This is a genomic window from Agrobacterium sp. DSM 25558 (assembly GCF_900100825.1).
In the GTDB taxonomy this organism is placed as follows: Bacteria; Pseudomonadota; Alphaproteobacteria; order Rhizobiales; family Rhizobiaceae; genus Agrobacterium.
In genome coordinates this window covers 1-83151 of record NZ_FMUD01000027.1, presented here as the reverse complement: position 1 = coordinate 83151, position 83151 = coordinate 1, and the positions used below count along the sequence as shown (strand labels likewise).

Below are 83151 nucleotides of genomic sequence, written 5' to 3'. Positions count from 1 at the left end.
AATTAAATTTGTTTCCGTTGTTTAACGTTGTTACTCTTCAGTCTGCTATAGATTAAATAATACTTTTGGCTGCGGTGCCTGCAATATAAGTTTCTACTACAGTACGGTCGTCACCCATGGTCAGCATGAGAAACAGTTCTTCGGTCAGGTTTCTGACGACTTCCATCTTGAGCGCCATGGCTGGTGTGGACGAAGCATTCAACACAGTGATGTCGGCATCCGTACCAACGTCGAGCGTCCCGATCCGGTCTGCCATGGACAGTGCCTGCGCATTGCCCAATGTCATCAGATACCAGCTTTCCAGCGGGTTCAAACGTTCTCCCAGCAGTTGCTGGATCTTGTAGGCCTCATCCATCGTTCTCAGCATGGAATAGCTCGACCCGCCGCCGATATCCGTGGCAACAGCGATGCGCACCGGCTTCTCACGGCGTTGCAGTGCCTTCATCGGAAACAGGCCCGAGCCGATAAACAGGTTCGACGTCGGGCAGTGGACAGCCACCGCGCCGGTTTCTGAAAGTACATCCGCTTCACGGTCCGACAGATGAATGGCGTGGCCCAGCAGCGTCTTCTTGCCCATCAGGCCGTAACGGACATAGATGTCCGTGTAATCGATAGCGTCTGGATAGAGCTCGCAGGTGTATTTGATCTCGTCCAGGTTCTCGGACAGATGCGTCTGAATGAACAGGTCCGGAAACTCCTGCGCAAGAGCCTGCGCGGCTTCCATCTGTTTCGGTGTCGAGGTAATGGCGAAACGCGGCGTGATGGCGACATGGTTGCGGCCTTTGCCATGCCAGTCGGCAATGACCTGGCGTGTCTCGTCGTAGCCGAGTTCCGGCGTATCCAGCAGGCCTTGCGGGGCGTTGCGGTCCATCATCACCTTGCCGCCGACCATCAGCATGTTGCGCTTCATGGCCTCTGTAAAGAAAGCATCGGCGGACGTCTTGTGGACTGAGCAATAGGCAGCCGCCGTCGTGGTGCCGTGTCGGATCAGTTCATCATAGAAATGCGTGGCGATGCGTTGCGCATGCGCGCTTTCGACGAAGCGGCATTCCTCCGGAAACGTATAGGTATTGAGCCACTCCAGAAGATTGGCGGCATAGGAGCCAATGACCTGCATCTGTGGGAAATGCATGTGCAGATCGATCAGACCGGGGACGATGAGGTGCGGACGGTGATCTTTTTCCTCGATGTCATCATGCGTGGTTTTGCGGATGTCGGCGTAGTCACCGATCGCACTGATTCTGCCGTCCTCGATCAGCAGACCGCCATCTTCGATATAGAGATAACTGTCGGTGTCATCGATGGAGTGCGGTGCGCGTTTGAAGCTCAAAAGACGTCCGCGCAGTAGAAGCATGCTCATTCCGTTTTCCCTTGGGACAGGGCGCTCTCGTACCAAGCGGTCAGCACCTTGCGTTCTTGCGGCGTTATCGCCGTGATGTTGCCGGGGGGCATGGCATGGCTGCGGCCTGCCTGTAAATAAATTTCCCGTGCATGGGCTGCAATTTGTGCATCGGTTTCCAGTTTGACCGATTTCGGTGTGAACGGCACGCCCTCCCAGACGGGTTCTGCCGCATGGCACATGGAACAGCGGCTCTGCACCACATCCCGCGCTGAGGCGAAATGCACATCGGCTGCGAAAAGCTGCTGAGTTGTGGACAGCGTTGCAGCTTTCTCTGCCTGCTCACCCGTCAGTATCTTTGGCACGGTGGAGAGCCACATGATGACGATGAAGATCAGCACTGTGACCAGCCACGTCCATGTCGGCCTGCCCTTGCGGGCGTGGGTGGTGTTGAACCAGTGGCGGATGGTGACGCCCATCAGGAACACGAGGGCCGCGATGACCCAGTTGAACTGCGTGGCGAAGGCCAGCGGGTAGTGGTTCGACAGCATGAAGAAGATGACAGGCAGCGTCAGATAGTTGTTGTGCAGTGACCGCTGCTTGGCGATGCGGCCATATTTCGGGTCCGGCGTGCGGCCAGCGATGAGGTCGGCGACGACGATCTTCTGGTTGGGAATGATGATCATGAAGACATTGGCCGACATGATGGTGGCGGTGAAGGCACCCAGATGCAGGAACGCCGCGCGGCCGGTAAACACCTGCGTATAACCCCAGGCCATCGCCACCAGCGCAATGTAGAGCACGGCCATCAGGCCCCAGGTGTTGTTGCCGATGGGCGATTTGCACAGCAGATCATAAAATACCCAGCCGACCGCCAATGAGGCCAGCGACAGACAGATGGCCTGAAATTGCGTGAGCTCCAGTACGGAATGGTCGATGAGAAACAGATCCGCGCCGCCGTAATAGACGATGCAGAGCATGGCGAAACCGGAGAGCCATGTGGCATAGCTTTCCCATTTGAACCATGTCAGGTGTTCGGGCATCGAGGCTGGCGCGACCAGATATTTCTGGATGTGATAAAAGCCGCCGCCATGCACCTGCCATTCTTCGCCATAAGCGCCGGGCGGCAAATGCGCACGTTTTACCAGTCCCAGATCAAGCGCGATGAAGTAGAAGGACGAGCCAATCCAGGCAATGGCGGTGATGACGTGCAGCCAGCGGACGGCAAAGGCCATCCATTCCCACGCAATGGCATATTCGTACATTATGTTCCCCTGACGTTGCACCGCACTGTGCGAGAATTTCGAGCGTCAGAAAAGAGGGAACCTGCGAAACCGACAGATTTGTTGAGGGTAAACAGTAGCCCTCATGTCTCTGTCGGAAACTCCTCCTCCATCCATTCACTGAAAGCTTTGATCTTGGCGACCTTGCGGCGGCCCTCCTGATAGACGATCCAGTAGTCATGCCCATCATTGCAGACCAGGTCGAAGGGTTGCAGCAGGCGGCCAGATGTTATCTCCTCGGCAAAGTGCACCGGATTGATGATGGCGACACCGTGACCCGCGAGGGCCGCCTGCGCTTCGAGATTCTGGATGCCGAAGTCACTACCGGTTCGACTGTCGAGATCGGTTTCCGTCACTCCCGCCTTGGCAAACCAGTGTTTCCACCAACGGTCATTGGGGCTGATGATGGGCAGTTTCAGAATATCGGTCGGGTGCTTCAGCCCGCCGATGGTTTCTGCCAGCTTTGGGCTGACGACAGGTGCGAAATCCAGCCGCATGATGCGACGACCGATCAGGCCCGGCCAATCGCCTCTGCCCCAGCGAATGCCGATATCGACATTGGTACGGGAAAAATCCACGATCTCGTTGGAGAGCGCCAGTTGCACCGAAATTTTGGGGTGACGCGCCTGAAACACGCCCAAGCGTTTGGCCAGCCACTGGTGCGCGAATGTCGTGGTGCAGGAGATGATCAGAACATCTGCTGTTCTATTGCGGGCTTCTTCTACGGCTGTCGCCAGAATTCCAAAGGCTTGCGTAGCGCGGCCTGCCAGCAATTCCCCCGTCTGGGTTAGCGCCACCTGTCTCGGCTTGCGCAGGAACAGCGGCGCGCCGACGAAGTCCTCCAGCAGTTTGATCTGATAGCTCACCGCCGTCTGCGTCATGCCCAGCTCTTCGCCAGCCTTGGTGAAGCTGAGGTGACGGGCAGCACTTTCCAGCACGCGCATGGCATTCAAAGGGACGTTGCGGGATAGCTTCATGGATAAGGTCTCTTTATCCATATCGTCAGAAGTTTCATTGGTTTTTCCATGAAAACAGGCGCATCTCTTCTCCATAGCATCAAAAGAACTTTGGAGAAATGATATGCGTACAGCCGCTTTCAGCGTCTTGCCACGGTTATTTGCGCGTGCCTGGATTTTGGACTGGTTTTCCGAAAAATCGATTGGAATGAGCCCGTCTCAGGAAGACGAAATGCAAGACCACATCAAGCGTGATCTTGGCCTGCTGGATGGTCGTGATCGGATCGGGCCGGGGCGGGCGCGGCAAAGCGATGAATTGCGTGAAGCAATTCGGCTGCTACCAAGGTCGCTATGACGGCGGGGCGTTTGTCTTTCACTGTGTTTCCGCCGATGGGCAGCACCAGTCGCTCCAGCGCATTGTCTGGAAGGCCTTCGCGATCCAGCCAATGCGCGAAGGTGGCGCGTTTGGTCTTGGAGCCGATCATGCCGACATAGGCCAGATCGTCGCGGGCAAGCGCTTCCTTGGCGATCAGGAAATCCAGCGCGTGATCATGGGTGACGATGATGACCACTCCGCCTGTGGGGATGGTTTGCACCATCGCTTCGGGCATGGCGGTGAGGTGGGATGAGACGGTTTCAGGCAATCCGGCCAGTTCTTCTCGACGCGTTTCTATAACGGTTATGGAGAACGGGAGCAGGGACAGTGCCTGCGCCAGAGCCTTGCCCACATGACCCGCGCCGAAGATGAAGACTGCCGGCTGGGATTGATGTTCCCGCGCCAGCCGCTGCTCCAGCCCTTCGGCGATTGCGCGCGTGACTTCGCTGAATTTCAGCAGCGTGCGCCCGCCGCAGCATTGACCGATCTCCGGGCCGAGCGGGATGTCCATGGTGTCGATGATCGTCTTGCCCGCCAGCATGGCGCGGGCGTGATCGATGGCCATATATTCGAACTGCCCGCCGCCGATGGTTTGCCATATCTCCGTTTTCGAAACCAGCATGAAGGTGCCAGCCTCGCGTGGGGCGGAGCCTTTGACGGAGCTGATTTCGATGAGGATGGTGGTGGCTTCGAGGAATTTGGTGAGAGAGGCGTCAGGCATTGGCGCGTGCCCCCTCATCCGACCCTTCGGGCCACCTTCTCCCCGGCGGGGAGAAGAGATATGCCGACGCCTTCCACTTCTCTTTTACGTCAGAGAAAGAAGCGATGCAGTTGCTCCAGGTTTCTTCTCCCCGCCGGGGAGAAGGTGGCCCGAAGGGTCGGATGAGGGGGGCTTTAGCCACAGCGCTCACCTTCACACCTTCCTCAACCGCTCCACCGCCATCAACACCCGCTCCGGCGTCGCAGGCGCATCCAATCGCGGGCAGACCTTGTAATCCGCGACACTCGCCACCGCCATCGACAGAGCCTCCAGCACCGAGTTCGCCAACATGAAGGGCGGCTCGCCGACGGCCTTGGAACGGCCAATAGTTGGCTCGGCATTTTCGGCCCATTCCGCCAGTTTTACGTTGAAGATTTTCGGACGGTCGGAGGCCAGTGGTATCTTGTAGGTGGAGGGCGCATGGGTGCGCAGTCGCCCCTTGGCATCCCACCACAATTCCTCTGTCGTCAGCCAGCCCATGCCCTGCACGAATGCACCTTCGACCTGGCCGATATCGATGGCCGGGTTCAGCGATTTGCCGACATCGTGGAGAATATCGGTGCGCTCCATCATATATTCGCCGGTCAGCGTATCGATGGAGACTTCTGAAGCCGATGCGCCATAAGCGAAATAATAGAACGGCGTGCCCTTGCCGGCTGCGCGGTCCCAGTGGATTTTCGGCGTCTTGTAAAAGCCTGCGGCGGAAAGCTGGACGCGGGCGAAATAGGCCTGTTTGATGAAGTCGTTGAAGGCGATTTCTTCCGTTCCCACACGAATGCGATTCGGCAGGAATGTGATCTGATCTTCGCCCACATTCCATTTTTCCATGGCGAATTTGATCAGCCGTTCCTTGATCTGCCGTGCCGCATCATAGGCCGCCATGCCGTTGAGATCGGTGCCGGAAGAGGCTGCGGTGGCTGACGTGTTCGGCACCTTGCCGGTGGTCGTGGCGGTGATCTTGACGCGGTCGATATCCACCTGAAACGCATCGGCGACGACCTGGGCGACCTTGGTATAAAGGCCCTGGCCCATTTCCGTGCCGCCATGGTTCAGGTGGATGGAGCCATCATTATAGATATGCACCAGCGCCCCGGCCTGATTGAAGGCGGTCATGGTGAAGGAGATGCCGAATTTCACTGGCGTCAACGCAATGCCCTTGCGGATAACAGGGCTGGTCTTGTTGAAGTCGATGATCGCTTGTCGCCGCGCCTGATAATCGCTGGAGGTTTCCAGTTCCTCGACAATGCGGGCGATAATGTTGTCTTCGACTTCCTGATGGTAGGGCGTCAAAGTTCTGTTCGACCCCTGCTGGCCATAGAAATTCAGCTTGCGGATTTCCAGCGGGTCTTTGCCCACCGCATAGGCGATTTCCTCGATGAAGCGTTCTGCCCCCAGCATGCCTTGCGGGCCGCCGAAACCACGGAAGGCCGTGTTGGAAACCGTGTGGGTTTTCAAGGGCTTCGATTGCAGTTTTACATGCGGATAGAAATAGCTTGAATCCGCGTGGAAGAGTGCGCGATCCGTGACCGGGCCGGAGAGGTCGGAAGAAAAACCGCAACGGGCGGCATAGGTGGCGTCCACCGCGTGAATGCGGCCTTCGTCATCGAAACCCAGCTCGTAATCGACGCGGAAGTCGTGGCGCTTGCCTGTCGCGGTCATGTCTTCATCGCGATCAGGGCGCATTTTGACGGCACGGTTCAGCTTCTTCGCGGCGATGGCGCAGAGGGCTGCAAACTGATTGCCCTGCGTTTCCTTGCCACCGAAACCGCCGCCCATGCGCCGGACCTGCACGGTCACGGCGTTGGATGGTATCTGAAGAATGTGGCTGACGATGTGCTGGATTTCGCTGGGGTGTTGGGTGGAACTCCACACGGTCACTTCATCGTCTTCACCCGGCACCGCCATAGCAATGTGGCCTTCGAGATAGAAATGTTCCTGCCCGCCAATGCGCATCGTGCCGGTCAGGCGGCGCGGGGCGACGTCCATCTCCAGCTCGGCATCGCCACGTTGGAGCGTCATGCCCGGCGTAACCAGCGGCTCGCCATTCTCCATGGCGCTGTCGATATCGCTCCAGTGCGGTAGGTCGTTGTAGGTGATCTTAGCCTTGCGCGCTGCCTTGCGGGCAATGTCGCGGGTCTCGGCAAACACGGCAAAGATCGGCTGGCCGTGAAACTGCACCAGCTTTTCCGCCAGCAACGGCTCATCGTGACGCCCGCCGGAGGACACGTCGTTTTCGCCGGGCACATCTTTGCCCGTCATCACCCAGAGAACTCCGGGCGAGGCTTCCACCTCTGACAGGTCCATCGCAACGATTTTGGCGTGCGCTCGGTCTGCCATACCCATGGCACCGTGGATCATACCTGCGGGTTCGGGAATATCATCGATATATTCGGCACTTCCGGTGACATGCTTGTGCGCTGAATCATGCCGCAACGATGCGTGCATCTTGCCATCGACAGCGGTTTTGGTGCGCTCGAAGGTGTTGGTGTCCATGGGTCAGGCCTCCCGCTTTCGGTTGTGTAGGAGCCGGGGCATAGAAATAAGGGTAGGCAAGTCGCATTTGGAGTGCGACCGCGCCGCTTTCCGCCTTCTCCCCGAGGGGGAGAAGGTCGCGGCAGCGGGATGAGGGGGCAAGGGTAGATGTATCAGGAGAGCTGGCCCCCTCATCCGACCCTTCGGGCCACCTTCTCCCCGGCGGGGAGAAGAAAGACACCGCGATCTCTTGGCATAGTCAAGCGCTTCAGCAAGGAGGGAAGTGTTGCCAATCATCACGCCATCTCCTCGAAGCGCTGCAACTCCTGGCGCTCGCCGGATGTTTCCAGAAAGAACCGCGTCAGCAAATTCTTCGCCGTCAGCATCCGGTATTCGGCGGTAGCGCGCCAGTCTGTCAGCGGCTGGAAATCCTCATCGATTGTATCGCGTACTGCCTCGATGGTCTCAGAATTCCAAGGTTGACCCATCAGCGCCTTTTCCAGTGTTCCGGCCCGCTTCGGCGTTGCCGCCATTCCGCCGAAGGCGATGCGAATGGCTTCAACGGCTCCAGCCTCATCCAGCTTCAGATGATAGGCAGCGCAGAGCGCCGAGATATCCTCATCGCGACGTTTGGAAATCTTGTAGATCGCATATTGCGTATCGGCAGCGGGGATAGGCACGAAAATCTTCTCCACGAATTCGCCCGCGAAACGGTCCTGCTTGCCGTAGTCGATGAAGTATTTTTCGAGCGGCATGGTCCGGCTACCGGACGCGGAGCGCACAGTGAGCGTGGCACCCAGCGCGATCAGCGCCGGTGGCGTATCGCCGATGGGCGAACCGTTGGCGATGTTGCCGCCGATGGTGCCCATATTGCGCACCTGCTGGCCGCCGATACGGTCGATCAGGCGGGCGAAGGGTGGAATGTGCTTCGCCAGAACGGTGAAGGCATGGGCGTAAGTCACGCCAGCGCCTATCGAAATTCCGTCGTTTTCAACCGAAATGGATTGCAGGTCGCTCAAGTGATTGATGAAGATGACGGGATTCAGCGCCCGCATCTGCTTCGTTACCCACAGGCCGACATCGGTGGAGCCGGCGACGATCGTTGCTTTCGGTTCAGCGGCATAGACTTGCGCGAATTCCGAGAGATTGGAAGGGATGATTGAGCGACAGTCATCCTTGGCTACGACGATCGTCTCATTCATCTGGATGGCCCAGAGGCGAGACATGATGCTGGCGCGGTCCCGCTCTATCGGGTCGAACAGTGTGCTTGGCTTGGCAGCCGTCACGCTTTCGGCGGCGCGAATGATCGGCTCGTAGCCTGTGCAGCGACAGAGATTGCCCTGCAAGGCCTTTTCGATGTCCGCGCGCGATGGCTTGTTACTCGTCAGCCAAAGGCCATAGAGCGACATGACGAAGCCGGGCGTGCAGAAGCCGCACTGCGAGCCGTGATAATCCACCATTGCCTGCTGCACTGGATGCAGAACGCCATCCTTGCCCGCCAGATGCTCGATGGTGACGATATGGGTGCCGTGCAGTGAGCCCGTGAAGCGAATGCAGGCATTGACGGTTTCATAGCGTAGCGAGCCATCCATCAGCCGTCCGACCAGCACGGTGCAGGCACCGCAATCGCCTTCGGCACAGCCTTCCTTAGTGCCGGTCAATCGTTTTTGCAGCCTCAGATAATCGAGCAATGTCTCCGTCGGACCGAAATCCTTCAGAGAAACCGTCTCGTTGTTGAGGATGAAGCTGATTGCGTCTTTCATGCCGTGCCTTCGTATGCGTTTTGATTATTGGGCGGTCCAGCCGCCATCGATGGAAATATGCGTGCCGGTGATTTGCTTGGCCGCATCACTGGCCAGGAAGATCGCGGTTGCTGCGATATCCTCGACCTTCACGAATTCTTTCGTCGCTTGCAGCCGCAGGAGAACATCGTTCTTCACCTCGTCCTCGCTGATGCCGCGTGCCTTGGCCGTGTCGGGTATCTGCTTTTCCACCAGAGATGTCAGCACATAGCCGGGGCAGATGGCGTTGACGGTAATTCCGGTTTCGGCAAGCTCAAGTGCGGCGGATTTCGTCAGGCCGATAATACCATGTTTTGCCGCGACATAAGCAGATTTATAGGGCGAGGCGACGAGGCCGTGGGCCGAGGCGATGTTGATGATACGGCCTTTTCCTGCCTCTTTCATCAGTGGAATGACAGCCCGCATGGTGTGAAAAGAACTGGTCAGATTGATGGCGATGATCTGGTCCCATTTTTCTGGCGGAAACTCATCCACCGGTGCTACATGCTGCACACCGGCATTGTTGACCAAAATATCCACCGAACCCAGCTTTTCATGGGTGGTCTTTATCAGATCGGCGATCTCGTCGGGCTTGGCCATGTCGGCCGGGTGATAGAGAACACGCGTGCCGCTTTCCGCTTCCATCAGGAGGCGAGTGTCTTCGATCTCACGCTCGTCGCCGAAGCCATTGAGCATCACGTTGCAGCCATCATTGGCGAAGGCTTGCGCTATAGCCAGGCCAATACCACTGGTGGAGCCTGTTACGATCACTGTCCGATGCATGCGTTCCCCTTTTTACCCAACGTTGCAACGCTTTACATCAGGTTATGCTTAAACCGGGGGAACTGGCAATCTTATTTGACATGAGGGCGAACACGCGATCACTTGACATTACGGGCTGCACATATTGTTTTGCGCGACATTGAATTCCGGGAGGCATGAATGGGCGGCTATATTCTCGCCATCGACCAAGGCACGACATCGACGCGTGCCATTGTTTTCGATGGCTCCATGCAGGTGGCAGGCACGGGACAAAAGGAGTTCCGCCAGATTTTTCCAGACTCAGGCTGGGTGGAGCATGACCCGGAGGAAATTTGGGAAAGTGTCGTCTGGTCCATCAAGCAAGCACTCGAAAAAGCCAAGCTGAAAGCCTCGGATATCTCCGCCATCGGCATTACCAACCAGCGCGAAACCACGCTGCTGTGGGAGCGCGACACCGGCAAGCCACTGCACAATGCTATCGTCTGGCAGGACCGACGCACCGCCAAGCTTTGTGAAAAGCTGAAAAAAGACGGCCATGAAAAGGTCTTCGTCAAGAAAACCGGCCTACTGCTCGACCCCTATTTTTCCGGCACCAAGCTGTCTTGGCTTCTCTCCAAGATCAAGGGCGCGCGCAAGCGGGCCGAAAAGGGCGAGCTTTGCTTCGGTACGGTCGATACGTTTTTGATCTGGCGGCTGACGGGTGGCAAGTCCTTCGTGACGGATGCCACCAATGCCTCGCGCACGCTGATGTTCAACATCGAAAAGAACGTGTGGGACAAACAGCTCTTGGAAATCCTCGACGTGCCGCCATCGGTTCTGCCAGAGGTGCTGGATTGCGCGGCTGAATTCGGCGTGGCCGATGAAGAACTGTTCGGTGCGCCTATCCCCATTCTCGGCGTGGCAGGAGACCAGCATGCAGCCGTTATAGGGCAGGCGTGTTTCGAACCCGGCATGCTGAAATCCACCTATGGTACAGGCTGCTTTGCGCTTCTTAATACCGGCAAAGACATGGTTCGCTCCAAGAACCGGCTGCTAACGACCATCGCCTATCGTCTGGATGGTAAGACAACCTATGCGCTGGAAGGCTCGATCTTCGTGGCCGGTGCCGCCGTGCAATGGCTGCGCGATGGGTTGAAGGTCATCGGCTCCGCTTCGGAAACCGGGGCTTTGGCCGAAAAGGCCGACCCCTCTCAGGATGTCTATCTGGTGCCAGCCTTCGTCGGCCTTGGCGCGCCTTGGTGGGATGCGGATGCACGCGGCGCGATGTTTGGGCTGACGCGCGGCACGGGCCCGGCGGAGTTTGCGCGCGCGGCACTCGAAGCCGTCTGCTACCAGACCGGCGATCTGCTGGACGCCATGCACAAGGACTGGAAAAACGCCAATGGCGACACGGTTCTGCGGGTCGATGGCGGCATGGTGGCGTCCGACTGGACGATGCAGCGTCTCTCCGACCTCATCGACGCGCCGGTGGACCGCCCGGTCATTCTGGAAACCACCGCACTCGGTGCGGCATGGCTTGCGGGCAGCAAGGCGGGTGTGTGGCCGGATATGAAGGCATTTTCCGACGCATGGTCGCGTGACCAGCGTTTCGAGCCGCAAATGGATGACGAGACGCGCGAACGCAAGATCAAAGGCTGGCGAAACGCGGTGGAAAGGACATTGAGTAAAGTCTGACGCCAGCCTGGGCCATGGTGATCTCGCAGGTTCTGCGAGATCACGACATCACAATTGTCTATGCCTTGTCAGGCAACACCATTTCTTAATGGGTTGCGCCTTAAATTCGGCAATTGAATTAAAATTGCAGGAATGTCGTTTTGCGTTCGGGCGACGCTGCAAACAATGGGCTGGTAAACCGGGGATGTTGGGTAGATTTTCTGCGCTGGTGACGGATCATTTACGCGCAATGCAGATCAGCAGGCCGTTATTGCCGCCCTCTCTTTTTCTCGCGGTGCAAAATGTCAAACGCAGCCGATAACATCTTCGGACATCGTCGAGCATTTTACAGCGGCTTGATCGGGCTCGCGGATATCGTCTTCGTCTTATGGCAGAGACGACTGTGGGTTTTGGTCGTTACCGTGCTGTGTGCGGCATTGCCCTATGCGGGTTCATTTTTGATCCCCAACTATTACTTCGTCTACACGCAAATTCTTCTGGATCCGGACGGAAATCGTGTTTTTACGTCCGATTTACGCAAGGTGGAGGAGCAACCGGCTGTCGATGGGTACGTGCTGAGCCAACAGGCGGTTATTGTTTCGGATCTCGTGCTGCGACGGGTGGTGGAGAGCGAGAGGCTGTATGATGATCCTGACTTCGGTGCCGCCGCACCTCACTATCCGGATCAATCGCGCAGGACTACGCTCGCCATCGAGAAACTGCGGGATGCGGTAAAACTAAAGCGCGTTGGTGACAGCTATATCATTGAGGTCAAAGTCACCGACACACAGCCTGAACGCGCCACCCGGATAACAAGCCAGATTGCCGACAGCTACTTTCAAGTGCAGCAGAAAAGCTCCGCAGACATGTTTCGCCGCACTGGCAACAGTTTGGCGACACAGCTGGATAATCTGAGGGTAGCAGTTGAAAATGCCGATCGTGCAGTCAACGCTTATCGATCTGAGCACAACATTACAATTCTTAATGGCCAGTCAGATACGGCAGGTCAAATCACTGCGCTCAATAGCCAAATCTCACAATTGGCAGATCAGATATCCGAGCAGCAGACGATTGCAGCCGAGTTAAACAAGGCAAGGACTGATCTCGACTACCAACCTGCTGTGCCGGATGCGAACCTCACGAGAGCGATTGTTCAACTGCGCGCCCGTTACAACGAAAGCAGAGAGGAGCAAAATGTGCTCGCAACCTCTGTGGGTACGCGACATCCCACTTTTTTGAAGGCGGCAGAGCGCAGCCGCGCCATTGCGGAAATCCTGAATGGAGAGTTACGCAACAACGCGCAAGCCGCCTCGCAGAATGTGCTGAAGCTCAAGAATCAAAACACCATTATTTCCGCTCAACTCAATCGACTGAAAAGCGATCTGAACGAGAACAACACAACGATGGTGACGATGCGGGAGCTTGAGCGAAAGCTTGCCTCCGAGCGCGCCGTCTATGAGGAGTTTCTGTTGAGAACGCGCCAGCTTTCCGAACAGGCCGGTTTGACGCAGGAGCAACCACAGGTCATCGGCCCCGCCTCCCATCCGCTGCGCAGAGCAGGTCCACCGCGCAACATGATGGCTTTTATTGGTGGGCTGACCGGTTTGATACTGGTTATGGCCGGGGTGATTTTAAGAGCCGATCTCCTTTCCGCAGCAGCGAGAAAGGGGATGGCAGCATGAGCAGCGTTGCGCACCCACCATCCAGCACCCGTCAGCAACCGACCGCCTTGAAGACCGGGTTCAATGGTGCCGTACCATGGGCAGCCTTTGTTCTCATCGTGTCACTGCCCTTCATGCAGCTGTTCACGGTCAATTTCATCTTTCCTCTCAAGATCTTTGAAATCGCGATCATTTTGTGGGGCTTAACGGCCGTCGCGACGCTGCGCATTCATGTCTTCGATGTCCCCGTCCTGATCTTCGGGATACTCCTGACATTCTATTGCGTGATCGCGCTTCTCATCGATCTGAGAGTTTTGGACAATGTGGGTGATTTTCCCCATCTTGCGCGTTGGTCACCTGAGGTCGACGGCCTGACGAAATGTGCTTATCTGCTGATATGCGTACTCGGGCTCAATCTCGTGGCCTATGCTGCTTACTTCCAGCCCCGGCGTGCGATTGATCTGTGGGTCACCGGCGCGATCATCGCGGCCTGCGTCCATTTTGTGCTGTTCCTGATGTCTTTGGCCGGGATGGCGTTGCCAAACCTTCCAGGCATGCCGGACAATCCTCAAATGATCGACTTGGCAGGCATGCGCCTCTACCGAGCTGCGACGTTTCTGGAGGGCAATTATGGCGGGCCGTTTTTCGTCCTGTCGTTTTTGTTGGCCTGCCACAGACGGCACAAATGGCGTGCCTATCTGCTGTTATCAGCAGCACTTTTGACGTTTTCGACCACGGCACTGTTGGGCCTGACCGCGATTGGGCTGTACTGGATGCTCAAGGGCAAAGACGCGATGGCGAAGATCAAAGTTCTGTTCATCATCATACCCTTGATGATCGTCGGCGCGCCTTTGATAGAAATCTTCGTTCTCGACAAGATAACCGATGACAGTGACAACTCGTCCTTGAGCGACCGAACCAACACGGCCCTTGAAGCCTTGGGCATGTTTCAGGACAATGTTTTCATCGGCGTTGGAATTTCTCAATATGGCTTCAATGTACCGGGGCGCTTGCGCTGGGATTTTGCGCGCAACGACTATGCGGTCGATAAAGAGAAAGCGATCCCGAACAATGTTTATGCCGAGACGCTGTCTGAGCTCGGTCTCGTAGGTGTGCTGTTTTTGGCAGCCTTCCTCTTCACGATTTTCCGCATTGTCAGACGTTGCCCCCATCCTCTCCTTCGGGCGGGAGCCTACGCCGTCTTTCTGTTCTGGGTATCGTCTCCGACAATCACCTTGATGTATTATTGGGCGTATCTGGGTCTCGTCTGCGGCATCGCGCGATACGATTCTCGATCGCAGACACGTCTGCCTCAGCCCGGCAGACCTGTGCATAGTGCCTGAAGGGCCCTCCTGTCAGGCTATTATCGAATATGCTGAAATAATGTATGTTGGTTCCTGTTCAGGGGAGAGGGGCCGCAGATGCCAGATATTGCCGAGCATGAATTGTCGATAAGCCGCATCATCGACGCGGCACCGGAAAAGGTCTTCAAGGTCTGGGCTGACCCGGAACTGCTGATCCAGTGGTGGGCACCGCTGCCCTATCAGACCTCGCAGGCCGTCATAGACCTGCGACCCGGCGGCGCTTTCAACACCACCATGCATGCGCCGACAGGCGAGGTTTACGAAAATCTCGGTGTGTTTCTGGATGTCGTGCCCAACCGTCGGCTGGTCTTTACTGATGCTTTCCGCGAGGGCTGGATTCCGGGCGGTCGTCCGTTCCTGACTGGCTATGTCACCTTCGAGGATGCCGGAAGCGGAGCCACGAAATACGTGGCGCGGGCCTTGCACTGGACGGCGGAGGACAAGCGGACCCATGAGGAGATGGGTTTTGAAGAGGGCTGGAATGCGGCCGCCGACCAGATGGACGCGCTGTTGCAGCGTCTTTGAAGTAGGCGACCGCCCATCGATTTTATCGAAGGTTCATTTCCAGATTTTGGGTTTGCCTCAGCTCTGCTGTATCCCTATCTCTCAGCAAACATCATTGAGGGATTTGGCATGGAATTGGGTCTCTATACATTCGCGGATGTCGATCCGAACGCAGCAAACGGCAAGGGGCCGGAAGGTGCGCGCCGGTTGAAATATCTTCTGGAAGAAATCGAGCTTGCCGATCAGGTCGGGCTGGATGTCTTCGGCCTTGGTGAACATCACCGCCCGGATTACGCAATTTCCTCGCCATCTACGGTGCTGGCAGCCGCTGCCGTGAAGACCAAAAATATCCGGCTTACGAGTGCGGTTTCGGTGCTCAGCTCAGATGATCCCATTCGTGTGTTCCAGCAGTTCGCGACGGTTGATCTGCTGTCCAATGGCCGCGCTGAAATCATGGCCGGTCGCGGCTCCTTCATCGAGTCCTATCCGTTGTTCGGTTACAATCTCGAAGACTATGACGAGCTTTTCAGCGAAAAGCTGGACCTGCTGCTAGCACTTCGCGAGAAGGAAATCGTCACGTGGTCCGGCACCAAGCATCCGCCAATCAACGGGCGCGGTGTCTATCCACGACCCCTACAGGAGCATCTGCCGGTGTGGATTGCCGTTGGTGGCACGCCGCAATCGGTGGCGCGGGCAGGGGCAATGGGTTTGCCCGTGGCACTGGCGATCATTGGCGGCGAATATAAACGCTACGCGCCGCTGTTTGATCTCTACCGCGAGGCCGCGCGCCGGGCGGGTCAGGATGCTTCCAAACAGAAAACCAGCATCAACGTCCACGGCTTCATTGCCGACACCACCGAAAAGGCCGCCGATCAGTTCTATGGTCCGCAAGCCGAGGTCATGAACCGCATCGGTCGAGAACGCGGCTGGGGACCGACAAACCGCGGACAGTATGATGTGGCGCGCGGTCCGGAGGGCAATCTGTTCCTGGGTGAGCCGGAGCTTGTGGCGGAAAAAATCATCAAGGCGCATGGCGTTTTCAAGAACGACCGTTTCCTGTTGCAAATGGCAATTGGCCTTATGCCACACGACCAGATCATGCGTGGTATCGAGCTTTACGGTACCAAAGTCGCGCCAATCGTCAGAAAAGAATTGACTGGCAGTGCCGATAGCGCGAAAGCCACGGCCTGAAAAACGACGGAACGATAATGGTTATCTCCACCGAAGAAGAACTGGCAAAGCTCAAAGACATCGGCCGCATCTGCGCATTGGCGATGCAGACCATGGCTGATGCGATGGAGCCGGGCATGACCACGCTGGAGATGGACGCCATCGGTCGCAAGGTGCTGGAGGACAATGGCGCGCAATCTGCGCCGGAGTTCTGCTACCAGTTTCCCGGTGCCACCTGCATCAGCGTCAATGAAGAAGTTGCGCACGGTATTCCCGGTTCCCGCATCATCAAGGCGGGCGATCTCGTGAATATCGACGTCTCTGCGGTAAAGGATGGTTTTTTTGGCGACACCGGTTCGTCTTTCGCCGTTCCGCCGGTCAAGAAAGAAATCGAGCGTCTGTGCCGAGACGGCAAGCGGGCCATGTGGACCGGCCTGCAACAGATCAAGGCCGGTCGTCCGCTGGCAGATATCGGCAATGCCATCGGCGCATTTGCCAAGAAGAACCGCTACACGCTGATCACCAACCTCGCCAGCCACGGTATTGGCCGCTCTCTGCATGAGGAGCCGACGGAGCTTGCGACATGGCCGGACAAGGATGAAACCCGCATCATGACCGAAGGAATGGTGTTCACGGTCGAACCCTTCCTCTCCATGGGTGCCTATTGGGCGGAAGACGGCGATGATGATCCCTGGACGCTCTACAGCGACCCCAGCGCGCCGACGGTGCAGTTCGAGCACACCGTCGTTTCCACCAAAAACGGCCCGCTCATCCTGACGCTTGTCGACTGACCCATAACGTTCGATCATCGCTTCGATCAAAATAAATCGGTTGTCGTGTGTATGCGACGCTGGAATAAGCACATCATGACATCCAATGACCATATGTCCGCAGGTCGGGCGCTCGCGCTTGGCCTTGGTGGCGCACTCGCCATGGCATCAGCCATGGGCTTCGGCCGCTTTTCCTTCACCCCGATCCTGCCGGGAATGATGGCAGATGTGCCGCTTTCAGCGGGGCAGGCCGGTGTGATCGCAGCGGGCAATTTTGCCGGTTATCTCGCGGGTGCCATTCTTGCCGCCTATTCCTGGGGTGCAGGTCGTGAGCGTCTCATCGCACTGTCGGGACTTTTGTCGACAGCCTTCCTCCTGTTTGCCATGGCGGCATTCAGCTCCGTGGAAGCATTTACGATCATCCGCTTTCTCTCAGGCGTCGCCAGCGCACTGACGATGATCTTCACGTCGCAAATCGTCATCGGCCACGCTGCAAAGGCGGGCAAGGACCATGTGCAGGCGCTCCACTTTGGCGGGGTCGGCGCGGGTATCGCAATTTCCTCTTTGCTGGTTTTTCTCATTGGTGTCGTGTTTGATGCCGGTGTTGCCTCGTGGCGCGAGGAGTGGATTGCAGGCGGCGTCTTTACTTTGCTTTCCCTGGCATTCGTCTGGCGAATTTTGCCCGATGGCCCGCCACGCATGGCGCAGACAAAGGCCGAGCCTCCGATCCGCTGGCACATGCCGTTGGCGCTGGTCACACTGGCCTACGGCCTGTTCGGTTTCGGCTATGTCATCACCGCTACATTCATCGTGACGATTGCGCGCATGGCCGCTGCCGGAGCGATGGTGGAGTTTCTGGCTTGGTTCGTCACTGGTTGCGCTGCTGCCGTCTCGCTCTTCGTGTGGAAACCTGTGTTACGTGGCGTCGGTCTGAAACGCGCCTTCGTGATTGCTCTTGCGGTCGAGGCCGTGGGCATATTGGCATCGGTTACGCTACCGCCTGTTTTCGGCGTTCTCGTGGGTGGCCTGTTTCTCGGTCTGACCTTCATGGTCATCACCGCTTACGGCTTGCAGTTGGGGCGTGAATTTTCCGCAGAAAGCCCACGCCGCGCCTTCGCCTTCATGACCGCTGCTTTCGGCACGGGGCAGATCATCGGGCCACTGGTCGCGGGTTGGGTGGCGCAGATGACCGGAAGCTTTACAGCCCCAACTATTCTGGCGGTCATCGTGCTCGCCTGCAGTATTTTACTTATGTTACCGGTATTGAGACGGTCGCATTCATAAATATGCGAGGGTTAATGCAGTGCGCTGTCTTACATCTTGGTAAGTTAGCGTTTGTCTCATTGCTGCGCACAAATTTCTAGCCTAGTTTCCCACCAAACTGCTTCGCCAATAATGGCTGACCTCCCAACTCGCGAGAGTTCGAAACGTGTTTCATTCCTTCTTCCCAAAACCAAAACTGTTTTTCACGTCTGCCGTTCTTTGGGCGTTCATTGCCATTTTCGGCTGGTATTTCGTATTTCAGGCACTTGGCGATTCACTTGGATACGCGATGCCTGAGCAGGAACCCTACGACCTGAGCTATTTCATCGTTCCTGCAAATCTGTATTTCTACGCGTATCTTACTCTGTGCCTTGGCTTATTCGGTGCGTTTTGGACCGTCGCTGCGCGGGAACATCCGTGGAAATACTGGTCCATCTGGGGGTCGCTACTAATCATCGCGGTAACCTATTTCGGCGTTCAGGTCAGTGTGGTCATCAACAATTTCAGGCGACCTTTTGGTGACCTGCTCCAGAATGCACTTTCTAAGCAGCCAGGGATAACTGCTTGGGATTTCTACAGTTTGCAGATCGTTTTTGCTAAGCTTGTGTTCTTCAGCATGGCAGTATCCATCCTGACGGATTTCTTTACCAGCCACTATGTTTTTCGTTGGCGCACAGCGATGAACAATTTCTACATGTCCAAATGGGACAAGCTCCGCCATATTGAAGGCGCGTCTCAGCGCGTGCAGGAAGACACGATGCGGTTTTCTGCAACGGTTGAAGGGCTTGGTATCACGCTCATCAATTCTGTGATGACGCTTGTCGTCTTTCTCCCGATCCTGTTTGCGTTATCGAGCTATGTGTCGGAACTGCCAATTATCGGCGAAGTACCGCATGCTCTTTTCTGGCTTGCTATCCTCTGGTCAGCCTTCGGTACGATCCTGCTGGCAACGGTCGGCATCAAACTGCCAGGTTTGAATTTCCGAAATCAACGTGTTGAAGCGGCTTATCGTAAGGAGCTGGTCTACGGAGAAGACCATGCGGAGCGCGCAGATCCAGTGACGGTAAAAGAGCTGTTTGGAAATGTCCGGAAGAATTATTTCCGAATGTACTGGCACTATCTCTACTTTAATGTAGCGCGCTATTTCTACATCCAGGCAGATGCAGTATTTCTGCTTCTAATGCTTGTTCCAACCATCGTTGCAGGTAAAATCACCTACGGCATCTACCAGCAGATCGCCACTGCGTTCGGTCAGGTCAGCAATTCGTTCCAGTATCTGGTCAATTCATGGACTACGATCATCGAACTGCTCTCCATCCACAAACGCTTGAAGGCCTTCGAAGCTGCTATCGATGATAAGCCGTTGCCGGAGATCGATCAGCGTTATCTGAAGCGTGAGGCAGAAGATGGCGAGTTGGCAGCCAACAAGCCGACCTGAAACAGAAAAGGGTGGCCATGTGCCACCCTTTTTTCATTCCGGAGCCGAATAGCCGTTTACCCCTCGGATTTCTGCACCCGCCGCGCCTCGATCATCGGCATCGCCTCTGCGTAACTCACGCAAGCGACATCTTCCTTTTTGCACACTTCACGCAACAACCGCTCAAACGCGTTCCAATAGGCACCGCCATTCATCTTGACGAAGTGAAAGCCGAGTTGGAGCGGCACGCGCTCGCCGTCATATTGTTTGTCGAAGGCTGCGCGGAAGGCTTGGTAGGCGCGCTCCTCGAATTCCGCTGACCTCTCCCTGTTTTCGATGGCCATGGAATGGCGCACGAAGAGATTGTAGTCCATGGCGATGATGGGCCGGTTGTTTGGACCTTCGGGGATCAGCGGCAGGCCGAAATGTTCGATGCCGTCTTTCTGGATCGGCCATGCCGGGCCTTTGGTGATGCTGGTCGCATCATAGACGAAACCGTGTTTCTTCTGGGCGGCCCTCAGCGCATCACTTTGCGAGAGATAGGGCGCGCGAAAGCCGTTGATGCCCTTGACGAGGTCACGCCAGCCCTGCGGCTCTTCGTCCTTCTTGCCGATCATCTGCCAGGCGTTTTCCATGGTGCTGGTAAAATTGGTGAATTCGGTATCCCATTGCTCTTCGTTCCAGTCGCCACCATCGAAATGGCCGCAGGTGTGATTGGCAATCTCGTGGCCTTCCTGTTTTGCGGCCCAGATGTTGCGAAGGCGCGTTTCCACCTCATCGATGGACTGGCCGAAGCCGACATTGGAGCGACCGGCTTTCTTGCCGGGACCCTGATAGCTCTTGGCGCTCGTCTTGCGGTCCATCACCAGCGTGCAGGCCAGGAAATAGGTGAAATGGGCATTCACTTCCTTTGCCGTCGCGCGGCTTCGGTCCCACAACGAATTGTCGCCCGCGCCGTCGAAGGAAACCATGACCAATTGTTTCGGCTTTTCAGCGCCCTGCGCAAACACTGGCGCAGCCGTTAAAAGTGACAGGCAAAGGATAAAGAGAGAGCGCAACATTATGACCACATATTCAAAAAGGTGCTGCTTATTGACCCCGCAATAAGGCGAAGCTTTGATTTCTCTGGAGATTTCCGAATGGCGGCCGCACTTCCTGAACAGCTTATTTCCCCGACCCGACCAAAGCATGGAACATTCGCATATTAGCGCTGGCACTTTGGCCTGTTTGTTTTAAGCATATCCTCATACCGCTTCACGCTTGCGCGCGACACACTCAAAGGGTCATCCATGCTTCTGCTTATTCTCTCTCTTCTGTTTTTTCTGGGCACGCATTCGCTTCGGATCGTTGCGCCGGACTTTCGCAACCGCATGATTGCGCGCATGGGCGAGGGGCCATGGAAAGGCGTCTATTCCCTGGTTTCCGTCATTGCTATTGCATTCGTTGCTTATGCGTTCGATCAGGCACGGCAGGTCACGGGCATCCTGTATTCGCCGCCGATCTGGACGAGCCATATTGCGCTGACGCTGATGTTGATCGCGATGATCTGTCTTGTGGCCAGCCTTCTACCGGCTGGCCATATCGCGACCAAGACCAAACATCCGTTGATATTGGCTGTTAAAATCTGGGCGTTGGCGCATCTTCTTGCCAATGGCGAGACATCGTCCGTGTTGCTTTTCGTTTCTGTTTTGGCATGGGGCGTGGTCATGCGGATTTCGTTGAAGCGCCGCCAAAGAGCAGGCGAGGTCGTAACCCGTCCCTTCGTTTCAGCACGCTACGACATCGTCGCCGTGGTGTTGGGCATCGTGCTGTGGGCCGCTTTCATCTGGAAGCTGCACGAATGGTTGATCGGCGTTCAGCCACTCGCAATGTAAGAAATTGAGTTTTCCCCTTACATATAAGGGAAAATAGGCTAGAAGGCCGACCAATGACCGTGGTTGGCCTTTTTGCTGGCCTCGGCAAACGGCTTTGGCATGTCCGCAGTCCGGGTGAACGGTTCCGGTGTGGGTAATGGAGAATTCGATGGCGAACGAGAATGATACCTTCATCCGCGAAGTAAACGAGCAGATCCGCTCGGAGCAGATGAGCAATTTCTGGGGACGGTACGGAATTGTCGTCATCGTTGCCGCGGTGCTGGTCATTTTCGGTGCTGCCGGTGCAGGCATCTATGAATACTGGAACAGCAACCGCGCATCCGCATCCGGCGATCAGTTCGCGGGCGCGTTGAAGCTCGCGGCTGAAGGTAAGAACGACGAAGCGCTGAAGGCGCTTGCCGATTTGGAGACGGCCGGCCACGGCTCTTATCCGGTTCTGGCGAAGTTCCGCTCCGCCACGCTTCTGGCCCAGAAGGGCGATGCCCCTGCCGCAATCGCCGCTTTTACCGCCATCGGCGACGACACATCCGCGCCGCAGGTTTTCCGCGATACCGCCAAAGTGCGCGCCGCATGGCTGCTGGTGGATACCGGCACATATGCACAGGTTTCCGCCCAGGCAGAAGTGCTGTCGAGTGAGGGCCAAGCCATGCGCAACTCCGCGCGCGAGGCGCTCGGTCTTTCCGCTTACAAGGCGGGCGATTTCGTCAAGGCCAAGCAATGGTTCCAGCAAATCATCGGTGATGCGCAGGCACCGCGCAACGTGACGAGCCGCGCCCAGATCATGCTCGATAATATTGCCGCATCCGGCAAGGCAGCGTAAGTTCGCGCCGTAGTTTCAAGTTAGGGTTTCCCCATGAGTTTCACCGTCGCCATCGTAGGGCGTCCCAACGTCGGCAAGTCCACGCTGTTCAACCGTCTGGTTGGCAAGAAACTGGCGCTCGTCGACGACACGCCGGGCGTGACCCGCGACCGCCGCCCCGGCGATGCGAAGTTGATCGATTTGCGTTTCACCATTATCGACACTGCCGGTCTGGAGCAATCCGGGCCGGAAACGCTTCAGGGTCGTATGTGGGCGCAGACGGAAGAGGCCATCGATGAGGCCGATCTCACTCTGTTTGTGGTGGATGCCAAATTCGGCCTGACGCCTGCCGACAAGACGCTGGCAGAAATGCTGCGCCGTGGCGGCAAGCCGGTGGTGCTGGTCGCCAACAAGTCCGAAGCGCGTGGTTCCGACGGCGGCTTTTACGATGCCTACACGCTGGGCCTTGGCGAGCCATGCCCGATTTCGGCAGAGCATGGCCAGGGCATGATCGACCTGCGCGATGCCATCGTTGCCGCCATCGGCGAAGACGTTGCGTTCCCTAAAGAGGACGACTTTGACGAAGCGGAAACGGATGTCGTTATACGTCGTGGCGAAAATGACGAGGACGATGAAGAGGAAGAAGAACCGGTTTACGACGAGACCAAGCCGCTTCGCGTGGCGATCATCGGTCGTCCCAACGCTGGCAAATCCACGCTCATCAACCGCTATCTGGGTGAAGATCGTCTTCTGACCGGCCCGGAAGCGGGCATTACCCGCGATAGTATCTCTGTCGAATGGGACTGGCGCGGTCGCACCATCAAGATGTTCGATACGGCAGGCATGCGCCGCAAGGCTCGCGTGATCGAGAAACTGGAAAAGCTTTCGGTGGCGGATTCACTGCGCTCCATCCGTTTTGCCGAAACCGTCGTCATCGTGTTCGATTCCACCATTCCCTTCGAGAAGCAGGATTTGCAGCTCGTTGATCTGGTCATCCGCGAAGGCCGTGCAGCAGTGCTGGCCTTCAACAAATGGGACCTCGTGGAAGACCCGCAGGCATTTCTGGCGGACCTGCGTGAAAAGACTGAGCGTCTGCTACCACAGGCGCGGGGTATTCGCGCCGTGCCGATGTCCGGCCAGTCTGGCTACGGTCTCGACCGGTTGATGCAGAGCATTGTTGACACCGACAAGATCTGGAACCGCCGCATTTCCACCGCCAAGCTCAACAAATGGCTGGACGCGCAGGTCACCCAGCATCCACCACCGGCAGTTTCCGGTCGTCGCCTGCGGTTGAAATACATGACGCAAGTCAAGGCCCGCCCACCGGCTTTCATGGTTTCCTGCACACGTCCTGAAGCCATCCCGGAATCCTACACGCGCTATCTGGTCAACAATCTGCGCAAGGACTTCGACATGCCCGGCGTGCCGATCCGCGTGCATTACCGTGGTTCGGACAATCCGTTCGAGAGCAAGGCGAAGAAGAAGCGGTGATTTTTACTCCTGTGTAAAAAACTCCACCGCGCTCCGTCATTCCGGCCTTGAGCCGGAATCTAGCAGCGTCGCGTCTGCGACGCGAAAGAGTCTTTTGCGATCAAGGACTTGATCGCACTGGATCCTGGATCAGGTCCGGGATGACAGTGTATGAAGCGCGCGCCCTCAGCAATTCGTCGCGTATTTTGATAATTTAGTAGGTAAAACACCATGCTGATCAAGCAGACCGATTATCACCGCATCTATCGGGTCATCAACAGCCTGCTGATCAACGAAAATGCTGATCCCACCACCGCCAGCATGTATTTCAGCACCTTCGGTGCTTTTATTCTGGAGCATCATTACAAGGTTAAGGCAAAGCCCAAGGGTGGGTTGGCTGCCTATAATCTCGATGGCAAACTGATCCTGTTTGCGGATCATCGCGACGATGGCCATGTGACCGGTGCTGGCGAGAATTTTCATTGCTGGGTGGAGGCGGATGGGTGGGCCATCGATTTCATGGCCCCTACGTTCACGCAGGCGGCGCGTGATCTTTCCGTGCCGTCGAAGATGTTTCAAAAACCGCTGTCATCCATGGCACCATCCATCAATGATCTGACGAAATCCGGCGATTTTTTCTACAAGTCCGAGCCGGAGGCGTCGGCGCGGCGCTTTGCCGATTGGCGCAAACAGGCAATGATTGGCGACTTGGCAACGATTGCGGCAGGCTGGTTCCGCAAATCTCCCAAGCAAATGCAGACTTCGATCTCTGTCAGCGACAATAAGGGTCAGTCGAGCATTATCCCGCTGTCGGGTAATTCGCTGGTCGGTACCTGGTAATTTTGGGGTGAATAGGGACGGCCAGCGTGATCCCGCGGCAGCCGCCTGACGTCAATCAGCAGCCCGACCCCGCTCTAAAGATAGCGGCGGTCGCGTCCCGACGCGTCTTGTGACAGTGTTACCCGCTTTCGTCCACATGCCTATCTGGAAAAAGCGTCGAATTTCATGATATTTCCACTGCGGTTGCCCTTCCGGGAGCCGAACTCGGTTAGGCCACTGCTGGCAGCGGATGTGACGTTGTCCAGAAACTGGCGTGAAGCCTTTTCCCAGGAATAGGTTTTGGATAGCGCTAGTGCCGCCTCTGCAGAGCAATTCAGTGCATCCATACAGGCAGTCCGCAAGTCCGCGTTCAACGCGCCGGCCTTGGGGTGGGCACCGAGAATATCGATCGGTCCGGTCACGGGAAATGCCGCCACCGGTACCCCGCTTGCCAGCGCTTCCAGTATCGTATTGCCGAAGGTGTCGGTTTTGGATGGGAAGACGAACACGTCGGCCTGTGCATAGGCGTAGGCCAACTCTTCACCGGTCTTTATGCCCGTGAAGTGTACGTTGGGGTATTTCTCTTCAAGCTCGGCACGGGCCGGGCCATCGCCGATCACGACTTTCGATCCGGGCAAGTCCAGATCGAGAAACTCCGGCAGGTTCTTTTCCACCGAGACGCGACCCACTGTCATGAAAATGGGGCGAGGCAAATCGAACGGTTGGGCCAGCTTTTCACGCGGGTGAAACAAAGCGGCGTCAATACCACGGCTCCAGCGTTTGAGGTTTTTGACCCCGCGTGCATCCAGCTCGGTCTCAAGGCTCGGCGTTGCCACCATGCAGGCGCTGCCGCCATTGTGGAACCAGCGTACGAAGGCATAGAGCCAGTTTTCTGGAATGGGAAAGCGCGCCGCGACATATTCGGGAAAACGTGTGTGATAGCTCGTGGAAAAGCGCATGCCGTGCTTGATGCACCAGCGCCGTGCCATGAAACCGAGCGGGCCTTCGGTGGCGATATGCACGTAGGATGGCTGGCTTTTTTCGATCTCTTTCGAAACGCGGCGATACCCGGCAACGGAGAGGCGAATTTCCGGGTAGGTCGGACAGGGGATGGAGTGAAAGCTTTGCGGCGTCACCATGCAGACTTCGACGCCCATGCGTTCCAGTTCGGCATTGGTGTTTTCTATGGAGCGCACCACGCCGTTGACCTGCGGATGCCATGCATCGGTAACAATGGTAATTTTGGTCATGATGTGCCGACCTCCGCCCGCGCATTTGCGAATCCCGGTATGTGCCGGTTCTTCGCGTGTATGCGACAGGCGTGTTACAGCATCATGTCAGCTGTCTCTTCAGTGTTGAGGCAGCAGGCCTGGATCAATCAGCGCGCCGTGATGGCCGATGACGGTTGCCGCAGCTTTGGCCGCGAAAATGGCGGCGTCCTGCGGCGCGCTGCCGGTGATCAATTTCGACAGGAACGCACCGTTGAAACTGTCGCCTGCACTGGTGGTATCTACCACCGATTCTGTTTTGACGGCAGGTGCATGACTTCTGTAGCCCCCGAAATCCAGCGTCGCACCTTTTTCGCCATCCTTGACGACGACGTTGGCGACACCAAGCCCGCGATAGCGCTGGATCGTCGCCTCTATATCGGCGTCACCAAAATTACCCGCCTCATCATCGAAGCTTGGCATAACCGTCGTCGCAGCGCGTGCGCCATCGCTGATGATGCTCAACATGGTTTGCTTGTCGGCCCACAGGCGCGGGCGGATGTTGGGGTCAAACACCACATGTTTGCCGGCGGCCTTGGCGCGGCGCAGTTCGGCTAGAAATGTATCGACAGCCGTCGGGCTGGCGAGGATCGCAAGTGTGATGCCGGAGAAGTAGATGAGATCAGCAGCTTCGATCGTGCCGCGTAGATGGTCCGGGTCGGATGCAAGCTGGCGGGCAGCGGATGTGCTGCGCCAATAGCTGAAGGTGCGCTCGCCGTCTTTCAGGTTGATGAGGTAAAGCCCGGGCGTGCCGCCTTTGATACGCGAGATGTTGCCGGTCTCGATGCCTGCACCTTGAATGAAAAGCCGCATCTCCTCGGAGAGCGGGTCATCGCCCAGTGCAGTGAAGTAATCGACGGTCCAATTGGCAGGCAGGCAGGCGCGGGCGTACCATGCGGTGTTGAGCGTATCTCCGGCAAAGCCCTTGCGCAGCAGGCCATCACCCGCCTGCGAAAGCTCCACCATACATTCGCCGATTGAAAGAAACCGTCCACCCATTGCATTGCCTCCCATATAAGCGCTTCGGCTTACGACGCTTTGGCGGGTGCTGACAAGTGCAAGTCATCATATGAGTGACGTTGCAGACAAATGGAACGCGATTGCCGTTTACGAATTGAAGTGGGCTTTATATGCTCTGCACAAATTCACTGGAGATTGCCTATGTCGGACCATAATGCCTCCACCGCAAACGCCGCAGAACATGCAGACGACTGGTGGAGAGGGGCGGTGATCTATCAGGTCTATCCACGATCTTTTCAGGATACGACCGGTGATGGTTACGGCGATCTTCCCGGTATTACCAAACATCTACCCTATATCTCTTCGCTGGGCGTAGACGGCATCTGGCTGTCGCCCTTCTTCACGTCGCCCATGGCGGATATGGGCTATGACGTGTCTGACTATTGTAACGTGGATCAGCTGTTCGGGACGCTGGATGATTTCGACACGCTGATTGCCGAGGCGCATCGGTTGGGGCTGAAGATCATCATCGATCAGGTCATCTCCCACACCTCCGACCAGCATCCGTGGTTCAAGGATAGCCGCGCAAGCCGCACGAACCCGAAAGCGGATTGGTACGTCTGGGCAGACCCGAAGCCGGATGGCACTGCACCCACCAACTGGCTGTCCGTGTTCGGCGGTCCTGCCTGGGAATGGGACGGCGTGCGCAAGCAATATTACATGCACAATTTCCTGGCCTCGCAACCAGACCTGAATTTCCACAATGTCGAGGTTCAGGATGCGTTGCTGGAAACCGTCCGGTTCTGGCTGGAGCGGGGTGTCGATGGTTTCCGGCTGGATACGGTGAACTATTACTTCCATGACAAGCTGTTGCGGGACAACCCGCCACACGCGCCCGATAGCGATGATGCCGGTCTGGATGCGCCGGATGTCAATCCATACGGCATGCAGAGCCACATCCACGACAAGACCCAGGTCGAAAACATCGCGTTTCTCAAGCGCTTTCGAGAGTTGCTCGATCAATATGAGGGCCGCATGACCGTAGGCGAAGTGGGTGATGGTGCCCGCTCGCTGAAAACCGTCGCGTCTTATACGGCTGATGGCGACAAGCTGAACATGTGCTACACGTTCGACCTTCTGGGCGGTGAATTTTCCGCAAGCCATATTCGGGGCGCGGTCAGCGGATTTCAGAAAGCCGTCACGGATGGCTGGGTCTGCTGGGCTTTCTCCAACCATGATGTCATCCGCCATCTCAGCCGCTTTGCCGAAAACAGCGAAGAGCAGACCCGCGTGGCCAAGCTGGCTTTCAGCGTGCTGGCGACGTTGCGGGGCTCGATCTGCCTCTACCAGGGCGAGGAGCTGGCTCTGACGGAGGCGGAGCTTGCTTTCGAAGACCTGCGCGATCCCTATGGCATTCGCTTCTGGCCAGCCTTCAAGGGGCGCGATGGATGCCGCACGCCAATGGTCTGGGAGACGGGAAATCCCAGCGCGGGCTTTACGACAGCGGAAAAACCGTGGCTGCCGGTGCCTTATGCCCACGCCATGCTGGCGGCGGACGGGCAGGAGCGCAAGCCGGACTCGGTGCTGAACCACTACAAAGCCGTTCTGGCATTCCGCAAAAACCATGCGGCGCTGCGCGACGGCGACATGGTGTTTCTGGACACGCAGCAGGATCTTCTGGCGTTTACGCGCAACAAGGATAGCGAACGTTTGCTGTTCGTTTTCAACCTGACGCGGGAACCGGCGGAGTTTCTGATCCCTGCCGATTTGAAAATCCAGGAAGTGCTGACCATGCCGGGCTTTCAGCCGCTGATCGATGGAGGCACCGTGAAGCTGGATGGGCTGGATGTATTTTGCGGTCGGATTGGATAGCTTTCGAGGGCGCGCTCTCTTTATAGCGCGCTCACAAAATCCCTTTTGTCATCTCGGGATCTAGGCTGAGGACGAAGCGCCACATGAGCCCTTTATCGAACTGATCTTCGCGGCACATCATCCAGCTGAGAGCCTGCGGTGATGACCAGCCCTTTTTGTAGGGGCGTGCGGAGGTCAGCGCATCGAAGACATCACAGATGGTGCTCATGCGCACTTCGGGACTGATGGCATCAGCCATCAGCCGGTCGGGATAACCCTTGCCATCCAGCCGCTCATGGTGCGAACGGCAAATGTCGAGGACGAGTTTGGGCATGTTGAGGTTTGCAGACAACAGCTCGTAGCCAAGGCCGGGATGCTGTTCCACGACGTTGCGTTCCGCCGCGTTCAGTGGTCCCTGCTTTTGAAGAATCTGCTTTGGAATGGAAAGCTTGCCGATATCATGCAGCATTCCCGCCATGCACAGATGCTGAACGGTTTCGTCATCCATCTGCATGGATCGACCGAAGTGGAGGAGGAGTGCCGCTACGGAAAGCGAGTGCACGAAGGTGGCGTTATCGCGAGATCGCAAACGCGACATGCCGATATAGAGCGATGGATTTTCTTCCATCGTGCGCGCAACGTCATTGACCAACGGCGTGAAAGACTCCACCGTGACGGCGCGACCGTCGAAAATGTCGCCGATCAGAGATCTGGCTTCGGCGGCATGGCCCTGAATTTTCGCAGCCGTTTCGAACTTATCCTGCCGGGTCGCACTCGCGATGTTTTTTGCGGGATGGAGAGGCGATCCTGATGCGTTTTGTCCCAGAGCGGTGTTGATGAAAACACCACTGATGTTGCTGTTGACGATGAGATCGATTTCGTGACCGGAGCGGATAGTAAAACGCCTGCCCAGTGTTGAACTGTCCTGCCACACACCTTCGATGGCTTCAACGAACATGCCGACTTTAAGTTGCGATTTATCGATCTTAGTTACAGCCACAGATTGCCTCGATAGCTATGCTCCATCCTCGGAACTCGTTATCTATCGTAACTGTCTTAATTTAATATGAGTTTATTGTTTATACTGCTGCACTTACGCATTTCGACTTGAAGTGATGAGTTCAAACCGGTCGACATCCACCATTCCCATGTCTGAAATCTTCAAGTGTGGAATGACCGGGAGTGGAAGGAAGGCGACCTGCAGGAAGGGTTCTTCCAGCGTCGTGCCGAGTGCGTAAGCGGCCTTGCGCAGCTCGTGCAGCGTATCGCGCACGATTTCATAAGGTTCGAGGCTCATCAGACCAGCCACAGGCAGGGCAATTTCACCGGTGACCTTGCCGTCTTCCACGACCACGAAGCCACCTTTGATATCGCCAAGGCGATTGGCAGCCTGCGCCATGTCATCCTCGCTGACGCCGACGACGCAGATATTGTGGCTGTCATGCCCGACAGTCGAGGCGATCGCACCCTTCTTCAGGCCGAAGCCCTGTACGAAGCCATTGGCGTGGTTGCCATTTTTGCCATGGCGCTCAATGACCGCGACCTTGATGATGTCGTTGTCCAGATCGAGGCTCGTCTGGTTGCCATCCGATGGAAGTTTATAGCGGCGATGTTCGGTGATGATCTTGCCGGGCATCACGCCGATGACAGGCGTTTCACCTTCGGTTACGGGAACACCGAAATGCGACGCCAAGACCGGACGCGCCTTGACGCTATCAAGACCCACCGGCGCGATGGATTTGCGGGTGGCGAAAAGCTCCTTCGTGACCCTGCGTCCTGCGGAAAACACCATGCTGGCCTTGCAGTTCTGCAACGTGTCGATGACAACAAGATCGGCGCGCCAGCCGGGAGCAACCAGCCCACGATCGCGCAATCCGAAGGCTTTGGCTGCCGAAATCGAAGCAGCGCGGTAGATCGCCAATGGCTCGACGCCAGCTCCGATGGCAGTGCGTATCATGTAGTCCAGATGACCCTGTTCGGCGATATCAAGCGGATTTCGATCATCCGTGCACAGAGCGAGGTATGGCGACAGCCGTTCGGTGATGATTGGCATCAGGGAATGCAGGTCCTTGGAAACGGAGCCTTCGCGCACCAGAATGTGCATGCCCTTGCGAATCTTCTCCAGTGCTTCCTCGGCGGTCGTGCATTCGTGCTCGGTGCGGATACCGGCGGACAGGTAGCCGTTGAGGGCCGTGCCCGATAGAAGCGGCGCATGACCATCGATGTGCTCACCCTGAAAGGCTTCGAGCTTGGCCATGCAGATCGGGTCTTTGTGGATGACGCCAGGGAAATTCATGAACTCGGCAAGGCCGATGACTTTCGGGTGACCACGAAACGGCAGCAGCTTTTCAATCGGCAGTTCGGCCCCAGATGTTTCGAGATGCGTTGCGGGAACGCAGGAGGACAGCTGGACCCGGATGTCCATGATGGTTTCCAGCGAGGAATCCAGAAAGAACTGGATACCTTCTGCGCCCAGCACATTGGCAATTTCGTGCGGGTCGCAGATCGCCGTCGTAACGCCATAGGGCAGGACGCAGCGGTCGAATTCATGCGGCGTGACCAGGGAGGATTCGATGTGCAGATGCGTGTCGATGAAGCCGGGAACCACAATCTTGCCGGTGATATCGATGACCTCGACACCTTCATAGCTCTCGCAGGTGCCAATGATGGTGTCGCCGCAGATCGCGATATCGGAGGCGATGAGCTCTCCCGTGACCAAATCGAAGAAACGACCGCCTCTCAGCACGATGTCGGCCTTCTCGCGGCCCGTTCCCTGGTCGATCTTGCGTTCGAGTATCGAAGCCACGCTGCACCTCATTTTCGATTCTGCTGTTGAAACAGAGTAAGCCAGACGAGCGGATCGCTTGTCCAGCAAGTAAAACAAAACCGGGCGCGAAGGTCGCGCCCGGTCATATCCATCATATCTGCAATGATTACTCGGCGGAAACGATCTTTCCGCCTTCCCACTTGTAGAGCGAGAATGCCTGCGAGGTCAGATCGCCGGTTTCGCCATAGGTCAGCTTGCCGATGGCCGTTGCCACGGGTTCGCCAGCCTTGAGAACCTTTGCGACGGCTTCTGAGTCTTCGGCGCTACCGGCTTTTTCGATGCCGGCTTTCAGAACTTCAACGGCGGCATAGGCGTTCAGCGTGAAGGCTTCTGCTGGAATGTTGGCGGCAGTCAGGGCGTCCGCTGCTGCCTTGGAGTCTGCACTCTTTGTTGCGTCCGCTGCGTTGGTGAAGATGGTGCCAGCTGCTGCATTGCCGCCGATGCTCCAGAATTCGGAGTTGGACAGGCCGTCGCCGCCAATGACGGTTGCCTTGGCTCCGACATCGTTCAACTGGCGAACCAGAAGACCCGCTTCCGGGTGGTAGCCGCCGAAATAGATGACGTCGACATTTTCAGACTTCAGGCGGGTCGTCAGCGCGCTGAGATCCTTGTCGCCTGCGGTCAGGGCATCATAGAACACTTCGGTCACGCCGCCAGCGTTCAGCGTTTTCTTGAACGAGTCAGCAAGGCCTTTGCCGTAAGCACCCTTGTCGTGAATGATAGCGATGCGGCGGTCTTTCAGCTGTGCAAGCACTAGCTTGCCAGCGACTTCCGCCTGCTGGTCATCACGGCCGCAGGTGCGCAGCACGTTCCACAATTCGCGGTTCGTCAGGTCTGGTGCGGTTGCCGTTGGTGTTACCATCAGGACGCCGTTTTCGGCAAATACGTCGGATGCGGGAATGGCAACGCCTGACGTGACCGGTCCGACCACGAAGCGAATGCCTTCTGCAACCAGCTGGTTGGCGGCCGATACGCCTTGCTTGGGCTCGCCACCATCATCGGCCAGCTTCAGAACGACCTGTTCGCCCAGAATACCACCATTCTTGTTGATGACGTCGACAGCCGTCTGGGCACCGTTCTTCACCTGCGCGCCGTAAGCCGCAACCGGACCGGTCAGCGGCGCGATAAGGCCGATGACGATCTCTGCATGGGCTAGCGGTGCAAAGGCAACAGAGGCGGCGAGCGTGAGGCCCGTTAAAATCTTGATGTTCATTTCAGTCTCTCCTTGGATTGGGTCGTATCCCCGAATGTATCGTCGCAGCCGGGCGCGCTTGAAGCAGCGCAAATCCGCCGGTCTGCCCGACGACAAGGTGTCGTTTCATGTTTGATTTCCGACGTCCTGCTCCGGTTCATACTCACCAGAGCCGATTGCGCAAGCCATCTTTGATCCAAAGCCGGCTCACAAGCGTAAATCATCTGTGATGGCCGCGCGCAGCCTGTTCTCACGTCGCCTAAATCCTTTGCGGCATCTGGCTTTTCGCGGCGTGCAGGAGGATAGTACCGTCATGACATCGCCAGACGAAGAGTTCCTGAGCAACCTGCCGGTTTTCCTGCATTTCGAGGATGTGGCTGACCCGATGCTGTACCGCGCCTTGCCCGAGGGTTGGGCCCTGGCGCTTGCCGATATCATTGATTCCACCGGTGCCATCGAGGCCGGGCGCTACAAGGCCGTCAACATGGCAGGCGCTGGCGTCATATCCGGCATTCTCAACGCACTCGACCGACACGATTTGCCCTTCGTCTTCGGTGGCGATGGTGCAGCGGTCGCCGTCCCTCCAACTCAGATCGAAGCGGCGCGGGAGGCTTTATCGAAGGTCCAGAGCTGGGTGGCGGATGATATCGGACTGACGCTTAGGGCGGCCATCGTCCCGCTCTCCGTCATTCGCGACCATGGTTTCGATGTGCGCGTCGCGCGGTTCCAGGCCAGTGACGATGTGTCCTATGCGATGTTCACCGGCGGAGGCAACAATTGGGCCGACGAGCAGATGAAGCAGGGACGCTACCTGGTGGACGCTGCTGCCCACGGCTCTCGCCCTGACCTTACGGGCCTTTCCTGTCGCTGGAACCCCATCGAGGCAACCCATGGTAAGGTGATCTCGATCATTGCGGTGCCAGGCCCCAAAGATGATGCAGCCGCTTTTCGAGACATTGTTTCGGAGATCGTGGCGCTTGCCAATGAGGATGGCCGAGGCGGCCATCCCGTTCCAATCGATGGCCCTCCGCTCGGTTTCATTCGAGAAGGATTGGTTCTGGAAGCTCGGGCTCTTTCCGCCTATCGCGACAGGATATCGCAAATCCGCAAGGGCGCCTGGGTGCTGTTCCAGACGTTCCTCATCTCGGTGCTCTACTGGCTTCGCAAGCCTGCCGGTCGGTTCGATCCGGTTCAGTACAAGCGATCGGTTGCCAGCAACACCGATTTCCGCAAGTTCGATGACGGGCTGAAGATGACGGTGGATGTCGATCCCGACCGTTTGAAGAAAATCAAGGCCAGACTGGAAGGAGCCGCACGAGAGGGTGTGTGCTATTACGGCTTGCACGAACAGGATACGGCGTTGATGACCTGCATCGTGCCATCGCCTCTGTCAAAAGATCACATGCATTTCGTCGATGGCGGGGAGGGCGGCTATGCCCGAGCGGCGACCAGCCTCAAAGCGCAGATGCAACCAACGGCTTGACCTCAATGAAAAGCGCCACGTGTCGGTAAAACACATGGCGCTCTGTAGCTCTACATCCAGGCGCGTGCAGCTTTAATGAAGCTGATCCAGGCCTGATGTTGGCGCTATCATTCAAGCAGCGGTTTTAGCGGCACCCGCTGGCGCACAGTAAATACCTTCAAGCGTCGCCAGAATTTTTTTGACCGATTCCGATGTGCTGGAATAGTAAATGGTCTGGGCATCGCGGCGTGTCTTGACCAGACGTTGCGCGCGAAGTTTGGACAGGTGCTGGGAAAGGGCGGACTGGCTGAGGCCAACCTGTGTGGCGAGCACGCCGACCGGCACTTCACCTTCAACCAGGCTGCAAAGGATCATGAGCCGTTTTGGATTTGCCATTGCGGAGAGAAGACCAGCTGCGGCGGTGGACTGTTCTGAAAGCGATTCTGTATTCATATTCTTACTTCTCCTGAGTGAAGCCCGACCCGGACTGTCTCAATGGCAAATCGAAATCTTATATGAGCCAAGTGTACCAATTTGATAAGATCGTTGTATATACCTAAATCTAAGGTACAGACTACTCTTTATTAGCAATAAATAACATTCTTATGTTGCCGTCCGTGTTTTAAAGAAAATAGTCGAAAATTCTTTATTAACGGCAGCTAACGGAATTTCCGTAGAATTTTTTGTCGAAAATTAGTCGATAGTGGTATTCCAAACTCCAATCGTCAGAATGGAAATGCGGCCACGCGATTTTCGGCCCTTCGTGCCGTTCCCCTAAATTTCGCACTCTGCTGGGAGAATTGGGAAGGCAGTCTTACAGATTTTTGCCCGCCGAAATCGTATGTGGCAATCTGCCGTTGTAGCGGATTGGTGGACATATCCGATATTATCAAGGTTTACGGCTGCGATTCCACTCGCAGCCGCTCCTGCTATTTTCGCCTGTGGCGTGTCAAACCGCGAACGACGTCGTCTGCGGAAACCGTGCCGACAACGGAGCCATTGTCGACAATGCCGATGGCCCCAGGCTGCTTTGCAAGTGCATCCAGAATGTCGACCAGTGGCGAGCTGGGTCGCGCCGTGCCTGATACAGACAGCCCGGCGTTTTCAGCCGTCACGCCCGGGCGCATCACGTCTGCTGCCGTCAGCATGGTGATGGGGTTCATGTTCTGCACGAAATCCGCCACATATTGATTGGACGGATTTTTCACGATCTCCTGCGGCGTTCCGCACTGGATGATGTGTCCGCCATCCATCATCGCGATCCGGTTGCCGATCCGGAATGCTTCATCGAGATCGTGGCTGACGAACAGGATCGTCTTTTTCAGGCGGCTCTGGAATTCCAGAAGCTCATCCTGAAGGCGGCTGCGGATGAGGGGGTCGAGCGCCGAGAACGGCTCATCCATCAGCAGGATCGGCGCGCCGGTGGCAAAGGCTCTGGCCAGTCCAACACGCTGCTGCATGCCGCCCGAGAGTTCACCGACTTTGCGGTTTGCCCAGTCCGAGAGATTGACGAGTTCGAGCTGTTCGGCCACGCGCTTCTTGCGCTCGGCATCGGGCATTCCTGAAAGTTCGAGACCGAACCCGACATTGTCAGCCACATTGCGCCATGGCAGCAACCCGAATTGCTGGAACACCATGGAAACCGTGTGGGTACGAAGATCCCGCAGTGTCTTTGCCGAGGTTTTGTACGGATCGATATAACCCGACGTCGTTTTGACGCTGACGTTGCCACGGACGACCGGAGCAAGGCGGTTGACCGCGCGCAGAAGCGTCGATTTCCCCGAACCGGAAAGCCCCATCAAAACGAGGATTTCCCCTTCTTTCACCGTCAGCGAGGCATTTGCTACGCCGAGCACAAGGCCGGTTTCCGTATTGATTTCCGCTCTGGTTCTGCCAGCATCTATCAGTGGGAGTGCAGGGGTGGGATTGCTGCCGAAGACGATATCGACGTTTTCAAAGGTGATTGCGTCACTCATCCCTCATCCTCCGAGCCGGGTAAGCGGAAAAGACGGTCGAGGATGATCGCCACGATGACGATGCAAAGCCCGGCCTCGAAGCCCATGGCGATATTGACTGTGTTCAAAGCCCTCACCACCGGCACGCCAAGGCCGTTCGCACCCACGAGCGCCGAAATGACCACCATGGATAGAGACAGCATGATCGTCTGTGTCAGCCCGGCCATGATCTGTGGCGTGGCAAACGGCAGTTCGACTTTTCGCAGCACCTGAGATGGTGTTGCACCAAATGCCACGGCCGCTTCAACGAGGGCAGGCGGCGTGGAAATGATGCCAAGGCGGGTTAGGCGGATGGGTGCCGGCAGGGCAAAGATGACCGTTGCAATCAGCCCCGGCACCATGCCCAAGCCGAACAGCACGAGTGCCGGAATGAGGTAGACGAATGTCGGAATCGTCTGCATCAAATCCAGTGCAGGCCGCATGAAGGCGTAGACCCATTTGCGCCGTGCAGCGAGAATGCCGAGCGGAACACCAACGGCCATGCAAACCGCGCTGGCGGCGAGAACGAGAGCCAGAGTTTCCGTCGTCGCCTTCCAGTAGCCAAGGTTGATGATGAGCAGCAAGCCGAGCGCCGTAAACAACGGCATGCCGATGGACCGGCGCAGCCAAGCTGAAAGCCCCGTCAGCAGGGCGACGATGATGAGTGGATGCGGTGCTTGTAAAACATAGAGAACAGCGTCGATGACGCTTTCGAAAATAAAGGATAGCCAATCAAAGAAAAAAGAAAGATTTCCGGTTAACCAGTCGACGGCCTCTTTGGCATATCGACCGATCGGTAAACGATTTTGAGAAGCGCTGAGCCATTCCACGGTAAGAGCAAACCTTTCGTGAACGGAGTCGTGATCGTCTTCCGACCGCTGATGGGGTCGGAAGACGGGTTCAATGCAGAGACGTCAACGGCTAGAGGCCGATATTCTTCTTTGCAGCGGCCAGCGCATCCTCGCTGCCGTCTTTGGTCTTGACGCCTGCAAGCCATGGTTCGATTGCCGCTGGATTTGCCTTCAACCATTCGGTGGCTGCGGCTTCACCCTCGGTGCCATCATTGAGGATTTTGCCCATGATTTCATTTTCCATGGGCAGCGTGAATTGCAGGTTTTTGAGGAAGGTGCCGACATTCGGGCATTCCTGCAAATAACCGGCACGGACGTTGGTGTAGATTGTTGCGCCGCCGAGGTTCGGGCCGAAGACGTCATCGCCGCCGGTCAGATAGGTCAGTTTGAAATTGGAGTTCATCGGGTGGGGTTCCCAGCCGAGGAAGACGATGGGATCGCCGGATTTTTCGGCGCGGGCAACCTGCGCCAGCATGCCCTGTTCGGACGATTCCACGACCTGGAAGTCTTTCAGCCCGAATGTGCCTTTTTCGACCATTCCCAGAATCAGGCGGTTGCCGTCATTGCCAGGCTCGATGCCGTAAATCTTGCCGCTCAGCTTGTCGCTTTGGGCCGCAATGTCCTTGAAATCCTTGATGCCCAGTTCGGCACCCTTGGCGTTGGTCGCCAGTGTGTATTTCGCGCCAGTCAGGTTTTCGCGCACCGTTTCCACGGATTTGTCGTCGCGGTAGGCTTTGATATCGCCTTCCATCGTCGGCATCCAATTGCCGAGGAAAACGTCAATATCCTTGTTTTTCAGGGAGGTGTAAGTCACGGGAACCGAGAGGATTTTTACATCCGTCTGGTAGCCCAGGCTTTTCAAAATAACGGAAGCGGTGGCCGTGGTGGCCGTAATATCGGTCCAGCCCACATCGGAGAACCGGACCGTTCCGCAACTGGCGGGTTCTGCGGCAGAGGCGGCATTGGTGAAGAGGGCCATTGCAGAAACTGCTGCGGCAAGGGCCAGACAGCGGTGATTTTTTGCAAGCATTGCTTACTCCCTGTTTTTTTAAGTTCCCTAACCATTATCAATATCTTCGACGCACAATCAACTCATGCGCATTTGCGTGGATTGTGGTGCGGTTTGCGACACGGTTCATAAAGTTTGTGCAGTGCACCACGAATGCGCGGATTGCGAAAGCTGTGTTTTTCGTCGTCCCGCTCTTGCCCTTGGCACCGCCCACCCTGCAAAAGGCCTGCAACACAGGACCCGGAGGGCATGATGGCCAAGCTCTATTTCAATTATGCGGCAATGAATGCCGGGAAATCCACCATGCTGTTGCAGGCGTCCTATAATTACCACGAGCGCGGCATGCGCACACTCATCTTTACGGCGGCCTTCGATAGTCGCGCCGGTGTCGGCAAGGTTGCGTCCCGCATTGGCCTGTCTTCCGATGCGCTGGTGTTCGATAACACGACGGATATCTTCTCGGAAGTGCAGCGGCTGCATGCCGAAGAGCCGGTTGCCTGCGTCTTCATCGATGAGGCCAATTTCCTGTCGGAGCATCACGTCTGGCAACTGGCCAGCATTGCCGATGCCCTGGGTATTCCGGTCATGGCTTATGGTTTGCGCACGGATTTTCAGGGCAAGCTTTTCCCGGCATCAAAGGAACTGCTGGCCATTGCCGATGAGCTGCGCGAAATCCGCACCATCTGCCACTGCGGACGCAAGGCCTCCATGGTCGCCCGTTTCGATTCAGAGGGTAACGTCGTCAAGGAAGGTGCGCAGATCGATGTCGGTGGCAATGAAAAATATGTGTCCTTCTGCCGCCGTCATTGGGTCGAAGCTGTGAAGGGCTGAAGCGAATTGGCGCGTGAGAGACTGGGTGCAGAGATCAGCAAACTCGAACTCTGAATGCCACTTCATTACATCTCTCGCATTGAGAAAAGGTCGCGCATATTTATATGGGTGGCCTTTTGCCATCAATCGATTCGGGGGACGATGTTTCATGGCGAGATTGCCGTCTTTTGACAGTGAAATCGAGCAGGCAAGAGCCGACGCGATTGCTGTGCAAAATCTGTCATCGCTGATGGCTCAGACCCTGGTGGTGGTTCCAGAAGGAACCTCGGAAGAGGCCTTCATACCGCAAACCGCTCAATTTGCCGAATTGCAGATATTGGAAGCAAAATTCCAGGATCGTATCCTGGCATTCGTCAATGGTATTGGTGTGCGAACCGACGCCGCCTATGCGGCCTTCGACAGGGTCGATGACGTCACGCGTTCCGAGAAATTCTTTTCATTTTTCAAGCGACGGGCGGTCGGTTCCTTCAAGACCGTGCGTGCGCGAAAGCTGGTCATTGCCGATAGCTTGAACGCAATTCTTCTGGAGGCTGCCGTCGTTCACGGCTTGCTTCAGGCCCGGAAAGAGCAGGCAACAGCGTTGCGCTCCACAGTCGAGCCAAACCTTGTTACCAGCATGGAAACTCGCCGCGGCATTGTTTCTGACATGGATGAGGCGAGACAAAAGGACAAGGCGCTTGCCGCTTCGCTGGCCACGCTTCAACGCAAGATCAGTGATGCGCGGGACGAGACTCGTCTGGATCAGTGGAAAGCCGAGGAAGCGGAAGCCGCAGCACAGCGCGAGACGGTGTTGTCGGAGCGCAAGAGGCTGAACGCCCGGCACGAGGTATTGAATCATCAGGCTATCCTGCTGGTCAATGTGATCGATTTACTGAATGACGAAATTTCCATGCACGCGCTGCTGCTCAATAAACTCAACATCGAGGCTGAGCGGTGCATCCATCTTTATGACGCGGCGTTCGGTTCGCTGGAGCCGCTTTTGGCGGATGCTCAGTCCCAGTCCCCCACCGCAGAAGGGGACGAAGCGCCTATGCCGCTTGGCATTTTCGACGAGCTTTTGACCCTGCATGGTCAGGGGTTCGTTACTTTGCAGGATATCCAGACACGAAAACACCGGGCAGACGAAGCGCTTCTTCGCCGCCGCGAGCTCACGTCCAGTGCGGCTGGCTGAACAAGCATTGCGGGAAATCTCGCCCTCATCCGTTGTATCGGGGACAGTGGCACCATATGTGAAAGGCAGCCTGTCCGCAGTGCCGGTTGGGCGGTCTTGTCGCGCTGGGGTGTCATACGCTGTTTACATGCGTAGGGGACGCTCCCGCCAGTGAAGTCAGGCATGGGCTCTTCTGACAATCAATGATGATTGCAGGGGTCTATTCGCTAAGGAGAGTTGAACGATGCTCGATCCGGTTATCGCGTTTTTCAAGCGCATTTTCGCAGCGCTTGGAAGAGGTGCCTCTCTCGTGATCGCTTGGCTGTTCTGGCCTTTCCGTGCCGGACATGGCTGGTACAAGAACCGCGACGGTTTCATCAAGGTTCCCCTTGCCGCAGTGCTGGTGCTGTTCGTTGGCCTTTATGGCTATTTCTTCTGGCAAACGCAGGTTTGGACGAACTTCAATCCAGACTACGTCAATGATTACAAGTTCTCTGAACGCACATTGGGTGCAGGTCAGGAACTGCCAGCTCCGGCCCCGACTGCGGCCGCACCTTCGGCATCCTCCACTGAACCGGCTCCCGCTGTTGCTGCCGCCAAAAGCTGCCAAAGTTCTGCGATCGTCGATGTGTCTGCGGGCCTCATCGATTATAACGTCGATCAGAACGCATGGATTTCATCGATGCTGCTGTATCGCCTAGGTCTGTTCGGCATGGACTGGGATAGCACGCCGTTTCTGGATAACAAGGCGTCGTTCCAGCGCGGTGTCAACCAGGCTGTGCGCCGCACATCGGTGGAGCTGGTCGACTCGCTTGGTCGCGTTCGTGGCACCTCTGGTGTCGATGGCAATCTGCAGAGCGCACGCGGCAATCTTCAGTTCGATGAATATTCCTGGTATTTCGGTCTCAACCCGTTTGGCCCGAAGACGCCGAGCCCGAGCTATTATCGTTCGGCGGCGGAAAGCCTTCGCAAATTCAACGCCAGTCTCTCGCAGTGCAATTCCGTCTTCGATGGTCGCGCCGACAACCTTATCCAGTTCATCGACCGCATCGCCAACGACATAGGCGGAACTTCCGCCATCCTGCGCGAGCGTTCTGAAAACTACAATGGCGGCTGGTTCGACACCCGGGCGGATGACCGCTTCTGGTTCGCCTATGGTCAGCTCTACGGTTACTACGGCATTCTCGCTGCCGCTGGTGACGATTTCTCGCAGGTTATCCGCGAACGCAACCTGACCAGCCTGTGGAACGACACGCTGTCGCAGACACGTGCGGCTCTGCGCATTCAGCCGATGATTATTTCCAACGGTGATGAAGGCGGATGGATCATGCCGTCGCACCTGGCGACCATGGGCTTTTATGTTCTGAGAGTGCGTTCGAACCTCGTCGAACTGAGGTCCGTGCTGGACCGCTGATCAGACCGGCTGGCACGTCGTGAGGCAGTGTCAGCCGATCAGCTTCAAGCGGATAGACTTGGCCACGAGTTGCGTGCGGTTGACGCAATCGAGTTTGCGGATCGCGTTGTTCAGATAGGCATTGATCGTGTGGTCGGAGAGCGACAGGATCTTGCCGATCTCTGCCGATGTCTTGCCTTGTGAAGTCCAGTGAATGACTTCGAGTTCCCGCTTCGTCAGCATACGCGGCGCGACCATTTCTGACCGGCGCATCTGCTCGTAAGCGTCGAAAGCATGAAGAGCGATCATCCCGATTTCATTCAGCGCAATCTGAGACGGAAGATCGCATTTGCCGTCGAACCGCATCAGATGACGGTCGCCGTTCAACGAATTCGTTGGAATGATAAGGCCGTTGGCAATGCCGAACTGGTTCAGCAGTTCAACGATTGGCAAAACTTCCGGCTGTCCCGTATCGAGGTCACTCAATGACCAGGATTGCGGCATGACGGAATGCTTTATCTTCGGCAGCACAGGGCAGAGGCCGAGCAAACGCATCTCATCGAACTCGCGAACGAAGCGGATCGGCAGCGTTGTCTCAACGAGAGCGGTGGCAAGAAGCTGTTCTTCCGGACGCGGAACCCGCATCAGACTTGCATAGGAGTATCCGAACTCTTTTGCCACGCCCTGAACAACCTGCATCCAACGAGGACGGCTGTCGGCAGCCGATATCTCCTGACTCAGTATCGATTGTCGTTCGAGCGTAATCATCAGTGGTTTCGTTCATGAGGAAACTAATATGTTAACGGTGAGAAATATACCAATTCCCCGGAAATTCCACCCTTTATTTTGAGTGTAGTTCCTCGTTAACGACTTTAATTGCAGGGGTTTTGCTTCGAATCGAGGTGGCGAGAATGACGGTTTTTGCGTGTTTTGCGCTTTCGATAACCGGAATCATCGAATTTTCTAAAATAATCGCTCAAAGTGCCGGAAAATATGGTCTTGTCGGGCCTATTTCTTCGAAATTCACCATTAATCGAAGAATATTCAAATTTCCTATTTTTGATTGCAACCTGTGATGCGTAGAGAGGCGTTTGCGTTCTAGGCAGCGTTTGTCACATTTCTGCAACGCAACATAAGCGCGCTAAAGGTGATATTAAAAATCATGTTTTATTAATTGACTCCAATACTCATGTTTTATAGTTCTCTGCCCACGGCGGGGCCGTAAAAATTAAGGGTATTTATCAAGCCACATTGCGACGGCACCTCGTGTTGCCGCGTGCTTTTGTGCGCTTGCATTCAGGGGGTTACGATGACAATCCGAGGTTCTCAATCCGCGTTGCTGGTCTGCACAGCCATGGTCCTTCTAACAACGAATCCTACGGCGTATGCTCAGGATGCCTCCGCGTCCGGCGATAGCACGGTGCTGGAACGGATCGTGGTGAAGGGCAAGAGGGTCACTCCTGGAAGCGTGGCGGATACTCCGCTGGCCACGGAGACGACTGCAACACAAATAGCGCGAAAGCAAATTACCAGCATTGCCGATCTAGGTCGTACGCAGGAGCCCGGCGTTTCGTTCAACCGCTCGACTGGGTCTGTCAACATTCGCGGGCTCGAAGATTCCCGTGTCCTGACGACCGTGGACGGCATCCCTCTGACCTTTCTTTCGGATGCAACGAGAAGCGCGACGGGCGGTCTCGATACATTTGATTTCTCATCACTTTCTGCAGTTGATGTCGTCCGCGGCGCGGATTCCAGTCGAGCAGGCCCGGGTGCCCTCGGCGGTGTACTGGCAATCCGCACGCTGGAGCCACAAGACCTAATTGGCGAGGGACGCAATTGGGGTGGAATCACCAAGTTTACCTATGACAGTATGGATCGAAGCTTCACACCATCTGCGGCAGTTGCCTCCAAAATAGAAAATACCTCCATTCTATTTCAGGGGTCTTATAAAAAGGGCCATGAACGCGACAATCAGGGAACCGTCGATAGTTATAGCACCACTCGAACCAAGGCCGATCCGTCAGACTACAATCAGTATAATCTTCTGTTCAAGCTGCGCCAGGAGCTTGATGGAGGCCATATGATAGGGCTTACGGCCGAACGCTTCTATCTAGACAAGGATATTGATCCCCGTACGCTTTTGTCAGCGACTGGAAATTACAGACCCGGAAATTACACAGGGGATGAAGGATCTGAGCGCGATCGTGTTTCGCTCGATTACAAGTATGAGGCAATCGCATCAGATGCGTTGCTGGATGCAGCCACTGCATCTTTGTACTGGCAGAAGCAGGTCAAGATAAACGGCTACGATGCCACACGGTTTCCCACGGCCTCCAACACGCTCGTAGGTCCGATCACACGCTCGAACGATTATGAGCAGAACGGTTTCGGACTGATCGGTACGGCTGAAAAAAACTTTACGACGGGTGATCTCAGCCATCGTTTCGTCTTTGGTTACGACCTTTATACGGGATTTGCCGAGCAATATTCTGAGGGTATTGATAATTGCTCAACCATTCTGCCTAGACCGTCAGCCTGCTCTAACCTCCATACCAATCAGGCCGATACGCCGAAGGTCGACACTAACCGTATTGGCTTTTACCTCGATGATCTTATCGAATTCGGTTCAAGTGGTTTTTCGCTTAATCCAGGTGTCCGATTTGACTGGGTCGAGCATACACCCAAGATGACAGCCGAATTTGCGCGTAATGCCAGCAATCCGAGTTTCCCAAATGGTTTCAGTGACACTGCTATTTCGCCGAAAATCCGCGCGAGCTACGATGTAAATGACCAGATGGAAGTTTACGGACAGTGGGCCATGGGATTCCGCGCGCCCACCAGCGGTGAACTTTATGCGTCGTTTGGTGGGCCAGGCACATATCTACGCGCAGGAAACCCCAACCTGGAATCGGAGACCAGCAATGGTTTTGAGGTCGGCACCAAGCTCGGTAGCGACGATTTTGGCGGGCGGATCAATCTCTTCTACAATCGCTACAACAACTTCATCGAAACCAGAGACCTTACCGTAGCCGATCAGATAGCGGCAGGCATCAATCCAGCACTTTACCCACGTGGTGTGACGCGCAGCGTAAATATAGACCGCGCACGTATCTACGGCGCAGAAGTTTCTGCCCACAAGCGCTTCGATAACGGTTTCGGTCTCAAAGCAGGGCTTGCCTATGCCAACGGTAAAAACCTTGATGACGGCTCGTTCCTGAAGTCTGTCGCCCCGCTTAAGGTGGTGATCGGCACGTCCTATGATCAGGAAACCTGGGGCATCGGTCTGGACTGGATCGGAGTGAGAGAAGCCCGGGGTCAGACGATTACCGCTATTGCTGGCCCTACAAGCAGCATTACCTATCTGAAAACACCTGGATACGGTATCGTCGATCTAACGGCGTGGTGGGAGCCGGAACAGGCCAAGGGTTTGAAAATAAATACCGGTATCTATAACGTCTTTGACAAGACTTATTACGATTACTCGACAGCGCGCACCGGTGGCACTCAGCCGATGGCCTATTATTCCGAGCCTGGACGCAGCTTCAAGATTTCTTTGACCAAAACATTCTGATCAGAGTTGGTTGATCAAACAATGGCGGAGCCTCAAGCTCCGCCATTTTCTGTTTCACCGGCAGTACAAATATCCGCCCTTGCGTTCCAGAACATCCAGATGCAGGTGGTCCTGGTGGGTGGCGTCGCTGCCGGGGGAGAGGACGGTGCGGAAGAAGAGGCAGGCGGCGGTGGTGATGGTGCGCTGGAAAGCGCCTTCCATGGTGCCGTCTTCGCCGCGTGGCTTCATCACCAACGGTTCGCCCTTGTCGAACGTCATGGTCGCGATATCCACCGCGCTGCCTTTGGCGTGCTCGGAAATCTTGCCGGTTTCTGCGCTGTTGCGGTTGCGGCAGACATAGGTCGAGGCATTGCCGAAGGCGGTAACGTTTTTGCCGGGAAGCGCAATTTTTGCCGTAGGCACCACGACGTTCTTGGTCCAGCGCGAGAGCGCAAGGGCTGCTTCACACCGCATCGTGCCTTCCGGTTCCAGCTTTATACCGGGGATCACCGTCGATAGCTCCATAGGCGAAGCGATGCCGCAGCCGTCCTCTTCGCCAGGTATGGGTGGAAGCTCCTTGAACTCGGCACCCAGTTCTTTCAGTTCGCTAAGGCAGGCCTTCAGCTCTTCGGGGTTTTCTGCCTTTACCGGCTCTCTTGGTGGCTCTTCCGGCTTTTTCTCTTCTTCTTTTTTGGGTTCATCCGTTTTTGCCGCGGGTGCGGGTTTTTCTTCGGGCTTTGGCACGGTGTTCTCTGCGGGCGGTTGAGCAGGCTGCTGCCCGTCCTTTTTCGTTTCCGCAGGTGCAGGCGTTGGCGTTGGCGTCGTGTCCTGCTGTTCCGGTTTGGGTTGCGGCACCGGCACATCCTGTGGCGGTTGCGAGGCGGCGATCAGCAGCGCGCTGGCTGCGACTATCATGAGACGATGAAGCATGTGACCGTTCGTTCCCCCGTTGCGGCAGACCCACAACGTTTCAACAGTCTTTCGGTTCAAATCCGCTTGCCATCGCCCGCGCTTGCGGCTAACAATTTGCACCATGAACACACAGTCGAAGAACATTGCAATCTGGTGGTGGGGCAGCTTTACGCGGCCTTGAGCACCCATGTCCTTTGACTAAGTCCAAGCCGCCCGAATTTTCAGGCGGCTTTTTTGTTATTATGCCGCCTGTCATCGGGCTTTAGAAACGGGAAGCGGAATAGATGGTAACGATTATTCAGGATGACGGGTCGGAAACTTACGAGACCAGAGGCGGCGTCAAAGTCACGCGCCAGCGCCGTGCTGCCGACTATGCAACGGCTATCGACAGCTATGTAACCGGCCTCGATGAACGTCGTGGCGCAGTGTTTTCATCCAATTACGAATATCCCGGTCGCTACACGCGTTGGGACACGGCCATCATCGATCCGCCGCTCGGCATTTCCTGTTTCGGCCGCACCATGTGGATCGAAGCCTATAATGGTCGCGGCGAAGCGCTGCTGACGTTTATCACGCAAAAGCTGAAAACGACGCCGGATCTGACGCTTGGCACGTCCACCGCCCGCCGTCTGGACCTAGTCGTGAACGAGCCCGACCGCGTCTTCACCGAGGAAGAGCGCTCGAAGATACCAACCGTCTTCACGGCGCTGCGCGCCATCGTTGATCTGTTTTATTCCAGCGCTGATGCGGCCATCGGTCTGTTCGGCGCGTTTGGTTATGATCTGGCCTTCCAGTTCGATGCCATCAAGCTTTCGCTGGAACGCCCGGAAGATCAGCGCGATATGGTGCTGTTTCTGCCGGATGAAATTCTCGTGGTGGATCACCACTCGGCAAAGGCCTGGATCGATCGCTATGACTTCGAAAAGGACGGCGTAACAACGCATGGCAAGACGCAGGACATCGCGCCAGAGCCGTTCGTGAAGACGGACACCATTCCGCCGCGCGGCGATCATCACCCCGGCGAATATTCCGAACTGGTGACGAAAGCCAAGGAAAGCTTCCGTCGTGGCGACCTGTTCGAGGTCGTGCCAGGACAGAAGTTCATGGAGCGTTGCGACAGCAATCCCTCGGCCATCTCGCGCCGTTTGAAAGCCATTAATCCGTCGCCATATTCCTTCTTCATCAATCTTGGCCATCAGGAATATCTGGTCGGCGCATCGCCGGAAATGTTCGTGCGCGTCTCCGGTCGGCGCATCGAGACATGCCCGATTTCCGGCACCATCAAGCGTGGTGAAGACCCGATTGCCGATAGCGAGCAGATTCTCAAGCTGCTGAATTCCAAGAAGGACGAATCCGAACTGACGATGTGTTCGGATGTGGACCGCAACGACAAAAGCCGCGTGTGCGAGCCGGGCTCGGTTAAGGTCATCGGTCGTCGCCAGATCGAGATGTATTCACGCCTCATCCACACCGTGGACCATATCGAAGGCCGCTTGCGCGATGACATGGACGCGTTTGACGGGTTCCTGTCCCACGCCTGGGCGGTTACCGTAACAGGTGCGCCAAAACTCTGGGCCATGCGCTTTATTGAAGCCCACGAAAAGAGCTCGCGCGTTTGGTATGGCGGTGCCATCGGCATGGTTGGCTTCAACGGCGATATGAACACCGGCATGACCTTGCGCACCATCCGCATCAAGGACGGTATTGCTGAAGTGCGGGCAGGGGCAACGTTGCTCAACGATTCCAACCCGCAGGAAGAAGAAGCCGAAACCGAACTGAAGGCATCCGCCATGATTTCAGCCATCCGTGATGCGAAGGGCCAGAACTCCGCGGCAACGCAGCGGGATTCGGCCAAGGTTGGCACCGGCGTCAAAATTCTGCTGGTGGACCACGAAGACAGCTTCGTGCACACGCTGGCCAACTACTTCCGCCAGACGGGCGCAACCGTTTCGACGGTACGTTCGCCGGTGGCGGCGGAAGTATTCGACCGCTTTCAGCCGGACCTCGTCGTCCTGTCTCCCGGACCCGGTAACCCCAGCGATTTCGATTGCAAGGCGACGATCAAGGCGGCTCGTTCCCGCGATCTGCCGATCTTCGGTGTGTGCCTTGGGCTGCAAGCGCTGGCGGAAGCCTATGGCGGTGAGCTTCGCCATCTGGCCATCCCCATGCACGGCAAGCCATCGCGTATCCGCGTGCTGGAACCCGGTCTGGTCTTCTCCGGCCTCGGCAAGGAGGTGACGGTTGGTCGTTACCATTCCATCTTTGCCGATCCGACGACGCTTCACCGCGACTTTATCATCACTGCGGAAAGCGAAGACGGCACGATCATGGGCATCGAGCATTCCAAGGAACCGGTTGCGGCAGTTCAGTTCCACCCGGAATCGATCATGACGCTGGGCGGTGATGCCGGCATGCGGATGATCGAAAACGTGGTCACGCATCTTGTGCGCAAGGCAAAGACCAAAGCCGCCTGAGCGGCGCGACAACGACCGGCGGCGTTATGAAACGCCGCCGTTTTCCATAAGCCGCGCAGGTGATGCAGAGTGAAGATTTTCAAATATCTATGCATCGCCGTGGCCTTGATTGTCGCGAGCCTTGGTGCTGGCACCTTGCTGCCAAAGCCGTTCACCCGCAATCATTCGACAGTCGTGGATGACACGTCCCATCGGGTCCTTGTACTCAGCAATCCCATCCACACCGATATCGCTCTTCCTGTCGACGCAGAGCTGCTGGCGCAATTCGCGTTTCTGCGCGATGGAAATCTCGAGATCGATGATCCCGGTGTTCGCTACCTCGTTTTCGGTTGGGGTGGGCGGGCCTTCTACACGCAGACACCGACATGGGCCGATCTGAAGCCGATTCCCCTGCTCAAAGGCCTGACGCTCGACAATTCGGTCATGCATGTCGCTCTTGCCGGAGATATCCCCGTCACGGATGCCAGTGTCACGTCACTTGATCTTTCGGGCGATGAGCACCGAAAGCTGGTCGATTTCATCGTCGGCAGCTTTGCTTATTCGCAGGAAAAGCCCATTCCGCTTCTGGGGCAATCATACGGTCGAGACGACGCATTTTTCGAAGCCGAAGGGTATTTCAACGCGCTGGTCGGCTGCAACACATGGACGGCAGCGGCCCTGCGGTATGCGGGTTTGCAAACCGGATGGTGGACACCGTTGCCGCCGCTTCTTACGGCCTCGCTGCGGATGCATAATGATGCCAGCACATTTTCCGTTGCCGTTCCCACGCCTTGAGATGTGGGAATTGACAAAATCAATCCAACTGCCTTAATCGGCTGATTAATTTGGCTTTTTTGTTTGCAGGGCGGTAATGATCGATTTCCATCAGCTTTTACTGGTTTACATCGCTTATATTATCGCCGTGGCTAGCCCCGGCCCCAGCAACATGACCATCATGGGCATAGCTATGAGCCGAGGGCGGGCACCGGCCATCGTTTTGGCAATCGGCGTCATCACGGGTTCGCTGTTCTGGGCAACACTGACGGCCACCGGCCTCTCTGCTGTTTTGGCGACCTACGCCAATGCGCTGTTTTTCATCAAGATCGCCGGTGGATTTTATCTGCTCTATCTGGCCTATAAATCCGCCCGCTCGGCCTTTTCACCTGCCGTGCCTCAAACGGTCTTGCAGGAGGCTCCGGTTGGCCGGGCTGAATATCTGCAACTCTATCGTCGTGGATTGCTGCTGCATTTGACCAACCCCAAGGCCATTCTCGGCTGGATAGCCATCATGTCCCTCGGGTTGAAGCCCGACGCGGGAGCATCGACCCTCGCTGCCATCATCGGCGGCTGTGGGCTGCTGGGTGTCACCATTTTCTGTGGCTATGCCCTCCTGTTTTCAACTGCGCCTGCAATCCGCATCTATCAGCGCGCCAAGCGGTATATCGAAACCGTGCTGGCATTGTTTTTCGGTTTTGCGGGTATCAAGTTGCTGCTGACGCGGGTGTGATGCGACTTTCCCTCACCATGAAACTGCGGTAAAATGCGGAAGGCCGAATACAGCCTGCCGCTCGCGCCGTTACAGGTAAGGTGAATGTATTCCGTAACACGCTTTCAAACGTCCACCGTTGATGAGCGAAGGTGTCGGCAAGGCGAGCACTGACGATCCGATCGCTCCACAGGAAGGACGTATGATATGCGTGATTTTCTCGACGCAAAGGCGATGGCGCGTGCGCTCAAAGCCGCCTTGATTGAAGACGAGATCGACATTTCCCACTCCCGTTCGCTGGAAATCGTTGCGCGACAATTTGGCTTCGATAACTGGAATGTTCTGGCCGCGAAAATTGCTGCACGTGATGAGCAGCCAATCCGGTTTACGCGGGTCTGCCCCATTATCCGCATATTCGATGAAGCCAAGGCGCGTGAATTTTACGTCGGCTTTCTCGGTTTTTCGGTGGATTGGGAACATCGCTTCGGAGATAATTTTCCGCTGTATATGCAGGTTTCCAGAGCAGGACTTTCTCTTCACCTCAGCGGACATCACGGCGATGCGACGCCGGGCTCGAATGTCTTCGTGAACATATCCGGTGTTGAAGCATACCAGCGTGAGCTAACGGTCAAGGACTACACCTTCATGAAGCCGGGCGTGGAGAAATTACCGTGGGGTTTGCAGATGCAGGTCACCGATCCCTTTAGCAATCGCATCCGATTTTGCGAACAAAGCGAGCAGCATTAAGTTTCTTCCTGACCTCTTGACCTCGCCACCACTTTAAATCATAGAGGCCGCACATATGAACCGCCTGCTTGGAACCTCCGAGCGGGCGGTTCATGCGTTTTAGGGTCCAATTCTGCAATTCATTCGCAACCGCATGGAGACAGGTCATGAACGAACAGGGTAACGCGCTCGTCAGGAAGCTTGCTTTCTGGGGTATCCCGTTTTCCATTACGGTGCTTTGCCTGAAGCTGTTGGCATGGTGGGTCACAGGTTCGGTTGCGCTGTTGTCGGATGGTCTGGAATCCACGGTCAACGTGGTCGCGGCCTTTATCGCCTATTTCGTCATTCGCTATGCGCAAAAGCCTGCCGATGACGACCACCAGTTTGGCCACCACAAGGCGGAATATCTGTCTGCTGTTGTCGAGGGCGTACTGATCGTCGTTGCGGCGCTTCTGATCGTGAACGAGGCATGGAGCGGCCTTATGGCTCCGCGCTTGCCGGATGCGCCAGCGCTAGGCCTTGCCATCAATGCTTTTGCCGGCATCCTCAATGGCATCTGGGCAACGGTGCTGATCCGGGTTGGAAAGAAGCACTCCTCGCCAGCACTTCTGGCAGATGGTCATCACATCATGTCGGATGTCGTCACCTCGGGTGGCGTTCTGATCGGCCTCGTTCTGGCGATTTTGACCGGCTATGCCATTCTCGATCCGGTTCTGGCTATCGTCGTTGCCATCAATATCCTGTTTCAGGGCTCAAAGGTTATCCTGCATTCGCTGGGTGGCTTGATGGACCGTGCGGTGGAGCCGGAGGAGGATGAGGCGATCAAGAAGGCGATTGCGGAAAATTCCGCTGGCCTGCTGGGTGTGCACGACCTGAAGACCCGAAGGGCAGGGGCCGTCGCCTTTATCGATTTCCACGTTGTCGTTCCCTCGGCTATGTCGGTCAGGGCGGCACATGATATTTGCGACCGGCTGGAAGATGCCATAAGACATGCCGTGCCCGGTGCCGTGCTGGCCATTCACGTGGAGCCTGAAAGCGAACAGGCACATGGCGTTCGGGTTGAGTTTCAAGAAACAGGAGTTTGAACCATGTCAGTCACTGATGTTTCCGGCCTGTCACAACTGGGCGCGCAAGTCGCAGCCCCCGAAAGCCCGGAACAGGCTGTTCTGGAAAAAGTACCGAACGGCAATGCTGGCACGGATTATGTGGTGCGCTTCACCGCGCCGGAATTCACGTCGCTGTGCCCGATGACCGGCCAGCCGGATTTCGCCCATATCGTCATTGATTATATTCCGGGTGAGTTCCTGGTGGAATCCAAGTCGCTGAAGCTGTTCCTGCATGCCTTCCGCAATCACGGTGCGTTCCACGAGGATTGCTCGGTCTACATCGCCAAGCGGCTGGTGGATCTGCTAGCGCCCAAATGGCTGCGCATCGGCGCTTACTGGTATCCGCGCGGCGGCATTCCCATCGATGTCTTTTGGCAGACAGGCGCGCCACCCGAAGGCGTCTGGCTGCCGGAGCAGGGCGTCGCGACCTATCGTGGCCGCGGCTGACCCCAATCACATATAGAGTTTAGGCGATAGAATCTCCGTCGCCTGAATCAAAATCGGCATCATCACTGCTGTCGTCGTAATCTGCCTGTTGCAGATTGTCGTTATTGCCAGCGTCCTGTTGTGGCTTTTCGTCATCCCCGTAGTAGTTGTTGATGACGGTTTCTTCGACCGGTGCGTTGGCACCGGTCGCACCGCCCAAGGCAGAACCCCAGCCGGATGAGGCAACGTGGTTCGAGAAGATGCCGCTCAGCGAATTGGCCAGCAACATGCCACCAGCAACACCCGCCGCCGCGCCCAGCGCACCTTGCAGAAAACCGCCGCTGCCACCGGGGCGTGCGAATGCGGAGGGCTGCTGGTTGGTCCATGGCCCACTGGGCTGCTGCGGAGCATCGTTTGTGCGGCCCCACGGTCCCGGTGCCTGACCGGATGTATCATTTCGATAAGTCTGCGCGGGAGCAGGCGTCGGTGCTGGCGCTTGCTGCTGACCACCGCCGAAAATCGAGCTGAGGAAGCCACCTTGTTGCGCCTGTTGTGGCGCGCCGTTTCCGCTTTCGAGCTGGCGGATACGCTCTTCCAGCTGGCTAATATGCGCCGCTGCGGCTTCAAGCCCTTTTTCCTGAACGATCACGGCCTGCGCCAGATAATAAGGTGAGGCGGGCTGGTCTCGGACCGCCTGATTGATCAGCGCTTCCGCTTCCGCATCGCGCGGGGTGGAGGATGCGGATTTGACCCTGTCGAACAGGGATTTCAGCAGTTGGGTTTCTTCTGGTGACATCGGTAGCCTCCTTGGCGTGTCGAGAAACGCACACCAAGGACGTAGGGTTCAATTCCGGCTTTTAAAAGCCGGAATTTTCTTACATTTTTGTAAGGTTAAAAGCCTTGGTTATCCGCCAAAAACCAGCGAAAGACCGGCCAGTGCCGTCATGCCGCCAACGATGCGTGCCGCAACTGTGCCAAGCTTGGCAATGCCCAGTCCCAGCGCAATGCCCGCAACATGCAGCAGCGCGGTTGCGATGACGAAACCAACACCGAACTGAAGTGCGCCCGCGCTGCCGAGTTCGCCGCCATGGGCATGGCCGTGGAACAAAGCGAAGATACCGACGATAGCCGCAGCGGCGCTGACGGGAACGCGTGTGGCCACGGCAACCAGCAGACCCAGCGCGATGACGGAGGCGAGGATGGCCGGTTCGACGAATGGCAATTCAATGCCGCCAAGCGCCAGCAGAAATCCGATTGCCATGGTGCCGACGAATGCGGCGGGAACGATGAGGAGCGCGTTTTTCTTATCCGTAGATGTGGCGATCTGTGCGGCCCAGATGCCCACGGCGATCATCACCAGAATATGATCGGCACCGAACAGCGGGTGCGAAAACCCGGCCATGAACGAGCCGTGCTCTTCCGGGTTGAGGTGCGCAAATGCGGGCAGGGTGGTTGCGCCGAGTGCGACAGCGGCGAGTGAAAGTTTTTTGAACATCGGTCCCTCTTGTTTTTTTGCAGGCAGGGCGAGAGGCTCTTGGGGTGCCGCTCGAACCTTGCATCATTAACGATATCGCAAGCGCAAACACGCTGTCCATGCGTCATTTGTCGGTGGTCTGTTTATTAAGCAGTTCCGCGCCTTGCCTTTTTCGCTCATTGTTTTACGAAACAAATCACACTATGTCCGGTAGGTAATGAAATACGTTGGAGACCGTCACATGAACGAAGAAGAAGACGACAAGAGCAAGGAACTGCCGATCGGCAAGGAAACGGAAGCGAATCTTTTCAAGTCGCGTTCGATCTTCATCTATGGCGGAATCACGCAGGAACTGGCGCAGAAGGTTTGCACGCAGCTTGTTGCGCTGTCTGCTGCCAGCGATGAAGACATCCGCGTCTACGTCAATTCGCCCGGCGGCCACGTCGAATCCGGCGATAGCATTCACGACATGATCAAGTTCATCAAGCCGAAGGTGTGGATCATCGGCACGGGCTGGGTCGCATCCGCCGGTGCACTGATCTACGTATCGGTGCCGAAGGAGCGTCGTATCTGCTTGCCAAACACCCGCTTCCTGCTTCACCAACCATCCGGCGGCACACGCGGCATGGCATCCGATATCGAAATTCAGGCCCGCGAAATCATCAAGATGAACAAGCGCCTGATCAGGATTTTCTCCGTGGCCACAGGCCAGACGGAAGAAAAGATCGCCAAGGATATCGACCGCGATTACTGGCTGGGTGCCGAAGAAGCCGTAGCCTACGGCCTCGCTTCGCGAGTCGTGACCTCGCAGGGCGAGATCTAAGCGAAGACTGTCCATTAAAAAAACCGCGCTGACGAAGGTCAGCGCGGTTTTTTGATTCTACGATGTGCCGACTTGCTTCATCTTCTCTGCTGCCGCTTCAACAACAGGGCCGCCGCCATGCGTGTCATTCGCGCCGGTTCCATGCTTTGATGAAACCGGTGCCTTCCCGAACCACTCGGCCAGCGACATCCGGCCCCTCTTGGGCGGCGGCTGGCGGATGAATTCCGCGATCTCAGCCCGCCACACCCGGAAGCTGAACCGGAAGCTCCAGCGCATGTGTTTGCGAAGCTCACGATCCGGGTGGAAGAAGATACGCAACAGCGCGCGTGGCCGACAGTGGACGGCGACTTCCAGCAACTTGACCATGGCGAAGATCATGCCCGGTGACAGGTGGCGCGATGACAACAATTGGTGTCGGTAATCCCATTTGCTGCGGTCCGTTTCGATCACGCGACGCTCACCATTTTCTGCCGTCCAGTCGGACCAGCTGTGTGGCGTCAGATACATGGCGTTCAGCAAATCCGGGTCGTAAAGGCTGATCTGGCGCAATGCCCGCAGGTAATCTGAAAACCTCTCCTCTTCGAAACCGACGATATGGCCCAGCATGGACAGGATGCCGTGCTGGCGCAGCAGCGCGACTGCTTGCTGGTCCTCACGGGTGGTCGATCCCTTGCGGATGGCCGCAAGCGTGGTCGGGTCCGTGGTTTCGATGCCCATCAGCACGCAGATCATGCCGGCTTTCTTCATAAGGGGCAGCAGATCGGCATCACGCACGATGTCTGTCGCGCGGATCGTCGCAAACAGCCGCACCGGTACGTTTTCCTCGACCAGCGCTTCCAGGAACTCTCGCCACAGGCGCTTGGAGGAGGTGGGGTTTTCATCGGCCAGATCAACGAAGCAAACGCCGTGGGTGCGATGCAGCCAGGCAACTTCGGCAGCGACCGCCTTGGGTGAGCGATACCGCCAACGGCTCCAGAACTGATATTGGCCGCAATAATTGCAACGGTGGGGACAGCCCCGCGAAAATTGAATGATGGCTGCGCGACCAAGACCGAAGCATTGATACAGATCCCAGTCTTCGATCAGCTCCCAGCCGATGCGCCATTCGTTGAGGTCCTTGATCGTGGCGGCGGGTCTGGTTTCTACCGCGTCGCCATTCTGACGATGAACGATGCCCGGAACGGTGCTGAGTGACTGGTCCTCCACTAGGGCATGCGCCAATGCCAATGCGGTCGATTCGCCTTCACCCTTGATGATGATGTCCACCGATGGTTCATCGCACATGATGGCGGCGGCGTGGTAGGTGGGGTAAACGCCACCATAGACCGTCAGCGCCTGCGGGCAGGCGCGTTTGACCGCGTTCAAAACCAGAATGCAGGCGGGGTGGGCAGGGGTCGATCCCGCATGGCCAGTCATCACCATATCGGGTTTGAAGACAGCGATCGCGGCCTCGATCTCATCCGCCTTCATGTGGTGGCGTTCCGCATCAATCAGGCGGCACTCATGCCCGGCATCGATCAACGGACCCGCGACGCAGAGAAGACCGAAGGGGATTTGGTGGCCAACGCCACGTGATGTGAGGGAGATATAGGGTGGGTTGACGAAGAGTATACGCACGAAGTCTCCTTTTCGGCATCGCCCAGACAGGGAGACGCCGCGATGGCTTCTGCAACCAGATTCATTTTTTTCTATCTGGCGTTTATGTCTTGGGGATATTCGAGCGTCAAACGAAAAACCGCACTGGCGAGACCAATGCGGTTTTGATAATGAAAGCTTGGCTAACTCGCCTTAGGGAATGAGACGGTTCTTCCGCAGCGTCTCGAACAGCGCAAAGAATGCGTCATCCGTCGGCTGATATTCTTTGAAGCCTAGGCGGCGGCTTTTGCCCATGTCGGTGACGACTTCGATGGGGCGGCCAAGATCGGCATCCGTGTGCCACGGAGAGGCGAGGCGAGTGAGATGGTGTTCGACAAGATTTTCACGCGCCGCAATCTCGCTCCAGACTTCAGCGTCATCTTTCATCTGTTGTTCGAGCGGAATCACCGTTCCATCAAAGGGTGCAGCCTCGACGCCAAACCAGTCGGCGATGCGGCTCCACATCCAGCTCCAGCGGAAAACATCGCCGTTGACCACGTTGAAGGCTTCGTTCTGTGCCTCAGGCGTTTCTGTGGCCCATAGCAGCTGCTTGGCCAGAAGGTTGGCATCCGTCATGTCGGTGAGGCCGTTCCACTGTGCGGCGGAACCGGGGAAGCGGAAAGGGCGGCCTGTTTCGCGGCAAATGCTTGCGTAAACTGCAAGGGTCGAGCCCATATTCATGGCATTGCCGACCGCCTGGCCGATCACGGTGTGTGGACGGTGGACGCTCCAAGAGAATCCATCGCGCTTCGCGGCAGCAAAGACTTCGTCTTCCTGCGCGTAATAGAAATTTTCGACATCGAGACGGCCCTGTTCTTCGCGGAACGGCGTTTGCGGCAAGGTGCCCTTGCCATAGGCCTCGAACGGGCCGAGATAGTGCTTCAGGCCGGTCACCAATGCCACATGGCGGGTGGATTTGCCAAGGCTCAAGCCATCCAGCAGGTTACGGACCATGGCGGAATTGACGCGTATGTTTTCCGCTTCGCTATCCTGGCGCGCCCATGTTGAAATGAATACGGCGTCTGGCCGTACATCTTCCAAAGCCTTCGCCGTTTCAATCGCATCTTGCAAATTGGCGGCAACCGGAATGATGCCTTTCTGCTCGGTTGGCCGGCGCGAAAGGCCGTAGACTGTCCAGCCTTCGCCCAACAAAAGATTTGCCGTGGCGCTACCCACGATACCGCTTGCACCCACGACCAATGCCGTTTTTACCATGATCTTGCTCCTTTTTTTGTTGAGACATAACTAGGCATTCCGCGCCCTGACGTGTAGACGGCACGGATTGGGGACATGGATACCAAAGGGTGACCACGATGAAACCGGGAAGCCACGAAGCAGAATGGCGCGAAGATTGCGCGCCCCGACGCGTGTTGGAACTGTTCTCTACCAAATGGACGAGCATGATCCTGCATACGTTACACACCCTGCATGCGGGCACGGCCCGCACGGGCGTGCTGGAACGCAGCCTGCCAGGCATTTCCAAGAAGATGTTGACGCAAACGCTGAAGGAAATGGAGCGCACGGGCCTTGTCACGCGCCATGTGCATGCAACCAGACCGCCCGCCGTTGAATATCAACTCACCGCGCTCGGAAACCGGTTCATCGAGCCGGTCGAGATGCTTTATGCCTGGGGGCGGGATAATGCCGATGCGTTGGACGCGTTGGGAGAGCGGTCCACCTCCCGGCGTTAAGCCTTGGCCGCCAGCCAGAGCGTATGGCGCGCACCGCCGCGCTTGCCATTGGCGCGAACGCTGACCTCATCTGTCGCGAACCCGGCCTGCCGCAAACGGCGTGTGAAAGCGGCATCCGGGCCGGATGACCAAACTGCGAGTATGCCTTTCGGGCGCAACGCCGTTCTGGCGGCCTGAAGGCCATCGGGGTCATAGAGGCTGTCGTTTGAGGGACGCGACAAGCCATCGGGGCCATTGTCAACATCCAGCAGAATGGCGTCGTAGGCGGCTTTTTTCGATTTGATCAGTGCTCCGACATCCCCGACATGAATATCGACACGCGTATCATCGAGCGTGCCTTTGTGCAGTTCGGCCATTGGGCCGCGCGCCCATTCGACAACGGCGGGTACCAGTTCCGCAACAGTTACACGGGCATCGGATGGCAACACCCCGAGGGCTGCGCGAAGCGTAAAACCCATGCCGAGCCCGCCGATCAGCATGCTCTGGTTTGCTCTTCCCGCAATGCGTTCGCAAGACTGCGTCGCCAAGGCCTCTTCGGAGCCACTCAACCGGCTGTTCATCAGCTCGTTTGAACCAAGCATGATGGAAAATTCCTGGCCGCGCTGCTTCAGGCGCAATTCGCCGCCATCACCGGGAATGGCTGCTCGGTCGAGTTCTATCCAAGGAAGCATCTGATATCTCGCTGTTTGATGGCGTGGGTTTACACAAGTGGGATGATGAGAACAACAGGGCGGGGCGGAGACCCTGCACAAGTCAGGCGCGAGTACCTTCGTTGGGCAAAGCAACCTTGCCAGCGAGAGTGTTTTTTGATCTGGAATGGTGATTGCCATTTCTCTTTTCCAGAGCCCAGCCATGCTAAAAGATTTCTCCCTCCAAAGCCTGTTCATGGGCCTGCTGACTGCCTTCGTCGGTTTTGCCAGTTCCTTTGCCGTGGTGCTGCAAGGGTTGAAGGGTGTTGGTGCGACGGATTTCGAGGCGGCATCCGGATTGATGGCACTGTCAGTTTCCGTCGGTCTCTGCGCCATCATTCTATCCGCAACAACGCGGCTCCCCATCAGCATTGCTTGGTCCACGCCCGGTGGCGCGCTGCTGGCAGCGACGGGGGTGATCGAAGGTGGGTTTTCGGCCGCCGTTGGTGCCTTCATCATTTGTGCGATGCTGATCATCATCGCCGGTCTGTTCAAGCCACTCGGGCGGGCTGTTGCTTCGATACCTACACCGTTGGCCAACGCCATGCTGGCGGGGGTCATCATCGGTCTGTGCTTTGCGCCCATCAAGGCCATCGGCTTCAACCCAGCCTTGGGCTTGCCGATTATTCTGGCATGGATCGTCGTCGGTGCTTTCAAGCGCCTGTTTGCCGTTCCCGCAGCCCTTGCCGCATTCGTGCTTGTGATGATTTTTGGCGTCGATATTCCCACAGGCGCACTGGATAGCGTTGCGCAATCGCTGGCGCCACCGATGGAATTCGTCATGCCGGTGTTTAACCTGCAAGCCTTGATCTCCATCGCGCTGCCGCTGTTCATCGTCACCATGGCCTCGCAGAACATTCCCGGCATTGCCGTGTTGAAAGTCAACAATTACGATCCGCAGCCGGGACAGTTGTTCGCCACAACAGGACTGTTCTCGCTGCTCGCCGCCCCATTCGGCGGCCATGCCGTCAACCTCGCCGCCATCACCGCCGCCATGTGTGCGGGAGAAGATGCTCATCCGGACCCCAAACGTCGTTACTGGGCGGTGATCGTCAGCGGCGTGGGATATGTGATTTTCGGCCTTCTGGCAGGCGTGGTCACCGCCTTCGTGGCGCTGGCCCCACCCATTCTCATTCAGGCGGTAGCCGGCCTGGCTCTCGTCGGTGCCTTCTCCGGCTCGGCTGTCGCGGCCTTCAAGGACCCCGAAACCCGCGAAGCTGCCGCCATAACCTTCCTCATCACCGCGTCGGGTCTGTCGTTTGGCGGCATTTCCGGAGCGTTCTGGGGACTGATTGGCGGAGGGCTGATGATGGCTTTGCAGCGGGTAGTGAAGCGTGACCAGGTATAGAAACTGTATAAATTTTATACTATATTGCTATGAACTTTGAATTTGATCCTGCAAAGAGCGCAAGCAACAAAGACAAGCACGGAATCGATTTTGTGCAAGCCAAGCTGTTATGGCTTGACGACTTTGGCCTGACTATTATGGCCAAACAGGTCGATGAGGAGCGTGTTGCCCTGATTGCGGAGCTGGAAGGAAAGCTATGGTTGGCCGTGTACACTTTGCGGCAGGGGCGAATCCGAATCATTTCAGTGCGACGCGCCCGCCCGAACGAAAGGCATTATTATGAAGACTATAAGCGCCAAAGAATTCGACAGGATGTTCGATGATGGTGAGGATATAAGCGAGTATCTCGACTTTGCGACCGCGCGCCATCTTAATCTGGAGCCCAAGCGCGTGAATATCGATTTTCCAACCTGGATCGTGCAAGGTTTGGATGACGAGGCAAAACGTCTTGGTGTCACGCGACAATCGTTGGTGAAGCTATGGATCGCTGAAAAGCTTGAAGCACGTCGCCATGCAAAATAGATCAATGATCGCATAGAAGCTTACTTGCCAGATCAAAAACCGCTGTTTATACAAATCAACATGACCATTCGCACCGCAACCATTTTTGGCATGACCGCGCAGATTTCTGCGAAGGCTTGCCCATGCGGTGCACTCTCGCTTCTTAGCCTCGACCTTACACGCGGTTGCCGGGTCCAGTGAGGAGCGCCCGGCGGCCGAAAGCCCGTTGGTGCCAATGCTCCTCAACTCGAAATTTCACTTTATACTGGATTTAAGGCCCGTTTGGGCGCGCATCTGCCAAGGCTTTTTCAGCCGCGATGCGTGGAAGGAGCAAGATTATGGACGCCAAGACCTCTCAGATTTCCAAGGGCATGCCGGACGCGAACGTAAAGTATCGCCCATACCCCGTCATCGACATCAAGGACCGCACCTGGCCATCGAAAACCATCGACAAGGCACCGATCTGGTGTTCGGTCGATTTGCGTGATGGCAACCAGTCGCTGGTCAACCCCATGGGGCATGATCGCAAGGCGCGCATGTTCAAGCTGTTGCTGGAAATGGGCTTCAAGGAAATCGAGATAGGTTTTCCATCCGCTTCGCAGACGGATTTCGACTTTGCGCGCTGGTGTGTGGAGCAGGGCGGTGTGCCTGAGGATGTGTCCTTGCAGGTGCTGGTGCAGTGCCGCCCGGAACTGATCACGCGGACGTTCGAATCGCTGGAAGGTGCCAAGAACCCGATCATCCACTTCTACAATTCCACCTCTGAATTGCAGCGCCGCGTGGTGTTCGCCAAGGATGTACCTGGCATCAAGCAGATCGCCGTTGATGCGGCCAAGATGATCACCGATATGGCCGCCAAGGCCGGCGGCGGTTACCGCTTCGAATATTCGCCGGAAAGCTTTACCGGCACAGAACTGGAAGTGGCGCTGGAAATCTGCAACGCCGTGGTCGAAGTGGTGAAGCCGACGGCAGAGAACAAGCTGATCCTCAACCTGCCGTCGACAGTTGAGATGGCGACGCCGAACATCTACGCCGACCAGATCGAGTGGATGTGCCGCAACATCGACAACCGCGAAAACGTCATCATTTCGCTGCATCCGCACAATGACCGCGGCACAGGCATCGCCGCCACGGAGTTGGGCCTGATGGCGGGCGCAGACCGCGTGGAAGGCACATTGTTTGGCAATGGCGAGCGCACAGGCAACGTCGATGTGGTAACACTGGCCTTGAACATGTACACGCAAGGCGTTGATCCTGAACTCAATTGCCGCGATATCGAGCGCATCAAGTCGGTCTACGAATATTCCAACGAGATGACGATCCCCGAGCGCCACCCTTACGTGGGTGAACTGGTTTATACGGCCTTTTCCGGTTCGCACCAGGACGCGATCAACAAGGGCATGAAGGCGATCAAGATTGCCAACCATCCCGTCTGGGAAGTGCCTTATCTGCCCATCGACCCCAAGGACGTCGGTCGTTCCTACGAGGCGATCATCCGCATCAACTCGCAATCCGGCAAAGGTGGCATCGCCTATATTCTTCAGCAGGATTACGGCATCAACCTGCCGCGCAACCTGCAAGTCGAATTCCGTGAGGAAATTCAGCGCATTACCGATGAAGAAGGCGTGGAATTGCCCGCCAAGCGCATCCATGAGCGCTTCATCGAGCAATATGTGACGCAGCCAAATGCGCGCATCAAATTCGTGGATCACCACACCTATCCGGCTGGCGACTACAAGGGCGTGCGCGTGGTAGCTGCCGAAATCACCGACAATGGCGAGATCAAGCGTATCGAGGGCAAGGGTACCGGCCCCATTGATGGCTTCATCAACGCGCTGTCCACCTATCTCGGCATCGATCTGTCGGTAAACGATTACTCCGAACACTCGCTGCAGCACGGCTCCAACGCCTCGGCCATCGCCTATGTCGAGATGGAGCATCCTGGCGGCAAGCTGTTTGGTGCGGGTATCAACACGAATATCGTGGGTGCTTCGTTGGAAGCTATCGTGTCGGCGGCTAACCGCGTGCTGGAGCAGCGGGCGGCGAAGCCCTGACACTTGCATCCTGGCATGTGCCAGACAATCTTACGTCATGCTCGGGCTTGTCCCGAGCATCTAACCACGTTCAATGTCGTGGTTCGTTAGATCCTCGGCACAAGGCCGAGGATGACGTAAAAAGCGAGATGTTGCACTTTTTCGGAAGTTAAAGAATGGAGTTGAGGTAGCGCCCTCACTCTTCTTCCCCTTGCTCCACCGGATTGCTGAAGCCGAGGGGTTTTCCGTTGGTGTAGAATACCCGCACGTCCTCCAGCTCCACGCCGGTGCCTTTTTCGTTCAGGCCAAAGCGTTCGCAGGTCACGTTCCATTTGCCGGGCCCGCCATCAATGTGGAACAGATTGTATCCGGCGCGGGGTTTCTTGCCGCCGGGGCCTTGGCTGGTTGAGGCGATGCAGACGACCGGCGTGTGGTCGCGTCCGCGATGGGTGTTCAGCCAATAGACGGTGTTGAGGTGGGTGTGGCCGTGAAGCACGAGTTCCGCGCCGCCGGTGCCGATGGCAGCGGCGAAGCGGCGAATGCCGATCATGCGTTTATGGGTGGCAGCCGCGCCCCGGATGGGTGGGTGGTGGATCATGACGACGCGGAATAGGCCCTGCTCACCGGCTTTCTTCAACAGCTCCGCCGTGGCGCGCGCCTGTCTGCGCCCGAAATAACCGGTGGCGGAAAAGGGCGGCGTGGCGATGGATGTGGAGCAGCCGATCATCGCGACCGGGCCTCGCACGCGCATATAGGGAAAAATCTTGCGGTCTTCGTCCCAATTTTCCGGGTCGCCATCCCCACGCACGAAAGGGTACCAGGCGGCCATTGCTTTATCGTGTGCGCCGGGCACGTAGGCATCGTGATTGCCGGGAACGACTGAGACCTTCAATGGGTCGCCGATTTCCTCCAGCCAGTCGGCTGCGGCGCGAATTTCGATGCCGGTCGCCAGATTAACCAGATCGCCAGTAATGGCAATGTGATCAGGGGCCTTGCTTTCCATATCGTCTACCACCTTTTCCAGCGTATCGCTGAAAAGGTGCTTGCGGCGGTTGAGACGCCAGTTCACAAAGCCAAGAATGCGTTTGGATGCAAGCTCGCGGAATGTGAGCTTTGGCAGCGGACCGAGATGGATATCGGAGATGTGGGCAAGTTTGAACATGCGTTCAGACATAATCTATCCATGTTGGAGCGTACAATGCGAAACCTCGATTTTTCAAAGGGATAAGCGCTGAACGTCGAAGTGTGAAGCAGTATCTGGTCTATCAGGTACCAGTTGACGGAGAGTTGAGACGTGAGTGAAAACTTTGGGCGGGGCGAAGGGTTCCGACGTGTGCTTCGGAATATTGCCAAACGTCTGCTGCACACGTTTTTCTTCCTGAGCCGCGGCATGACGATGGGCGTTCGCGCTGCCTGTTTCGACGCTCAGGGCCGGGTGTTTCTAGTTCACCACACCTATGTCCCGGGCTGGCATATGCCGGGTGGCGGGGTAGAGCGCGGCGAGACCGGGCTACAGGCACTGCACAAGGAAATCCGCGAGGAAGGCAATCTTGCCGCCACATCCACGCCGCAGCTTTTCCATGTTTATTTCAACAACCGCACCAGCGACCGTGATCATGTGCTGTTCTACCGCCTCGACGTGACGCAAACCGAAACGAAGGTGCCGGATCGCGAAATCAGCGACAGCGGTTTTTTCCCTCTCGACGCATTACCCGAGGGAACGACGCCAGCCACCCGCAGACGCTTTGCGGAACTGGCCGGTGATGTGCAGCCGGAAGATTACTGGTAGTTCAACCCAGTCGTTGGCGATCATGAGCTCTGTCGAGATCCAGCTCTGGGCCAACAGGTACGATGCCAGTCGGGTTGATGGTCTTGTGACTGCGGTAATAGTGTTCCTTGATGTGGCGCATATTGACCGTCTCCGGTACGCCTGATGTCTGGTAGAGATCACGAAGATAGCCGGTCAGGTTGGGGTAGTCGTGGATGCGGCGAATGTTGCATTTGAAGTGGCCGACATAGACAGGATCGAACCGCACAAGCGTGGTGAACAGCCGCCAGTCCGCTTCCGTCTGCTGCGAACCCAGCAGGAACCGCTTATTTTCCAAACGTTCTTCCAAGACGTCCAGCGTCTCGAAAATCCTGCTGGCGCTTTCCTCATATGCTTCCTGCGTGGTCGCGAAGCCAGCCTTGTAGACGCCGTTGTTGACGGTGTCGTAAATCAGGTCGTTGAGGGGATCGATCTCGGCGCGCAGGGCTTCAGGGTAATAATCGCTCGTCGATCCTGTCAGGCCGTTGAAGGCGCTGTTGAACATACGGATGATATCAGCTGACTCGTTTGAGACAATTGTGTTCTGCTGCTTGTCCCACAGCACAGGCACCGTAACGCGGCCGGAATATTGTGGGTCTGCCTTGGTGTAGACCTGCCACATGGCGGAGAAACCGAAGAGATGGTCTGGCGTGGCACCCGGCGTGCGTGCGTCATCCGCTTTGAATTCCCAGCCATTTTCCAGCATCAGCGGATCGACCACCGAGACGGAAATCAGGTCTTCAAGCTTTTTCAGTTTGCGGAAGATCAGCGTGCGGTGCGCCCAGGGGCAGGCGAGGGATATGTACAAGTGGTAGCGATCTTTCTCAGCCTTGAAGCCGCCCTTCCCGGAAGGGCCTAGCTCGCCATCTGATGTCACCCAATTGCGGAATTGCGAGGCGCTGCGCTTGAAATGCCCCTTGGTTTCCTTGGTGTCGTACCAGACGTCTTTCCAGACACCCTCAACCAGCATACCCATCCGCTTGTCTCCTTATGTTGAGTTGCACTGTAGGCCATGGACACGCGCGAGCGAACCCAAAATGCAGTGAACAGTGCGTTTCATTTCACGCTCACATCACTGAATGGGTTGAGCGGTGGATTTGTTCTGGACGGGTCGGAATTTTACTGATATCCGCGTTTATCACAATTCTGAGGGAATTCTGCTTTATGACCGCAATACGGATGCTCCGACGACGCTGACGCTCATCACGCCTTCACTGGCGCAGCCGTCACATTGTCACGTCCGTATTTAACGTTCCGGTCCCCTTATGTCCAAGCACGAACTGGTCTACCTCACCGAAGACGCGTCTCACGACGCCATCATCGAACTCATCAATGAAGAAGCTTTCGGCCCTGGCCGGCACACCCGTGCCGCCGCTCGCATCCGCGAGCAAGGACCGCATGATCGGTCGATTTCCTACATTTGCGCAGATGATGGCGAGACGATCGCGTCGGTTCGCATGACCCCGGTTCTTGCCGGTGGCGTCAATGGCCACATGCTCGGGCCACTGGCCGTGCGTCCTTCGCACAAGAACCTGGGCATCGGGCGCGAATTGGTCCGCATCGCCATCGCCGCCGCCAAACGCAAAGGTTCGGAAGCCGTCATCCTCATCGGCGACCCGCCGTACTACATGCCGCTGGGTTTCGAAAAGGTTGCTTATGCCGCGCTGGATTTCCCCGGTCCTGTCGATATGAACCGGGTGCTTGTCGTCCCATTGGCGGCTGACGCGCATGAGCGGCTGAAGGGAAATATCGGCTGGCGGAAGTGCGATGAAGTGGTTGCTATCGACGACGTCGTTACGGAGCGTCTTCTCGCTGTTGGCTGAATGTCTGCGTGACGGCCTTCGCTCTCAAACAAGGCTCTTTTTGAGATAGGTGAGCGTCGCTGTGTCGTTGAAATTGTCGAGCTGGCCGAAAAGCTCGTAGCCGCATTTCTGATAGATCGCCAACGCATCCGGGTTCATCGTGTCGATAAAGGCGCCGATGCACCCGCGTTTGCGGGCTTCTTCTTCTGCTGTGCCGAGGAGCTTGGGGCCGAGGCGCTGGCCGCGCAGATGCTCGGGGATGAACAGGAGGGCGATATAGAGCCAGCCTCGGGCGGTATGGCCTGAAAGGCCACCGATGACTTTGCCGTCCGTGTCACGCAGTGGAATGGTCAGTTCCTGCCAGTCGGAAGGGCCAAAGCGGTCTATGTTGTAGCTCTTCAGCGCCTGCAGGATGGCAAATTTAGCATCCTCGTCAACGCCGTCGATGATTTGGATATCGTAATCCACTTAGCGGCCCTCACGCCACCAGAGCGCAGAAAACGCCATGAGCAGAGCTGCAAGGCCCGCGAAACCGGCAAAGAGCGGTAGCGTGTTGACGCCCTTCAGCACCGTTTCATCCGTCAGGCGAATTAGCATGCGGTCATTATCCGCCACGCGCACATCGCCACGCACGGGAAGGATATCCGGCAACACGACGCGGCCATCATCGTTGACAACGCGGTGGATGCTGCCTTTGGTGGCATCGACCACCGGCTTCAGGGGCTCGGTGGTCGGATCATCGCCTTGAATTCCGGCGCGTCGACGGCACCGACATGCACAAGCGTGGTGAAATCGCCATTGGTGATTTCGTAAAGGCCGGTTTCGTCCATGCGGCGTTCGATCTTGTAGAGACCGGGTTCTGTCTGCGTGAACGCCATCGTCTCAGTTTTGCCCGTGGGGAATTTTACCGTGGCATCGCCGGGATTATCGCCGATGGTCTGGCGGGTGATTTCCAGCGTGCGGCCATTGGCGCGGGCCGTCAGCGCTTCTTCCTCAAGCTCCGGCTCCTTCATCAACCAATGGGCGATGCGGCGGTAAAGGCCGACATGCGGACCGCCGCCTTCGAAGCCACGTGCCCAGAGCCAGCCTTGGTCCGACAGCAGCATGGCGACGCGGCCTTCGCCTTGGCGGTTCAGCACCAGCAGCGGGTCCTGTCCGTCGCCCAGCATCACGGTCTGGCCCTGTGGCTGCTCGACGCCCACGGTGCGGAACCAGCGGCCCCATTGCGGCGGCTCTTCGCCGGAACCTTCCAGACCGCGCGTCACCGGGTGCTTCTTGCCCGCTTCCGACAGGCGTGGATAAAAGGCCGACTGATGCATTTCGCCGGTAGGCTGCGCGGGCAGCACAGAGGCGAGAGGTGTCATGGCAATGGAATCCTGTCCCGCATGTTCGGGCCCGGCGGCAATCAACAGCGCGCCGCCCTTTTCGACATATTGGGCGATATAGTCGTAATAGAGGATCGGCAGCACGCCGCGATGCTGGTAGCGGTCGAAGATGATGAGATCGAAATCCTCGATCTTGTCCACGAAGAGTTCCCGCGTCGGGAAAGCGATCAGCGATAACTCGTTGATGGGCGTGCCATCCTGCTTTTCCGGCGGGCGCAGAATGGTGAAGTGAACCAAATCGACGGATGTGTCGGATTTCAGCAGGTTGCGCCATGCGCGCTCACCGGCATGCGGCTCGCCGGACACCAAAAGAACGCGCAGGTTCTGCCTGATACCCTCGATGACGTGGACGGCGCGGTTGTTGCTGGTAGTGACTTCACCGGCAAGTTCGGCCACGGAAAACTCCATGACATTGTTGCCGCCGCGCGGAACCTTGAAACTGAAGGGCAGGGGCTGGCCGGGCGTCGCCTCAAGCGTGGCGATTTCCTCGCCATTCATCTTCACGGTTACTTCCGCCTGGCCACCTTGCGCACGGCCATCATCGAAGACGCGCAGCGTCAGTTCCTGTTGTTCGTTGACAATACCGAAGCGCGGCGCACGCACCACTTCGATGCGCCGATCGAACTCCTCCGCCCGTCCGGTGATCAGCCCGTGGATCGGGGCCTTGAAGCCGAGTGTCTGCTCGATATTGGGGGTGACATTCGGGATGTCGTGGATCTGGCCGTCGCTGAGGAAAATGGCACCACCAACGCGGGACGGCGATACATCAGATACGGCTGCGGCCAATGCTGAGAACAGATTGGTCGCGGGAGCATCGCTATTGGGATCGTTCTCGACATCCACGATGCGTGGCTCGATGCGCGGGAAGCGGGCAAGGCGCTCTTTCAGGGTGGCAAGCGCCTGATCCGTCTGTTCCGGGCGCTGCTGCACATCCTGGCTCTGCGAGCGATCGACGATAACAGGGACGATGGTGGAGAGCGGGTCACGCTCCTCATTGGTGAGAAGCGGATTGGAGATGGCCAGCAGAAGTGCTGTCAGCGCCAGACCACGCAGCCACGCGCCGCGCACGCCGCGCCATAGGCCGATAATGGCAAGGACGAAGGCGGCAACGGCCATGATGGCGATGACCATCCACGGCAGGAAGGGGGCGAAGGTCAGTGTCATGTTATTGCCCCAACCGCTGGAGGATATCGGGCACATGCACCTGATCGGCCTTGTAGTTGCCAGTCAGCATATACATCATGATGTTCACGCCGGTGCGGAAGGCGTGTTCGCGTTGCACCTCATCCGGCGGTACGGTGGGCAGCACGGGTGCGCCATTGGCATCGATGGCCCATGCGCCAGCAAAATCATTGCCGGTGATGATGATGGGCGAGACACCATCGCCAGACGACGAGATACCGGAGGTGGTCTTGGCCGCATCTTGCCGGGATTCCACCCAGAGCGGGCTGCCCGCATAGCGGCCCGGAAAATTGTTCAGCAGATAAAAAGACCGTGTCAGGACATGGTCCTTCGGCACGGGTTCCAGCGGCGGAATATCGACATTGGCGAGAATTTCCTGAAGACGCTGACCGTTGGCGCTGTTGCCGCCCAGGTTTTCGACCGAAGAGAACTGGTCACGCGTATCGAACAGCACCGTTCCGCCCGCGCGCATATAGGCGTCGATGCGGGAGATGGCAGCGGTGGACGGCATGGGTGCAGTTGCCGAAATCGGCCAGTAGATGATTGGATAGAAGGATAGCTCATCCTTTGAGATATCAAGTCCCACCGGCTGGCCCGGCTCCAGCGTTGTGCGCCATGTCATGAATTCGGTCAGACCCTGCAAACCTTGCTCCGAGATGCGGTCCACATCGTCTTCGCCGGTGCGGACATAGGCCAGATGGGTGGTGTCCAGCCGCTCGAAAATGGCTTCGTCACCCGGTTTCGGGTCGTCGGCGCGTGCTGTATTCGGCGAGAAGACCGTAAGGCCTGCCGCAAAGGTCAATATGACCGCAGCAGCAGATGAACGGCCGCGAGGCATACGCGAGAAAACGCCATTCATGAAAAGAACGATGAGCGTATCGGCAAAGAGCATCAGGAGGGCCGCAATGAAGAGGGCAGGGCGAAGCGATTTCGCGGCTTCACCGACAAGGCCCTCCCGGGTGGTGGCGGTTCCCGCAAGCGCAGTGTCCAGCGGACGCAGCGTCGCGCCGGGCGGCAGAAGGTTGAGAGCGACGAAACCGGATTCCGTGCCGTAGAGGCCGGGCGGGTTATCGAAGCTCGCGCGGGGCGACTGACCCGGCTTTGCCTCCAGCGGACGGGCGGTGCCGATTTCTGGCGATAGCGAACCTGTTGCGGTCAGCAGGCGGTAAGGTGGCAAGGCTGCGGCAGGCGCATTGGCAGAGGCGGATGAGCCGCCAACCTGCGAGAGTTGGACGATGCGGCGCAGCATTTCCACGAAATGGCCCGAGATCGGCAGATCCGACCAGCTGGCTTCCGCGCTGACATGGAAAAGCACGATGCGGCCCGCATCGACATTGCGGGTGGTGACCAGCGGCGTACCATCCGCAAGGCTTGCCCATGTGCGCTCAGCCAAATCAGGTGTCGGTTCGGCCAGAACCTGACGCTTGATGTGAATGCCATCTGCCTTGGGCATGCCGGCAAAGGGGCCGAAATTCGGGAAATCCGCCAGTGGCTGTGGCTCGGCCCATGACAGGGCACCGCCCAGCGCGCGCTCGCCCTGACGCAGGGTCACCGGCACCAGCGGGTCATCAGCTGGGGCGGCGGCAAGGCGCGGGCCCGCGAAACGGATGAGCGTGCCACCGCGCGATAGCCAGCGCTCGATGGGCGCATAGGTTTCCTGCGGCAGGCGACCGATATCGGCCATGACGATGACGGATGGATTGGATTGCAGCAATTCGGGAATGGCGACGGCAAGGTCCGCCTGCCGTTGCGGCACAAGATCGACATAGGGCTGAAGCGCGCGGCTGATATAGAACAGCGGCTGGAGCAAGGGCTGGAAATCATTGCCGGTTTCGCCAGCCAACAGCGCCACGCGGCGACGACGGAAACCATCATCCAGCAGATGCGTCGAGCCTGCGGTGGACAGCCGGTCGATGGACAGGCGGGCGAAATCATTGCGTAGCTCGAAGGGCGCACTCAGCACGGCGGTGGTTTCTGCCGCACCAGGGACGAAGGTGGCATTATCGCTGGCGAGAATGCGCCCCTGGCTGTCCTGCGCATTGATCGTGAGGTTGGCGGGGCCGCTGGCTTCGAGGCGGGACAGCGAAACGGTCATGGTTTCCGCACCGTTTTCAGCACCTGTTATGGCGGTTATCGCCTGTCCATCGCCTTCAACCATGCGAAATTCCGAGGCTTTCATATTGGCCAGACTGCTCAGTGCGGTCTGATCGCTGGGGGTCGCCACGCCATCGGTGATATAGGCCAAAGTGCCGGGGGCTGCGCCGTTCATGGCTTCACTCACGGCTTCCGCGGCGCGGACGCGGTCCGGCACCAGAGGCTGTGGCTTGGCGGCGGCCAGCTTTTCCAGCGCGGCAGCCGTCGTGCCGGGTTCGGCATCATGGTCGCGGTCTGCGGTGAAGGTTATTGAAACAGGGCGTTCTGCCCGCTCTGCGTCTCCGATCAGGGCTTCGACCGTGCGCACGCGACGGTCCCAATCCGGCGCTGCCGCCCAGCCATTGTCCACGATCAGAACCAGCGGGCCACTACCGGCAAGCGTGTTGTTGCGCGGGTTGATGACCGGATCGGCCAGCGCGAAGATGACGGCAGCTGCAAGAAGCATGCGCAACAGCGTCAGCCACCACGGGCTTTTCGACGGTGTTTCCTCGCGCTTCAACACCGTTGCGAGAATGCGCAGTGGCGGAAATACCTCCGCCTTCGGGCGCGGCGGTGTCAGCCGCAGCAGCCACCAGATGGCGGGCAGCGCCAGCAGGCCGAATAGAATAAAGGGGCTGGTGAAAACGAAGGGCAGGGCGCTCATGTCCGGCCTCCGTTCTTGCCGGCCACCGGTGCGCCGGAGAGATACATGTGCATGGTGACAAGCGCTTCGGATGCCAGATGGTCGGTGCGGTGGAAGACGAAGTTCCAGCCCATACGACGAAGCGACGAGGACATGGCATCCCGCCGTGCCAGATAGGCGCGGGTGTAATCGTCGCGAATGGTTTCGGCGCGGCCGGAGGTCAGCTTTGCGCCGGTTTCGGGGTCGGAAAACTCGGTGCGACCGCTATAGGGAAAGACCTCTTCGGCGGGGTCGGCAATTTCAACCACATGGCCGCGCAGGCCGCGGCGGGCAAGAGGTGAGATGCGTTCCATGATGGTGGTGGCGTCATCGAGGAAATCACCGATCAGGACGATATCGCTGGAACCACGGATCATCGATGTATCCGGCAGGCCGGTGGTGGCGGGCGCGTGCATGATGGCAGTCGCCAGGCGCTCGGCGGCGTTGCGGGCGGAGACTGGCTCCATGATGCCGGGGCAGCCGATACGCTCGCCGGAGCGAGCCAGAATTTCCGCCAGCGCCAGCATCAGCACCAGCGCACGGCTTTCCTTGGAGACGGAACCGAGCGTGGATTTGAACATCATCGATGGCGAGAGATCCGCCCAAAGCCAGATGGTGTGAGCGGCTTCCCATTCCCGGTCACGGACATAGGTATGGTCATCGCGCGCAGAGCGTCGCCAGTCGATGCGCGACAGGCTTTCGCCGTCCGCATAGGGCCGGAACTGCCAGAAATTTTCGCCGATGCCGCGTTTGCGGCGCCCATGCCAGCCTGCGGTGACGGTATTGGCAATGCGCTTCGCCTCGACCATGCAATCCGGCACGAGTGCGGCACGCTGGCGGGCACGGGCAAGCACGTCACTGCCGGGCGTTTGCTCTACGATCTGGCCGATGGATGCCACATGCACTCCTTAAAATCCGACCCTGAATGGTCAGTTCTTGGCCTGCTCCACGAGGCCTGCAATAACGTCGCGAACCGACATGCCTTCCGCGCGGGCTGCAAATGTTAGCGCCATGCGGTGTTCCAGAACAGGCTCTGCCAGCGCGTAGATATCATCCAGCGATGGTGCGAGACGGCCTTCGTAAAGCGCACGGGCGCGTGCTGTCAGCATCAGCGACTGGCCGGCACGTGGGCCTGGTCCCCATGCAACGTTCTTGTCCGTTAGTTTGTTGCCGTGGCCGGGGCGGGCGGAGCGCACCAGCGCCAGGATGGCATCCACCACCTTGTCGCTGACTGGCATCTGACGAATGAGCGTCTGGATTTCAACGAGGCGATCGCCTTCGATCATGCGGCGTGCTTCACCTGACGCTGTGCCTGTCGTGTCGAGCAGGATTTGACGTTCTGCGGCAAGGTCGGGATAATCGACATCGACCTGAAGCAGGAAGCGGTCGAGCTGGGCTTCCGGTAGCGGATAGGTGCCTTCCTGCTCCAGCGGGTTCTGGGTGGCGAGAACATGGAAGGGCTTCGGCAGGTCGAAACGCTGGCCAGCGACCGTAATGTGATATTCCTGCATGGCCTGCAAAAGGGCGGACTGGGTGCGCGGGCTGGCACGGTTGATTTCATCCGCCATCAGCAGCTGGCCGAAGATCGGTCCCTTGATGAAGCGGAAAGAGCGGCGACCGCTTTCATCCTGATCCATGACTTCAGAGCCGAGAATATCCGATGGCATGAGGTCCGGCGTGAACTGAATGCGGTTGGCATCGAGCCCGAGAACGGTGCCGAGCGTGGTCACAAGCTTTGTCTTGGCAAGGCCTGGAACGCCGATCAGCAGCGCATGACCGCCGGAGAGAATGGCGAGAAGCGTGTTCTGCACCACCTTTTCCTGACCGAAGATGACCTTGGACACTTCCGCCCGGATGGCGGCGATATCCGACAGCGCCTTTTCGGCGGCGGCAATAATCGCCTTTTCGTCGAGGGTTTCGCTGGTATTCATAATGCCCATATCGCTCTCCTCAAACTAAGCCGCTGCTATCATCTCGTGACCGGTCAACAATCGCATACAGGACGCATTTGGCGCTGCCTATAGCTTATTGTCATCCAGCCCGCTGACAAGCATCCTTCGAATGACTATCTCGTTACCTATGTCAGGGACTTCAATAGGTGACAAAGCAGGGCTCGAATATGGCGGTTGAAACGATAAATTCGGCGAAAGACGCAGCAGGGCTTGCCGCGATGATTTCCCATGCAGCCGAACAGACGGGCGATAAAAGCCGAGGACCTGCCCCTGTCGAGCGCTGGAATCCGCCCTTTTGCGGCGATCTGGACATGGAAATCCGCGCCGATGGCACATGGTTCTACATGGGCACGCCTATAGGTCGCGCCCCGCTGGTGAGGCTGTTTTCCACCGTTTTGCGCAAAGATGAGGACGGCAAGACCTACCTCGTAACACCTGTGGAAAAAGTCGGCATCCGCGTCGTGGATGCGCCGTTCATCGCCGTGGAGATGAATGTGGGTGAAAAAGACGGCGTGCCGCTTCTGACGTTCCGCACGAACGTCGGTGATGTGGTGGAAGTTGGTGCCGAACATCCGCTGCGTTTTGAGATCAGCGGCGAAAACAAGGAGTTGAAGCCCTATCTTCTGGTGCGCGGACGGCTTGAGGCTCTGGTGTCGCGTGCGGTCATGTATGATCTGGTGGAACTGGGCGAAGTGATTGAAATCGATGGGAAAGAGATGTTTTCCGTCCGGTCTGGCGGGCAGGTGTTTGCCATCATTCCAGCAGCTGAATTAAGTGAACTGTCGAAATGATATTATCCGCCTTGCAGACCCTTCAATGCTCCTCATTCCTGTGCTTGTCACAGGAATCCAGTTGCTGCGCGTCTGCGCAGAGTGAAGAGTCCTTCAGCCCAGGACTGGGCTGGCTAGATTCCTGTGACAAGCACAGGAATGAGGGACGCTTTGGTGGTTCTGCCTGCCATGGATGATCTCTCATTTTTCTCAGCCACCGATTTCCGGCGTCGCGTGCTTTCGGATGGCGAGGGCGTGGCCGAGCGGGAAGAAGTCGATCATGGCGATCATATTCTCAACCCCGGTGTTCGACTGACAGGTGATGGCATCCGCCTGAAAGACGCCGCCGTGCTGGTGCCGGTGGTGGATTACGGCGATGAGGCTCGAGTGATATTCACCCAGCGTACTTCGACGCTTCGAAAACATTCCGGCCAGATTTCCTTTCCCGGCGGCGGGATCGATAAGGAAGATCGCTCGCCGGAAGATGCAGCACTTCGCGAAACGGAAGAGGAAATCGGTCTATCCCGTTCCTATGTCGAAACGGTAGGGCGATTGCCGGATTATATTTCCGGCACCGGTTTCCGCATCAAGCCGGTGCTGTCAGTGGTCAAGCCGGGCTTCGATCTCACGCTCAACCCGACCGAGGTCGATGAGGTCTTCGAGGTACCTTTGTCGTTTCTGATGAACCCGACCAATCACAAGCGCGGCAGCCGCATCTTTCAGGGGAGGGAGCGGTTTTTCTACGAAATGCCCTATGGCGAGCGCTACATTTGGGGCATTACGGCGGGCATTATGCGCAGCATTTACGAGAGGTTCTATTCATGAGCAACATTGCCGATCAGGACTGGTTTTCCAAACCAAATCTCCAGCGGATATTGGCGCTTTTGAATGCCGATGGCGGTGAAGCGCGTATCGTAGGCGGTGCCGTGCGCAATGCGTTGATGGGCATGCCCGTGGGCGATATCGACATTGCTACGACGTTGCCGCCGCAGGACGTGGTGGAGCGCGCCAAGGAAGCAGGCATCAAGGCCGTGCCAACCGGTATCGAACACGGCACGGTGACATTGGTGCTGGATGGCGAGGGTTTCGAAGTCACCACCCTGCGCCGTGACGTGGAGACCGACGGTCGCCATGCGCAAGTGGCCTTCGGCACTGATTGGACGGAAGACGCAGAGCGACGCGACCTGACCATCAACGCGCTTTATGCCGATGCCTCTGGCGAGGTGATCGACCTGATTGGTGGCTTGGCGGATATCGAGAAGCGCAATGTCCGCTTCATCGGCGACGCTGACCGGCGCATTGCCGAGGATTATCTGCGCATTTTGCGGTTCTTCCGTTTCTTCGCGCATTACGGCTCCGGACGTCCGGATGCGGACGGTCTGCGGGCAAGTGCGCGCGCCAAGGACAAGATTTCAACGCTGTCTGCCGAGCGCGTGTGGAGCGAGATGAAGAAGCTGCTGGCGGCAGACGATCCATCGCGCGCGCTTTTGTGGATGCGCCAATCTGGTGTTCTGACACAGGTCCTGCCGGAGACGGAAAAATGGGGCATCGATGCCATTCACGGGCTGGTCGCAGCCGAGCAGGCGCTTGGCTGGAAACCGGACGCGCTGATGAGGCTTGCCGCCATTGTGCCATCGGATGTAGAGCGGATAAATGCGATGACGTCACGGCTGCGTATGTCGAAAGCGGAAGCTAAGCGCCTTGTGCAGTGGGCGTCGGCTCCGACAATCGATCCCGCTATCGCAGACGCGGCATTTGATCGTCTTCTCTACCGGCAGGGCGTAGAAGGTGTGATCATGCGGTTGAAACTGGCCTTGGCGGCGGCGCGTGCCGATGTCTCGGCAGGCGAGGCGGCTATGCAGAAGATCGCACGGCTTTCCGCCATCCTGTCGCGCGCAGAGAAATTCGAAAAACCGAATTTCCCTCTGACGGGTGCTGATATTGTTGCAGCCGGGGTAGCGCCTGGGCCACGGGTCGGAGAGATTCTGGGCGCACTTGAGGAAAAGTGGATCGAGTTCAACTTCTCATTGGACCGGGCAGCGCTGGCCGCCCGGCTTGAGGCTCTGTTGGAAAATCAGGCCTGAAGTTTGTTTTCGTCGTGAATACGTCGCTTGATGTTTTCGACCATGTTTTCACGAATTGCGGTTTCACCATGCGCCTGGCGCATATGGTCCACGGTTCGGCGCACGACTTCGGCATCCTCATCAGCGCGTGTGTGCCACTCGCAACCCGGCACCAGGGTTCCACATTCGAACAGTCTCATATTGGCCTCCCATTATGAAATTTCAAAGCAGAGCCCCATTTTTGAAGCTCTGCCTTGATAACCAATAAACGGGAAATAAGGACTTATGTTCCGGGTGACCCTTATTCGGGGTGTGCCCAGCAATGGAAGACCGATGATGTCGCCGCTGCCGGTACACGGCTCGTTTCGACCTTGTCATCGTTCGCAGCAGCTTCGTTGGCAAGCTTGCGCTTGACCTGCTCCACGTAAAAGGAATGCGGCAATTCGCGATCTCCGGTGGCGCGCATTTCCGCTGCCAGCCGATCGATCAGTTCGGATGTTGGTATGGCCCGCGACTGGTCTCGACCAATCGTGGAAATAGGCATGCTGTTCAGTGTCGTCATGACGATAGCTCCTCCACTCCATCAACGGCTTGGAGCCTATCACCGGCTTTGTTTTTTAATAAGAGCTAATTTTCCAAAATGAGGGCTCACACAGTCATAAAAAGCCAAACTTTTCGTGAGCGTCAGGGCCAGCGAACCACTGGCGGAAGTGATGACAGAATGGAATCGACATTGCCGCCGGTCTTGAGGCCAAAAATCGTGCCGCGATCGTAGAGCAGATTGAATTCGACGTAGCGACCACGGCGAATCAACTGCTCATCGCGGTCCTCTTCCGTCCATGGCTGGTTGAAATTGCCGCGCACGATTTTGGGGTAGGCCAGATTGAATGCGCGGCCGACATCCTGCACGAAGGCAAAATTGGCGTCCCAGCCGCCCTTTTCCTCATCCGGGTGCAGCCAGTCGAAAAAGATGCCGCCGATGCCGCGCGCTTCGTTGCGGTGCTTTAGAAAGAAATACTCGTCGCACCACTGCTTATAGCGTGGGTAATCGGCCACCGCATGGCGATTGCAGGTGATTTCGAAGACGCGGTGGAAGATTTGCGTGTCTGTGTCTTCCTGTGTGCGACGTCGGTTGAGAACCGGCGTCAAATCCGCACCGCCGCCAAACCAATGGCTGGAGGTAACGACCATGCGTGTGTTCATATGCACGGCGGGAACGTTGGGATTGACCGGGTGGGCTATCAGGGAAATGCCGGAGGCCCAGAAACGCGGGTCTTCTTCCGCGCCCGGTATCTGGCCGCGAAACTCCGGCGAAAACTCGCCATGCACGGTGGATGTATGGACGCCGACCTTCTCGAAAACCCGGCCCTCCATCATCGACATGATGCCACCACCGCCTTCACCTTTGTCGCGCTGCCATTCCTTGCGCACGAAACGACCCGGCTCCTGATCGGCCAGCGGACCCTGTAATTCGTCCTCGATGGTTTCAAAGGAGGCAATGATCGTGTCGCGAAGGCTCTCGAACCAGGCTTTGGCCAGCGCCTTCTTATCTTCGATGTCGTCGGGCAAGCCCTTCGGCAAATCTGGCCGTTCCATATCCGATGTCCTTCCGGTCGAATCGCTGCGTTTCTTCCGGTTTAACAGCCCTGCGGCACAGACACAAAACTGAATTGCGGAAGATGGCGATGTTGACACAAAGGCTTGATGGCCCAATACTGGGTATTACCTTTGTATACCCGAGGATTTTTCATGCCCGGACCACATCCCGTTGCGGTGAAGCTCGACCCGGATGTCCACGCCCGGATGCGCAAGCTGGCCGAGACACAGCATCGTTCCACCCACTATCTGATGCGGGAGGCCATCGCTCAATATGTCGAGCGGGAAGAAAAGCGTGAGACGTTTCGGCAAGAGGCCTTGGTTGCATGGTCCGCCTATCAGGAAAATGGCCTTCATCTGAAACAGGGTGAGGCGGATGACTGGCTAGCCCAGCTTGAAACCGGTCAGGACGTGGAACCGCCTGAATGCCACAACTGATCTGGACGCCGGAGGCCTTGGCGGCCGTTCAGCGTTGCTACCGTTTTCTCGCGCGAAAGAACCCAGATGCGGCATCGCGCGCCGTAAAAGCGGTCCGTGACCAAATGCGAATTATCGAGGCCCACCCAGCTATCGGACGGCCGGCCGATAAGATGGCATCAGAGTTTCGGGAACTGTTGATTCCGTTCGGTGAGAGTGGCTATGTCGCTCTCTACAGACAGGATGGAGAGTTGGTCGTCGTGTTGGCACTCCGCCACCAGAGCGAGGCAGGGTATTTTTGAACATGACTTGAGCCAGCATCTCAATGGGTGCTGTATCACTCAACTCCTACTATCTGCTGCCCGCAGCCGGCTGTCGCCAAGCACTCCACCTTCATCCAGAATGGGATGTGCAACGGAGACGATATGGGCGTTGATGCGTTTGAGGTCGCGCAGCATATCCAGATGCAGCGAACTGGTTTGCAGGCTCTGCGTCAATCCGTCGCGCAGGCGTTCCAGATGACGACCGGATGACCGCTTTTCCAGCCGCCTGATATCGTCCTTGATCTCCATCAGATGGCGGGCGAGATCGAAATCACCGGTTACGAAAATGCTCTGCGCAGCACGCAGGTTTTCGATGGTCATGTCGAACAGAGTTTTCAGTTCGTCATATCCTTCATCGGAAAACTTGAAGCCATTGACGATCTTCTTGCGGATTTGTTCGCAGAGACCTTTTTCGATGATATCGCCGATATGCTCGAGGTTGATTGCATAATCTATGATGGTGATCGACCGGCGCGCATCGTCCTCTTGTAGCCCTTTGCGGCCAAGTTGGGAGAGATAAATCTTCACGTCCTGCTGCAGCCTGTCGACCTTCTGTTCCAGCACGATAATTTCGGCAAGCGGGGTAAGATCGTTGTGCTTGAAGGCGTTTTCGGCCCTGATCAGCATGCGCTCGATCGTGTCTCCGACGACGAGAACTTCACGCGTGGCGTTGGCAAGCGCCACAACCGGCGTATCCAGTGCGGACGCGTCGAGAAAACGCGGGCTTTCGTCGGTGCCCGGATCGTCCGGAACCATCTTGGCCATCATGTTCGACACGACCCCGGAGAACGGCCACGCGATTGCCGCAAGCGCCAGGTTGAAGATCAGATGCGCATCCACGGGCAGCATGGCTTTGGCAAGCGGAAGCTGCTGGAGCAACATGGCACCATAACCTGCCAGAGGCAGGGCAATCGCACAGCCCGCTGCGCGCACGAGAAGATTGCCGATCGTGATGCGGCGGGACGATGCGGGGCCTGACAGGGTTGCGATGACAGGCGGGATCGCGCCGCCCAGATTTGCGCCAAGAATGAGAACGATGATCAGCCCGGTGGACAGAATGTCGGCGGAGGCCAGCGACAATATGAGAACCACCACCGCAAGGCTGGAGGAAGAGACGAATGCGAGCGCTGCCGAAAGCAACAGAGCGACGGGCCATGCATCATCCAGCAGGCCTATGAACGCGCCCAGAGCCGGTGAATCGCGCATCGGTTCTGTCGCATTGCTGAGCAGATGCAGGGAAAGCAGCATCAGGCCCACACCCACCAGTGCCGTGCCGCCGCCTTGACGGGCCGTGGAGGCTCCCTTGCGAACAACAATGCCGGTGATGATCAGCAGCGGCGACAACCACGCGACGCCGGTTGCGAAAATCCATGCGGTCACGGCGGTGCCGATATTGGCACCCAGCAGAACGATTTGCGCCATGCGCGGGCGGATGAGATCACGCTCTGCGAAGGAAGCAACGGTCAGGGCGGTGGCTGTGGAGCTTTGCAAGGCGATGGTGGCGAGAAAGCCCGATAGAAAAGACCGTGGACCGCTTTTTGTGCCGGTTGCCAGGACGATGCGGAGCTTGACGCCGAAAGCGCGGGTAACGCCATCCTTGACTTGAGCGAGGCCGAAAAGCAGCAGCGCGACAGCGCCCAAGAGATTAACGATGGTGATGGTGGATTGCATGCTGGTCGCCCTCCGTCCGTCAGTATGTCTGAGTTTGAACGCCGTTCCTTGCCCGAAACCTTTCGCTTTCGGACGACATGCTCGCGGAAAGGCTCGGAGGTGAGAATCTTTAGTTGGCTAATCAATATAAGCCTGAAATACCCCGTCGTACAGAGTTGTTTGCGACATTTTAAATCGTGAAGACGATGGCGTTTATCGCCATGCCGTCTGGCGCAAAGCCTCTCCTGATATCATCGCCGCCGACATGGCGACATTGATAGAGCGCTGCCCCTCCATCATGGGAATGATTAGCCGTTCATCGGCTTTTTCGTGCACATGATCCGGCACGCCAGCGCTCTCGCGGCCGAACAGTAGAATGTCGTCAGACCGGTACGTCACATCGACATAGGGCAGGGCTGCCTTGGTGGAGGCGAGAAGAAGCCTGCGGCCCGTTGAGGCGCGCCATTCTTCGAAACGCTCCCAATTGACGTGGCGTGTCAGCGATGCCGTGGTGAGGTAGTCCATGCCGGCACGCTTCAGATTGCGGTCGGAAATATCGAACCCGGCAGGTTCGATGATATCGACACCGATGCCCAGGCATGCCGCCAGCCGCAGGATTGTGCCGGTGTTGCCGGGAATGTCTGGTTGATAAAGGGCGATCCTGATATCGGGCATGGTCATGTCTCTCTGGTCGGCATCGTCGGGCTTTATCACGGCGAGCAATATTGAAACAAGCAACGCGTTACAAACCGAGGGCTGTTGTCCCGTCGACACACTCGCGTGTTACGGAGCGTTTTGCGATAGTTACGGTGGTTTGGTGCTGGTCAATGCTTATTTTTTGAGCTACAAGGGCGCATCTTCAACACCAGCCACGGAGGTTCAGATGAATAAGCTATTTCTATATCGCCTCCCGGCCATTGTAGCGGCCCTGCAGGCTTAGGTGTTTTTGGCGGTCCATCCGCTTTTCCATTTTAATTCGTCATGTGGCTGTTGCGGCCATATCCATGTTATTCCCGTGATGGCCGTGGGCTTTTTTTGTCCCCGTGCTGCTGTTTCGGGATCATTATGTCCGGAGCTTGGCCATGTTCGGCTGGTTTGAAAAACGTCTCGACCCATTTCCCGCATCCACGCCTGTCGTGCCGCCAGCGAAGCTTTTGCCGTTCATGTGGCATTACGTCAAACCGGCGGCGCCCTGGTTGCTGCTGCTGGGCCTGATGTCGATGGGTATCGCGGTTGCCGAAGTGATGCTCTATCAGTTCCTTGGCAATATCGTGGATTGGCTGTCATCTGCAAACCGCGAGACCTTTCTTCAGGATGAAGGCTGGCATCTCGTCGTCATGGCGGCCATCGTGCTGGTGGCCCTGCCTTTGATGGGGTCCATTCACACCATGACGATGCACCAGACGCTGGCTGGAAACTTCGGCATGATTGCCCGCTGGCATATGCACCGGTTTTTGCTGCGCCATTCCATGACGTTTTTCGCCAACGAGTTTGCAGGCCGCGTTTCGACGAAGGTGATGCAGACGGCGCTGTCCATTCGTGAAGTGGCGCTGAAAATCATCGACGTGTTCGTCTATGCCATCAGCTTCGTTTTCTCGATGCTGTTCATGGTTGCGGCTGCGGATTGGCGGCTGGTGATTCCGCTGGTGGTCTGGCTGTCCATCTACATCGCCATATTGACCTACTTCGTGCCAAAACTCGGTCGCCTTGCCAGCGAGCAGGCGGATGCGCGCTCGTTGATGACAGGTCGTATCGTAGACAGTTACACCAACATCGCCACCATCAAGCTGTTTTCCCACGCGGGCCGTGAAGAGGTCTATGCACGGGAAGGCATGAATGTGTTTCTGAACACCGTTCACCGGCAGATGCGCAAGATTTCCGCCTTCAACATCGCCATCGATATCAACAATGCGCTGGTCATGTTCTCCACGACATCGCTTGGCCTTTATTTCTGGCTGACGGGTTCCGTCACGGTTGGCGCGCTTGCCGTCGCCATCGGCCTGTCCATGCGTGTCAACGGCATGTCGCAGTGGATCATGTGGGAAGTCACCTCGCTGTTTGAAAACATCGGCACGGTCTATGATGGCATGAGCATGATGACCAAACCGCATGACATCGTGGATGAGGTTGACGCACCGGCGCTCTCGGCACCCAAGGGCGAAATCCACTTCAACGACATCCGCTTCCACTATGGGAAGAACAAGGGCGTGATCGAGGGACTGTCATTGGATATCGAACCCGGCGAGAAGGTCGGCCTCGTCGGCCGTTCCGGTGCGGGCAAGACGACGCTGATGAACCTGCTGTTGCGGTTCTACGATCTGGAATCGGGCAAAATCCTCATCGACGGTCAGGATATTTCCACCGTGTCGCAGGATAGTCTGCGCTCGCTGATCGGCGTGGTGACACAGGATACGTCGCTACTCCATCGTACCATCCGCGATAACATCGCCTATGGCCATCCGGGCGCGACCGATGATGAGATCATCGCGGCGGCAAAGCGTGCCAATGCGTGGGACTTCATCGAAACGCTGGTCGACATGCATGGCCGCAAGGGGTTGGATGCGCAGGTCGGCGAGCGTGGCGTGAAGCTGTCCGGCGGCCAGCGCCAACGCATTTCGATTGCCCGCGTATTCCTGAAAAACGCACCAATCCTCATTCTCGATGAGGCAACGTCGGCGCTGGACTCAGAGGTTGAAGCCGCCATTCAGGAAAACCTGTTTGCGCTGATGGAAGGCAAAACCGTCATCGCAATCGCCCACCGTCTTTCGACATTGACCGAGATGGATCGCCTGATCGTTCTCGATATGGGCAAGATCGTTGAAGCCGGGACACACACTGAGCTGGTGGAAGAGGGCGGTATCTATGCCGACCTGTGGCTACGCCAGTCCGGCGGGTTTATTGCCGATGAAGAGCCCGAGATGAAGGCGGCGGGCGAGTAGGTTTACGCCTCTCGTATTCCGTCACCCCGCACTTGTGTGGACGAAATGTGGTTTACTTGTTGCATTGACCGGGATGCGCATCCCGGTCAATGCAGGCAGGAGGCCGTATTTCCGCACCGGTTTGAAAGAGCCGACATCAAGCAAGGCCCTGCCTGCTCCCTTTAACCCCGAACGGTTGATCGGGCTTTCGCCCGCACCACAAGACTGGGAGCAAGGCCATGATACAGGAACTTACCGTTGTTGGTATCGACATTTCCAAAGCCCGCTTCGATGTCTGCGCGTATCCTGCGGGAAAGCACTGGAGTACAAGCAGTTC

Annotated in this window: 73 protein-coding genes and 1 pseudogene; 38 read left to right on the top strand and 36 right to left on the bottom strand. The window is 57.1% G+C overall.

The window, feature by feature from the left end:
• Positions 1-52: 52 nt before the first annotated feature.
• The 7 genes from guaD to DSM25558_RS20320 form a co-directional block, all read right to left on the bottom strand.
• Entirely contained in the window at positions 53-1360 is a 1308-nt protein-coding gene (gene guaD, locus DSM25558_RS20350) for a guanine deaminase (protein WP_077106510.1), read from the bottom strand.
• Positions 1357-2604, bottom strand: a complete 1248-nt coding sequence (gene puuD / locus DSM25558_RS20345; RefSeq protein WP_077106509.1) for a urate hydroxylase PuuD — start codon at positions 2602-2604, stop codon at positions 1357-1359. The genes guaD and puuD overlap by 4 nt, the downstream gene beginning before the upstream one ends.
• Before the next feature lie 101 nt (positions 2605-2705).
• Entirely contained in the window at positions 2706-3599 is an 894-nt protein-coding gene (locus DSM25558_RS20340; protein ID WP_077106519.1) for a LysR substrate-binding domain-containing protein, read from the bottom strand.
• A gap of 224 nt (positions 3600-3823) precedes the next feature.
• On the bottom strand, positions 3824-4675 hold the full coding sequence (gene xdhC / locus DSM25558_RS20335; RefSeq protein ID WP_077106508.1) for a xanthine dehydrogenase accessory protein XdhC: 852 nt from the start codon (positions 4673-4675) through the stop codon (positions 3824-3826).
• A gap of 192 nt (positions 4676-4867) precedes the next feature.
• A complete protein-coding gene (xdhB, locus tag DSM25558_RS20330; protein ID WP_077106507.1) occupies positions 4868-7207 on the bottom strand; it encodes a xanthine dehydrogenase molybdopterin binding subunit in 2340 nt (779 codons plus the stop codon).
• A 275-nt stretch (positions 7208-7482) separates the two neighbouring features.
• Positions 7483-8949 (bottom strand): xanthine dehydrogenase small subunit, encoded by a 1467-nt coding sequence (xdhA, locus tag DSM25558_RS20325; protein WP_077106506.1) that lies wholly within the window; start codon positions 8947-8949, stop codon positions 7483-7485.
• A 24-nt stretch (positions 8950-8973) separates the two neighbouring features.
• Positions 8974-9750 (bottom strand): 3-hydroxybutyrate dehydrogenase, encoded by a 777-nt coding sequence (locus tag DSM25558_RS20320; RefSeq protein WP_077106505.1) that lies wholly within the window; start codon positions 9748-9750, stop codon positions 8974-8976.
• A 159-nt stretch (positions 9751-9909) separates the two neighbouring features.
• Here DSM25558_RS20320 and glpK point away from each other — a divergent pair, with 159 nt between their 5' ends.
• The 8 genes from glpK (at position 9910) to sbmA (ending at position 19552) form a co-directional block, all read left to right on the top strand.
• A complete protein-coding gene (gene glpK / locus DSM25558_RS20315; RefSeq protein ID WP_077106504.1) occupies positions 9910-11403 on the top strand; it encodes a glycerol kinase GlpK in 1494 nt (497 codons plus the stop codon).
• Positions 11404-11684: 281 nt separating this feature from the next.
• Positions 11685-13064, top strand: a complete 1380-nt coding sequence (locus tag DSM25558_RS20310) for a GumC family protein (RefSeq protein ID WP_077106503.1) — start codon at positions 11685-11687, stop codon at positions 13062-13064.
• Positions 13061-14386 (top strand): O-antigen ligase family protein, encoded by a 1326-nt coding sequence (locus DSM25558_RS20305; protein WP_077106502.1) that lies wholly within the window; start codon positions 13061-13063, stop codon positions 14384-14386. Before DSM25558_RS20310 ends, DSM25558_RS20305 begins: the two co-directional genes overlap by 4 nt.
• 78 nt (positions 14387-14464) lie before the next feature.
• Positions 14465-14932: an SRPBCC family protein gene (locus DSM25558_RS20300; RefSeq protein WP_077106501.1), complete on the top strand. Its 468-nt coding sequence runs from the start codon at positions 14465-14467 to the stop codon at positions 14930-14932.
• Positions 14933-15040: 108 nt separating this feature from the next.
• Positions 15041-16102 carry an LLM class flavin-dependent oxidoreductase gene (locus tag DSM25558_RS20295; RefSeq protein ID WP_077106500.1) on the top strand — a complete coding sequence of 354 codons (1062 nt, stop codon included), beginning with the start codon at positions 15041-15043 and terminating at the stop codon, positions 16100-16102.
• Between the two features lie 17 nt (positions 16103-16119).
• The gene (gene map, locus DSM25558_RS20290) at positions 16120-16872 is read left to right on the top strand and encodes a type I methionyl aminopeptidase (RefSeq protein WP_077106499.1); all 753 of its coding nucleotides are present in this window, start codon (positions 16120-16122) and stop codon (positions 16870-16872) included.
• 75 nt (positions 16873-16947) lie between these two features.
• A complete protein-coding gene (locus DSM25558_RS20285) occupies positions 16948-18135 on the top strand; it encodes an MFS transporter (protein WP_077106498.1) in 1188 nt (395 codons plus the stop codon).
• Positions 18136-18280: 145 nt separating this feature from the next.
• Positions 18281-19552, top strand: a complete 1272-nt coding sequence (sbmA, locus tag DSM25558_RS20280; RefSeq protein WP_077106497.1) for a peptide antibiotic transporter SbmA — start codon at positions 18281-18283, stop codon at positions 19550-19552.
• Between the two features lie 56 nt (positions 19553-19608).
• On the opposite strand, the gene DSM25558_RS20275 is transcribed toward sbmA, so the two are convergent.
• Positions 19609-20592, bottom strand: a complete 984-nt coding sequence (locus DSM25558_RS20275; RefSeq protein ID WP_077106518.1) for a polysaccharide deacetylase family protein — start codon at positions 20590-20592, stop codon at positions 19609-19611.
• A gap of 228 nt (positions 20593-20820) precedes the next feature.
• Between DSM25558_RS20275 and DSM25558_RS20270 the strand changes: the two genes are divergently transcribed.
• The 4 genes from DSM25558_RS20270 (at position 20821) to DSM25558_RS20255 (ending at position 24514) form a co-directional block, all read left to right on the top strand.
• A complete protein-coding gene (locus tag DSM25558_RS20270) occupies positions 20821-21405 on the top strand; it encodes an NnrU family protein (RefSeq protein ID WP_077106496.1) in 585 nt (194 codons plus the stop codon).
• A 148-nt stretch (positions 21406-21553) separates the two neighbouring features.
• Positions 21554-22225, top strand: a complete 672-nt coding sequence (locus tag DSM25558_RS20265; protein ID WP_077106495.1) for a tetratricopeptide repeat protein — start codon at positions 21554-21556, stop codon at positions 22223-22225.
• A gap of 33 nt (positions 22226-22258) precedes the next feature.
• The gene (der, locus tag DSM25558_RS20260; RefSeq protein ID WP_077106494.1) at positions 22259-23695 is read left to right on the top strand and encodes a ribosome biogenesis GTPase Der; all 1437 of its coding nucleotides are present in this window, start codon (positions 22259-22261) and stop codon (positions 23693-23695) included.
• A gap of 210 nt (positions 23696-23905) precedes the next feature.
• Positions 23906-24514: a DUF2026 family protein gene (locus DSM25558_RS20255; protein WP_077106493.1), complete on the top strand. Its 609-nt coding sequence runs from the start codon at positions 23906-23908 to the stop codon at positions 24512-24514.
• 140 nt (positions 24515-24654) lie between these two features.
• On the opposite strand, the gene DSM25558_RS20250 is transcribed toward DSM25558_RS20255, so the two are convergent.
• Together DSM25558_RS20250 and DSM25558_RS20245 are read right to left on the bottom strand one after the other, a co-directional pair.
• The gene (locus tag DSM25558_RS20250; protein WP_083716590.1) at positions 24655-25743 is read right to left on the bottom strand and encodes a bifunctional monoglucosyl/glucuronosyl diacylglycerol synthase; all 1089 of its coding nucleotides are present in this window, start codon (positions 25741-25743) and stop codon (positions 24655-24657) included.
• 99 nt (positions 25744-25842) lie between these two features.
• Positions 25843-26760 carry a sugar kinase gene (locus tag DSM25558_RS20245; RefSeq protein ID WP_077106492.1) on the bottom strand — a complete coding sequence of 306 codons (918 nt, stop codon included), beginning with the start codon at positions 26758-26760 and terminating at the stop codon, positions 25843-25845.
• 162 nt (positions 26761-26922) lie between these two features.
• On the opposite strand from DSM25558_RS20245, the gene DSM25558_RS20240 reads away from it, so the two are divergent.
• Positions 26923-28593 carry a beta-galactosidase BglA gene (locus DSM25558_RS20240; RefSeq protein WP_077106491.1) on the top strand — a complete coding sequence of 557 codons (1671 nt, stop codon included), beginning with the start codon at positions 26923-26925 and terminating at the stop codon, positions 28591-28593.
• 31 nt (positions 28594-28624) lie between these two features.
• Here DSM25558_RS20240 and DSM25558_RS20235 read toward each other — a convergent pair whose 3' ends face one another.
• The 3 genes from DSM25558_RS20235 to DSM25558_RS20225 all read right to left on the bottom strand — a co-directional run bounded on the left by DSM25558_RS20235 (position 28625) and on the right by DSM25558_RS20225 (position 32612).
• Positions 28625-29572 carry an HD-GYP domain-containing protein gene (locus tag DSM25558_RS20235; protein ID WP_143240178.1) on the bottom strand — a complete coding sequence of 316 codons (948 nt, stop codon included), beginning with the start codon at positions 29570-29572 and terminating at the stop codon, positions 28625-28627.
• A 93-nt stretch (positions 29573-29665) separates the two neighbouring features.
• A complete protein-coding gene (gene ade, locus DSM25558_RS20230; RefSeq protein WP_077106489.1) occupies positions 29666-31378 on the bottom strand; it encodes an adenine deaminase in 1713 nt (570 codons plus the stop codon).
• A gap of 127 nt (positions 31379-31505) precedes the next feature.
• Positions 31506-32612, bottom strand: a complete 1107-nt coding sequence (locus tag DSM25558_RS20225; RefSeq protein ID WP_077106488.1) for a branched-chain amino acid ABC transporter substrate-binding protein — start codon at positions 32610-32612, stop codon at positions 31506-31508.
• A 292-nt stretch (positions 32613-32904) separates the two neighbouring features.
• Between DSM25558_RS20225 and DSM25558_RS20220 the strand changes: the two genes are divergently transcribed.
• Positions 32905-34074, top strand: coding sequence for a DUF3095 domain-containing protein (locus DSM25558_RS20220; protein WP_077106487.1), 1170 nt, complete (start codon positions 32905-32907; stop codon positions 34072-34074).
• Positions 34075-34185: 111 nt separating this feature from the next.
• Here the strand turns inward: DSM25558_RS20220 and DSM25558_RS20215 are convergent, their stop codons facing one another.
• The 4 genes from DSM25558_RS20215 to DSM25558_RS20200 form a co-directional block, all read right to left on the bottom strand.
• Positions 34186-34506, bottom strand: coding sequence for an ArsR/SmtB family transcription factor (locus DSM25558_RS20215; RefSeq protein WP_077106486.1), 321 nt, complete (start codon positions 34504-34506; stop codon positions 34186-34188).
• 476 nt (positions 34507-34982) lie between these two features.
• The gene (gene choV / locus DSM25558_RS20210; RefSeq protein ID WP_077106485.1) at positions 34983-36029 is read right to left on the bottom strand and encodes a choline ABC transporter ATP-binding protein; all 1047 of its coding nucleotides are present in this window, start codon (positions 36027-36029) and stop codon (positions 34983-34985) included.
• The gene (gene choW / locus DSM25558_RS20205; protein ID WP_077106484.1) at positions 36026-36877 is read right to left on the bottom strand and encodes a choline ABC transporter permease subunit; all 852 of its coding nucleotides are present in this window, start codon (positions 36875-36877) and stop codon (positions 36026-36028) included. Before choW ends, choV begins: the two co-directional genes overlap by 4 nt.
• A gap of 91 nt (positions 36878-36968) precedes the next feature.
• Entirely contained in the window at positions 36969-37928 is a 960-nt protein-coding gene (locus DSM25558_RS20200; RefSeq protein ID WP_077106483.1) for a choline ABC transporter substrate-binding protein, read from the bottom strand.
• Positions 37929-38159: 231 nt separating this feature from the next.
• On the opposite strand from DSM25558_RS20200, the gene DSM25558_RS20195 reads away from it, so the two are divergent.
• From DSM25558_RS20195 to DSM25558_RS20185, 3 genes are all read left to right on the top strand, one after another.
• Positions 38160-38738, top strand: a complete 579-nt coding sequence (locus DSM25558_RS20195; RefSeq protein ID WP_077106482.1) for a thymidine kinase — start codon at positions 38160-38162, stop codon at positions 38736-38738.
• A gap of 148 nt (positions 38739-38886) precedes the next feature.
• On the top strand, positions 38887-39909 hold the full coding sequence (locus DSM25558_RS20190; protein ID WP_077106481.1) for a hypothetical protein: 1023 nt from the start codon (positions 38887-38889) through the stop codon (positions 39907-39909).
• Positions 39910-40132: 223 nt separating this feature from the next.
• Positions 40133-41302: a DUF2333 family protein gene (locus DSM25558_RS20185; RefSeq protein ID WP_077106480.1), complete on the top strand. Its 1170-nt coding sequence runs from the start codon at positions 40133-40135 to the stop codon at positions 41300-41302.
• A gap of 30 nt (positions 41303-41332) precedes the next feature.
• Here DSM25558_RS20185 and DSM25558_RS20180 read toward each other — a convergent pair whose 3' ends face one another.
• Positions 41333-42049, bottom strand: a complete 717-nt coding sequence (locus DSM25558_RS20180; RefSeq protein ID WP_077106479.1) for a helix-turn-helix transcriptional regulator — start codon at positions 42047-42049, stop codon at positions 41333-41335.
• 652 nt (positions 42050-42701) lie between these two features.
• Between DSM25558_RS20180 and DSM25558_RS20175 the strand changes: the two genes are divergently transcribed.
• Positions 42702-44852, top strand: a complete 2151-nt coding sequence (locus DSM25558_RS20175) for a TonB-dependent hemoglobin/transferrin/lactoferrin family receptor (protein ID WP_371480283.1) — start codon at positions 42702-42704, stop codon at positions 44850-44852.
• A gap of 54 nt (positions 44853-44906) precedes the next feature.
• On the opposite strand, the gene DSM25558_RS20170 is transcribed toward DSM25558_RS20175, so the two are convergent.
• Positions 44907-45761 carry an extensin-like domain-containing protein gene (locus DSM25558_RS20170; protein WP_077106517.1) on the bottom strand — a complete coding sequence of 285 codons (855 nt, stop codon included), beginning with the start codon at positions 45759-45761 and terminating at the stop codon, positions 44907-44909.
• Between the two features lie 266 nt (positions 45762-46027).
• Between DSM25558_RS20170 and DSM25558_RS20165 the strand changes: the two genes are divergently transcribed.
• From DSM25558_RS20165 to queF, 6 genes are all read left to right on the top strand, one after another.
• Entirely contained in the window at positions 46028-48217 is a 2190-nt protein-coding gene (locus tag DSM25558_RS20165; protein WP_077106477.1) for an anthranilate synthase, read from the top strand.
• A gap of 69 nt (positions 48218-48286) precedes the next feature.
• Positions 48287-48991, top strand: a complete 705-nt coding sequence (locus DSM25558_RS20160; RefSeq protein ID WP_077106476.1) for a TIGR02117 family protein — start codon at positions 48287-48289, stop codon at positions 48989-48991.
• Between the two features lie 76 nt (positions 48992-49067).
• Positions 49068-49703, top strand: a complete 636-nt coding sequence (locus DSM25558_RS20155) for a LysE family translocator (protein WP_077106475.1) — start codon at positions 49068-49070, stop codon at positions 49701-49703.
• A 186-nt stretch (positions 49704-49889) separates the two neighbouring features.
• Positions 49890-50429, top strand: coding sequence for a glyoxalase superfamily protein (locus DSM25558_RS20150; RefSeq protein ID WP_077106474.1), 540 nt, complete (start codon positions 49890-49892; stop codon positions 50427-50429).
• 146 nt (positions 50430-50575) lie between these two features.
• Positions 50576-51493: a cation diffusion facilitator family transporter gene (locus tag DSM25558_RS20145; RefSeq protein WP_077106473.1), complete on the top strand. Its 918-nt coding sequence runs from the start codon at positions 50576-50578 to the stop codon at positions 51491-51493.
• A 3-nt stretch (positions 51494-51496) separates the two neighbouring features.
• Positions 51497-51961, top strand: a complete 465-nt coding sequence (gene queF, locus DSM25558_RS20140) for a preQ(1) synthase (protein ID WP_077106472.1) — start codon at positions 51497-51499, stop codon at positions 51959-51961.
• 19 nt (positions 51962-51980) lie between these two features.
• Here the strand turns inward: queF and DSM25558_RS20135 are convergent, their stop codons facing one another.
• Entirely contained in the window at positions 51981-52736 is a 756-nt protein-coding gene (locus DSM25558_RS20135) for a DUF2076 domain-containing protein (RefSeq protein WP_077106471.1), read from the bottom strand.
• A 108-nt stretch (positions 52737-52844) separates the two neighbouring features.
• Positions 52845-53435, bottom strand: a complete 591-nt coding sequence (locus DSM25558_RS20130) for a HupE/UreJ family protein (RefSeq protein ID WP_077106470.1) — start codon at positions 53433-53435, stop codon at positions 52845-52847.
• Positions 53436-53655: 220 nt separating this feature from the next.
• Between DSM25558_RS20130 and DSM25558_RS20125 the strand changes: the two genes are divergently transcribed.
• Positions 53656-54237 (top strand): ATP-dependent Clp protease proteolytic subunit, encoded by a 582-nt coding sequence (locus tag DSM25558_RS20125; protein ID WP_077106469.1) that lies wholly within the window; start codon positions 53656-53658, stop codon positions 54235-54237.
• Between the two features lie 57 nt (positions 54238-54294).
• Here the strand turns inward: DSM25558_RS20125 and DSM25558_RS20120 are convergent, their stop codons facing one another.
• A complete protein-coding gene (locus tag DSM25558_RS20120; RefSeq protein ID WP_077106468.1) occupies positions 54295-55854 on the bottom strand; it encodes a B12-binding domain-containing radical SAM protein in 1560 nt (519 codons plus the stop codon).
• Between the two features lie 171 nt (positions 55855-56025).
• Positions 56026-57087, bottom strand: coding sequence for an SDR family oxidoreductase (locus tag DSM25558_RS20115; RefSeq protein WP_077106467.1), 1062 nt, complete (start codon positions 57085-57087; stop codon positions 56026-56028).
• A 98-nt stretch (positions 57088-57185) separates the two neighbouring features.
• Here DSM25558_RS20115 and DSM25558_RS20110 point away from each other — a divergent pair, with 98 nt between their 5' ends.
• Positions 57186-57563: a winged helix-turn-helix transcriptional regulator gene (locus DSM25558_RS20110; protein ID WP_077106466.1), complete on the top strand. Its 378-nt coding sequence runs from the start codon at positions 57186-57188 to the stop codon at positions 57561-57563.
• Here the strand turns inward: DSM25558_RS20110 and DSM25558_RS20105 are convergent.
• A complete protein-coding gene (locus DSM25558_RS20105) occupies positions 57560-58234 on the bottom strand; it encodes a spermidine synthase (protein ID WP_077106465.1) in 675 nt (224 codons plus the stop codon). The two genes, DSM25558_RS20110 and DSM25558_RS20105, sit on opposite strands and share 4 nt — an antisense overlap.
• Positions 58235-58415: 181 nt before the next feature.
• Here DSM25558_RS20105 and DSM25558_RS20100 point away from each other — a divergent pair, with 181 nt between their 5' ends.
• The 4 genes from DSM25558_RS20100 (at position 58416) to leuA (ending at position 62155) form a co-directional block, all read left to right on the top strand.
• Complete coding sequence (locus tag DSM25558_RS20100; RefSeq protein WP_077106516.1) at positions 58416-59600, top strand: benzoate/H(+) symporter BenE family transporter; 1185 nt, start codon at positions 58416-58418, stop codon at positions 59598-59600.
• Between the two features lie 29 nt (positions 59601-59629).
• A complete protein-coding gene (locus tag DSM25558_RS20095; RefSeq protein ID WP_077106464.1) occupies positions 59630-59923 on the top strand; it encodes a BrnT family toxin in 294 nt (97 codons plus the stop codon).
• Complete coding sequence (gene brnA, locus DSM25558_RS20090; protein ID WP_077106515.1) at positions 59889-60122, top strand: type II toxin-antitoxin system BrnA family antitoxin; 234 nt, start codon at positions 59889-59891, stop codon at positions 60120-60122. The genes DSM25558_RS20095 and brnA overlap by 35 nt, the downstream gene beginning before the upstream one ends.
• A gap of 317 nt (positions 60123-60439) precedes the next feature.
• Positions 60440-62155, top strand: coding sequence for a 2-isopropylmalate synthase (gene leuA, locus DSM25558_RS20085; RefSeq protein WP_077106463.1), 1716 nt, complete (start codon positions 60440-60442; stop codon positions 62153-62155).
• Between the two features lie 175 nt (positions 62156-62330).
• Here leuA and DSM25558_RS20080 read toward each other — a convergent pair whose 3' ends face one another.
• On the bottom strand, positions 62331-63296 hold the full coding sequence (locus DSM25558_RS20080) for a metallophosphoesterase family protein (protein ID WP_077106514.1): 966 nt from the start codon (positions 63294-63296) through the stop codon (positions 62331-62333).
• Positions 63297-63524: 228 nt separating this feature from the next.
• Between DSM25558_RS20080 and DSM25558_RS20075 the strand changes: the two genes are divergently transcribed.
• Entirely contained in the window at positions 63525-63923 is a 399-nt protein-coding gene (locus DSM25558_RS20075) for an NUDIX domain-containing protein (protein ID WP_083716591.1), read from the top strand.
• A gap of 1 nt (position 63924) precedes the next feature.
• On the opposite strand, the gene DSM25558_RS20070 is transcribed toward DSM25558_RS20075, so the two are convergent.
• Positions 63925-64917, bottom strand: coding sequence for a glutathione S-transferase family protein (locus tag DSM25558_RS20070; protein WP_077106461.1), 993 nt, complete (start codon positions 64915-64917; stop codon positions 63925-63927).
• A 289-nt stretch (positions 64918-65206) separates the two neighbouring features.
• Here DSM25558_RS20070 and DSM25558_RS20065 point away from each other — a divergent pair, with 289 nt between their 5' ends.
• Complete coding sequence (locus tag DSM25558_RS20065; protein WP_077106460.1) at positions 65207-65764, top strand: GNAT family N-acetyltransferase; 558 nt, start codon at positions 65207-65209, stop codon at positions 65762-65764.
• 24 nt (positions 65765-65788) lie between these two features.
• On the opposite strand, the gene DSM25558_RS20060 is transcribed toward DSM25558_RS20065, so the two are convergent.
• The 5 genes and pseudogenes from DSM25558_RS20060 to DSM25558_RS20040 all read right to left on the bottom strand — a co-directional run bounded on the left by DSM25558_RS20060 (position 65789) and on the right by DSM25558_RS20040 (position 73065).
• Positions 65789-66211, bottom strand: a complete 423-nt coding sequence (locus DSM25558_RS20060) for a GNAT family N-acetyltransferase (RefSeq protein ID WP_083716589.1) — start codon at positions 66209-66211, stop codon at positions 65789-65791.
• Positions 66212-68292, bottom strand: a pseudogene (locus DSM25558_RS20055) (hypothetical protein).
• A gap of 1 nt (position 68293) precedes the next feature.
• Positions 68294-71107: a DUF4159 domain-containing protein gene (locus DSM25558_RS20050; protein WP_077106459.1), complete on the bottom strand. Its 2814-nt coding sequence runs from the start codon at positions 71105-71107 to the stop codon at positions 68294-68296.
• A complete protein-coding gene (locus tag DSM25558_RS20045) occupies positions 71104-72024 on the bottom strand; it encodes a DUF58 domain-containing protein (RefSeq protein ID WP_077106458.1) in 921 nt (306 codons plus the stop codon). The genes DSM25558_RS20050 and DSM25558_RS20045 overlap by 4 nt, the downstream gene beginning before the upstream one ends.
• Before the next feature lie 30 nt (positions 72025-72054).
• Positions 72055-73065, bottom strand: coding sequence for an AAA family ATPase (locus tag DSM25558_RS20040; RefSeq protein WP_077106457.1), 1011 nt, complete (start codon positions 73063-73065; stop codon positions 72055-72057).
• Positions 73066-73244: 179 nt separating this feature from the next.
• Between DSM25558_RS20040 and DSM25558_RS20035 the strand changes: the two genes are divergently transcribed.
• The 3 genes from DSM25558_RS20035 (at position 73245) to DSM25558_RS20025 (ending at position 75931) form a co-directional block, all read left to right on the top strand.
• Entirely contained in the window at positions 73245-73868 is a 624-nt protein-coding gene (locus tag DSM25558_RS20035; protein WP_077106456.1) for a DUF1285 domain-containing protein, read from the top strand.
• Between the two features lie 168 nt (positions 73869-74036).
• Positions 74037-74672 carry an NUDIX hydrolase gene (locus DSM25558_RS20030; RefSeq protein WP_077106512.1) on the top strand — a complete coding sequence of 212 codons (636 nt, stop codon included), beginning with the start codon at positions 74037-74039 and terminating at the stop codon, positions 74670-74672.
• Complete coding sequence (locus DSM25558_RS20025) at positions 74669-75931, top strand: CCA tRNA nucleotidyltransferase (RefSeq protein WP_077106455.1); 1263 nt, start codon at positions 74669-74671, stop codon at positions 75929-75931. The genes DSM25558_RS20030 and DSM25558_RS20025 overlap by 4 nt, the downstream gene beginning before the upstream one ends.
• Here the strand turns inward: DSM25558_RS20025 and DSM25558_RS20020 are convergent.
• The 3 genes from DSM25558_RS20020 to hemF all read right to left on the bottom strand — a co-directional run bounded on the left by DSM25558_RS20020 (position 75922) and on the right by hemF (position 77506).
• Complete coding sequence (locus tag DSM25558_RS20020; RefSeq protein WP_077106454.1) at positions 75922-76110, bottom strand: DUF1059 domain-containing protein; 189 nt, start codon at positions 76108-76110, stop codon at positions 75922-75924. The genes DSM25558_RS20025 and DSM25558_RS20020 overlap by 10 nt on opposite strands.
• Before the next feature lie 101 nt (positions 76111-76211).
• A complete protein-coding gene (locus DSM25558_RS20015; RefSeq protein ID WP_077106453.1) occupies positions 76212-76472 on the bottom strand; it encodes a hypothetical protein in 261 nt (86 codons plus the stop codon).
• 122 nt (positions 76473-76594) lie between these two features.
• A complete protein-coding gene (gene hemF / locus DSM25558_RS20010; protein ID WP_077106452.1) occupies positions 76595-77506 on the bottom strand; it encodes an oxygen-dependent coproporphyrinogen oxidase in 912 nt (303 codons plus the stop codon).
• Positions 77507-77659: 153 nt separating this feature from the next.
• On the opposite strand from hemF, the gene DSM25558_RS20005 reads away from it, so the two are divergent.
• Together DSM25558_RS20005 and DSM25558_RS20000 are read left to right on the top strand one after the other, a co-directional pair.
• Complete coding sequence (locus DSM25558_RS20005; RefSeq protein WP_077106451.1) at positions 77660-77944, top strand: CopG family ribbon-helix-helix protein; 285 nt, start codon at positions 77660-77662, stop codon at positions 77942-77944.
• Positions 77932-78225: a type II toxin-antitoxin system RelE/ParE family toxin gene (locus tag DSM25558_RS20000; protein WP_077106450.1), complete on the top strand. Its 294-nt coding sequence runs from the start codon at positions 77932-77934 to the stop codon at positions 78223-78225. The genes DSM25558_RS20005 and DSM25558_RS20000 overlap by 13 nt, the downstream gene beginning before the upstream one ends.
• A 39-nt stretch (positions 78226-78264) precedes the next feature.
• On the opposite strand, the gene DSM25558_RS19995 is transcribed toward DSM25558_RS20000, so the two are convergent.
• Positions 78265-79917, bottom strand: coding sequence for a Na/Pi cotransporter family protein (locus tag DSM25558_RS19995; protein WP_077106449.1), 1653 nt, complete (start codon positions 79915-79917; stop codon positions 78265-78267).
• 192 nt (positions 79918-80109) lie between these two features.
• Positions 80110-80571: a tRNA (cytidine(34)-2'-O)-methyltransferase gene (locus tag DSM25558_RS19990; protein WP_077106511.1), complete on the bottom strand. Its 462-nt coding sequence runs from the start codon at positions 80569-80571 to the stop codon at positions 80110-80112.
• Between the two features lie 407 nt (positions 80572-80978).
• On the opposite strand from DSM25558_RS19990, the gene DSM25558_RS19980 reads away from it, so the two are divergent.
• Positions 80979-82835 carry an ABC transporter ATP-binding protein gene (locus DSM25558_RS19980; RefSeq protein ID WP_077106447.1) on the top strand — a complete coding sequence of 619 codons (1857 nt, stop codon included), beginning with the start codon at positions 80979-80981 and terminating at the stop codon, positions 82833-82835.
• The last annotated feature ends 316 nt before the right edge of the window (positions 82836-83151 follow it).

Bases quoted from the DNA above. Each gene is read 5' to 3' on its own strand.
- DSM25558_RS20240 (WP_077106491.1), top strand. From the start codon at position 26,923: ATGTCGGACCATAATGCCTCCACCGCAAACGCCGCAGAACATGCAGAC.
- DSM25558_RS20125 (WP_077106469.1), top strand. From the start codon at position 53,656: ATGAACGAAGAAGAAGACGACAAGAGCAAGGAACTGCCGATCGGCAAG.
- DSM25558_RS20165 (WP_077106477.1), top strand. From the start codon at position 46,028: ATGGTAACGATTATTCAGGATGACGGGTCGGAAACTTACGAGACCAGA.
- DSM25558_RS20340 (WP_077106519.1), bottom strand. From the start codon at position 3,599: ATGAAGCTATCCCGCAACGTCCCTTTGAATGCCATGCGCGTGCTGGAA.
- leuA (WP_077106463.1), top strand. From the start codon at position 60,440: ATGGACGCCAAGACCTCTCAGATTTCCAAGGGCATGCCGGACGCGAAC.
- DSM25558_RS20115 (WP_077106467.1), bottom strand. From the start codon at position 57,087: ATGGTAAAAACGGCATTGGTCGTGGGTGCAAGCGGTATCGTGGGTAGC.
- DSM25558_RS20095 (WP_077106464.1), top strand. From the start codon at position 59,630: ATGAACTTTGAATTTGATCCTGCAAAGAGCGCAAGCAACAAAGACAAG.
- queF (WP_077106472.1), top strand. From the start codon at position 51,497: ATGTCAGTCACTGATGTTTCCGGCCTGTCACAACTGGGCGCGCAAGTC.
- DSM25558_RS20310 (WP_077106503.1), top strand. From the start codon at position 11,685: ATGTCAAACGCAGCCGATAACATCTTCGGACATCGTCGAGCATTTTAC.
- DSM25558_RS20005 (WP_077106451.1), top strand. From the start codon at position 77,660: ATGCCCGGACCACATCCCGTTGCGGTGAAGCTCGACCCGGATGTCCAC.
- DSM25558_RS20135 (WP_077106471.1), bottom strand. From the start codon at position 52,736: ATGTCACCAGAAGAAACCCAACTGCTGAAATCCCTGTTCGACAGGGTC.
- DSM25558_RS20270 (WP_077106496.1), top strand. From the start codon at position 20,821: ATGCTTCTGCTTATTCTCTCTCTTCTGTTTTTTCTGGGCACGCATTCG.
- choV (WP_077106485.1), bottom strand. From the start codon at position 36,029: ATGAGTGACGCAATCACCTTTGAAAACGTCGATATCGTCTTCGGCAGC.
- DSM25558_RS20020 (WP_077106454.1), bottom strand. From the start codon at position 76,110: ATGAGACTGTTCGAATGTGGAACCCTGGTGCCGGGTTGCGAGTGGCAC.
- DSM25558_RS20080 (WP_077106514.1), bottom strand. From the start codon at position 63,296: ATGTTCAAACTTGCCCACATCTCCGATATCCATCTCGGTCCGCTGCCA.
- DSM25558_RS20065 (WP_077106460.1), top strand. From the start codon at position 65,207: ATGTCCAAGCACGAACTGGTCTACCTCACCGAAGACGCGTCTCACGAC.
- DSM25558_RS20180 (WP_077106479.1), bottom strand. From the start codon at position 42,049: ATGATTACGCTCGAACGACAATCGATACTGAGTCAGGAGATATCGGCT.
- guaD (WP_077106510.1), bottom strand. From the start codon at position 1,360: ATGAGCATGCTTCTACTGCGCGGACGTCTTTTGAGCTTCAAACGCGCA.
- DSM25558_RS20305 (WP_077106502.1), top strand. From the start codon at position 13,061: ATGAGCAGCGTTGCGCACCCACCATCCAGCACCCGTCAGCAACCGACC.
- DSM25558_RS20030 (WP_077106512.1), top strand. From the start codon at position 74,037: ATGGATGATCTCTCATTTTTCTCAGCCACCGATTTCCGGCGTCGCGTG.
- DSM25558_RS20225 (WP_077106488.1), bottom strand. From the start codon at position 32,612: ATGAACATCAAGATTTTAACGGGCCTCACGCTCGCCGCCTCTGTTGCC.
- DSM25558_RS20195 (WP_077106482.1), top strand. From the start codon at position 38,160: ATGGCCAAGCTCTATTTCAATTATGCGGCAATGAATGCCGGGAAATCC.
- DSM25558_RS20300 (WP_077106501.1), top strand. From the start codon at position 14,465: ATGCCAGATATTGCCGAGCATGAATTGTCGATAAGCCGCATCATCGAC.
- DSM25558_RS20245 (WP_077106492.1), bottom strand. From the start codon at position 26,760: ATGGGTGGACGGTTTCTTTCAATCGGCGAATGTATGGTGGAGCTTTCG.
- DSM25558_RS20185 (WP_077106480.1), top strand. From the start codon at position 40,133: ATGCTCGATCCGGTTATCGCGTTTTTCAAGCGCATTTTCGCAGCGCTT.
- map (WP_077106499.1), top strand. From the start codon at position 16,120: ATGGTTATCTCCACCGAAGAAGAACTGGCAAAGCTCAAAGACATCGGC.
- DSM25558_RS19980 (WP_077106447.1), top strand. From the start codon at position 80,979: ATGTTCGGCTGGTTTGAAAAACGTCTCGACCCATTTCCCGCATCCACG.
- xdhB (WP_077106507.1), bottom strand. From the start codon at position 7,207: ATGGACACCAACACCTTCGAGCGCACCAAAACCGCTGTCGATGGCAAG.
- DSM25558_RS20105 (WP_077106465.1), bottom strand. From the start codon at position 58,234: ATGCTTCCTTGGATAGAACTCGACCGAGCAGCCATTCCCGGTGATGGC.
- DSM25558_RS20130 (WP_077106470.1), bottom strand. From the start codon at position 53,435: ATGTTCAAAAAACTTTCACTCGCCGCTGTCGCACTCGGCGCAACCACC.
- DSM25558_RS20150 (WP_077106474.1), top strand. From the start codon at position 49,890: ATGCGTGATTTTCTCGACGCAAAGGCGATGGCGCGTGCGCTCAAAGCC.
- xdhC (WP_077106508.1), bottom strand. From the start codon at position 4,675: ATGCCTGACGCCTCTCTCACCAAATTCCTCGAAGCCACCACCATCCTC.
- DSM25558_RS20250 (WP_083716590.1), bottom strand. From the start codon at position 25,743: ATGACCAAAATTACCATTGTTACCGATGCATGGCATCCGCAGGTCAAC.
- DSM25558_RS20320 (WP_077106505.1), bottom strand. From the start codon at position 9,750: ATGCATCGGACAGTGATCGTAACAGGCTCCACCAGTGGTATTGGCCTG.
- DSM25558_RS20215 (WP_077106486.1), bottom strand. From the start codon at position 34,506: ATGAATACAGAATCGCTTTCAGAACAGTCCACCGCCGCAGCTGGTCTT.
- DSM25558_RS20295 (WP_077106500.1), top strand. From the start codon at position 15,041: ATGGAATTGGGTCTCTATACATTCGCGGATGTCGATCCGAACGCAGCA.
- DSM25558_RS20035 (WP_077106456.1), top strand. From the start codon at position 73,245: ATGGCGGTTGAAACGATAAATTCGGCGAAAGACGCAGCAGGGCTTGCC.
- der (WP_077106494.1), top strand. From the start codon at position 22,259: ATGAGTTTCACCGTCGCCATCGTAGGGCGTCCCAACGTCGGCAAGTCC.
- DSM25558_RS20200 (WP_077106483.1), bottom strand. From the start codon at position 37,928: ATGCTTGCAAAAAATCACCGCTGTCTGGCCCTTGCCGCAGCAGTTTCT.
- DSM25558_RS20100 (WP_077106516.1), top strand. From the start codon at position 58,416: ATGCTAAAAGATTTCTCCCTCCAAAGCCTGTTCATGGGCCTGCTGACT.
- DSM25558_RS20285 (WP_077106498.1), top strand. From the start codon at position 16,948: ATGACATCCAATGACCATATGTCCGCAGGTCGGGCGCTCGCGCTTGGC.
- hemF (WP_077106452.1), bottom strand. From the start codon at position 77,506: ATGGAACGGCCAGATTTGCCGAAGGGCTTGCCCGACGACATCGAAGAT.
- DSM25558_RS20275 (WP_077106518.1), bottom strand. From the start codon at position 20,592: ATGTTGCGCTCTCTCTTTATCCTTTGCCTGTCACTTTTAACGGCTGCG.
- DSM25558_RS20255 (WP_077106493.1), top strand. From the start codon at position 23,906: ATGCTGATCAAGCAGACCGATTATCACCGCATCTATCGGGTCATCAAC.
- glpK (WP_077106504.1), top strand. From the start codon at position 9,910: ATGGGCGGCTATATTCTCGCCATCGACCAAGGCACGACATCGACGCGT.
- DSM25558_RS20070 (WP_077106461.1), bottom strand. From the start codon at position 64,917: ATGGGTATGCTGGTTGAGGGTGTCTGGAAAGACGTCTGGTACGACACC.
- DSM25558_RS20000 (WP_077106450.1), top strand. From the start codon at position 77,932: ATGCCACAACTGATCTGGACGCCGGAGGCCTTGGCGGCCGTTCAGCGT.
- DSM25558_RS20220 (WP_077106487.1), top strand. From the start codon at position 32,905: ATGACATCGCCAGACGAAGAGTTCCTGAGCAACCTGCCGGTTTTCCTG.
- puuD (WP_077106509.1), bottom strand. From the start codon at position 2,604: ATGTACGAATATGCCATTGCGTGGGAATGGATGGCCTTTGCCGTCCGC.
- DSM25558_RS20015 (WP_077106453.1), bottom strand. From the start codon at position 76,472: ATGACGACACTGAACAGCATGCCTATTTCCACGATTGGTCGAGACCAG.
- DSM25558_RS20075 (WP_083716591.1), top strand. From the start codon at position 63,525: ATGACGATGGGCGTTCGCGCTGCCTGTTTCGACGCTCAGGGCCGGGTG.
- xdhA (WP_077106506.1), bottom strand. From the start codon at position 8,949: ATGAAAGACGCAATCAGCTTCATCCTCAACAACGAGACGGTTTCTCTG.
- DSM25558_RS20050 (WP_077106459.1), bottom strand. From the start codon at position 71,107: ATGAGCGCCCTGCCCTTCGTTTTCACCAGCCCCTTTATTCTATTCGGC.
- DSM25558_RS20155 (WP_077106475.1), top strand. From the start codon at position 49,068: ATGATCGATTTCCATCAGCTTTTACTGGTTTACATCGCTTATATTATC.
- DSM25558_RS20265 (WP_077106495.1), top strand. From the start codon at position 21,554: ATGGCGAACGAGAATGATACCTTCATCCGCGAAGTAAACGAGCAGATC.
- DSM25558_RS19990 (WP_077106511.1), bottom strand. From the start codon at position 80,571: ATGCCCGATATCAGGATCGCCCTTTATCAACCAGACATTCCCGGCAAC.
- DSM25558_RS20025 (WP_077106455.1), top strand. From the start codon at position 74,669: ATGAGCAACATTGCCGATCAGGACTGGTTTTCCAAACCAAATCTCCAG.
- DSM25558_RS20145 (WP_077106473.1), top strand. From the start codon at position 50,576: ATGAACGAACAGGGTAACGCGCTCGTCAGGAAGCTTGCTTTCTGGGGT.
- DSM25558_RS20040 (WP_077106457.1), bottom strand. From the start codon at position 73,065: ATGGGCATTATGAATACCAGCGAAACCCTCGACGAAAAGGCGATTATT.
- DSM25558_RS20110 (WP_077106466.1), top strand. From the start codon at position 57,186: ATGAAACCGGGAAGCCACGAAGCAGAATGGCGCGAAGATTGCGCGCCC.
- DSM25558_RS20190 (WP_077106481.1), top strand. From the start codon at position 38,887: ATGGCGAGATTGCCGTCTTTTGACAGTGAAATCGAGCAGGCAAGAGCC.
- DSM25558_RS20170 (WP_077106517.1), bottom strand. From the start codon at position 45,761: ATGCTTCATCGTCTCATGATAGTCGCAGCCAGCGCGCTGCTGATCGCC.
- DSM25558_RS19995 (WP_077106449.1), bottom strand. From the start codon at position 79,917: ATGCAATCCACCATCACCATCGTTAATCTCTTGGGCGCTGTCGCGCTG.